This window comes from Rothia sp. HMSC036D11, assembly GCF_001814205.1.
Lineage (GTDB): Bacteria > Actinomycetota > Actinomycetes > Actinomycetales > Micrococcaceae > Rothia > Rothia dentocariosa.
The window spans coordinates 141,178-256,520 of record NZ_KV815300.1 but is presented as its reverse complement, the minus strand read 5'-3'; the positions used below and the strand labels follow the sequence as shown (position 1 = coordinate 256,520).

General features: G+C 51.5%; 96 protein-coding genes, 2 tRNA genes, 1 other RNA gene and 1 pseudogene. 58 read left to right on the top strand and 42 right to left on the bottom strand.

Going from position 1 to position 115,343, the window contains the following annotated elements:
• Positions 1–195 precede the first annotated feature (195 nt).
• The 3 genes from HMPREF2958_RS06125 (at position 196) to HMPREF2958_RS06115 (ending at position 4,003) form a co-directional block, all read left to right on the top strand.
• Positions 196–936, top strand: coding sequence for a DUF6318 family protein (locus HMPREF2958_RS06125; protein WP_070697310.1), 741 nt, complete (start codon positions 196–198; stop codon positions 934–936).
• A 176-nt stretch (positions 937–1,112) separates the two neighbouring features.
• Positions 1,113–2,108 (top strand): hypothetical protein, encoded by a 996-nt coding sequence (locus tag HMPREF2958_RS06120; RefSeq protein WP_070697308.1) that lies wholly within the window; start codon positions 1,113–1,115, stop codon positions 2,106–2,108.
• A 539-nt stretch (positions 2,109–2,647) separates the two neighbouring features.
• Positions 2,648–4,003 (top strand): S-layer homology domain-containing protein, encoded by a 1,356-nt coding sequence (locus HMPREF2958_RS06115; protein WP_070697306.1) that lies wholly within the window; start codon positions 2,648–2,650, stop codon positions 4,001–4,003.
• Between the two features lie 93 nt (positions 4,004–4,096).
• Here the strand turns inward: HMPREF2958_RS06115 and HMPREF2958_RS06110 are convergent, their stop codons facing one another.
• The 4 genes from HMPREF2958_RS06110 to HMPREF2958_RS11005 form a co-directional block, all read right to left on the bottom strand.
• Entirely contained in the window at positions 4,097–4,813 is a 717-nt protein-coding gene (locus tag HMPREF2958_RS06110) for a PspA/IM30 family protein (RefSeq protein WP_013397437.1), read from the bottom strand.
• A 187-nt stretch (positions 4,814–5,000) separates the two neighbouring features.
• Complete coding sequence (locus HMPREF2958_RS06105; RefSeq protein WP_070697305.1) at positions 5,001–7,040, bottom strand: TPM domain-containing protein; 2,040 nt, start codon at positions 7,038–7,040, stop codon at positions 5,001–5,003.
• Between the two features lie 236 nt (positions 7,041–7,276).
• Positions 7,277–8,212: a hypothetical protein gene (locus HMPREF2958_RS06100; protein ID WP_246828059.1), complete on the bottom strand. Its 936-nt coding sequence runs from the start codon at positions 8,210–8,212 to the stop codon at positions 7,277–7,279.
• A gap of 211 nt (positions 8,213–8,423) precedes the next feature.
• Positions 8,424–8,585 carry a hypothetical protein gene (locus HMPREF2958_RS11005; RefSeq protein ID WP_168162157.1) on the bottom strand — a complete coding sequence of 54 codons (162 nt, stop codon included), beginning with the start codon at positions 8,583–8,585 and terminating at the stop codon, positions 8,424–8,426.
• Positions 8,586–8,882: 297 nt separating this feature from the next.
• On the opposite strand from HMPREF2958_RS11005, the gene HMPREF2958_RS06095 reads away from it, so the two are divergent.
• The 3 genes from HMPREF2958_RS06095 to HMPREF2958_RS06085 all read left to right on the top strand — a co-directional run bounded on the left by HMPREF2958_RS06095 (position 8,883) and on the right by HMPREF2958_RS06085 (position 12,251).
• Entirely contained in the window at positions 8,883–10,217 is a 1,335-nt protein-coding gene (locus HMPREF2958_RS06095; protein ID WP_070627956.1) for a S1C family serine protease, read from the top strand.
• 189 nt (positions 10,218–10,406) lie between these two features.
• Positions 10,407–11,228 (top strand): electron transfer flavoprotein subunit beta/FixA family protein, encoded by an 822-nt coding sequence (locus HMPREF2958_RS06090; protein ID WP_070697301.1) that lies wholly within the window; start codon positions 10,407–10,409, stop codon positions 11,226–11,228.
• A gap of 18 nt (positions 11,229–11,246) precedes the next feature.
• Positions 11,247–12,251, top strand: a complete 1,005-nt coding sequence (locus tag HMPREF2958_RS06085; protein ID WP_070697299.1) for an electron transfer flavoprotein subunit alpha/FixB family protein — start codon at positions 11,247–11,249, stop codon at positions 12,249–12,251.
• Between the two features lie 64 nt (positions 12,252–12,315).
• Here the strand turns inward: HMPREF2958_RS06085 and HMPREF2958_RS06080 are convergent, their stop codons facing one another.
• Both HMPREF2958_RS06080 and HMPREF2958_RS06075 read right to left on the bottom strand, forming a co-directional pair.
• Positions 12,316–12,921, bottom strand: a complete 606-nt coding sequence (locus tag HMPREF2958_RS06080) for a uracil-DNA glycosylase family protein (protein WP_070697298.1) — start codon at positions 12,919–12,921, stop codon at positions 12,316–12,318.
• Between the two features lie 4 nt (positions 12,922–12,925).
• Positions 12,926–13,393, bottom strand: coding sequence for a tRNA (cytidine(34)-2'-O)-methyltransferase (locus HMPREF2958_RS06075; protein WP_070697296.1), 468 nt, complete (start codon positions 13,391–13,393; stop codon positions 12,926–12,928).
• 138 nt (positions 13,394–13,531) lie between these two features.
• On the opposite strand from HMPREF2958_RS06075, the gene HMPREF2958_RS06070 reads away from it, so the two are divergent.
• The 10 genes from HMPREF2958_RS06070 to secA all read left to right on the top strand — a co-directional run bounded on the left by HMPREF2958_RS06070 (position 13,532) and on the right by secA (position 26,552).
• Positions 13,532–14,761, top strand: a complete 1,230-nt coding sequence (locus HMPREF2958_RS06070) for a cysteine desulfurase family protein (protein ID WP_070697294.1) — start codon at positions 13,532–13,534, stop codon at positions 14,759–14,761.
• 97 nt (positions 14,762–14,858) lie between these two features.
• Positions 14,859–16,079 carry a tRNA 2-thiouridine(34) synthase MnmA gene (gene mnmA / locus HMPREF2958_RS06065; protein WP_070697292.1) on the top strand — a complete coding sequence of 407 codons (1,221 nt, stop codon included), beginning with the start codon at positions 14,859–14,861 and terminating at the stop codon, positions 16,077–16,079.
• A gap of 25 nt (positions 16,080–16,104) precedes the next feature.
• A complete protein-coding gene (locus tag HMPREF2958_RS06060) occupies positions 16,105–16,494 on the top strand; it encodes a chorismate mutase (protein WP_013397426.1) in 390 nt (129 codons plus the stop codon).
• A 17-nt stretch (positions 16,495–16,511) separates the two neighbouring features.
• On the top strand, positions 16,512–17,771 hold the full coding sequence (locus HMPREF2958_RS06055) for a uroporphyrinogen decarboxylase/cobalamine-independent methonine synthase family protein (protein WP_070697290.1): 1,260 nt from the start codon (positions 16,512–16,514) through the stop codon (positions 17,769–17,771).
• Between the two features lie 37 nt (positions 17,772–17,808).
• On the top strand, positions 17,809–18,504 hold the full coding sequence (mtrA, locus tag HMPREF2958_RS06050) for an MtrAB system response regulator MtrA (protein ID WP_013397424.1): 696 nt from the start codon (positions 17,809–17,811) through the stop codon (positions 18,502–18,504).
• Between the two features lie 54 nt (positions 18,505–18,558).
• Positions 18,559–20,307 (top strand): MtrAB system histidine kinase MtrB, encoded by a 1,749-nt coding sequence (gene mtrB / locus HMPREF2958_RS06045; RefSeq protein WP_070697289.1) that lies wholly within the window; start codon positions 18,559–18,561, stop codon positions 20,305–20,307.
• Positions 20,307–22,049, top strand: a complete 1,743-nt coding sequence (locus tag HMPREF2958_RS06040; RefSeq protein ID WP_070697287.1) for an LpqB family beta-propeller domain-containing protein — start codon at positions 20,307–20,309, stop codon at positions 22,047–22,049. Before mtrB ends, HMPREF2958_RS06040 begins: the two co-directional genes overlap by 1 nt.
• A gap of 184 nt (positions 22,050–22,233) precedes the next feature.
• On the top strand, positions 22,234–22,881 hold the full coding sequence (locus tag HMPREF2958_RS06035) for a ComF family protein (protein ID WP_246828058.1): 648 nt from the start codon (positions 22,234–22,236) through the stop codon (positions 22,879–22,881).
• A gap of 173 nt (positions 22,882–23,054) precedes the next feature.
• Positions 23,055–23,690 carry a ribosome hibernation-promoting factor, HPF/YfiA family gene (hpf, locus tag HMPREF2958_RS06030; protein WP_070697283.1) on the top strand — a complete coding sequence of 212 codons (636 nt, stop codon included), beginning with the start codon at positions 23,055–23,057 and terminating at the stop codon, positions 23,688–23,690.
• Between the two features lie 252 nt (positions 23,691–23,942).
• A complete protein-coding gene (gene secA / locus HMPREF2958_RS06025; protein ID WP_013397419.1) occupies positions 23,943–26,552 on the top strand; it encodes a preprotein translocase subunit SecA in 2,610 nt (869 codons plus the stop codon).
• Positions 26,553–26,626: 74 nt separating this feature from the next.
• On the opposite strand, the gene HMPREF2958_RS06020 is transcribed toward secA, so the two are convergent.
• Together HMPREF2958_RS06020 and HMPREF2958_RS06015 are read right to left on the bottom strand one after the other, a co-directional pair.
• A complete protein-coding gene (locus HMPREF2958_RS06020; RefSeq protein WP_070697282.1) occupies positions 26,627–27,256 on the bottom strand; it encodes an Rv3235 family protein in 630 nt (209 codons plus the stop codon).
• Positions 27,257–27,313: 57 nt separating this feature from the next.
• Positions 27,314–28,348 (bottom strand): LysM peptidoglycan-binding domain-containing protein, encoded by a 1,035-nt coding sequence (locus tag HMPREF2958_RS06015; protein ID WP_070697280.1) that lies wholly within the window; start codon positions 28,346–28,348, stop codon positions 27,314–27,316.
• Between the two features lie 190 nt (positions 28,349–28,538).
• On the opposite strand from HMPREF2958_RS06015, the gene HMPREF2958_RS06010 reads away from it, so the two are divergent.
• On the top strand, positions 28,539–29,114 hold the full coding sequence (locus HMPREF2958_RS06010) for a hypothetical protein (RefSeq protein WP_070697278.1): 576 nt from the start codon (positions 28,539–28,541) through the stop codon (positions 29,112–29,114).
• Here HMPREF2958_RS06010 and HMPREF2958_RS06005 read toward each other — a convergent pair.
• Positions 29,111–29,341 carry a helix-turn-helix domain-containing protein gene (locus HMPREF2958_RS06005; protein WP_004005036.1) on the bottom strand — a complete coding sequence of 77 codons (231 nt, stop codon included), beginning with the start codon at positions 29,339–29,341 and terminating at the stop codon, positions 29,111–29,113. The genes HMPREF2958_RS06010 and HMPREF2958_RS06005 overlap by 4 nt on opposite strands.
• Positions 29,342–29,678: 337 nt before the next feature.
• Here HMPREF2958_RS06005 and HMPREF2958_RS06000 point away from each other — a divergent pair, with 337 nt between their 5' ends.
• From HMPREF2958_RS06000 to HMPREF2958_RS05990, 3 genes are all read left to right on the top strand, one after another.
• Positions 29,679–30,389 (top strand): SAF domain-containing protein, encoded by a 711-nt coding sequence (locus HMPREF2958_RS06000; RefSeq protein ID WP_246828057.1) that lies wholly within the window; start codon positions 29,679–29,681, stop codon positions 30,387–30,389.
• Positions 30,390–31,943: a CpaE/TadZ family protein gene (locus tag HMPREF2958_RS05995; protein ID WP_070697276.1), complete on the top strand. Its 1,554-nt coding sequence runs from the start codon at positions 30,390–30,392 to the stop codon at positions 31,941–31,943. It abuts the gene before it with no gap.
• 153 nt (positions 31,944–32,096) lie between these two features.
• Entirely contained in the window at positions 32,097–33,662 is a 1,566-nt protein-coding gene (locus tag HMPREF2958_RS05990; protein WP_070697274.1) for a sensor histidine kinase, read from the top strand.
• Positions 33,663–33,767: 105 nt separating this feature from the next.
• Here HMPREF2958_RS05990 and HMPREF2958_RS05985 read toward each other — a convergent pair whose 3' ends face one another.
• Entirely contained in the window at positions 33,768–34,016 is a 249-nt protein-coding gene (locus tag HMPREF2958_RS05985; protein ID WP_004005030.1) for a WhiB family transcriptional regulator, read from the bottom strand.
• A gap of 411 nt (positions 34,017–34,427) precedes the next feature.
• On the opposite strand from HMPREF2958_RS05985, the gene HMPREF2958_RS05980 reads away from it, so the two are divergent.
• Positions 34,428–34,904 carry a hypothetical protein gene (locus HMPREF2958_RS05980; protein WP_070697272.1) on the top strand — a complete coding sequence of 159 codons (477 nt, stop codon included), beginning with the start codon at positions 34,428–34,430 and terminating at the stop codon, positions 34,902–34,904.
• 2 nt (positions 34,905–34,906) lie between these two features.
• Here HMPREF2958_RS05980 and HMPREF2958_RS05975 read toward each other — a convergent pair whose 3' ends face one another.
• Positions 34,907–38,650, bottom strand: coding sequence for an FtsK/SpoIIIE domain-containing protein (locus HMPREF2958_RS05975; RefSeq protein ID WP_246828056.1), 3,744 nt, complete (start codon positions 38,648–38,650; stop codon positions 34,907–34,909).
• Positions 38,651–39,693: 1,043 nt separating this feature from the next.
• Here HMPREF2958_RS05975 and glf point away from each other — a divergent pair.
• From glf to HMPREF2958_RS05890, 17 genes are all read left to right on the top strand, one after another.
• The gene (glf, locus tag HMPREF2958_RS05970) at positions 39,694–40,881 is read left to right on the top strand and encodes a UDP-galactopyranose mutase (RefSeq protein ID WP_004005025.1); all 1,188 of its coding nucleotides are present in this window, start codon (positions 39,694–39,696) and stop codon (positions 40,879–40,881) included.
• A gap of 2 nt (positions 40,882–40,883) precedes the next feature.
• Positions 40,884–42,893 (top strand): glycosyltransferase, encoded by a 2,010-nt coding sequence (locus tag HMPREF2958_RS05965; RefSeq protein ID WP_013397408.1) that lies wholly within the window; start codon positions 40,884–40,886, stop codon positions 42,891–42,893.
• A complete protein-coding gene (locus HMPREF2958_RS05960; protein ID WP_004005022.1) occupies positions 42,890–43,768 on the top strand; it encodes an ABC transporter permease in 879 nt (292 codons plus the stop codon). The genes HMPREF2958_RS05965 and HMPREF2958_RS05960 overlap by 4 nt, the downstream gene beginning before the upstream one ends.
• Positions 43,769–43,773: 5 nt before the next feature.
• On the top strand, positions 43,774–44,541 hold the full coding sequence (locus tag HMPREF2958_RS05955) for an ABC transporter ATP-binding protein (protein WP_004005021.1): 768 nt from the start codon (positions 43,774–43,776) through the stop codon (positions 44,539–44,541).
• Between the two features lie 265 nt (positions 44,542–44,806).
• Positions 44,807–46,069 carry a TadA family conjugal transfer-associated ATPase gene (locus HMPREF2958_RS05950; protein ID WP_070697269.1) on the top strand — a complete coding sequence of 421 codons (1,263 nt, stop codon included), beginning with the start codon at positions 44,807–44,809 and terminating at the stop codon, positions 46,067–46,069.
• Positions 46,069–46,923 (top strand): type II secretion system F family protein, encoded by an 855-nt coding sequence (locus HMPREF2958_RS05945; protein WP_070697267.1) that lies wholly within the window; start codon positions 46,069–46,071, stop codon positions 46,921–46,923. The genes HMPREF2958_RS05950 and HMPREF2958_RS05945 overlap by 1 nt, the downstream gene beginning before the upstream one ends.
• Positions 46,920–47,852: a type II secretion system F family protein gene (locus HMPREF2958_RS05940; protein WP_070697265.1), complete on the top strand. Its 933-nt coding sequence runs from the start codon at positions 46,920–46,922 to the stop codon at positions 47,850–47,852. Before HMPREF2958_RS05945 ends, HMPREF2958_RS05940 begins: the two co-directional genes overlap by 4 nt.
• A 61-nt stretch (positions 47,853–47,913) precedes the next feature.
• Complete coding sequence (locus tag HMPREF2958_RS05935) at positions 47,914–48,132, top strand: hypothetical protein (protein WP_013397403.1); 219 nt, start codon at positions 47,914–47,916, stop codon at positions 48,130–48,132.
• 4 nt (positions 48,133–48,136) lie between these two features.
• A complete protein-coding gene (locus HMPREF2958_RS05930) occupies positions 48,137–48,547 on the top strand; it encodes a TadE/TadG family type IV pilus assembly protein (RefSeq protein WP_070697263.1) in 411 nt (136 codons plus the stop codon).
• Positions 48,548–48,680: 133 nt separating this feature from the next.
• Positions 48,681–49,043: a hypothetical protein gene (locus tag HMPREF2958_RS05925; RefSeq protein WP_239668160.1), complete on the top strand. Its 363-nt coding sequence runs from the start codon at positions 48,681–48,683 to the stop codon at positions 49,041–49,043.
• Positions 49,044–49,053: 10 nt separating this feature from the next.
• Positions 49,054–49,524, top strand: coding sequence for a pilus assembly protein TadG-related protein (locus tag HMPREF2958_RS05920; protein ID WP_070697260.1), 471 nt, complete (start codon positions 49,054–49,056; stop codon positions 49,522–49,524).
• Positions 49,525–49,592: 68 nt separating this feature from the next.
• Positions 49,593–50,720 (top strand): peptide chain release factor 2, encoded by a 1,128-nt coding sequence (gene prfB / locus HMPREF2958_RS05915; protein WP_048755182.1) that lies wholly within the window; start codon positions 49,593–49,595, stop codon positions 50,718–50,720.
• Positions 50,721–50,734: 14 nt separating this feature from the next.
• Complete coding sequence (gene smpB, locus HMPREF2958_RS05910) at positions 50,735–51,229, top strand: SsrA-binding protein SmpB (protein ID WP_070524274.1); 495 nt, start codon at positions 50,735–50,737, stop codon at positions 51,227–51,229.
• Positions 51,230–51,437: 208 nt separating this feature from the next.
• Entirely contained in the window at positions 51,438–51,914 is a 477-nt protein-coding gene (locus HMPREF2958_RS05905; RefSeq protein ID WP_013397397.1) for a DUF4190 domain-containing protein, read from the top strand.
• A gap of 228 nt (positions 51,915–52,142) precedes the next feature.
• On the top strand, positions 52,143–53,375 hold the full coding sequence (locus HMPREF2958_RS05900) for a DUF4190 domain-containing protein (protein WP_070697258.1): 1,233 nt from the start codon (positions 52,143–52,145) through the stop codon (positions 53,373–53,375).
• A 234-nt stretch (positions 53,376–53,609) separates the two neighbouring features.
• Positions 53,610–53,982: a transfer-messenger RNA gene (ssrA, locus tag HMPREF2958_RS05895) on the top strand.
• Positions 53,983–54,187: 205 nt separating this feature from the next.
• A complete protein-coding gene (locus HMPREF2958_RS05890) occupies positions 54,188–54,847 on the top strand; it encodes a hypothetical protein (RefSeq protein WP_246828055.1) in 660 nt (219 codons plus the stop codon).
• A 138-nt stretch (positions 54,848–54,985) separates the two neighbouring features.
• Here HMPREF2958_RS05890 and HMPREF2958_RS05885 read toward each other — a convergent pair whose 3' ends face one another.
• From HMPREF2958_RS05885 to HMPREF2958_RS05855, 8 genes are all read right to left on the bottom strand, one after another.
• Positions 54,986–55,798, bottom strand: coding sequence for an inositol monophosphatase family protein (locus HMPREF2958_RS05885; RefSeq protein ID WP_070697254.1), 813 nt, complete (start codon positions 55,796–55,798; stop codon positions 54,986–54,988).
• A 68-nt stretch (positions 55,799–55,866) separates the two neighbouring features.
• The gene (rsgA, locus tag HMPREF2958_RS05880) at positions 55,867–57,009 is read right to left on the bottom strand and encodes a ribosome small subunit-dependent GTPase A (RefSeq protein ID WP_070697252.1); all 1,143 of its coding nucleotides are present in this window, start codon (positions 57,007–57,009) and stop codon (positions 55,867–55,869) included.
• Positions 56,988–58,406: a 3-phosphoshikimate 1-carboxyvinyltransferase gene (gene aroA, locus HMPREF2958_RS05875; RefSeq protein WP_083313711.1), complete on the bottom strand. Its 1,419-nt coding sequence runs from the start codon at positions 58,404–58,406 to the stop codon at positions 56,988–56,990. The genes rsgA and aroA overlap by 22 nt, the downstream gene beginning before the upstream one ends.
• Before the next feature lie 279 nt (positions 58,407–58,685).
• Complete coding sequence (gene rsrA, locus HMPREF2958_RS05870) at positions 58,686–58,976, bottom strand: mycothiol system anti-sigma-R factor (RefSeq protein ID WP_004005003.1); 291 nt, start codon at positions 58,974–58,976, stop codon at positions 58,686–58,688.
• 36 nt (positions 58,977–59,012) lie between these two features.
• Positions 59,013–59,654 carry a sigma-70 family RNA polymerase sigma factor gene (locus HMPREF2958_RS05865; RefSeq protein WP_004005002.1) on the bottom strand — a complete coding sequence of 214 codons (642 nt, stop codon included), beginning with the start codon at positions 59,652–59,654 and terminating at the stop codon, positions 59,013–59,015.
• 203 nt (positions 59,655–59,857) lie between these two features.
• Entirely contained in the window at positions 59,858–59,932 is a 75-nt protein-coding gene (locus tag HMPREF2958_RS11260; protein ID WP_095343185.1) for a 50S ribosomal protein bL37, read from the bottom strand.
• 197 nt (positions 59,933–60,129) lie between these two features.
• Positions 60,130–60,726 carry a GDSL-type esterase/lipase family protein gene (locus HMPREF2958_RS05860; protein WP_013397390.1) on the bottom strand — a complete coding sequence of 199 codons (597 nt, stop codon included), beginning with the start codon at positions 60,724–60,726 and terminating at the stop codon, positions 60,130–60,132.
• 239 nt (positions 60,727–60,965) lie between these two features.
• Positions 60,966–64,796, bottom strand: a complete 3,831-nt coding sequence (locus HMPREF2958_RS05855; protein WP_070697250.1) for a multifunctional oxoglutarate decarboxylase/oxoglutarate dehydrogenase thiamine pyrophosphate-binding subunit/dihydrolipoyllysine-residue succinyltransferase subunit — start codon at positions 64,794–64,796, stop codon at positions 60,966–60,968.
• A 365-nt stretch (positions 64,797–65,161) separates the two neighbouring features.
• Here HMPREF2958_RS05855 and HMPREF2958_RS05850 point away from each other — a divergent pair, with 365 nt between their 5' ends.
• The 5 genes from HMPREF2958_RS05850 to HMPREF2958_RS05830 all read left to right on the top strand — a co-directional run bounded on the left by HMPREF2958_RS05850 (position 65,162) and on the right by HMPREF2958_RS05830 (position 70,666).
• Positions 65,162–66,514: a hemolysin family protein gene (locus HMPREF2958_RS05850; RefSeq protein ID WP_070697410.1), complete on the top strand. Its 1,353-nt coding sequence runs from the start codon at positions 65,162–65,164 to the stop codon at positions 66,512–66,514.
• Entirely contained in the window at positions 66,511–67,605 is a 1,095-nt protein-coding gene (locus tag HMPREF2958_RS05845) for a hemolysin family protein (protein WP_070697249.1), read from the top strand. Before HMPREF2958_RS05850 ends, HMPREF2958_RS05845 begins: the two co-directional genes overlap by 4 nt.
• A 146-nt stretch (positions 67,606–67,751) precedes the next feature.
• On the top strand, positions 67,752–68,732 hold the full coding sequence (locus HMPREF2958_RS05840; RefSeq protein WP_070524259.1) for a metal ABC transporter substrate-binding protein: 981 nt from the start codon (positions 67,752–67,754) through the stop codon (positions 68,730–68,732).
• Complete coding sequence (locus HMPREF2958_RS05835; protein WP_070697248.1) at positions 68,733–69,719, top strand: metal ABC transporter ATP-binding protein; 987 nt, start codon at positions 68,733–68,735, stop codon at positions 69,717–69,719.
• Positions 69,716–70,666, top strand: coding sequence for a metal ABC transporter permease (locus HMPREF2958_RS05830; protein WP_070697245.1), 951 nt, complete (start codon positions 69,716–69,718; stop codon positions 70,664–70,666). The genes HMPREF2958_RS05835 and HMPREF2958_RS05830 overlap by 4 nt, the downstream gene beginning before the upstream one ends.
• Before the next feature lie 126 nt (positions 70,667–70,792).
• Here the strand turns inward: HMPREF2958_RS05830 and HMPREF2958_RS05825 are convergent, their stop codons facing one another.
• Positions 70,793–71,257, bottom strand: a complete 465-nt coding sequence (locus HMPREF2958_RS05825; protein ID WP_037231042.1) for a Fur family transcriptional regulator — start codon at positions 71,255–71,257, stop codon at positions 70,793–70,795.
• Positions 71,258–71,451: 194 nt separating this feature from the next.
• Here HMPREF2958_RS05825 and HMPREF2958_RS05820 point away from each other — a divergent pair, with 194 nt between their 5' ends.
• Positions 71,452–72,111 carry an MBL fold metallo-hydrolase gene (locus HMPREF2958_RS05820; protein ID WP_070697243.1) on the top strand — a complete coding sequence of 220 codons (660 nt, stop codon included), beginning with the start codon at positions 71,452–71,454 and terminating at the stop codon, positions 72,109–72,111.
• Positions 72,112–72,126: 15 nt separating this feature from the next.
• Positions 72,127–72,555, top strand: a complete 429-nt coding sequence (locus HMPREF2958_RS05815) for an HIT family protein (protein WP_070448561.1) — start codon at positions 72,127–72,129, stop codon at positions 72,553–72,555.
• A gap of 227 nt (positions 72,556–72,782) precedes the next feature.
• On the opposite strand, the gene budA is transcribed toward HMPREF2958_RS05815, so the two are convergent.
• The 6 genes from budA to glnA all read right to left on the bottom strand — a co-directional run bounded on the left by budA (position 72,783) and on the right by glnA (position 78,501).
• Positions 72,783–73,532, bottom strand: coding sequence for an acetolactate decarboxylase (gene budA, locus HMPREF2958_RS05810; protein WP_070697241.1), 750 nt, complete (start codon positions 73,530–73,532; stop codon positions 72,783–72,785).
• Positions 73,533–73,622: 90 nt separating this feature from the next.
• Positions 73,623–74,108, bottom strand: a complete 486-nt coding sequence (locus HMPREF2958_RS05805; protein WP_004004987.1) for a GNAT family N-acetyltransferase — start codon at positions 74,106–74,108, stop codon at positions 73,623–73,625.
• Positions 74,109–74,262: 154 nt separating this feature from the next.
• Positions 74,263–74,745 (bottom strand): GNAT family N-acetyltransferase, encoded by a 483-nt coding sequence (locus tag HMPREF2958_RS05800; RefSeq protein WP_238382282.1) that lies wholly within the window; start codon positions 74,743–74,745, stop codon positions 74,263–74,265.
• A 115-nt stretch (positions 74,746–74,860) separates the two neighbouring features.
• Positions 74,861–75,727: a GRP family sugar transporter gene (locus HMPREF2958_RS05795; RefSeq protein ID WP_070697240.1), complete on the bottom strand. Its 867-nt coding sequence runs from the start codon at positions 75,725–75,727 to the stop codon at positions 74,861–74,863.
• Between the two features lie 222 nt (positions 75,728–75,949).
• Positions 75,950–76,465 carry a nuclear transport factor 2 family protein gene (locus HMPREF2958_RS05790; protein WP_070697238.1) on the bottom strand — a complete coding sequence of 172 codons (516 nt, stop codon included), beginning with the start codon at positions 76,463–76,465 and terminating at the stop codon, positions 75,950–75,952.
• Positions 76,466–77,076: 611 nt separating this feature from the next.
• Entirely contained in the window at positions 77,077–78,501 is a 1,425-nt protein-coding gene (gene glnA / locus HMPREF2958_RS05785; RefSeq protein ID WP_070697234.1) for a type I glutamate--ammonia ligase, read from the bottom strand.
• Positions 78,502–78,691: 190 nt separating this feature from the next.
• Here glnA and HMPREF2958_RS05780 point away from each other — a divergent pair, with 190 nt between their 5' ends.
• On the top strand, positions 78,692–79,141 hold the full coding sequence (locus tag HMPREF2958_RS05780) for an RDD family protein (RefSeq protein ID WP_070697233.1): 450 nt from the start codon (positions 78,692–78,694) through the stop codon (positions 79,139–79,141).
• Positions 79,142–79,254: 113 nt separating this feature from the next.
• On the opposite strand, the gene HMPREF2958_RS05775 is transcribed toward HMPREF2958_RS05780, so the two are convergent.
• The 3 genes and pseudogenes from HMPREF2958_RS05775 to lipB all read right to left on the bottom strand — a co-directional run.
• Positions 79,255–79,974: a DUF4191 domain-containing protein gene (locus HMPREF2958_RS05775; RefSeq protein ID WP_048753778.1), complete on the bottom strand. Its 720-nt coding sequence runs from the start codon at positions 79,972–79,974 to the stop codon at positions 79,255–79,257.
• 256 nt (positions 79,975–80,230) lie between these two features.
• Positions 80,231–81,238: a lipoyl synthase gene (lipA, locus tag HMPREF2958_RS05770; protein ID WP_004004979.1), complete on the bottom strand. Its 1,008-nt coding sequence runs from the start codon at positions 81,236–81,238 to the stop codon at positions 80,231–80,233.
• A gap of 208 nt (positions 81,239–81,446) precedes the next feature.
• Positions 81,447–82,154 (bottom strand): annotated as a pseudogene (gene lipB / locus HMPREF2958_RS05765) (lipoyl(octanoyl) transferase LipB); the annotation flags it as partial.
• Positions 82,155–82,648: 494 nt separating this feature from the next.
• Here lipB and HMPREF2958_RS05760 point away from each other — a divergent pair.
• On the top strand, positions 82,649–83,797 hold the full coding sequence (locus HMPREF2958_RS05760; RefSeq protein ID WP_246828054.1) for a serine/threonine-protein kinase: 1,149 nt from the start codon (positions 82,649–82,651) through the stop codon (positions 83,795–83,797).
• A gap of 144 nt (positions 83,798–83,941) precedes the next feature.
• On the opposite strand, the gene HMPREF2958_RS05755 is transcribed toward HMPREF2958_RS05760, so the two are convergent.
• From HMPREF2958_RS05755 to HMPREF2958_RS05740, 4 genes are all read right to left on the bottom strand, one after another.
• Positions 83,942–84,289, bottom strand: a complete 348-nt coding sequence (locus HMPREF2958_RS05755; protein ID WP_013397371.1) for a hypothetical protein — start codon at positions 84,287–84,289, stop codon at positions 83,942–83,944.
• A gap of 146 nt (positions 84,290–84,435) precedes the next feature.
• Positions 84,436–86,109 (bottom strand): 2-oxoglutarate dehydrogenase, E2 component, dihydrolipoamide succinyltransferase, encoded by a 1,674-nt coding sequence (sucB, locus tag HMPREF2958_RS05750; RefSeq protein WP_070697229.1) that lies wholly within the window; start codon positions 86,107–86,109, stop codon positions 84,436–84,438.
• A 167-nt stretch (positions 86,110–86,276) separates the two neighbouring features.
• Positions 86,277–87,659: a dihydrolipoyl dehydrogenase gene (gene lpdA, locus HMPREF2958_RS05745; protein ID WP_004004973.1), complete on the bottom strand. Its 1,383-nt coding sequence runs from the start codon at positions 87,657–87,659 to the stop codon at positions 86,277–86,279.
• Between the two features lie 330 nt (positions 87,660–87,989).
• A complete protein-coding gene (locus HMPREF2958_RS05740) occupies positions 87,990–89,480 on the bottom strand; it encodes a leucyl aminopeptidase (RefSeq protein ID WP_070697227.1) in 1,491 nt (496 codons plus the stop codon).
• A gap of 224 nt (positions 89,481–89,704) precedes the next feature.
• Here HMPREF2958_RS05740 and HMPREF2958_RS05735 point away from each other — a divergent pair, with 224 nt between their 5' ends.
• The 7 genes from HMPREF2958_RS05735 (at position 89,705) to HMPREF2958_RS05705 (ending at position 98,308) form a co-directional block, all read left to right on the top strand.
• A complete protein-coding gene (locus HMPREF2958_RS05735; protein ID WP_013397368.1) occupies positions 89,705–90,616 on the top strand; it encodes a PAC2 family protein in 912 nt (303 codons plus the stop codon).
• 262 nt (positions 90,617–90,878) lie between these two features.
• Complete coding sequence (locus HMPREF2958_RS05730) at positions 90,879–92,516, top strand: DUF4192 family protein (protein ID WP_070697225.1); 1,638 nt, start codon at positions 90,879–90,881, stop codon at positions 92,514–92,516.
• Between the two features lie 274 nt (positions 92,517–92,790).
• The gene (locus HMPREF2958_RS05725) at positions 92,791–94,197 is read left to right on the top strand and encodes an RNA polymerase sigma factor (RefSeq protein WP_070524231.1); all 1,407 of its coding nucleotides are present in this window, start codon (positions 92,791–92,793) and stop codon (positions 94,195–94,197) included.
• Between the two features lie 406 nt (positions 94,198–94,603).
• Positions 94,604–95,491 (top strand): YwqG family protein, encoded by an 888-nt coding sequence (locus HMPREF2958_RS05720; RefSeq protein WP_013399322.1) that lies wholly within the window; start codon positions 94,604–94,606, stop codon positions 95,489–95,491.
• A 144-nt stretch (positions 95,492–95,635) separates the two neighbouring features.
• Positions 95,636–96,490 carry a YwqG family protein gene (locus tag HMPREF2958_RS05715; protein ID WP_070697223.1) on the top strand — a complete coding sequence of 285 codons (855 nt, stop codon included), beginning with the start codon at positions 95,636–95,638 and terminating at the stop codon, positions 96,488–96,490.
• A 12-nt stretch (positions 96,491–96,502) separates the two neighbouring features.
• Positions 96,503–97,387: a YwqG family protein gene (locus HMPREF2958_RS05710; RefSeq protein WP_070697221.1), complete on the top strand. Its 885-nt coding sequence runs from the start codon at positions 96,503–96,505 to the stop codon at positions 97,385–97,387.
• Between the two features lie 57 nt (positions 97,388–97,444).
• Positions 97,445–98,308 carry a YwqG family protein gene (locus HMPREF2958_RS05705; protein WP_083313707.1) on the top strand — a complete coding sequence of 288 codons (864 nt, stop codon included), beginning with the start codon at positions 97,445–97,447 and terminating at the stop codon, positions 98,306–98,308.
• Between the two features lie 34 nt (positions 98,309–98,342).
• Here the strand turns inward: HMPREF2958_RS05705 and HMPREF2958_RS05700 are convergent, their stop codons facing one another.
• The gene (locus HMPREF2958_RS05700; RefSeq protein WP_070697219.1) at positions 98,343–99,476 is read right to left on the bottom strand and encodes an ADP-ribosylglycohydrolase family protein; all 1,134 of its coding nucleotides are present in this window, start codon (positions 99,474–99,476) and stop codon (positions 98,343–98,345) included.
• Positions 99,477–99,581: 105 nt separating this feature from the next.
• On the opposite strand from HMPREF2958_RS05700, the gene HMPREF2958_RS05695 reads away from it, so the two are divergent.
• The 3 genes from HMPREF2958_RS05695 to HMPREF2958_RS05685 all read left to right on the top strand — a co-directional run bounded on the left by HMPREF2958_RS05695 (position 99,582) and on the right by HMPREF2958_RS05685 (position 105,564).
• Positions 99,582–100,769 (top strand): metallophosphoesterase family protein, encoded by a 1,188-nt coding sequence (locus HMPREF2958_RS05695; protein ID WP_070697218.1) that lies wholly within the window; start codon positions 99,582–99,584, stop codon positions 100,767–100,769.
• Positions 100,766–103,957: an AAA family ATPase gene (locus tag HMPREF2958_RS05690; RefSeq protein WP_070697216.1), complete on the top strand. Its 3,192-nt coding sequence runs from the start codon at positions 100,766–100,768 to the stop codon at positions 103,955–103,957. Before HMPREF2958_RS05695 ends, HMPREF2958_RS05690 begins: the two co-directional genes overlap by 4 nt.
• A gap of 89 nt (positions 103,958–104,046) precedes the next feature.
• Positions 104,047–105,564, top strand: a complete 1,518-nt coding sequence (locus HMPREF2958_RS05685) for an MFS transporter (protein ID WP_048752824.1) — start codon at positions 104,047–104,049, stop codon at positions 105,562–105,564.
• Positions 105,565–105,667: 103 nt separating this feature from the next.
• On the opposite strand, the gene HMPREF2958_RS05680 is transcribed toward HMPREF2958_RS05685, so the two are convergent.
• The 8 genes from HMPREF2958_RS05680 to bcp all read right to left on the bottom strand — a co-directional run bounded on the left by HMPREF2958_RS05680 (position 105,668) and on the right by bcp (position 114,777).
• Positions 105,668–106,315 (bottom strand): MBL fold metallo-hydrolase, encoded by a 648-nt coding sequence (locus HMPREF2958_RS05680; protein ID WP_048752823.1) that lies wholly within the window; start codon positions 106,313–106,315, stop codon positions 105,668–105,670.
• A 21-nt stretch (positions 106,316–106,336) separates the two neighbouring features.
• The gene (locus tag HMPREF2958_RS05675; protein ID WP_048752821.1) at positions 106,337–107,428 is read right to left on the bottom strand and encodes an S-(hydroxymethyl)mycothiol dehydrogenase; all 1,092 of its coding nucleotides are present in this window, start codon (positions 107,426–107,428) and stop codon (positions 106,337–106,339) included.
• Between the two features lie 194 nt (positions 107,429–107,622).
• Positions 107,623–108,558: an alpha/beta hydrolase gene (locus HMPREF2958_RS05670; RefSeq protein WP_070697214.1), complete on the bottom strand. Its 936-nt coding sequence runs from the start codon at positions 108,556–108,558 to the stop codon at positions 107,623–107,625.
• Positions 108,559–108,722: 164 nt separating this feature from the next.
• Positions 108,723–110,018 carry a YihY/virulence factor BrkB family protein gene (locus HMPREF2958_RS05665; RefSeq protein ID WP_070697212.1) on the bottom strand — a complete coding sequence of 432 codons (1,296 nt, stop codon included), beginning with the start codon at positions 110,016–110,018 and terminating at the stop codon, positions 108,723–108,725.
• Positions 110,019–110,249: 231 nt separating this feature from the next.
• Entirely contained in the window at positions 110,250–111,731 is a 1,482-nt protein-coding gene (locus HMPREF2958_RS05660) for a malate:quinone oxidoreductase (protein ID WP_070697211.1), read from the bottom strand.
• A 182-nt stretch (positions 111,732–111,913) separates the two neighbouring features.
• On the bottom strand, positions 111,914–113,896 hold the full coding sequence (locus HMPREF2958_RS05655) for an ABC transporter substrate-binding protein (protein WP_070697209.1): 1,983 nt from the start codon (positions 113,894–113,896) through the stop codon (positions 111,914–111,916).
• Between the two features lie 254 nt (positions 113,897–114,150).
• Positions 114,151–114,235 (bottom strand) — tRNA-Leu (locus HMPREF2958_RS05650).
• Positions 114,236–114,300: 65 nt separating this feature from the next.
• Positions 114,301–114,777, bottom strand: a complete 477-nt coding sequence (gene bcp / locus HMPREF2958_RS05645; protein WP_048752813.1) for a thioredoxin-dependent thiol peroxidase — start codon at positions 114,775–114,777, stop codon at positions 114,301–114,303.
• Positions 114,778–115,043: 266 nt separating this feature from the next.
• Between bcp and HMPREF2958_RS05640 the strand changes: the two genes are divergently transcribed.
• Positions 115,044–115,116: transfer RNA gene (locus tag HMPREF2958_RS05640), tRNA-Lys, on the top strand.
• Positions 115,117–115,343: the final 227 nt, after the last annotated feature.

Genomic DNA, 115,343 nt, shown 5'->3' with positions numbered 1-115,343 from the left:
ATGGTTATATATGTCGAGGGTAAATCGCTAAATATTTTGAATCATCGTAGAGTAATAGATATGACTTCTTCTGAGTCCATTTAGTACGTGCAAATAAGCTGTTCCATCGGAGGAATGGCGCATGGAACGTGTGGTTTTTAGAATTGGTCTTATCTTATTCACCCAGCCACAATTTTTTTGAGGATGTGTTCACCGATGAATACTCGTATCCCTGTTTTGTCTCGTCGTGCCCTTATGAGCACTTTAAGCATTTCTGGGTTTGCTGTGTTGTTATCTGCCTGTGGGGAGGGATCGAAGCCTGCTGGAGTGGCTACTGAGAGTTCTCGTTCTTCTAGTGCGGAAAGTGCTGGTGCTTCCAGTTCTGTGTCTGTTTCTTCAAGTGAGAATCCGTCGCCGTCGTCGAGTGTGTCGCTGCATTATTCGGGGAATTCGAAAGCTCCGGAGGGGGAGTATCGCCCAGCGGATTTTTATGGTCCTGCGCAGAATGTTCCGAAGCCCAAGACGGAGGAGGGGTATACGAATGCTTCGTTAGAAGGGATGCGTAAGACGGTGCAAGCGTGGACGGAGTGGCGTAATTATGGCATGCAAACTGGAGATTATAGCGAGGCCAAAAAATTTATTAGCAAGGATTTTAAAGACGAACGGGATACTTACGATCTCAATACTGGACTGTATAAAGAGGGTGGGTGGATGATCGGCGGAGATTTAAGAAAATATGAGTTTCACGGTGAACCCATCAACCAGGGTAACGGTAAGTATGAGTGGAAGTTCTTTGTCGCTTGGCCGTATTACGTCTATGTTGACTCGGATGGGAAAACATATAAGAAAATTCGCAATGAAGATTATGAGAATAACTGGTTCATGATGACTCTTCATCATGACGGCAACCGATGGCTCATTGATAATGTTCATTCCCTGGCTATAGAAAAGAAGTAATTCCCTTGAACTCTCTAAAAACCAAAATATTTTCTGGGTTTCTCTCGGCAACACTTGTGAGTGCATCCCTGTCCCATGTTCCTGCGGCTTTTTCTATAACTTGTAATAATGACACTCGCTCTTTTCAATGTCTAGATCAGACTGGAGGTGACCTTTGGGACCAGGGAAGCTCCCATGTGCCCAAACATGCTAATAATGACGAGCGTGAAACAAGTTCAAGTCAGGCTGGTAACGTTGAGGACGCTGAGGCTTATAGGAGGTGGTATGGGGAGCATCATCATGGTGAGTTCGGGTTTACCCAGGATAAGAATGGTACTGATAAGTCGTTCGGGTTTGATGTCGCTAACGACGGCTCGTACTGTCTTAGTCGTGATGGGCAGGCTGGTACGTTTGAGAAAGCCCCAAAGACCGGGCGTGCTATCCCGGATATGATCAATGAGCTCTATGGAAACAAATGCACCCTGAACGACCCGGAAGCAGCACAGCAGGCCCAGGGTGAGTATGAGCGGATTATCACCGAGATGCACACCCATTTGCTGGAGTTGATCCCGGCACATCCGCACCTGATCTTGGATAGTGCGCATCCACCACACACGAGTAAGAGTGAGGAAACAAATTTCTACACCACTCTAGAAGGCAGCAGTAATATTTTTGAGGGGGATTTACCGATTGGACGCACCAGGATTCGGGCGGTACCGGTGGCGTACCGGTATGAGTATGGAGACGGGCAGGAGCTGAGAACCCATCAACCCGGTACACCCCGAAGCAGCAGCAGTACCACCACCACTTCCTCCTCTTCGGGGGTGAAGGAGACGTCGACGAGTTATGCGTATCCGCAGGTGGGGAATTTTCATGCCTACGTCACGGTGACGTATGCGGGTCAGTACAGTATTGATGGTGGGTCGTGGCAGTTTTTCGGAACCGAGGTGTCTCGTGTTAGTGAGCCGGTGCTGGTGCGGGTGTGGGAGTCTGAGGTGCATTCGGTGGGCAAGACCTGTACTGAAGACCCGGAAGCGAAGGGGTGCCCACAACACCCTGAGGAGCCTGATGTTGGGAATCCGAATCCGCAGTTGCGTAAGGTGGATGTGTATACGGGTCAGCGGTGGCATTTGGATGATGTGGGGGTGGGGGATAGTGAGGGTCGGTTGCACCCGACCTGGCCCAACATGTAAAACCCAGAAGTTCACGAACAGAATAAATATCTTTCCGTGAGCTTCTGGGCGAACCCTTCAGGGCGTCCCAGAGGTAGATTCTCTATAACCATGTGACCATTGTCGCAATGGTATAAGAATAAAAGCAGGACGCCTTTACTTTAACAATCTATTGAGAATTAGAAAAAGCTACAAACCGCGATATAGTGCGATTCTGCTGTGGCGGTAGGTGCACATTGTCTCTCATGTATATTCTTGCCAAGCGGCAATTTTTAAGAACCTCTTGATCGGCATACCATACCGAAAATTTCACCTATGTTTTTATTTAATATTATTTAACTGGTAATTTAACTCTATTGAACGCTTTACTCCGCTATTGCAAACTTCGTAAGGCTCCTAAATCTGAGGGGACTAATCTCAAATCCCAGCAGAGTATCACTGCTCCGTAGGCGGAATTAGTCCTGCCGGAGTCTATCACTCACAACACAAACATAGCGGCTGAATTCAGCGCACATTATTCAGCACATAGCGACAAGAAAATCGAGAACCGAGGACTATCTATGACCCGCATCAGAAAGATGCGTGCCGGAACCCTGGCCGCACTCACCGTACCCGCTATTGTGGGCGCTACCCTTACTGCACCCGCCCATGCAACCGTCGCATCCGGCACATACCGCAGCTACACCGCCCCGAACGGCCTTAACTCTCAGTACCACGTGTATGCAAACGGGATCGACTGGTCAAAACCCGTGGGCGTAGTCTTCTACATTGACGGCGACTATTGGCGTAACGACCAGTCTAAGATTCACAGCCCCGAGCAGGGTATGCTCCCCGCTATGGGCCGTATCGCAAATGCCCGCAACATGGTTTTTGTACCCGTTGTGTCTCCAGATAAAAATGCATCCGGTAACGGCATTACCTGGTGGGAAAACCTTGACGCCAACGGCGACTATTTCCGCTCCTTTGCGCAGCAATTTATTTCGAGTAACGGAATCGACCCCTCACAGGTGTGGACGATGGGTTATTCCGGAGGCGCCGAGTTTATCACCTATGAACTGAACGCGGATCGTCAGGGCACATGGCGCTCTGGCGGCGGTTCTATCCTCGTTGCGGGCGGCGGTTATGAGCGCATGCAGACCGAGGCACCGCAGAACATTAAGAACCAGCCTATGTACTGGTGGGTCGGCGCCGCCGATACTTCTGGTACAACGAACCCTCCAACGTGGAGCGCCCGAGGTGCTGTTGAACAGGGCTACGCTGCGTACCGCAACAGCGGCTTTACCAATACCCAGATGAAACTGATCCCAGGTTTTAGCCACCAAGATTATGACCTGCCACTCATCATGGCGCAATCCCTAGATGCAGGCGGTCATCGTTTTGGTGCGGGGTACAGCGACCTTCCGACCACGAATCCGTTCTACACAGAGATTAGTTGGAACTCGGATCGCCGTATTATGACCGGTTTTGCTGATCGCACTTTCCGTCCGTATAACTCTGTGAATCGCGCCCAGGTGGCAACGTATCTCTACCGTCTTGCGGGTAGCCCCGCCGTGGACCTTCCCGCGACTTCTCCGTTCCCAGATGTTACGCCGAACCACCCGGCATATAAGGAAATCGTGTGGCTTAAACAGCAGGGAATTACGACCGGATGGTCCGATGGTACCTTCCGCCCACATGATGCTATCAGCCGCGAGGCACTGGCGGCGTTTTTCTACCGTTTCAACGGTTCTCCCGCATATGCACCGGGTGCACAGCAGTTTGCTGATGTAAACCCCTCTACCATGTTCTATAAGGAAATCTCATGGATGGCAGATCAGGGTATTACTACTGGTTGGCCTGACGGTACTTTCCGACCTGGCGAAGCTACCTCACGTGAGGCTATGGCAGCGTTCCTGTACCGTGCCTCTAAGCTTTAGAATCAGGTTTTCAGTGTAGAACGTAAAGCGCAGATGCTCCCCAACCTAAGGTTGGGGAGCATCTGCGTAATCTAGCAGCCGATCAGGCTAAGACTATGCGTTCTTGTTTTTGAGAGCCGCAAGACGCGCATCAAGTTCAGACTGACGACCAAGCTCTTCAAGGTCATTGAACTGAGCGTCCAGGGAGGAAGCTGCAAGTTCCTGCTGACCCTGCACGCGAGCCTCTTCGCGGCGAACCTTCTCTTCAAAGCGTGAGACCTCGCTCGTGGGGTCCATAACATCGAATGCCTTGAGTGCATCATTCACCTGAGACTGAGCGGCAGCGGTCTTCTGGCGGGCGTTAAGCTCATCGCGCTTGGACTTAAGCTCATCCAGTTTTGCACGCATCTTGGTGAGACCGTCTTTGAGCTGCTCAACCACCTGGGTCTGCGATGCGATCTGCGGTTCTGCGGCCTTTGCCTCACGTTCAGCCTGCATCTGCTTGCCCAGAGCAATTTTTGCGAGATTATCGAACTTATCCGCGTTAGCGGTGTCGCCTGCAGCACGGAACTCATCGGCTTTATTGGAGGCGGCCAGAGCCTTAGAACCCCACTCATCGGCGTCGCGCAGGTCTTCTGCATGATCCTGCTCCAGAAGACGCAGGTTACCAATAGTCTGAGCCACAGCTGCTTCTGCTTCTACAATGTTATTTGTATAGTCACGAACCATCTGATCTAACATTTTCTGCGGGTCTTCTGCCGCATCAATGAGGGCGTTAATATTAGCCTTTGCTAGCTGTGCGATACGACCGAAAATGGACTGTTTTACCATGTTATTTCCTTTTCTTTCACGCGGCACCGGGAAGGAGCTTATTCGCACGTACAGCGCCGCAACTTTTCTTATTATCGTGGGTCAGCCTGAAAAATTACTGGGAAAATATCGCCTATAAGGTGACGAGTACAAGAACATGAGGTTAACGAGAGCCCTAACACGTTTCTGGTGCTTATATTCTTGAACGTTAGAAGCTGCCGCCGTCTCCACCGCCGAAGTCGCCGCCACCGCCTCCGAAATCCCAGCCTCCACCGGAGTCACCGCCGCCCCAGTGATGACCGGTGGATGCTGAAGCAGAGTGTGAGCCCATCGCGCTAAAAATAGCACCTAAGAGCATGCCTTGCGCTAGGGAATCGCCGCCGTAGCTTTGACCATAACGGTTATCGTCCCAGTAATTGTTGACATCCTGATTTGCGGAGTTCTGCGCATCGCTCGCCAAAGAAATAGCTTCATATGCCCTGTTGAGCGAATTTACCGGATCGGACTCCCGCAAACGGTGTGCATCGTTCAGGGCGGTTTGCGCCTCAGACAGATAGGTACGAGCTTGTGAACCGACACCGCGCCGACGGTTGTTAATGAAGTCCGATGCGCTGCGTACCTGAGCCTCTGCAGAACGTAAGGTACGAGACAGACTTTCTTTAGCCGCCTGCTCACGCTCACGGTCGGCGCGAAGCGATGACATGGAACGATTCAGCTCGCTTGTGAGCTGATGCAGTTGTTCCGTGAGGGCAATAGGATCATTCGGGCGTTCTTGTGCCTGTTGTGAAACCTGCCCAAGAATAGCCTCCATACCGGCTGCCGTCGCGGCGAGTTCGGCACGGTTCTGAGACTCCGCGAGACTCTTAGCCTCAGCCACGTCACGTTGAATACTCAGAATATCGGTACTAAGACTGGATTGTGCAGATTCTAAGGCTGATGCGTGATTGCTGACTGCTTCTGCCAGTGAGGTAATCTGAGCCGCAGACTCTTCGGCGTTGCGCAGGTGTACAACAGCTTCGGACCGGGAAGTATCCACTAGACGAGATGCCTCCTGAAGCTCCTGAGTCACCAGGCGTTGGTGTGAATCCAGCAGAGCTGCAGATTTACTGACCGGTTCCAACGCACTCGGCAAGTACTGGTCTTTGAGTTGCGCGTATGTATGCTGCGCGGTTTCGACTATCTGCTGAAGTTCCGGTATACGCCCCTGGAGCCTAGCAATAGCCTGGGGAGCTTCGTGCTCAAGATTGCGCATTTCAGAGAGCTTCTGCGCCTGATCTCGGGAAATATCAGAAATCTCCTGAGAATTATCGATAATTTCGCTCAACCAAGCGCGCTGTTCCGCAACGGTGTCCGGAACATCATCATTGAGAAGTTTCTGGCGATGGAATGATGCCTGCATGAGCTCTTGGGCGCGCGTTAGTTCCTCTTCAAAAGGCTTGACGTGTTCATTACCGTATTGGGCGCGGGCAAATTCAAGTTCCTGCTTTGACTGCACCATAGAGTTATCTGCCTGAACAAGTGCGGCACCGGCGCGGGTGCGCAGTTCCTCCAACGAAACTTCAGGTACTTTAGATGTTGAGTATGCAGGCGTACTTCCCGGCTCGTTTTTGGAGCGACGGCGTTTCATAATGTAGTACCCAGCGCCCGCTACACCCGCTACGCCTATAGCGCCGCCACCTATAGCGACAGCGGGGCTAATGCCCTCTTTTTGAGCATTAATACCGTTGACCGCCTCAAGAGCTGCACCTTTGTAATCCCCGCTTTGCAGTTTTGGCTTGATGTATTTTTGGTACACCTCCGACTGCTGATCAGAACTGAGTGCCTTATTACTCCCAGCGGCGAAGTAAGCACGGCGGCTTTCTGTCGCTATGACAAGAATGGCATCCGCATTACCGTAGCTGTTCTTTTTTGCTGTCTCTTCAGTCCACGCTTTAGCCTCTTCAGGGCTCTCAAACTTATCAATAGTCAGCACATGCAGATCAATATTGTGGTTTTTAGAGAGTTCGCTGATTTTAGAGTTAAGTTCTGAGGTATCGCCCAAGACATTGGTCGTGTCTTGTACTCTACCTGTGATAGTCATGGGAGTTTGGGCTTGCGCGGTACTGATACCGGGCGTCAAGAACGAAGAGCCCGCCACCGGTAGCGCGACGGAAAGCATAGTGGTGCCAAAAGCTAAAGCACCTACGCTGAGGGCACGTCGGATGCGCCGAGAACCAAACGGACGGTCAGCATTCGTGATATTACTCAAAGGAAGACTCCCATTCTTTCGCATATGCCGCGCAGTGATTATCCACGGCGTGGGAGGAATAAACCCACACGTACTTCCATCTTACCGGTCACCAACCTGTCATGAGCTGTAGTCATCACAGAGCGTACATATCTGAAGAAATTCCGGGCTAATTCTCAGGGTATGGTCGTCGACTGTTTACTCCAGGAGTACCGCTTTTGTTCACGATGCGGTACTCATTGGATGAATAATATTGGCTAATTCAGATCGTAGCCGCGGTTCTTCATATATTCCGTATCCGTCACCATATGGTGCCCGGGACGATTCGGCATTTGATACTGCTGAGGAACTTGTACCTGCGAAGGATCGCGGAGCGGCAGGTCGTTCTGCCATTTTTGTAATTCTGCCGTTTTTCGACGGTTTTTACGTACGATGCGGATGATGAGGACAGGAATTCCAAGCAGAATAAACAGGATAAAAACCAACACGCCTGCGGCAACAAGAAAATTTTCGAACCAGCCATCGGTTTCGGAAATATCGCTTAGCCCTTGGGGGATATTGCCGTCATTGCTCGTGGAGTAGTCATGATCCCCGATAAAAATATCAGTGAACATGCGCCCGGCGGTACCGTAAAGACCATGATCCGCGATAACACGCTTGATACTGCTGTTTTGGGAGCCCGAATTATCTTTAACGTACAGGGCGTGTGCCCATGCATCGCTCATAAAACTCTGGTCATTGCTGATAATAGTGCCTTGATTCTTAGACGTATCGATAAGCAAAACTACTGTGCGTGGGCGAGCATGGTTGAGACTCAGGAATTCTTGACCCCACTCCTTGAGCGGTTTGCCATTGGTCCCGGAGACCAACACCATATAGGCTTCTACCGAGTGAAGGGCATTACTGGTACTCAAACCTTCGGTGAGCTCGTCTTCAAGCCCATCCGATAGGGCATTAAGAGTTCCGTCCCGGTCAATAATAGGGGTTTGTGGATTTAGCGTGACCTCGAAAGGTGCTTGAGCGTGGGCCGCCGTCGGGTAAGCAATGAAACTAGCGCCGATACCTGCTAATGCGCATACGAAAGACAGCATGAGGGCAACCACAGTACGGGGCAGAGGTCTTTGAGGTAAATGGGGTCTAGATGTGGCACCATAAAAATTTTGGGAGACAGTGTTTCGGCGATGAATAGTCATACCAATAAACATACCCTGTTTTAGACCGGCTTAAGGGAATTTTTCTGAAGAAATATCACCTTGCGATATGACTCAGCTGCACCACGAGTTGTTAGAGACTCTACGAAGCTTAAGAAAAGGTGACCGTTACCCCACTTAGTAGACGGCACCTCTTAGCTTGTATTACGAGCTTTCGTCGTTGGTGCGTGTAATACTAAGATCTTCGTGATTTTTATAAGCTGGTCGCCGAGCTAAGTTGCTGCTCAAACGCAGAAGAACAAGACTGAGCACGTGCCAAACGACGATGCACTATGCCTGCACAGCACGCTACCAGACCGGTACCTAAGCCAAGAATAACGGCCAGCACGGTACAAATAATGAGTGCTGTCAGCATGTTTGTTCCTTTCTTGATGCGATCTCGTTAAACCTTAGAGCCCGTCTTTAAGCGTAGGCTGTGAAATTGACTCTGGAAGGCTGTACCTCTTGAAATATGTTTGTGGAGTTACCCCGGAATTTGAGGGTTCTCAGCAAACTCCCAGGAAATTCCGGGTGCAACCTCAGAGAAAACGGAGGTATAAAACAAGAACTGCGTTTACAGTAGAAAAAGACGCGTGCCTGTTGGCGCTGTCGCCAATATGGTTATTTAGATATCACCTAAGATTTATTGAGAGCCCCTCAAGGAGAGACCACAATGACCCAATACCCTGGTGGCTGGAACCAAGATTCTGGCGCTAACGGTTATAACGATGCAACCCGTCCGATGCAGCAGTCTGCACCCGGATCCTATGCTCAACAGGACTACCAGAATACGGGTTATCAACAGCAGGGCTACCAGCAAAATTACCAAACTTCCGGGTATCAACAGAGTTCCCAGAACCCCCAGAATGGATATCAGAACCAGTACTCCGGGGAGGGGAAGAATCCTCAGCAAGAACCCAAGAAGAAATATGGAACCGGTGTCGTACTTACCGCTGCTTTGCTTGCAGCCCTTGTGGGCGGCGGCGTAGGTGCTGGTGTTGGAGGCGGTATTGCCGCATCTACAAGCAGCAATAGTTCATCCGTCACCGGCAGAAATGCTGGAGGCAGCGCAACAAATCCCACAGTCGTAACCGATACAGCTAAGAAGGTGCTTCCTTCGACCGTCACTGTAGGATCAAAGCTGACCGACGGCAACGGCGTTGGTACAGGTGAAGTTCTCGATAACCAGGGACATATTCTCACCAATAATCACGTAGTCTCTACAAACGGTACTCAGCAGTCCTCTAGAGTCGAGGTGCGTTTGCATGACGGAAGTATTCGTGTGGCAAAGATCGTGGGTACCGATGTAACCTCGGATCTTGCGGTCATTAAGATTGACCCCAGTGGGCTAGACCTTAAACCCATTACCTTTGGCGACTCCTCGAAAGTTGTTCCTGGCGAAACCGTGGTGGCGCTTGGTTCGCCACATAACCTGCAGGATACCGTGACTGCGGGCGTTATCTCTAACACCGACCGTGCCGCAGAAGCAGAAAAAGACGGTGTATACATTCCCATGATTCAGACCGATGCGCCAGTGAACCACGGTAACTCGGGTGGTCCTTTGGTGAACTCCAGCGGGGCGCTCGTGGGCATCAACTCTCAGATCGAGTCTGAAGGCGGCGGTAATGAGGGTATCGCGTACGCCATTCCCTCGAACTACGCTAAGCGCATTTCTGACGAAATTATTAGCAAAGGCAAAGCAACCCATGGGTACCTAGGCGCGAATATTGAAAGTGCCCCTGGGCAGACCAACGAGGGAGAATCTCGGTTCTTCCCGGATGGTGTGCGGGTCACCAATATCTCTAGCGGAAGCCCTGCAGAAAAGGCTGGTCTGCAGAAGGGAGATGTTATCGTCGAGGCGGATGGCCACCGCATCGAACAGAGTAAGACCCTCAACGGCGTGGTGCGTGCACAAGCAGCAGGTGCCACAGTGGATATGAAGATTAAACGGGGGTCAGAGACGAAGAACATCAAGGTGACGCTCGGCGACGCCGATAATCAGCATTAACAGAGCTATAAAACAGCCTGAGGCGGCGTTTCACATGAAGAAACGCCGCCTCTCCTTTGTCTGCTGTGTTCAGGAATATACCGCTCTCATATCCGGGTTTCCCTGACTGAAGATTTCACGGCAAGGTAGAATATAGCCAAACCTAACTAAACCCCACAGACGCGCCGCACACACATGAGGCGCAGGAGGATGAGCGTGAGCGAAAACGCATATCGCATCGCCGTACTTACCAAGTACGTGCCAGACACCCAATTTGAACAAAAACTTGACGATACTTTGCGGGTAGACCGCAGCGAATCAGTGATGAGTGAGCTTGACGAATACGCTGTAGAAGCCGCCATGCAGATCGTCGAAGCGGAAGATACCGATGCGGAGAATTCTGCAGTTATCGCCTTTACGTTAGGCGCAGCAGATGCCTCTAAGGGGCTGCGCCGTGCGCTACAGCTGGGTGCACACGAAGGCGTACACATTCTCGACGATGCTTTCGCAGGGGCTGATGCTCTGGCGACCTCACGCATCATAGCCGCTGCGCTCTCCACCTATGAGCAGGAACACGGCACCTTCGACCTGATTCTGACGGGCATGGCATCAACCGAAGGTGAGACTTCATTGGTGCCCGTTCAGGTGAGCGAACTTTTGGGGCGCACCGGAATCTCTCAGGTAGCGTCGCTGAGCGTTGAAGGCAGAACTGTTAGGGCACGCCGGGACCTGGATGCTCGCTCACAGCATTGTGAAACTGAATTGCCAGCTTTGATTTCTGTGACCGATCAAGTGAACACTCCGCGATACCCCAACTTTAAGGCGCTGATGGCAGCAAAAAAGAAGCCTATTACGACCGTGAACGCAGCGGATATTGCGGATGAGCTTGTTAAGTTCGGCGGCAACGCATCGGCCGTTACCGTGATCGAAGCGCAGGCGCGGGAAGAACGCACCGCAGGTGAAACCATCGTGGATGAAGGCGACGGCGGCATACAGCTGGTCGAATTCTTGGCATCCCGAAACCTCATTTAACCAGTACAGGAGATAACGATGACGACTGCATACCGTGTGCTGGTTATAGGCGGCACAACGAATTTTGCGACCGAACCTAGCAGTGTGGACCGAGAACTTTTAGCGTTGGCACGACTGCGCGCTGGTGTTGGACAGGGCGGAACTCAACTGGGAGTATTGACATTTGCCCAAGGCTCCGCCGATATCGCACAGTTTTACGCTGAACAGGGCGCGGCACGTGTCTTTGCCCCAGCGCAATCCATGACAGATGCTTTGCCTGCTGCCCGAGTGGAACTCGCCGTACAGGCTATTACTGAGTTTGGTCCTGATGTGGTTCTTGCCCCGCATGATATTGACGCGATTGAGCTTCTGGGGCGCGTGGCCGTACGCCTCGGGAAGTCTGAGGCGGGATCTCGTCCCGTAGGCGTTGTGACGGGCGCTCATGACGTGGATGATGCGCTCAATATTCGTAAGAATGTTTTGGCGGGTGAGTACGACAGCACCGTGCGGGTTGAAGGTCTGCCGCTGGTAACCCTACGCCCCAACTCGGTAGATACGGCGGCGGCGCCCGTTGCGATGGGGGAGGGCGTACTCACCACCTATACTCTGCCCGAGTATGATACGGTGCGCATCACCGAAATAACCAAGAAGCCTACATCTGCTCGCTCCAACCTTGAAGAAGCAGCTATCGTTGTAGCTGCTGGCCGCGGTATCGGCGGAAATTTAGCCCCCATTGAGGACCTGGCGGATGCGCTCGGTGCTGCGATCGGCTCGACCCGCGCCGTCACAGACGCAGGATGGCTGGATCACTCTACTCAGATTGGGCAAACCGGCAAGAGCGTTTCTCCCGAACTATACGTTTCCGTGGGTATTTCGGGGGCTCTTCAACAGAAGGTCGGCATGGATACTTCAAAGACTATTGTCGCCATCAACAAGGATGCGGACGCGCCCATATTCGAGATTGCCGACTTTGGCGTCATTGGGGATCTTTTCACTGTCATACCGCAGGCTGTTGAAGAAATTATGAGGCGCCGCAACGCATAGTTTCTAACAGGTCAGCGTCCTGAAAACCTAGTCTAGGTTTTCAGAACGCTTTCACAAGATTAGACTATGTACCCAAGATTTTACGTACCCGCTCACGCAGATCGGGTATATTCTCGGCCTCAAACCAGGGATTACGCTTGCGCCAGCCAATATTGAGCGGAGAAGGGTGCACCAGAGGCACAAAACCCGGCAAATAATCCTCTGCGTGCGCCACCGTTTCCGTAAGGTTACTGCGAAGCCGCGGAGCAGAAACTCCATCAAGATAGTACTTTTGCGCATAAGCGCCTACCAGAACGGTTAATTGTGCATGCGGCATCATGGCGCGCAGCCGCGGATGCCAACGCGGCGCAAAATCCTTACGCGGTGGTAAATCACCGTGCTTACCTTTTCCCGGATAATAAAAATCCATCGGCATCAGGGCAAACAGCTCTGGGTTATAAAACTCGTCATCACTTACGCTCAACCATGTACGAAGTAACCGACCACTCACATCATTCCAAGGGATACGAGTCTCTTGTGCAATACGCCCGGGTGCCTGGCCCACCAGAATAATGCGTGATCGGGCGCTCGCCGAATATACGGGTTCCCAGCCGCGTGACGTGTACTCGGCGTTCATCGGATCGGAGGCTATATCCTCAAAAAGCAGAGGAACCTGGCGGTCGGCACACATGAAACTAAATCTTTCCTCCCGTGAATCCGTGTTGGCGCCATGCTTCAAAAATTGCGATGGACGCGGAGTTCGCCAGGTTAAGGGAACGGCGCCCAGGAATCATGGGGATTTTTACACGTTCTGTAATATGCTCATCCTGCTGTACATCGGCTGGTAAGCCCACGGACTCCGGACCAAACATCAGCACATCGCCATTACGATATTCAAGATCCGCATACGAGGTCGTTGCCGTGGTGGTAAAGGCGAAAACACGCGCAGGCATGAGGACCTCCCAAGCATCCTGCAGGGTCTTATGAACCGTCACGACCGCAAGATCGTGATAATCCAGCCCGGCACGGCGCAGATGCGCATCCTCAAAATTGAACCCTAGCGGCTCGACGAGGTGAAGCTCAGCCCCGGTTACCGCAGCTAGACGAATGGCGTTACCCGTATTCCCTGGGATTTCGGGGGTATAGAAAAGAATCTTGAACACGTACCCCAGTGTACCGCGACTATTTCTATCGGTCGTGACTCTTACTAGGTTTAGCCTGCGGCGCATTTATGGCGAATTCTTCCCGAAAGTTAGAGGAACAGCGATAGAATTAAGGGCAATACGCCAGAGGAGGAAATAGTGAACCGGGTCTATTTAGATCACGCAGCGACTACCGATGTCCTGCCAGCTGCTATAGACGCAATGGTACAGCAGATGCGTGCAGGCGGTAACCCCTCCTCGCTGCACGCTACCGGACGCGATGCCCGTGCCACCGTTGAATATGCCCGCGAACGTATTGCCCGAGCTATAGGATGCGATGCCGCCGAGGTTATTTTTACTTCTGGAGGAACCGAAGCAGACAACCTTGCGGTTAAGGGAATGTACTGGAAACGCAGGGAAGCAGACCCGGTGCGACGGCGCATCCTGGTATCAAGTATTGAGCATCATGCAGTGGAAGAAACCTGTGAATGGCTGCAGAAGACCGAGGGCGCGGTTATCGACTGGATTCCAGTGGATTCGCAAGGGCTGGTAGACCCCGAAAGCGTGCGGGAACTGATAGCCCAAAACCCTGCGGATGTTGCGTTAGTTACCGTTATGTGGGCAAATAATGAAGTTGGCACTGTACAGCCCATTCAAGATATTGCCGCCATAGCCTCTGAATACGGTATTCCCATGCATACGGATGCGGTGCAGGCTTTCGGTGCGGTACCAGTTAACTTCCGCGACAGCGGGGTCGATACGATGGCGATCTCCGGGCATAAAATTGGCGGTCCCATGGGCATCGGTGCGCTTATCGCCACACGAACAGCGCAGCTCACCCCGGTTTTGCACGGGGGTGGGCAAGAGCGTTCTGTGCGTTCCGGCACCATTGATGCCCCCGCGATCGCAGGATTTGCCGAGGCCGCCGCGCATGTGATTGAGCATCTTGAAGAAGAATCCATCCGTATTGCAGCACTTCGCAATGAGCTAATAGCGGCGATACAGGCGGTTATTCCACAAGCCCATCTGAGGGGCATCGATCCAACGACTGAGGCCTTTCCTGGTGAAAAAAGGCTGCCTGCAAATGCTCACTTTACTTTTGAAGACGCAGAAGGAGACACCATCCTCTTTCTGCTCGACATGCAGGGGATTCAAACCTCAACCGGTTCAGCCTGTAACGCGGGAGTAACAAGACCATCCCATGTGCTTCTCGCCATGGGGCTGGACGAAGACACCGCCCGCAGTGCGCAACGATTTACTCTTGGACATTCCAGCACCGGCGAAGACATTGCTCGGTTGCTCGCGGCCCTGCCCGAAGCCTATGCACAGGCAGCAAAAGCGGGTCTTTCCTCACATCTGCCTGACGCTCAACGCTGGTACGGCGGATAATTGCGGCGAACCTGCGCACATGCAATAAGAAGCGTACAATAGAACCTCACATTTATTCTTACCACGAAACCGTACCCAACGTTTATAAGGAAACTCTGTGAAGATTTTGGCTGCTATGAGTGGCGGCGTCGATTCAGCTGTTGCTGCCGCCCGTGCCGTTGAGGCGGGGCATGAGGTAGTGGGCGTGCATTTGGCGCTTTCTCGTATGCCCGGAACGCTCCGCACCGGTTCTCGTGGGTGCTGCACCCTTGAAGATTCTATGGATGCGCGCCGCGTATGCGCCCAGTTGGGCATACCCTTCTTCGTATGGGACTTCTCGGAGCGTTTCAAGGAAGATGTAGTTGATGATTTTATCGCCGAATACGAAGCGGGACGAACCCCCAACCCCTGCATGCGCTGTAACGAGAAAATCAAATTTGCCGCGCTTTTGGAACGTGCCGTCTCCTTAGGGTTTGATGCTGTAGTCACCGGTCATTACGCCCGCGTTATCACCAACGACGACGGCAACCGAGAACTGCATCGAGCCGCAGACTGGGCAAAAGATCAGTCCTATGTGCTGGGCGTCCTTACCCACGAACAGCTCAAACACGCCTGGTTCCCCCTAGCAACCACGCCCTCGAAGGCGGAGGTTCGTGCGGAGGCTGAACGGCGTGGTTTTTCGGTTGCCAAGAAACCGGACTCTTACGATATTTGCTTTATTCCCGAGGGCGATACCCGTGCCTGGCTAGGCGAGCACATTCAAATGCGCCCCGGCATGATTAAAGACACCTCCGGCAATGTGGTGGGGGAACACCCTGGGGCTCAAGGATTCACTGTTGGGCAGCGTAAGGGGCTAGCCTTAGGTACTCCGGCGCCTGATGGGAAGCCCCGCTTTGTTTTAGAAATCCGACCAAAAACGAATGAAGTTATTGTCGGTTCTCGTGAGTTACTTTCTATCGACGAAATCCGCGGAATTCGGGCCACCTGGGCTGGAATTCCTGTTCCGGAAGCAGAACATTTTCTTGCTCAGGAACCAAAACTCGGCGCGCGCAGCGAGACCTTTGATGTTACCGCCCAAGTGCGTGCACATGCGGACCCGGTGCGCGGTACCGCGCATCTTGAATGGGCAGAAGATACCGAAGATACCGATGCCGAAACCCCTGGAAAACTCCGTGTAGAGACTGTGGTGCGTCTGCACGATGGGCTCTTTGGCGTGGCACCCGGGCAAACTATGGTGCTTTACCAAGGCACACGAGTTTTAGGACAGTCCACCATAGCCCGTGCTTACTCACTTGCTCGTGAAGACCTTGATGATCTTCGTGAAAACGCAGCAGTGTAATGCTCGTAACCCTTAAGGACCTATAATGACCCAGCAAGAATTTGATCCGCGTGCCACCTCCATGGGAGACGAAGTTTCCGCCGAGGTTTACGAAGAACTCTTCGCGATGCGGCGCTCTATTGATAACTTCGATGCCGCGTTGGTTCATATTCTTGCGGAGCGTTTTCGAGCCACCCAGCGCGTTGGGGTTCTTAAAGCACAGCATAACCTGCCTGCGGGTGATCCAGGAAGAGAAGAAGCCCAGATAGCTCGTCTGAGGGCTATGGCGAAAGAGTCTAGTCTCGATCCCGAATTTGCGGAGAAATTTTTGAACTTCATTATTTCCGAGGTTATTCGACACCACGAAAAAATAGCGCACGCGCATAAGGACGAGCTGGCTCAAAACGATGATTCTCTCGACCGTCAGACGGATTAGATGCTAGCGTAGATTTGATGACCTCGTTCTCTACCAGATTTGCGGACGAAAACACCCGAAAACACCATGTGCCCGAGCGCCTGTTGCTACCGGGTGATTATCGTGCACCCGAACGTGAGTTCGCTACCGAGCTTGCTGAGCGCGATACCATTGCGGTACGGGTCAGCGGACTAGGCGAATTCCCCGGCACGCAGATAATAGATGCCCTGCATCGTGTGCGCGGTGAGTTAGGGCATCCGCATCTTCCATTCTTACCGGAGCTTCCAGAGCGTGGCTGGCAGGGCACTACTCTTGCCCGCACCATTGCCACGCTCTCTGGAATGGAACTTGAAGGCGCGTCCTATGGATGGCGATTAGTTCACACTAGAGGCGGCGGTACCCGCGAAAGTGCGCGTGCGCGATCCCGTTATGTCTCAGATATTAACGCACTCGCCGATGTCGTAGGCGGTGAGTCTTCTGGAGCTTTAGTGCCTGAGGATGCTGCACCCAGTTTCAAAATTCAGCTGTGCGGACCATACACCCTTGCTGCGCGGGTCTATGCGCCTAATGGCGAGCGTGCCATCAGTGATGCGGGGGCGGCACGCGATATACGGGATGCCTTTCTAGAAGGGCTAGGGGAGAGCATCTCTCTTATCCGTCAAGCCCTCAACCAGCCCGAAGCCCGTCTTACGGTACAACTGGACGAGCCGGAACTTGGGCGCATTATTTCGGGTACTATCCCTACGGTGAGTGGTTTTCGCACTATCCCAGCGGTACCGGTTAGCGAAATCTACGAAAGTTACCGTATCTGCGCCAATACTTTTGCCGAACTTACCATAACGCCTATGCTGAACCTCACCAAGGTTCCCTTGACGTATCCTGATGATCGCACGTTGAACCTCAGCTCTATGGCAGATGCTTGCGCTATAGCCCGTACGTTTTCAACGGCAGATAATCCTGCCGAACTGCTTTTTGACCCGGACGAAGCAAGCCAGAATCTGATTCAGGCACAGCCTCTTAGCGACCCGCATCGCTGGGAAATAGCGGCAGCTGTACTAGAATCCGGAGCCAGGCTTTGGCTGCCCATCGTAGAATCGGATGCTATACCGCAGCAAGCACAGAGATTGTGGAGACTGTGGAATGATGTTGGACTACAGAAAACCGAGATACGTTCGGTTGGGCTAACACATCGTGCAAATACTACACATATAAACCCGCATGAGGCCACACTTCAGATGGCGAGAACCACAGAGTATGCGCGAATAGTCGCAGAAATGGCGGCTGAGGGCTTAGGATAATTACTATAATCACCGAATAATATAGAGGAGAGACGCCATGACCACCACCACCTCGACCGTCCTGGTCGTTGATGATGATGACGCTCTTGCAGAAATGATCGGCATTGTCCTGGCACAGGAAGGATATAACGCAGTTTTTTGCGAAAACGGCTCTCGCGCCTTTGAGACGTTTATGCGGCATTCACCAGATTTGGTATTGCTGGACCTCATGCTTCCGGGGAAGAGCGGTATCGAAGTCTGTGAGCAGATCCGTTCGTCATCTAACGTGCCTATCATCATGCTGACTGCTAAAAGCGATACTGAAGATGTGGTAAAAGGGCTGGAAGCTGGCGCTGACGATTACATCGCGAAGCCCTTCAAACATCTTGAGCTTATGGCTCGTATCCGTGCTCGTTTGCGCCCGCGTGAGAGCCGCCAGTTGGTGGTGCGGGTGGGAGATACCATCATGGATATGGATGGCCGAACTCTCAAGTATAAAGGTGTTGAAGTGCCTATGACACCTTTGGAATTCGACCTTCTTGCAGCTTTGGTTCGCCGTCCGGGGCAGGCCATGAGCCGTCAAGAGCTGTTAGAGACTGTCTGGGGCTACAGCGATGTGAGCGATTCTCTGGTAAACGTTCACGTGCAGCGTCTTCGCGCGAAGTTTACGGATATTGGTGCCGAACAGGTTATCCAAACGGTGCGCGGCGTCGGATATAAAGTACCCCTAGAGAACGTTGGAGGTGCCGCCTAACGTGATATTTCAGCCCGCTATGCGCATCTTCATATCTGGAAAGTAACTTTGCCTATGCCCACACCTGATGCAACCTCTGGAGCCTCCGATAGTCGGGACTTGGACGCTAAGTCTAAGCCCCGGAAAAAGCGAACCCTCAACCCATTCCGTGCAATTCACCGGTTGTGGGTTCATTCTCTGCAATTTCGGTCCGTGACCAGCGCGGGCATCATGATGCTTATTGCTTTTATTGCGGTAGGAACCTCGCTGTCTAACCAGATTGCAACATCGCTTTTTGAGAATAAAAAGAACCAGGCGTTAGAAGAAACTAGTAAGGGATTTGAGACTGTACAGAGAGTGTTGGATCCTATTAGTGCGCGTGAAGACAGCGAAGTTCGACGTACTGTTAAACACAACCTCACGGTTCTTGACGCTGGCGGCGATACTCAGCGGCGCTGGGTTTTAGTGTCCTTGGATCAGCAATCGAAGAAGGGGTTTATTCCTGAGCAGAGTAGCGATAACGCGCCTCTAGATGCCTCGGTAATACCCACAGATTTTAAAGATACTGTGCGGGATTCTCCCGGTGTTTTTTGGGAGAAAACGACGCTTTCAGAACCTGGAAAATCCAATGGCGAGCCTTACCCGGCCTTGATTATTGGAACGAGTGTATCCATTCCTCAGAACCCCAATTATGGGCTGTTTATGGTATACGACTTAAGCGAGTCTGAATCGACCATTACGTATATCAATGTTGTGTTAAGTACCGGATTCACAGTGTTGCTGATTCTAGTACTTTCAATTGTGTGGTTTGTCACTCGTTTAGTGGTACGCCCGATCACTTCGACCGCTATTACAGCAGAGAAACTTGCTGCCGGTGACCTAAACCGCCGCGTTAACATTCGTGGTAAACATCAGGCTGCGCGATTAGGAATTTCCTTTAATAAAATGGCGGATAGTCTGCAGGATCAGATTACACAGCTGGAGAGACTATCGACGCTGCAGCAGCGATTCGTCTCGGATGTGTCGCATGAGCTGCGTACACCGCTATCGACGGTACGTCTGAGCAGCGAACTCCTTTATGACTCGCGTGACACCCTCAACCCTGTGCAGTCACGCAGTGTGGAGCTTATGCATAACCAGGTGGATCGCTTCCAAGCCTTGCTTTCTGACCTTCTGGAAATTTCGCGTTTCGATGCTGGCAGTGCGGTTTTGAACATCGACGCTGAAGACTTTATGAGTGTTCTTAACGATGTTTTGGTCGAGGTTATTCCGCATCTGGAACGTACCGGGACCAGGCTTATTGTGCATTCTGAGCAGGCGCATATTGATATTGATATCGATAGGGTTCGCATTGAACGTGTTTTGCGTAATCTCCTCTTTAACGCTATCGAGCATGGTGAATCCAAGCCCGTCGATATTTACATCGCCACGAATGCAACAAACTTGGGTGTGGCGGTACGCGATCATGGCATCGGTTTGAGTGAGGAGGAAGCAGCACAGGTCTTCAACCGCTTCTGGCGTGCAGATACCTCACGCAAACGTACTCTAGGGGGTACTGGGTTGGGCTTGTCTATTACCGCCGAGGATGTACGTTTGCACGGTGGGCGTATTGAGGCTTGGGGCATGAAAGGAAAAGGCGCCTGCTTCACGATGAACTTGCCACTTGTTCAGGGGGGAGAGCTCGGTCCTTCCCCGGTCTTGATTACCGGAGAACCTGAGCCAGAGGCATATGCTCACAGCGCTCTTGCGGGCGATACTCTTTCGACATCATTGCGTAAAACCCGTCATGAAACTCAAGATGATGCATCTGAAGGACAGGTATAATGCGCAGAACATTTCAAAACTCTTCGCACAAACAGACGCTGTCAGAGACCTTGCCCGCTCTTTCACGCCGCACGATGCTTCTGGGCGGAGTCGGAAGTATTGCTTTATTGGTGCAGGCATGCTCTGGATTGCCAGATCCTAAGGGTATTCAAAAGTATTCAGAGTCTTTGGACAATGCAGACGATAGAAAGTCTGCAATCCATGCTATGAGTCCTCAGGTTGGCGGAACTCCGGAAGGCATTATTGAAGGCTTTCTGCGTGCTGGTGTTGATAGCTCCGATGATTACGGAGTGGCTCGCCAGTACTTAACGACAGAGTTTGCTCAACAATGGGTTCCAGAGGTTCAGACCCGTATATATTCTGAGACCGCGCGTATTACCCGTGGCGAGGATAATATTTATAAGGTTTCGATTAAGCAAACTGCTCGTGTGGATGAGCGCGGTTTAGTTACTTCCTTTATCAACGCTCCTGCACCAACTCCGGAAACGTTCGAGATGATTCAGGAGGGCGGTGAGTGGCGCATACGTAACTGCCCCAACGGGTTGTGGATAGACGGTAGTGAATTTGACCGTTCTTTCAAATCCTACCGTCTGTATTACTACGATCCTAGCTATACCTACGCGGTGCCAGATTTACGCTGGTTCGCACGTAGCGATGAAATTTTTAAAACGCTGGCTCAAACCCTAATCATGGGACCAGCAAATTACCTCAAGGAATCTGTCTTCTCAGCGACTTATGAGTCCATGAAAGTTAATGGTGCTAACTTTGACACTGAAAAGCATACGATAAAGGTTGATTTTGGAGGCGAATCTACAGATGAACTTCAATTAGCACGTTTACGCCAGCAGATTGTGCATCTTGCCAGCAATTTTACGGGTATTGAGACTGTAGTTTTCTGCTATAACGGCCACGAAATTTCATCATCAGATAAGCCCGAAGGATTTCATGAAATACCTTTGGTGACGCAGTCTAATACTAGAATTGTGGCGCTTAATGAAGACCGTTTAGTAACTCAGCGTGATTTTGATGCTGGGGATTCGCAGCGCACGCTAGTGGAAAAAATTAAGGATCCTTCGGCGCCAACTATCGGATATGACGGCACTACCTACGCTTACTTAAGCGAGGGGCGTAAAAAGCTTTATACAGTGCGCGATACAAATTCCTCAAAAGTTTGGGAAACACGCGACTTATCTCGCCCCAGCATTGACCATTATGGATGGGTATGGGCCACCGATCATAGCGGAACAGTACGCGCCTTTAACCCGGCATCCGATAGCGTTGAGGAAAGAGAAAAAGGCATTAACATCTCTGTTCCCTGGCAAAATGGTCTCGTTTTTAACTCTCTTAAAATTTCACGGGACGGCACTCGGGGCGCGTTTATCACCACGCGAGATAATGCGTCAATGCTAGTTATTTCAGGGATTATACGTGATGAGAGTGGCAAACCGCGTAGCTTTACCGAATTAGTGCGGGTTAACGCCTCTGTATCTCCCCATTGTGTAGATTGGGCGGGAGAACAGACCCTTGCCGTCGTCAACACCACCACAGGGGAAGCAGAACTAACCTCTCTCAACAGCGAGGAGACAAAGCTGGATCGGTTGGAGGGACTGCGCTCTATGTCTGCAGCAGGGGACAGCGGTCATATTATTGGGCATGTCGATACGGGAGAGTGCTATCTTCTGGAAGACCGCGGCTGGAAACTCATAAGCGGATCGCTGAGTGAGATTACGTACGCAGGATAAAAGAGCAATGGATAAAACACCTCGAAAGAGAGGTAAAAAGGCTCTTTACGCAGTGTGGGAGCTGTTCTTTCCGGCAACATGTGTTGGATGCGGTGTAGGCGGTACGGCGCTTTTAGATGCTGCCGGTACTCGCCGGGCTTTATGTACTCGGTGCGAGACTTCACTGAGAAAACAAACCTCCGCCGTGCACACTCCTGTGCTGCAGCACCCCGTACCGGGAGCGGTTGCAGTAGGTATCTATGAGAAAACACTCGCGCATGTGATCCTTTCCATGAAGAATGCGGGCCGCACTGATGCGGTTCCCGAACTAGCGCGCGCATTGGGCAGGGCCGTGGCAACGATTATTGACCGTGCGCAAGTTCCCGCAGGAACGCGCATCCTATTGATACCCGCCCCTTCATCACAACGTAGCGTGCAGCGTCGTGGTTACGTACCGGCTGAGTTGCTTGCGCGACAGGTAGAACACGAGCTTAATCGTTCTGTAGCTCTGTACAGACGTAAAGTGCGGGTGAAGACACATCATATCTTGAGTTTAGAAAAAGAAAACATATACCAGCGTTTAATAAGGCCGAATACAGCAGGACAGAAAACGCTCGGAGTTAGCGCGCGAGCCCAGCGTATGGAGGGAGCGATGCGGGTGTCACCCAGAGCAAGTGTAGCTGGGGCACTGTGCATTGTGTGCGATGATGTGATGACTACCGGTGCCACCGTGTTTGAAGCATCACGAGTCTTGCGCCGGGGTGGCGCGAGAGTTCTGGGAGCAGCCTGTGTAGCCGCTGTGTCGATGCAGAAAAAAGTGGACGAGGAAGCCCTTATGGTACACCCGGACTAAGGCTATTCTGCGTTTTGATACACAGTGTTCGTACTACGAAAATAATTGTCATTTCCGGTGACATGCACCATAAGAATGTAATAAAATAATGACAAGGAGCCTCAAGGACGGGCTCCCGGTATCGAACTCAACCGAGTACGGTGCATAACCCCCACACTTTGGAGGGAAATATCGTGGAAGTCAACATCTACGGACGTAATATCAAGATTTCGGATCGTCTTCGTGAATATGTCGAAGAGAAGGTCGAAAAGTTCGAGCAGCTTGGCGACAACGTGAGCGATATCGACGTCAAAGTTACTAAAGATGGCCATCTTGGTGGCGAGTCAATTCGTGTTGAGATTACCGTTGTTGGACGTGGACCGGTGCTTCGTGCAGAAGCCCAAGGACATGATAAATTTGCGGTCTTTGATGAGACTTATGGAAAGCTCTTGGAACGCCTGCGTCGAGCACGTGATCGTCGTAAGCTACGCAAACATGGTGGTAAGCATCCTGTTTCTGTCGCAGATGCTACAGGATCGCTTCCTAAGGTTACCGAGACGATTACGGAAATTTTGCTACCCGATGTTCCTGTTGAAGAAGCAGCCTTCGACAATAGCGAAGTTACCCTCGTCGATGAAGCAGCTTCACCAATTGAGATTCGTCACAAGAGTTTTGTAGGTGAAAAGCTGACTCCGGCAGAAGCCGTGGATCGTATGGAGCTCGTTGGTCATGACTTCTACCTTTATATTGACAAAGAAACAGGAGCACCGGCAGCCGCATATCGCCGTAAAGGATGGAGCTACGGTATTATCACTCTCACCGAAGAGTAGACGACATTCCTCATTATTAATACTCATTTAGATTTAGAACCCGAAACGCTTTCTTTCGAGCGAGTGTTTCGGGTTCTGCTATATTCCTGTGAGGAAAATAATTATTATTTCTACCCGCGCAGAGCGTAAAAATGAGGACTGTGACTGTCAGATGGATACCTCTGCCCTACAATAGTTAGGAAAGCCTCAAGCCGTGGGCGCATTTTGTGTCGCCCTCATGAGGGGACGAAGACAACAAGGAGTAGAAGCTCAGTGGCATCTTTCTTAGAGAAAATCCTCCGCACTGGCGATAAAAAAATTCTTCGACAGTTAGAAGCGTATAGCGCGGCGGTCGATTCGCTTGAGGATAGTTTCGCGTCTATGACCGATGCCGAGCTCCGCGGCGAGACCGATAAGTTCCGTGCCCGAATTGAAGACGGCGAATCCCTGGATATTATGCTTCCTGAAGCCTTCGCTGTTGTCCGGGAAGCATCTAAGCGTACCCTTGGAAAACGTCACTACAAGGTTCAGGTTATGGGCGGAGCTGCCCTGCATTTGGGAAATATCGCTGAGATGAAAACCGGTGAGGGTAAAACTCTTGTCGCAACTCTGCCCGCATACCTAAACGCACTCAGTGGCAAAGGTGTGCACGTGGTAACGGTGAATGATTACCTTGCCGAATATCAGGCGAATCTGATGGGTCGTGTCTACCGGTTCCTTGGTATGGAATCTGGCGTGATTCTCTCGTCGATGGACCCGGACCAGCGTCGTAAACAGTATGAAGCCGATATTACCTACGGTACGAATAATGAGTTTGGCTTCGATTACCTGCGTGACAATATGGCATGGACCGTTGACGAGCAGGTACAGCGCGGGCATAACTTTGCCATTATTGATGAGGTTGATTCGATCTTGATTGATGAGGCGCGTACCCCCCTTATTATCTCGGGACCAGCTGCAGGTGAAGCGAACCGTTGGTACGGTGAATTCGCGCGCATCGCAAAAAACGTTCTTAAAGAAGATGAAGATTACGAGGTAGACGAGAAAAAACGCACCGTTGGTATTCTCGAATCTGGCATCGATAAAGTTGAAGACCATTTGGGTATTAAGAACCTGTACGAATCCAGGAATACTCCACTTATTGGTTTCTTAAATAACTCCATCAAAGCGAAAGAGCTGTTTACCAATAACAAAGACTATGTGGTGATCGACGGTGAAGTCCTGATCGTGGATGAGCACACTGGTCGTATTCTTCCTGGACGCCGCTATAACGATGGTATCCATCAGGCTATTGAGGCTAAAGAAGGCGTCGAAATTAAGCCTGAAAACCAGACGATGGCAACCGTAACCTTGCAGAACTATTTCCGTATGTACGATAAGCTTTCCGGCATGACTGGTACTGCGGAGACTGAGGCTTCTGAATTTATGAGCACCTACGAGCTGGGTGTTGTTGCTATTCCCACGAATAAGGATGTGCAGCGTATTGACAACCCGGATAAGGTGTACCGTAACGAGGTAGCCAAGTTCAAAGCCGTTGTTAAAGACATTAAGAAACGCCATGAAAAGGGACAGCCTATTCTGGTGGGTACGACGAGCGTTGAGAAGTCGGAGTACCTCTCGCGTCAACTTGCAAAAGAAGGTGTGCGCCATGAGGTGTTGAACGCCAAGAACAATGAGCGTGAGGCTCACATCGTGGCTCAGGCAGGGCGCAAGGGTGCCGTAACAGTGGCTACCAACATGGCAGGTCGTGGTACCGATATTATGCTTGGTGGTAACCCAGAATTCGAGGCTGTCGCCAAGATGGCTGAATTGGGTCTTGACCCGAATCGCGATTCTGAAGCATATGAGAAACGCTGGCCCGACATTCTGGAACAGTGTGAGGAAGAGGCAGCGGCCGAGCACGATGAAGTAACGGAACTTGGTGGTCTTTATGTGCTAGGCACCGAACGCCATGAGTCGCGCCGCATCGATAACCAGCTGCGTGGTCGTTCTGGACGTCAGGGTGACCCTGGCGAGTCCCGGTTCTACCTTTCACTCACTGACGAGCTTATGCGCCTGTTTAATACCGGCGCTGCAACCCGCCTCATGGCGATGGCTCCGGAAGATTCTTCTCTAGATTCGAAGTTGGTGACACGCGCTATCGCGACTGCGCAATCAAACGTTGAGTCACGTAACGCAGAACAGCGTAAGAACGTGCTGAAATACGATGATGTTCTTAACCGTCAGCGTGAAGCCATCTATAAGGACCGTTCTCTGATTCTGCACGGCGACGATCTCAAGGAACAGATCTCTGGTTTCGTGGATGAGGTCTTGACGACCGCCATTGACGAACGTGTCAGCGAAGGGCACGCAGAAGATTGGGACCTTGACGACCTGTGGGAGGCTCTTGAGAGCATCTATCCCGTCAGTATTACCGCCGACGACCTGGCGGAAGACGCCGGGGATCGAACCCAGATTACTCGCGACCAGATAGTCAAAGAGATCCTTGCAGATGCGCATCTTGTCTACGATGAACGCGAAGAATCTGTAGGCGAAGATTCTATGCGTGAGATTGAGCGTCGTGTAATGCTCTCGACTATTGGAGAACGTTGGCCTGAACATCTGTACGAGATGGACTACCTGAAAGAAGGCATCGGACTACGTGCGATGGCACAACGCGACCCCCTAGTGGAATACCAGCGTGAGGGCTACAGCATGTACCAGGCTATGCTTGATGCTATTCGTGAAGAGACCGTTAGTTACCTCTTCAATTTGGATTTGTCGAAACAGCGAACCAAGGCCTCGGCGGTGCAGCTTCAGTCTCCGAGCCGCCCAAAGTTCTTGCAGTACTCTGCACCCAATGAAGAAGGTGGCACCGATGTTCGTGTAGAGAACGCTGACTAGCAGCTTTTTCACTATTTTTATTATGCATGTGGGCACTCCCAAAAGCTTGGGGTGCCCACATCTGGTTATGCGGTTTAGATAAAGTGCAGTGCAGTAATATACCACCCGCCGTAGCGAGCCTGCACCCGCATTGCCATAGCCCTGGTTACAACACCGTCCGTGAGAATAATACATGCCTCATATGTCTCGTCATTAAGTCTTTGAGCACGGCTCCGCGCTACGTGCGGGGTCTTGGTAAAAGCGAGATAACTAGCATGTTGCTCTTGTGAGGAACGGCGCTGTTCCAACGCCGTGAAGCATTCGGGTGATAGCCAGTGTTTGAACTGCTGTGCGGATCGCTTTTTCATAAGAACCTCAAGAACCGCTAAACCTATGCCTGCGCAAAGCGACTCAATGCGTAGGGTTCCAGAATCGGAGCGCTTAAGAGGTCGCCCGTGAGATGCACTTTTCCGGGAACGAATGCGTGCCCTAACAGCGGTGTTCTGTGGCAACATATGGTGAGCTTTTCTATTCTGTTGATCTTGAGCGTACATATTGATCGGGGAAAGGACTACTCCATATTGTGATTGGACAAGATTTCCTGGCGCGGTCGATGGTGGTACATCGGGAATATCACTCTGTTGCGCTCTGGCGGCTGCTTCTTCGAGAAGATGGCTCTCGATCTTCTTGGAGAGATCGTGAAGAGAAATATTGATAGCGGTCATGATTTAGCTCCTTTGCATAGTGGTTGGGCATATCGGTCGAGAAGAAAAATAGCGTACTTATCGGTCAGGCAATGTGAGAGTTTGACCCGGATATAGGATATTGGGGTTATCCCCCATAACGTCCAGGTTGGCAGCGTGAATTCTCAGGGAGTATTCCAGAATCTCCGGAGGAGAGGCATTGTCGCTCAGCTCGTGGCAGGCAATGGACCAGAGAGAATCACCCACAACAACTTGGTGGCTGGAACGCGTAGTGTGGTTTCGAGATGCTGGTGCTACCTCTCTGGAAGGTGCGCCTTCTCGTTGGCCGCCGAAGAACGGGCTCAAACTCTGATGTTCTGCTTGAGGCTGGATTGGCGAGGGAACCGCCGGTTCGGCAGATATGTTTGGCGGCGGCGTACCATAGGGCTGCGCGTAGGGTGAAAGACTTGGAAGTTGCTGCTGGTGCTTTTTAACGGGTGCTGCCGGGCTCTCAGAAGACTCATGAGGAGAGGCGGAAGCCCCAGTAGCCTGCGGAGATGAGGCAGCAGCCTGGTAGAACGGAGAGTTCTGAGACGGTACCCCTTGAGGGGTTCCTGCGGCTGACTCCTGCGGTGAGGCATTCGCCTCCGTGCTGGGCGTAGAATTTTCCACAGATGCCTCTGACGACGACGAAGCCGAGTGGGCAGCAGGGGAAGCCGAAAGCTGATACGGCGCAGATATTGCAGGGCTGCTGATATTCGGATGCGCATCTGCGGCCTGTGCAGGTGCAAATGCCGCGCTAAGACCTAATGCTGCACCGCCTAGAGTAAGAATAGTGTTGCGTATATACCGGGGGAGCAGAAAAGTTCCACGATCCTCACGGTGGTGCAGGCGTATGGAACCGGCTCTGACTTTCAGAAGGTATCCAACACCGAGGATAACGCCAAGAGCCCACCAGAGCATGACGGCTGCAGAGAGGACTTCAACGCTTATCATCATAGCGTTTTCCAAACCCGTCAAAGATACAGATATAACGCGAACACTATGCGCTAGCACCCCTGAGAGAACGGATAGTGTGGGAACTCCGATGCTAAGCACTCCATCAAGGACGCTCATCTGAGCTTGTGACTTCATCGTATTCCCCCCTGGCGTTGGTAGTCGTTGATGTTCTTATATGTAATATTTACCGCGCCTACATAGTCGGTGTAAATCTGAAGGGGAGAATCTTAATCATTTAGTAATAATTCTCGAAGAAATGCTGATTTTTCGGGTCTTGTGGAGGTGCAATATGCCTCAAGACTTTAGAATACAGTAGGCTCATAGCATGAGAATGCAACGATTATTCCGAGATTTAGACATACAGTTTGAAGCGGAACAGCTTCGGACTCTTGAGAACCAGGCACAACGACGTGCCCGCATGCAGTATCTGGCGGTGACCATGCGTGAGCGATGTGCGGCTCAACATGGGAGCAGGATAAAAGTCTGTGGCACGGATGGGACGGTTCGTGAAGGGTGTCTTGAAGCGATTGGTCAAGGATGGATTCAGCTCAGCATAGGACGAGAGAATATCCTTATTCCAGAATCGAGCATCCTGTGGTGGGAATGCGAGAATCAAGCGGCAAAGGTCAAGGTTGATGTGCAGGCTCGTGCCTATAGGTTCAGCACGTCCGATGCTTGCTACGCCTTGATGATGGCGCAAGAGCCAGTGCGGGTATCTTGTGATTCGCCAGTAAACACGATGTTTGAAGGTGTTATCGCACGAGTTGGGGCAGACTTTATCGAAATGACGTTATCTCCATGCGAACCTTATTCCACATACTCCAATGCGCTGGCATATAAAGAACGGGGTGTGAGGATAATCCCCACATCCCGTATATGCGCTATTGTAACGGTCAATTAGTTGGCTTTGATTTTCGTCATTTTGCCGGAGGCGATGGCTTCTAGTGTCTGCTCGTGGCGTTCGTTAATGTACTCTTCGAAGCGTGTGCGCTCAATACGCCATTGGTTGCGACCACCAATTTGAATTGCTGGTAGTTCACCGCTACGAACGAGTGCTCGTACCTGGCTCAACGACACCTGCAACTCTTCGGCGACATCGCTGAGTGTCAAAAAACGTGGTGCAGACATGGTAAAAAATCCTTCCGCTACAGAGTCTTTGGGTCCCTTTGTGCTCTTGGGGAGCAGCTAATGTGTAGTTTCAGTATAGTCTACTAAATAGGCTTATGCCAGCTTATTTATGTACATAAGCCTGAAAAAATTATCTAGCTGCACATCTCATATTCATAGGTTTGTAGTTTAGATATTATGCACACAAAGAGATGATATCGCGCTCAAAGTTGTAATAATTGCTTTCAAGGTGTGCAGTGTGGTGCTATATAATTTAGGCGCTTGCTCCCTGATGAAAGCGCAGAAAACGGCTACAAACCACTAGGGTAGCGACACTTCCGGATGAAAGGTCTATGCAGTGAAGCATAATAAAATCTCCAGAACGAATATGCATCAATCTGAAGAAAGTAGTATGCGTATGCACAAGCCGGGTTTTAAGGACCCGAAGCTTATTGTTGGTCTTATCTTAATTCTGATTTCAATAGCGGGAGTTATTGGAATTATTAGAATTAATAATCAGACTTATACATATTACACTGCGAAGAATGATATTTCTATTGGGCAAAAGATTACTCCAGATATGCTGATTGAAAAACAGGTTAATCTGGGTGATAGTAAAGATCGCTATCTTTCACGTGAGCAACTTGAATCAGGAAAGTATATCGCTGTGCGGCAAATTCCTGCGGGGGAGCTTATTAGCTCGGCATCTGCACACGAGAATATCCAGGAGCGCAGACGGCTTGTTACAGTAACCCTTGATCGTGGAATAGCTTCTACTTTTAAAGCTGGCGAGCGTGTGGATATCTGGGTCATCTCCTCCGGCAAGGAAAAGCAGAAAGTGCCTGAGGGCGAAGGCAAAAACGAGGATATTGAGTCTGAACAAAAACCTCTTGTTCAGAATGCAGAAATATCAACTATTGCGGTTGATGAAGGGGTTTTGGGTGCGAACGGGCATGCCAATGTACAGCTTTGGATAGAATCCGAAAAGCTACCGGACATTCTGCATGCCATGTCATCAGAGACAAAAATTACCCTTGTGCCTATTGAATATAAATCTGAGGGGAACTAAGTGATCCATAATATCCCTCTGGTACTTTTAGGAGACGACGGTACCATCCTGAACGCTATCGAATCTCAACGGGGGCGTGTTAGCGTTGCTCGAAGCGCTCATACTTTTGCGGATGCTTTAGGCTATGCCCACGCCGGAATAGCGTGTGCTATTCTCAGCGTGGGTCTGCCCCAGGAAGCTACCGTATCTATTCTGCACGAACTGGACGAAGCAGATGTAAAATTTATTGCTTTGGTTCCTGAAGATACTCCGCTTCCGGATCTTGTTATGCCTCTTGCAACAGATACGGAACCGCATCAACTGCCAGCGGTAGTGGAAAAACTACTTGATGAGGCATCTGCTGAGCCTGAACAGGAGCTCGGCATAACTCCTCAAAAGGCGGAGAACGGGTATGGGTACGACTCGGGATATTCCGGACACTACGGATATGATACGCAGAATCTCTACAACGGGTCAGGAGAATACCTGCATCCCGATACTTCTGGATACGGCTATGCTCTAGTAAACCCGAATAGAAGCCAGACTGAACAAAGCAGCATGGATTTTCCATTGTCTTGCCCTTCGCAAGAGCAATTAAAAGCGTCGCAGCTTCAGGAAGGTTACGAAGCCTCTGCTTACTTTGAAAGTAATATGCAGCAGCCAACGCTGAACGAACTTAGAGATTCGCCCCGACAATACTATTCACAGTTTTCTGGGTCTCAATCCGAGGCCGTAGAAGCTGAAAATCGAGGAACTATTGTTGCTGTGTGGGGTACAGGGGGAGCGCCTGGGCGTAGCACTTTAGCGCTTAACCTAGCGAACTGCGCTGCCGCTGAGGGGATGCGTGTATGCTTAGTCGATGCCGATACCTATAACCCCTCATTAAGCCCTCTTTTAGGTCTTCTAGACGATTATTCTGGTATCGCACAGCTGTGTCATTTTATCGAGCGTGGGCAGCTTGACACCCAGATTAGCGATGAGGCAATTAGCACTCTGCGGGTGGGAAAGTATTATCTTGATTTTTTGAGCGGTATCACTCGTCCCGATCGCTGGCCTGAGCTGCGAACGCGTGCGCTCCGCGATAGTATAAAGTGGCTTGCGCATCGCTATGATGTCATTATTCTTGACACAGCAGCATGTCTTGAGTCAGATACCGAGCTTGGTTTTGCGCAGGCTGGTCCCCGCCGCAATGGTGCTGCTATAACGGCTCTTGAAATGGCGGATCATATTGTATTACTGGGAAACGCCGATATTATCGGTATCCCTCGAACGATCCGTGCGTATGACCAAATGCATGAAGGTGCCTGTACGCTTCGTGATACTGTCAAGGTTCATATCTGGCTCAACAAGGTTCGTGCTGAGGCAACCGGACGGGACGCGGAACGAGAACTGGCGAATACCTGGCAGCGTTTTGGGCCGCGAAACCCTATTTCGGGGTTTTTACCGTATGATCGGAAAACTGTGGATCGGGCATGGTTTCGTGGGCAGACTCTTCTGGAGTATGCGCCCAGAAGCCCGCTTATTGTTGGGATTCGCAAGCTATACACATCGTTGGGCCTTAGGAAACTGAGGTGAGCCTTTTCTCGGGATACGAAACCGAAAAGTAACAATAGGGTCTATTGCGCATGAATACGGCGTAAAAACTATAAACTCTCCACGTTATATATCCAGAAAACATGGTTGAACCGTAGAATAGGTTAGACGTATTCAACTTCTTGGGAGAGCCCAATGTCTTTTACAGAGAGTAATCTCAGCCCTGGTGGTTTCGGTCCTGGTGATACCGAGTGGATTCACCTCATCATCGGGGAGTGGCAGATTATTGCCGATATTGCTCAGAGTGACCTTGTTGTATGGTTCCCCACTGACTATGTGGTGGCTGATGGGAGCGGGCCGGATAGCGTTTCTGGACCGTCGGCGTCCAGCGGGTTTTCAGCAATAGCACATGTGCGCCCGTCTAACGTTCACACTCTGTTTCATCACGATATTGTGGATCACACGATGGACGATAATATCTGCGATGAAGCACGTAAATCTTGGCATACCCAGAAGATTGTTCATCATGTTATGGAAGCCGGGCCCAATATGCGCCCCGGAGTGAAAGTGACCTTTGTGCCGATAGTGCGTAATAGCCGTACTATTGCGCTTCTGAGTATGCATACGATTCCCACTGTAGTGCGGGCATCATCTCAAGCTGAAGAAATCTATAACTGGGTTACCGAGAATATGCTTGAGATGATTCACCTTGGTATTTGGCCTGATCCTCTGGCGCAGGAGAATAATACTCGTGGTAATCCGCGTGCCATTGATGGAATTATCGTCATTAATCCACAGGGTCAGGTCGTTTTGGCCTCACCCAATGCAAACTCAATGTATGCGCGCTTGGGGCTAGGTGACCATCTTGAGAACCTCAACCTGGCGGATGTTACCCGAGATATGCTTCCTTCTGGGGAGGAAGCTGATGAGACTTTGCAGCTCGTTTTAGCGGGCCGTGCGGATATACGTACTGAACTTACGATTGGCCGCACTCGAGTAACGATGCGCTCTATTCCACTCGTGCATAGTACTACTTTTCGGCTGGAACGTCGTGGTGCACTTATTTTGTGCCGTGATGTCACTGAGCTGCGTCGTCGCGAGCTGGAGCTTATGACAAAAGATGCAACAATCCGAGAGATTCACCATCGTGTTAAGAATAATCTTCAAACGGTTTCGGCGCTTTTACGGTTGCAGTCGCGGCGCATGACAACACCTGAAGCAAAGCAGGGACTGGAACAAGCTATGCGACGCGTGGCTACAATTGCAACGGTGCATGAAGCTCTATCGCAGGGGTTAACGCAGAGTGTAGATTTTGATGAGCTTATCGAGCGGCAATTCCATATTGCTGCCGAGCTCGCTTCTCCCGGGCAGACCGTAGATACAGAGCTCTTGGGGCACTTTGGGTTACTCCCTAGTCAGTTTGCCACTCCGCTTGCCCTAGTTATCAACGAGGTTGTTGCAAATGCTGTGGAGCATGGACTGAACGGTGAAACTGGGCGTGTGACTCTTGAAGGGTGCCGAAACATCAATGAGCAGGGGGATAATACCCTGACCGTTATTATTACGGACAACGGCAGAGGTATGGGGGATGACCCCATCGAAGAATCTGGTGCGGATGCATACCGGCCTACAGCGGAGCATGAAGGATTAGGAATGCAGATCGTACGTACTCTAGTTGCCAGTGAGCTTAACGGCTCGATCCGTTGGGAAGCGAATGAGCCTTCGGGCACGCGCGTTATTATCAACGCCGTCTTGAGTTAGTACGACGTCGTATTTTGGTATGAAGAAAATAGCAGAAGCCCGGTGTCACTCCTGCCGGAAGTAGGAGTGACACCGGGCTTCTACTTTGAGAATACGCGCTTATAGTTAGGAAGCACGGCGGGCACGAGCGGCGCGACGTTTCATCGCACGACGCTCATCCTCGCTGGTACCTCCCCAAACGCCAGAATCTTGACCGGTTTCGATAGCCCATTTGAGGCATACGTCAATAACCTCGCACGAGCGGCAAACAGTTTTTGCCTCTTCAATCTGCAAGAGAGCAGGCCCGGTGTTTCCAACAGGGAAAAATAGTTCTGGATCCTTATCCAAGCAAGCAGCACGGCTACGCCAATCCACAGCTGGACCTCCTTCTATCTTATGGTTTGCTCGTGCTTCGCTACTGCACGGTAGCTGACAACAAGCGATAACTTAACTTGTTCTGTGTGCGTGTAGGCAAATCTTTACGTCAATAAGTGGTGCAAAAATTTGACTTATCAACTTTCGCATGGATATTCCTCTCTGACAAGGGGTTTTCCGAAAAAAATCTTAAAATTTTGGAGGTTTGCATCACTTAGGGTCTCCTTGTATCTAAGTTTCAATACTTAAGAAACTCCTATAACTATGTTCAAAAATCATGAAAGAAGAGCAAATTATGTGAACTTCTACGAATGCACGACATAAAACGTCAGACCATGCGTGCTTAACGACTGCCAGTTAGAATTAAAAGCCTATAAGCCTCGCATCTGAGCCCACCGCAAGGAGAGTACGATGGGGAAGACCACCAACACGATGAAAGCACGCATCACCGTACCGATTACTGTAAAAATAACCTCCGGTATATTAGGATTTTTTGCCGTCGTGCTTGTGTACCGCGGAATTATCGCACCCTTCATCATGAATGACTCTGAGAGGAACGCAGATCGTATCGTCAACAGTCTCATTCAAGTTGCTTTGGGGGTAGGCATCATGTTCTGCGCTGTTCGTTTCTATCAGGGACATGCTCGTATCTGGGTGATGCTCATCAGCCTGTGTGCTGCTTTTGTAGGTGCTTCTAACCTCTCCATATACTTTAGTCTTACCCCAGAAGTACAAGCTGCTGCCGTAACATTTTTAGTGATTAACTGTGTGGAAATTCTCTTAGCTGGAACGGCATTCGCGCTCCTCTTCACCCGTGCAACCCGAGAATATACACTCAAAGTTACTGAGGAAGAGGAACGAGAATTATCCCGTTATGCGGGTCGATAAATTTACTCTTGATAAGCCTGAACGGCATTATGTGCAGACTGATACACCTCATCGGGAACCTGAAAAGCCTGTACACGGCCCGCATCCACAAGTGCTCCGCGCCCAGCCGGTAACATCCCCTCGGTATACATATCGCGTGGGATCTCATGCAAAGAACAAATGTCCCCATCAGAGATAGAGGTAGGAGCCAGAAGAACCGCTCGCGAGCATCCAGAAAGTGCCGTCAAAATGGGGGATGAATGCCACCGGGCCCATGGCGTATATGCTACCCAAACAGCCCTGAAACGCGGTCCGAGCTCAAGAAGTACCTGCTGAGTGGCTGCCGGTATATAGGCAAGATCATCAATGAGAATCAGAGTTTTCTCGGGATCTTGTACCGACTCGCACATCTGGCGAATTTTCTGGGCATCGGGTGGGGTGTTCCCATTGATGTAGAGAGCTCCCAGATGCGGGTTAAGCATTCGAAGCGCAGAAAGAAAATGTGTTTTACCTGAGGCCCGGGAACCCACAACGGGTATAAAAACGCCTTCCTTGGCCTGAAGAAAGCTAGGAGTGCCCGTACGGGAGTAGCCGCACAATATATGTGTTCCCTGGGCGTTGTAGCCTCTATGCCACATGACGATTGTCTCTAGCTGTGGCATGGGAAAAGTCTGCGGGAACTGACGGAGTGAGAGCGACTTATCGCATGAAAAGTCGGAGTTACCCGATTGCAGCTCGATGATATTTTCACATGAGGTCACGACAGGGCACAACGTTGATGCTTCCAGAGGAACATCACCCACAAGGGCGGTATTGAGCCCGCCTTCGATCGCAAAATGTGTGGCGTTCGGTAGAGGATAGCTCTTAGAAGACTTGCGCAGTAAATCCGATTCCACAAACCTGCGGCTGAGAAGGGTTGAATATGCGACCGAATTGAACCTGCCTCGCAGAGGAAGAGCTGAGGTAAAAACAACCTGGTAGCCCTCACGGTGGCTTTGAGCCAATACATCGTAGAGATATGACTCCGTCTGGGGGTCTCTCATGAGCATTTCAAGCCATCCATCAACTCCGTCACAGATGAGCAGAGGCTGCTGAGTGCTCTGGTCAGCATGATGACTCGAACGTATTTTTTCGAGGCAGAATCGAAGATGCTGAGGCTCATGGGGGCCAACGAGTACGGCAAGACTATCTGCGTACGAGTACAGGCGTCGATGATACCCGGCATCTGAGGTGAGAACATAGACAGGGTTCTGCCGCGCAATAGCCTGGGCTATGAGCGCGTTTATGATTGCGGTGCGTTCGGGAACAGTTCCTAGCACGGCAAGGGCACCCGGATGCGCCTCCAAATTCAGCCGGATAGGCTGCCGCTTACCGTACTGCGGGATTTCGATGGCGCCCAAAAGATAACCGTGTCCACGTGCGCCGTCTGAGCCGAGGATTTGATGAAGACCGGTATCAAGGGTACGGGTTAGAGGAAAATTCTCCGGTAACGCTTGCGGTATAGGAGTATACCGTGCGCGGGCATAAGCAACACTGCTTGGATTCTGCTCGGACTGGTCAACAAACGCAGGGCTCTTGTGCGAAGACAGGTATAAGTCACGAATACTGTGCACGGCACGGGTTAGGAGCGTATCCTCACCTTCGGTTGAAACTTGTTGTACGGAAGGTATCTCGTTTAGGGGAACCCATCCCGGAGTCTCCCACCGATATATCTGTTGGAAGTCCGCATGTTGCTGCGGAAGAGCGTCCACAAGTGGGGCACGGAAAGCTAGAATACGACCATCTGGAAGACTGACATATCCAGCCCCGGGAGAGGACGCGGAAATATGCGCGGCCTTTTCATGCCCTAAGAGATTGTATGAATCCTGTGCAGATGCCACACGCAAACAGATGTTTGTAGCAATATTGGCCCGAATATCCTGTGAAATACTTCCCTGAGGTCGTTGAGTTGCCAAGAGCAGGTGAATACCTAAGGAACGACCAATAGTAGCGATGCGCATTAGCTCGGTCATAGCATCCGGCATAGACTCAACGAGCATACGGAACTCATCGACCACAATCACAACTTCCGGGTACTGTGGTGTTTTGCCCGCTGAAGCGCACAACCGCAGGTAGTCATGATAAGAATTTACCCCTAAGTTGCGTAAATCAAGCTCACGTCGGTTCACATCGGCACGTAAAAACTCAAGCGCGCGGCGAACGGCGGCAACATCGAAATCGCTCAGCAAACTGAGTGTATGGGGAAGCTCAGCCAGAGGACCAAGCCCGGCGGAACCCTTGAAATCTACCAGAATAAGCCCCAGCCGTTCTGGGGAATACCGCAGAGCCGCACTGAGGATGAGCGAACGCAAAAGTTGAGATTTTCCTGCGCCGGTGGTGCCTCCCAGAAGCCAATGTGGGCCGTGTGTTGTGAACCCAATATCGCAAAATCCTTCGGTGGTGGCCCCTAAAAGACAACGAATATCCTCTGCGTAGCGGTTGTGTTCCCACCGCTGAAGACACTGCTCGTAGAGGAGATTCGTAGACTGCTGGGTAAGCTCAGAGAAAGCAAGCGTGCGTGCATGGACCGAAGCAGCGCCGTGTCCTGATCCTGCGGGAGATGACGCCTGGACCGCAGATAAAGCCCCCAAAGTACGAATGTATGTGTCAGTACTGAGCCCATCCGCTGTAGCACATATATCGTGCAGGTCTAAGGGGTGGTTCTGAACGATCCCTTCGTGAGGCGTAAGTCCTGCGTGTTGAGAAGAACCGGTGATTTTGTGGGCTGTATCATCAGTGATGTTGCCGCGAAGCAGATATTGCACAGATTCTAGGTAATCGCCGTGGGTATGTACCTGCAGGTGGGGTATATGGGTGAATACCGAAGCAGAGCGAGGTGAATCAATGGTTCCACGGGCGATAGGCATGTGAACAATGCATAACCTTGCTCCCTGCGCGGCTCGTTTAATCAACGCAGCCGGTATGGAACGCACTAGTGATGCGGAAATGATGAAAAGTCGGTCGTCTCCAGCTTCCTGTGAAGTCGATAAGGCTGTTCCTGGACGTTCTGCAGCATCACATATCTTTTCGAGAATATGGTGAGCCTGAGACGCACCCTCGTGAAGAAACACACGGGGGCAGACACCTAAGGAACGCAAAGCACCGTAAAGCGGTGTTTCGGCATGCTCAGCATCGGTTATGACCGTGATGGTATCGCGTGCATGGGCTACAAGCTGTACTAAATAAGCATGAAGATGTTCGGCACGCAGCAATACGTCGTGAGGTAAGCCTGGTACTGGGATCGGAATATAATGTGGAGCCTGTGGATGCGGGGAAATCTTCTCAAATCGTACGTTTCGCCCCGAAATATAGGGGAGACGAGGACCGTATCCTAGGACCACAGCAGGTGACCGTGCAGCGTCAGGAGCCGCTGCGTGCAACAGTGTTCCTGCTGTCGGCAGTGCCTGTGCTCGTTCTAACTCTTGCTTTGCGCTGCTCTTCACCAACGCAGCGGCACCGCGGTTTTCCGCTCTGCCCCCGAAAAAATGCATCAGCATAAAAAGTGAAGAAGCCACAGACATGAGCAAGAAAATCCACATACCTGTAAAAAGGGCGAAGGCCACGCCCGCCACGAGCGGTAACAGGATAGTCATCAGCATCATGCCCAGTTTTCGGGGAGCGGGCGGATTAACAATAACCGGAGTAAAAGGCGAAGAATCGTGTGAGGGCGTGAGAAGCTCCGGGGCTTTTCCAGGAGGACAGATGACACACAGTGAAGTACCTACCATAAAAGGTTTGTTCCACTGTAGAATTTGAGGCTTTGGGCGCGCATGGGAGCCGGTTCTTTGCGCAGTCCCCTCCGGTTCTAGAACCCTGAGAGTCACCCCTGAACCAGAAGCATCAAATTCGGCGTGGCGTGGCTTGATATACGGATCATTGAGTGAAATACCGCTACGCGTTTCGGAGCGGCCTAGAACGGTTAACCCACGAGGGAGTGAGAAGGAGCGGCCCGCATCTGGTCCCCGAAGTACGCAAAGAGTACTAACCGATGCTGGTCTCTCATCGGAAGGTTGCTCGGGTTTGATCCAGGCTCCATGTATCAGAGGTGCGGCTGCAGCCACGCAATCTTCTAAACGAGTGGAATCACCGCTAGGAGAAAAGACACTATATACATTTTTAGAGGGCGAAATTATGTGTTGTACCTGTGCCCCCGAGGTCTGCTCGGAACATTCAAGAGATAAGAGGCTTGGATAGAAATCGTGATCAGTCAAGCGCTCCTGGGCGCTCACATCTGCGATATCAGGGGTGTGGAAAAGCCGAAGTTTCATATTTCTATATCAGTCGGTATGCCATGTGCTTTCAACCGCTTTGTTGTGGTTCTGTGGATAACGTGTGAGATTCAGATGTGATGAGCAGGTTATCCACAGATATTTTGGAAATTTACCGGTAATAACGACGAAAAACCGGAAATATTACGTGATGTGCAGGCTCGCGTGATTGCCTCGGAGAGAGGTTGCATAGACGTGCAGTTTGAACCAAAAGTTGAGACACTCCGTATACCTCAGCCCGGTTCTTCGGTAGGATTGGTACACTCGAATTTCGGAATTATCGCTTATACCGTGTGCGTCGTGGGTTTAAACCCCCAGTCTGCTGTACCGGGAAAATATGCAACTGACGGTGTTATCGGGTAACTTTAGATAATGACTAAAATCGTTGTGTCAGTGGCAGCGTATGCCGTAAACACAACAGAATTGGCTCCCTTGCACAGGGCGTCTACGGCAGGTGAATTCGTTGATATAACGCGAGTTCCCATGACATACAGGAGTAAATAATGACTGCGGATCTCGTGGTTGTCGGATCCGGCCTTTTCGGTCTGACCATTGCAGAACAGGCAGCGACCGAATTGGGCCTGAAGGTCGTTCTGCTGGATCGTCGTTCTCATATCGGCGGTAATGCATACAGCGAGAATGAAGAGCAGACTGGTATTGAGGTGCACCGCTATGGTGCTCACCTTTTCCATACCTCCAACGAGCGTGTCTGGGAATATGTAAACCGATTTACTGGGTTCACCAATTACGTGCACCGTGTATACACTCGTCACAACGGTATTGTGTACCCCATGCCTATTAACCTGGGCACCATTAACCAGTTCTTTAACGCTGCTTACTCTCCCGCAGAAGCAAAGGCGCTCATTGCAGAACAAGCTGGCGAACTGGCAGGTACCGACCCGCAAAACCTCAACGACAAAGGTATTTCACTCATCGGGCGCCCACTTTACGAAGCCTTTATTAAACACTACACCGCCAAACAATGGCAGACCCCGCCGGAGGAACTGCCTGCATCCATTATTTCGCGTCTGCCTGTGCGGTACACCTACGACAATCGTTACTTCAACGATAAATATGAAGGTCTACCGGTCGACGGGTATGCAGCGTGGCTGGAACGCATGGCGGCGCATCCGAATATTGAAGTTCGTCTGAATACGGACTTCTTCTCGGATGATCATGAGTATTCTCGTGAGAAGGTTCTGGGGCAGATTCCTGTGGTTTACACCGGTCCCGTCGATCGTTACTTCGATTATGCAGAGGGCGACCTCTCATGGCGCACCATTGATCTGGAAGAAGAAGTTCTGCCGATTGAAGATTTCCAGGGCTGTTCCGTGATGAACTATCCTGATGCGGATGTTCCTTTTACCCGTATTCACGAGTTCCGTCACTTCCACCCCGAGCGTGATTACACCAAGGATGCAACCGTTATTATGCGCGAATACTCACGCTTTGCAAATAAGGGCGATGAGCCTTATTACCCGGTAAATACCTCTGTAGACCGTGAAAAACTTTTGAAGTACCGCGATCTGGCAAAGGGCGAGCAGAACGTTCTTTTTGGGGGTCGTCTGGGTACTTACAAGTACCTCGATATGCATATGGCGATCGGCGCGGCGCTGTCGATGTTTGATAACAAGATTCGTCCGCACTTTGCACAGGGTGCCAAGATTGAATCTGGTGGAGTTGACGCATAATTATGGCTGAAACTCAAACTCTGAAAACCCTGCAGCGCGTTATTTTCCCTAGCGCGGTTGAAACCGACGTGGTACCCCTGTATGTGGATGCTGGCGTAGCCGCTGGCGTTCAGTTGCCAACCCGTATTGATGGTGACGCTACCACGAGTATTACAGAGGCGGCGCAGGTACAGGAACAAAGTGCCGCTAATATCGCTGCTAACCGAACCGCAGCTGAAGGCCTTATCGGTCGTCGCTCCATCAACGTTAATCCTGGGCAAAGTCTCTCATTTGGCACCTATTTCAATGCGTTCCCAGCATCGTATTGGCGCCGTTGGACCGATCTTAAAGAGGTCGTACTGAGCGTCCAAACCCGTGGCGAAGGCATGGTGATCGTATACAAATCCAACGGTCGTGGTGTTATTCAGCGCGTGGATGCAAAGCTCCTTTCGGGGGACGAAACATCAATCTTTACCCTGCCCCTAGCGCCTTTCGGCGATGGAGGTTGGTATTGGTTTGATCTTTCTGGAACTGAAGATCTTGAGCTGGTTGAGGCTAATTGGCTAGGTGATATTGAGCCCCGTGCTGACGTTCAGGCCGGTCAAGCAACGGTTCAGATTACGACCATGAATAAGGTCGATTATTGTATTGACAACATTCGTACGCTTGGCAATAGCCCCGAAATTTTTGATGCCGTCCACGAGTTCCTAATTGTTGATCAGGGCAGTTCGAAGGTGCAGGATCACGAAGAATTCGAGGAGGTCGTTAAGCCCCTTGCCGGTAAGTTCCGCATCATTAACCAGGGGAATCTAGGCGGCTCTGGTGGTTTCTCACGTGGTATGTTCGAGGCAGTCAAGAACGGCAGCGATTATGTGCTTCTGCTTGATGACGACGTGATCGTGGAGCCAGAAGCAATTTTGCGCATGGTGACTTTCGCGAACTATTGTAAAGACCCCACAATTGTGGGTGCGCACATGTTCGATATGTTCGACCGTTCGGTACTTCATGCATTCGGCGAAGTCGTTGATCCGTGGCGTAACTTCTACGCGAAGCCTCACGAGGATATGGCGATGGGTCACGACTTAGGCCGCAGCAACCTGCGCAGCACGCACTGGCTGCATCGTCGTGTAGACGTGGATTATAACGGTTGGTGGATGTGTCTTATCCCAACTTCGGTAATCCGCAAGATCGGCCTGTCGTTACCGCTTTTCCTTAAATGGGATGACGCTGAGTATGGCTTGCGCGCGAAGGCTGCTGGTATCCCTACAGTGTCCTTCCCGGGAGCAGGTGTATGGCACGTTTCATGGACCGATAAGGATGACTCGGTGGGCTGGCAGGCTTACTATCATGAACGTAACCGCCTGATTACCGCGCTGTTGCATTCTCCCTTCGATAAGGGTGGCCGCGTGCTGGTTGACTCCATGTTCTTGGACGTCAAGCACACGTTGTCAATGCAGTATTACACTCAAGCAGGCCGCCTCATGGCGCTGGAAGATTTGCTGGCCGGACCGGAACACTTGCATGAGTCACTTTCGGCTCGTTTACCGGTAATTCGTCAGTTGGCGGGGGAGTACCCGGAGTCTCAGATGAAGCCGAATGTGGACGACTTTCCCACAGTTAAATCGAAGAAGCCGCCTTTCCGCGGCCGCCGCAATTTCAAGTCACCGGGATATAAGAAACTTGTGCCGTGGACCGCAAGAACGGTTGCACGTCAGCTGTTCAAACCCGTAGATGATGAAGCGAAAGAACATCCGCAGATTCAACTTAACTACGGGGAAACTAACTGGTGGACGCTGTCTAAGTTTGATTCAGCACTGGCCACGAACGCGGAGGGAACCGGATTGTTCTGGTATCGCCGTGATCCCCAGCAGCTGCGGTCAAAGCTGATTCACGCTACCAGATTGCACGCGAAGATCATTAAAGATTGGGAGCAGTTGCGCAAGCGGTATCAAGATGCTGCAGCCGATGTCGCTTCCTATGATGCATGGGCAGAAACTTTTGCAAAGCATACGGAGTCTGAACTTAAGCGATGAGCACTTTGCACGATGAACCTTTGAAAGCCCCCGGTCGCGGGCGGGGAATCCTGGATGCCATTCGTAATCGGTACCTTTTGAGGCTACTGGTTGATAAGGAAATCCAGGTTCGCTACCGTGGCTCGGTTCTAGGGATCCTGTGGTCTTACATTAAGCCGGGCGTCCAGTTCGGCGTGTTCTATGTTGCCATGGGCTTATTCTTAGGCTTGGAACGAGGAATGCACAACTATGCGATCTACCTGTTTTCGGGCATGATCGTGATTAACTTCTTCTCAGAAGGATTCGGGAACGGTGCCCGCACGATGGTGGTTAACAGCGCCCTGATTCGGAAGATTTATCTTCCGAGGGAGCTCTTCTCACTTTCAACTGTGTGGGTGGCGGTAGTACATTTCATACCCCAAATCGTGGTGATGCTCATCGCTTGCTTCTTTGCGGGATGGCGTCCTGGGCTGCGCAATATTGCCGCGATTTTTGCCGGGATGGCTATCGTGATGCTTCTGTCCTACGGCCTGGGGCTCATCTTTGGTGTGGCAAACGTGTTCTTCCGCGACTCCGAGAATATCGTTGATATGCTTCTGATGGTAGCAACATGGTTCTCCCCGGTATTGTACTCCTGGACCATGGTACGTGACACTCTGTATCCGTGGGTTTTCAACGTGTTTATGTTGAACCCACTGACTGTTGCGGTTGAACTTTTCCACTACGGTTTTTGGCGCCCTACGGCAGACCTCGAAAAGTCGGGACATTTTGCTGAGATTGTTCCGCATCTGTTTAGTTTCTGGACTCCGGTAGGTATTGGTATTTCCTTACTAACCGTTCTAATCGGCGATTTGCTCTTCCGTAAGTTTGAGGGCAACTTCGCTCAGGAGCTCTGATTCTTGTGAAGATTGAGAAAATAGATCTGCCTGAGATTGATCCGAATGCTCCGGTTGTTATTCAAGTCGATGAGCTCGTTAAAAGCTTTGTGCTGCGTCATACGCGTTCTATGAAAGAAGCCTTTGTATGGCTTATGAAGGGGCGTAAAGGCGACCTGTCTGAGAAGTTTAACGCTCTCAATGGTATTACTCTGAATGTAAAACAGGGTGAACGTGTGGCACTTTTGGGGCTCAATGGCTCCGGTAAATCAACCCTTTTGAAGCTGATTTCCGGTGTGATGCAGCCTGAAGGCGGACAGGTTCTCAACCGCGGTAAAATCGCGGGCCTTATTGAGGTGGGTGCAGGCTTTCATCCCGACCTCACGGGGCGCGATAATGTATTCCTCAATGGCGCTATTCTGGGTATGACCAAAAAAGAGATTGAAGATGCCTTTGACGATATTGTGGCATTCTCTGAAATTGAGGAATTTATTGATACCGAGGTGAAGTTTTATTCATCCGGTATGTACCTGCGTCTTGCGTTTTCGGTAGCTGTGCATACTAACCCAGATATTTTCTTGGTGGATGAGATTCTGGCGGTTGGCGATGAACCTTTCCAAAAGAAATGTATTGCAAGGATTCAAGAGCTCATCCAAGCGGGCAAGACTCTGGTTGTCGTAAGTCATGACCTCGACCTGGTATCACAGATATGTGATCGCGGTGTAGTACTTGACCACGGTAATTTAAGTTTCGACGGGGACATCAAGGATGCGGTCAAGATGATTCGTGGCTAGGGCCTCTAGGCTCTTGTATGTTTTGACGGGGTGAGGGGAGAACAACCATAATGGTTGTTCTCCCCTCACCCCGTCTACGCATTAATTGACAGCCCTATAAGTCTTAGCAGGAGAGTCAGAAATTATTCGAGGAACATTACGCATAAAATATATGTAGTTTTGGTGAATGTTTTCCAGTGGATATATTGTGACATCAACGCGAAATTTTTGATTTAAGAGAGCGTTGAGAATACCAACCACACTAAACTTCACCGGGAGAACATCAATGGAGACCCCGAGATCTGCTGTCGTGCCAGATTATTATTCTCTGCTCGATGCCGAGATCCGTGATGCGATTCGCGACGGAGACCTTGACCCTTACACGTCACAGGATGCCGTCGAAGGGCTCATTAGAAGTACTGTTTCCGCCTACGAAAGACGGATGGTACGCGCTTCCCTTCCTCCTCTTGAGAACGTCGAAGAGATTATCCATCGACTGCGTAACGATCTCTGCGGATATGGCCCGCTTCAGCCTTATTTTGATGATGAAGAGGTCGAAGAAATCTGGATCAATTCACCCGATGAAATCTTTGTGGCTCGTGCTGGCGAGAGTGAACTGACAGGGCTGCACCTCAGCGATGAGGCTATTCAACAGCTCTTGGAACGTATGCTCAAGCCTTCGGGACGACGTGTCGATTTATCATCTCCCTTCGTCGATGCTTCGTTACCGGATGGATCTCGTCTGCACGCCGTGATTCCCGATATTACGAGAGCCCACACCTCCCTCAACATTCGTAAATTTGTGGTGCGCGCCAAACGTCTTCCCGACCTCGTAAAGCTTGGTTCCCTGAGCACGGGAGCCGCATCGTTTTTACATGCTGCTGTCGAAAGCGGAGTCAATATTTTAGTGTCCGGGGCTACTCAAGCGGGTAAAACCACAATGCTAAATTGTTTGGCAGCATCTATACCGCCGCGTGAACGGGTGGTGACCTGTGAAGAAATCTTTGAGCTTTCTATTCCTCTGCGCGATGTTGTTGGAATGCAATGCAGACAGCCTAATCTAGAGGGTAAAGGCGCAATAGCTCTTCGCCGCCTAGTCAAAGAGGCTCTGCGTATGAGACCGGATCGACTACTCATTGGCGAGGTTCGCGAAGCGGAATCCCTCGATATGCTCATCGCTCTTAACGCGGGTTTACCGGGTATGTGTACTATTCACGCGAATTCTGCACGGGATGCAGTCACTAAAATTTGTACTCTTCCGTTGCTGGCAGGAGACAACATCTCATCCGCCTTCGTGGTGCCCACTGTAGCGAGCTGTTTCGACCTCGTAATTCATTGTGGCCGCGACACTCACGGGCATCGTCAGGTAGAAGAGATCTATATGTTGGGCGGTCGTGTAGAAGACGGCGTCATTGAGATGTCACCGCTTTTTACCCGTCAACAAGGTGAAATGGTGTGCGTAGCCTTAGAAATCCCAACACCCGAAAAATGGGTTCGCGCCGGACACCGGCCCGATCAAGTATTAGCAGCAGCAAAGGTAGGACGCTAATGGGTGTTATCTATGGCTTAGCAATGGGGATCGGGGTTTTCCTCGTATGGTGGTCATGCTGGAGCATGCCGCAAGGAGCCGTCAAGACTGAACGGGAACCGAAGATAGCGGTAACTCTTCGTAAAGCTGGGATGCACACTATTACTCCCTCGGCTTTTACCGGAGTGAGTATCCTCAGTGGGGTCTTAGCAGGAGTGCTTCTTTTCGCCCTGACCGGGCTGTGGAGTTTCGCCTTCCTAGGGATGGGAGGTGGTTTCATCATGCCTCGCGTGGTTGTGAATCATCGTGCGAAAGTGCGTGAGGGTAAACTCTGGCAGCTCTGGCCGGATGCCGTTGATCACTTACGATCGGCTATCCGCGCTGGGCTTTCACTGCCAGAGGCCCTTATCCAGCTTTCGTACCGCGGACCGTATGAACTCCGAGAGGCTTTTGCACGTTTTGGATCGGATTATCGTGCAACCGGTGACTTTGTAGCTTCCTTGAATCGGCTCAAGGAGTATGTTGCTGATCCAGTCGCCGATAATATCGTTGAAGCACTCAAAATAGCACGTGAAGTCGGCGGCAGTGACTTGGGACGACTACTGGGCACATTGAGTAATTTCTTACGAGAAAATGCGCGTACCCGAGCAGAACTTCAAGCACGCCAATCTTGGACTGTCAACGCCGCCCGGTTAGCCTGTGTTGCTCCATGGGTAGTACTGATGCTGATGGCCACACAGCCTGCGGTTCGAAATATTTATAACTCTTTTGCCGGTTTCGTTCTTATGTTCGCGGGTGCTGGACTGTCGGTAATCGCGTACCGCATCATGCTCCGTATCGGGGCGCTACCTCAAGAAAGGAGGGTTTTTGCATGAACTTTGCTATTATCTTCGGGCTTTTCTTCGCGTTTGGTGTAATGCTCATAGCATCTTCATTGCGTAAGAGACGCGGGCCGAACTTTGGAGAACGTATTGCGCCGCAGATGCGCTCCGTTTCGATACGCGAATCCCTGCACCGTGAGAATCAGGCCTCAGGAACTAGCATTTTAGATGCCCTTTATTCGTTCCTGGAACCTATGATGCAGTCGTTCCTAGGGCGGGTACGTTCTACAGAGTCTAGGGACGAAGCCCTTGCTGCTCGCTTGCACCGCGCGGGAAGTGATCAGACTGTAAGTGCTTTTCGTGCCGAACAAATCCTCTGGGCGGTTAGTTCGGTGGCCCTTTTAGGAGTATTGAGCGTTATTGGGCTGTTGGAAAACCAATTGTCACTCTGGAGCGGCCTGATGCTCATTATCCTGGGTGGTGTTACCGGTTTTTTGGCGCGAGACTGGTGGCTGGGCCAGATTATTGTACGTCGTGAGAAACAGCTCATTGCGGAGTTTCCCGCGCTTGCAGAGATGATGGCGCTTTCGGTGGCTGCGGGTGAATCTGCTCTTGCTTCCCTGGAGCGCATTTGCCGTACATCTCGCGGGGAATTGGCCCGAGAATTTAACGATATTCTTGCGCAAACGCGAGCCGGATCCAGCCTACTGGCGGCGCTCAACGAATTCGCACAGAGTACACAAATTCCAGCCCTTAGCCGATTTGTCGATGGTGTAGCCGTAGCCATCGAACGCGGTACTCCTTTGGCAGATGTTCTACGGGCACAGGCCCAAGATGTGCGCGACAACGCGAAACGCGAGCTTCTCGAAGTAGCCGGGAAAAAGGAGATCGCCATGTTGGCGCCTGTCGTATTTTTAATTCTGCCTTTGACCGTAGTCTTCGCGATTTTCCCCGGTCTTTCACTGATGAAACTTGCGTTTTAACGCATCACAACCTCGCCCCTAAGGCGGGTTCCAAATAGCTCAATCACATAAGGAAAATACCATGTTTACTCAACTTCGTATGTTGTTTCTGTCTGTTCCCGGTATTGCTTTTCTGCTTGCCTCTTATAGAGGCATGCATGACGACCCAGAACGCGGAGATGTACCCGGATGGGTCATGATTACCATGATGAGCGCGATCCTTGTCGCCGCGATTTTAGCTATTGCCCAACCGGCTCTGATCAAGATGTTTAACGACGCTATCGCACTTATTCGTCCCTAGTCGTATGAGCCGACATCAAAAACAAGAGCTTGCAGCACCGCCGTCAGAACGAGGGGATGCCAGCACTGAGTTCGTCATGGTTTCTGCTCTCTTAGTACTGCTGACCGTCGCAATTTTGCAGGTTTCCTATGCATTTTACACGCGCAATATTCTGTTGGATGCGGCAAGCGCGGGCGCTCGCTACGGAACGTTGTACGACCGCACCCCTGAGGAAGGTCGGGAACGAGCAGAGCAGATTATTCGGGGGAATTTGCCTGAGAATTATGCGCAAGATGTTCATACGTCGGTGTATGTTGATCCGTCTGGAATTCGTATTCTTGAGGTTCACGTTACTGCTCCTTTGCCAGTACTGGGGCCGTGGGGGTTTCCAGGTTCTATTTCGGTAAGTGGTCATGCTGCATATATTCAGTCTTAGAAACCTGGCGCTGTGTCTGCGGACTCGTGCAGAGGATTCAGAGAATACCGATCATGAACATGAGCGCGGGAGCGCAATTGTTGAATTTCTCGGGCTCGGTGTTACGTTGCTGTTCCCTATCATGTATGGGGTCTTGACGATTTTTTCAGTGCAGGCTTCGATCTTGGGGGCGCACGCCGCTAGCGCGCAGGTAGCTCAATATATTCAGGAGCTGCCGCCTGAGACTTCGATGTCGCAGGAACAGGCTCAACGTTTGAGCGCGCTTGTGGCACGCGATTTTGGGGTTGCAGAATCTGATATCTCGGTATCTTTGAGCTGTTCAGGGTCGTGTAGCGCGCGGGAGAGTATTAGAGTCCAGGTTCAGGTCAATGCACACCTTCCCCTAATTCCGCAGGGGCTAGGAGCAAGCGTTATCCCGGTATCCTCACAATCAGTGACCTGGGGACAGACTGAGATAGGATCTGCTGCTTCATCCGCTTCCCGGGAAACTCCGTAAGGGAAATTAGATGGTAGTTTCGTATATTCATGCCGTTCGGAGCCGTGACGGTGATAATGATGAGGGGAGCATTAGTCCGCTCATCGTTGGTATGTGCGCTCTGGTACTGTTGATAGCATCAGTGACTTTAGCGGTCACGGGTGCTCACGTACAAACCCACAGACTCGAAGACCTTGCGGATGCGCAAGCCATTTCCATTGCACAAACTATAGAGCATGGATTCTCGGAATATTCCGATAACTCTGCAGACAACGCTCGAGCTAGGCAGCTTGCTGCTAAATATCTGGAGGAGAGTGGAGCTTCTCACGAATTCGTGAACTTGCAGGTAGACTCGGTGCAGATTAGCGATGACCGTACTGTTCATGTCACGTTACGTGCTAGGATTCATCCTCCGATCGTTTCGGCCGTGGTTCCTGATGGTTTTGAGGTGAAGGCTCAGGCTCGCGCCCGCATCCACCAGAAACAGAAGGACGAAAAGTAAATGCGCCTGTAGCGTTGTAAGGTAATTCGGCGGGACTTTCCGCCTGATTCACGCTAGTCTTAAATGCTATGGCATCTTTCGACTTTTCGGCTGAGATTAAGGATCTGCGTTCCATATACGCCTCAATTGTTGCGGTGAGTGACCTTGAGGGTATTAAGTGCGCTCTTGAAGACCTATCTCAGCAAGCTTCAGCACCTGAGCTTTGGGATGATCCTGAGCACGCTCAACGGGTAACAAGCGCGCTTTCCCATAAGCAAGCTGAACTGAATCGTCTAACGAACTTAGCGTCTCGTATTGATGATGTTGAGGTCATGGTCGAGCTGGCACAGACCGAAGATGAATCATCCGAAGAGGACCTATTGGCGGAGGCTGAAGCCGAGTGTAAAGAGCTGAGGAAGAAGCTGGATGAACTTGAAGTATTGGTGTTGCTCTCTGGTGAATATGATCAGCGTGAGGCTGTTGTAACGATTCGTTCAGGCGCGGGTGGTGTGGACGCGGCAGATTTTGCAGAGATGCTTTTGCGCATGTACTTGCGGTGGGCTGAAAAGAATGGTTATCCGACGAAAGTGCTGGACACCTCGTATGCTGAAGAAGCAGGGCTGAAATCCGTAACTTTTGAGGTCAACGCGCCCTACGCTTTTGGCCGCCTTTCTGTTGAAGCGGGCACCCATCGGCTAGTACGTATCTCTCCATTTGATAATCAGGGGCGCAGGCAAACCTCATTTGCCGCGGTTGAAGTTATTCCTCTGATCGAGCAGACCGATGCGCTTGAGATCCCCGAGTCTGAGATTAAGGTTGATGTATTTCGTTCCTCTGGACCGGGCGGTCAATCCGTCAATACAACGGACTCGGCGGTGCGTATGACGCATATTCCGACGGGTATTGTCGTGTCAATGCAGAATGAAAAATCGCAGATTCAAAACCGGGCTGCGGCTCTGCGCGTGCTGCAATCGCGTTTACTGATGCTTCGTCAAGAGCAGGAGGACGCCAAAAAGAAAGAGCTGGCGGGTGATATTAAAGCAAGCTGGGGCGATCAAATGCGATCCTACGTGCTCCATCCGTACCAGATGGTGAAGGATCTGCGTACCGGATACGAGGAAGGCAACACATCAAGTGTGCTTGACGGGGGGCTCAATAGATTTATTGAAGAAGGTATTCGTTGGCGCGCCTCCGGTCGCCGTGTTAACGAAGGCTAAACATAAGGAATATCATGGCTCAGAAAAAGAAAAAAGGCTCTAAAACGGACCCGAATAATTCGATTATTGCGCAGAATAAGAAAGCACGACATAACTACAATATTGTCGACACCTATGAAGCGGGCGTGGTTCTTTTAGGAACAGAGGTGAAATCTCTGCGCGACGGGGGAGCCTCTATCACTGACGGGTTCTGCCATGTGAAGGATCACGAACTCTGGCTGGAAGGTATTCATATTGCTGAGTATGGCTATGGTACGTGGACGAATCATTCGGCACGCCGCAGCCGTAAGCTGTTACTGCATCGTTCAGAGATTAACCGGTTAGAGCAGAAACTCAAAGAAACCGGGTATACAGTGGTGCCCCTCAAGCTGTATTTTAGCGGTGGGCGTGTGAAGGTTGAGATTGCCTTGGCGACAGGTAAACGTGAGTACGATAAGCGTCAGGCGCTGCGTGAGAGGCAGGATAATTTGGAAGCGGCACGTGCTATGCGGTACCGCAACTTGGGATAGTTATCTAGGCTAGATGAGTTGGACGTTACTGGTTGATGCCTCTGAAACACTGCCATTAGGGGACATCAAGACTTAGCTGTTTTAGCTAGAAATCTGCACCATTAATGCATATGTAGGATATACTTACTAGCAAGACATAAACGCGTATTTACTCGATAGGACGTGTAAGTATGCGACAACACAACAGACAGAAATATGGAGGAGTTTTATGTCTGAGAATACACCCGGTCGCTCTGAAGGACAGCCCGAGCAACCGAAATTTGTTCCTGCTGCGCCACCCGTTGCGCCTGCCGGGAATGCATACGCCGGTTACGTTCCGACGAAGCTCCCTGCTGGCTTGGCGATTGCCTCGTTGGTGTTGGGTATTGTGAGTATAGTTGGGGCTATCCCTTTAAGCTTCGTCACTATCGTTGTTGCCCTTGTAGGTCTGATCCTTGGCATTATTGCGCTTCGCAAGGTAAGCAAAGGTACCGGCGGTGGTAAGGGAATGGCTATCGGTGGTGTTGTTACTAGTGCTATCGGCTTTATACTATCAGCCGTGGTTCTTATCTTTGTTATTATCACCTTGATGATGGTTCAGGACTGCAAGAATACTGGTGTACAGAATAGTGACGGCTCTGTCACCTGCTCAATTAATGGACAGCAGATGACTGTCCGTACCGATGGGACTACTTCTATTCGGTAGCCAAGTTATTGTTCATCGTGTGGGGTGGGTAGCTCAAAAAGCTACCCACCCCACACGTTTGTGCTTCAAGGATAGTGGAATAGGTGAGATAGAGCATCCTAATTTTTATGAAGTTTAGGGTGTTGTAACCAATGGTTTTCGATATAAAAGTTCGTATAATGAAAGTTGGTACTCAGCAATAACGCCGGGATAACCGACGGCCTCACCGAAGACAAAGGATAGTAAAGCATGTCAGAAAACCTTTACGGTCAGAACAAGCCGCAAGGGCAGTCGCAACAGCCTGGTCACGATCAGAACTCTCAAAATCAGGGTTCACAAGCGCAACAGCAATATCAGGGGCAGGCTCCCCAGAATACTAGTTCCCAGCAGGGGAACTACCAGGGCAATGGTGCTCAGAACTCATACCAGCAGCAGTACCCTCAGCAGCCGCAACAGGGCTCGGGCAATCAGCATCTTTTCTACGGTGGTCAGGCACAAAATCAGCAGCCTACTCCATCAGCGGGGCAGCCCTCCTATAACACGCAGTACTCTAGCTCCTCGAACATGGTTTCGGGGCAGCAGCATTCGGCGCCTCAGCATTCTTCGCAGACTGGGCAGAATGCTTCAGGACAGGGCTACGCCTCACAGCAGAGTTATAATTCGGCACAAGGTTACAACCAATATCAGCCGACCCAGGAATCACGGAATTACTCTCAGCAGGGGAACTCTGGCCAGCAGAATAGTAATTCGGCACAGAATTACCAAAATTCTGCGGGATACCAGAACGCCCAGCAACAGGGATCTCCACAGCAGAACAGCTACGGTCAGAGTTCTGCTCGGACGCAGCAGAGCGGATCATCTGTTTATAACGGAAATTCTTCCTACGCTCAGCCACAGCAGCAGGCCCCCTACGGAACTTCTGGTTCCCAACCTGCACAGCAAAATGCTCAGCAGGGCTACGGTCAACAGAATTCTTACTCGCAGACGAGCGGATACCAGAACCAAGCTGTAAATTCGGGATACACAAGTCAGAATCAAAACTATTATGGTGCCCAGAACCAGCAGGGGCAGTATGGGCAGCCCGCCTACGGTTCTTCTCAGTTTGACGCAAATGCTCAGAACGCAGGCGGTCCCTCGCAGGCCGCTCCGGTTATGGCAATTATTTCCTTGGTACTTGGTGTGCTTGCCATTGTGAGCGGATGGTTCATCGTCGGAGGTCTGCTCGGTATTGGCGCTATTGTTTTGGGCGCTCTGGGGCTTCGCCAGTCACGTCAGTTGGGCAAGGGTAAGGGAATGTCGATTGCCGGTATTATTACCGGTGGCGTGGGCATCATCGTAGCTATTATCGCGACTATCCTTTTTGTGCTGGGGCAGCAGACTCTTCAGGAATGCCAGAAGGTCGGTACTCCGGATGGTAACGGCAACAAGGTCTGCCAGGTGGGGGATAACCCCGATAGCCGTATGACTGTTCCTGCTCAGTAGCGGCAGGTAGCGGTTTTTCGCTGAATGAAGGGGGCGGAGCATCTCGTTACGGATGTGTTCCGCCCCCTGTGCATAAGTAAAATAATGCTGGTGTGTTGGTAGTAAAAGAACCTGGTGGTTGTGTAGAGACAGACCCTCTGATATAGTTAACCGTTACCATCGCGAGCGGTATACTGTGTGTCTCAAGGCAATGCAGAGAACGTTTGTAGATGGTGCTTTTTGATAAAAGTATAGGGGGATGATCGGTTTCGACGATGTGAGTCGAGATGGGTGAAGCGTGCCGAGGACGCAGGGTTATCTCGTTAACGCCCTCTGCAAAAAAATAAGTGCAAAATCTAAGCGCACTGACTTCGCACTCGCTGCCTAAGCGCGAGTTGCAGTCTGTCGGTCTGAGCATGCCTTTGGCTCAGAACCCGGCATCGACTTAAAAGGCCACTGCTGTTAGCCCTCGTCGTAGGGGCTGATGGGACTTTTATACGAATAGGTTTGTCGATGTAAGTGTTTGTGCAAACATCGGAGCCGAGAAATAGCGCTTTCACAAACTGCGCACGGAGAAGCCCCGTTGAAGCCACATCGGACCGGGGTTCGATTCCCCGCATCTCCACAAAAGCCCTTAAAGGGAGCTAAAACCCAAACCTGATAACTGAGCCGCCTACCAGCAGAATCGATGGTGGGCGGCTCAGTTATATTTGGCCTTTTTCGCGCCGAACAAAATATGGGAAGTATGCAACGGCTAAAGCCGCAAGAGCATGATTTTCAGCCTGGAATAACGTAATATCAAGAAAGAAGACTCAGCGCGTATGGAGAAAAAGATGACAGAAAACCCGCGACAGGATCCTATGCCAGATTCAAACACACCTCAGGCATCGTATCCTCAAGCCGAAGCTCCAACGCTACAGGAGGGTCACGATATGCAGAATTCTGCAGCTTCAGACGCGCCATTGGTGGCTTATGCTTCAATAACGGATGGTGCGTCTCATCCTCAGGCTCAGCAAGCCGTACCCCCAGTTGGAAACGTGGCTGCCGCCTACGACTTTAGCTACCGTAGGGCTCCTCGCCAATATGAGGTTCCACCCGAGGACAGGCGACCTTACGGGGAACCTACCGGCGAAATTCGCGGACCTGGATATTTCTACTCGATAGGTTCTTTCGCCGCTTCGCTTTGTGGACTCGTACTTACCGGATTTAGTGGCTTTCAGGTACTGGGGATCGCCATACTCCATGACGACTACGACTCTCTGGGCTATGGTGCCTATGAATTTACGACAGTCTCAAATACTATGCTTCTAGCGTTGGTACCTATAGTTATATCAATATGGCTGGGGATTTTTGCCTTTACTGTGAATAAAGGACGTATTACCCCCATGACGGGCAGGATGCGCGCCTTTGCCTCCCTTGGTATCGTCATGGGAGCCTTAGGAGCTTTAGGAATAGTTGGAAACTTCTTCCTCTACCTTCTCGCGATTTCCTAGAAATTAGCCTGCCAACACGTGCATATCTAACCCGTGCACCAAAGCCAAAGCCTATGTAAAAGCCCCGATGGGATTATCACACATAAATCTGGTGACCCACCGGGGGCTTCGCCGTCCCTTACCACAGGGCCCGAATGGTTACTCGGGCGCAAGCTGGCTTATCACGGAACGATGCAAGGTCCCATTAGTAGCCAAAGTACTGGCGGTACCTTCTGCCTGCGCTGTAGCTACTGCATCGTCACCAGCTGCTGTTGTGAAGGTCCCGCCTGCTTCATGCACAAGCGGAACTAGCGCGGCAATATCGTGGAGCGCAACTTGAGCTTCACAAGCAATATCAACAGCCCCTTCGGCCACCAGACAATATGACCAGAAATCACCATAGGCACGGGAACGGTTAACCGCATAGACTAGCGAGAGAAAACTCTGCTCGAGTCCTAGCCCCTCCCATCCTTTGAACTCGGCATAGGAGAGCGAGGCTCCAGAGACCGTGGGGACGCTCGACACCTGAAGTCGTGTAGCCTGAGTTAGCGATTTGCCTGCGTAGGCGCCTGTACCCTGCGCAGCCCACCACCGTCGCTGTAACGCCGGGGCAGATATAAGACCCATAACCGGCTCACCCTGATCGAGAAGAGCGATGAGGGTGGCCCACACCGGAACACCACGCACAAAATTCTGCGTGCCATCAATAGGATCGATAACCCACTGCCTGGCAGCCGTACCTGTTGATCCTAGCTCTTCACCGATAATACCGTCGCGTGTACGCACTCGCGAGAGCTGTGCACGCAGAAGTTCCTCAACCTCACGATCCACCTCGGTCACCGGAGTACCGTCGCTTTTATGCTCCACGGTAAAAGACCGATCTTTAAACCGGGACATGCTGACGCGATCCACGTTATCCGCCAGGATATGCGCCAGCCTCAAATCATCAGTGTATGACGTCGTAAAGTTCATGAATCTCTCATTAGTCGTCAAATGTTACCGTGTGTGGTCTTAGGAACTTATGTACAGGATACGAGCGATTACACGAGTGCCCCAAGTTCTTTATCGGAATCAGCTTCTTCATCAGGAACAACCTGCAAAAGTTTTCGCAGCGAATCCAAACGCGCCGCACCACTGGCCCCCGCTTTACCCGCCTGCACGTAAGTATTTATACCGCAATCTACCGCCTGAGCCGCATGATGACAGCCCTTAGGGCAGTCCTGCTCGCCAGGAGCCAGATCGGGGAACGCCTGTACAACCTGCTCCGGCGGAACATGAGCTAGTCCGAAAGAACGTATACCCGGAGTATCGATAATCCAGGTTCCGGGTGGTACATGAAGCTCAGGCGTGGATACGGGCTGTAAGGCCAGAGCTGACGAAGACGTATGACGACCCCGCCCCGTAACGGCGTTAACGTGCCCAGTCGCACGGTCTGCACCAGTGAGCGCATTCACCAAAGTAGATTTACCGACCCCCGAATGCCCGAGAAGCACAGATACCTTACCCACAAGCTGTTCGAGAAGCTTATGAACGGGTGCATGCAGAAGGCCCTCGGCTCCAGACTCACTTGGGGCTCGACCGTCAGCTGACCCCGAGAGTACAATTTTTAGCCCGGAGGCACTGTAATAATCGAGTAGCTGCTGAGGGTGAGAAACATCGGTTTTTGTAATGCACAAAATAGGCTCTATCCCGGCATCATATGCGGCAACGACGGCTCGATCAATAAAACCTGTGCGCGGCTGCGGATTCGCAGCAGCAACCACAATGACCAGCTGGTTCGCATTGGCCACCACCACACGTTCGGTTGTATCTGTGTCATCGGCACTGCGGCGCAGTACCGAAGAACGCTCTCCCAAACGAACGATGCGCGCTAGGGTGTCTTTTGCGCCGGATATATCTCCGACTACATCCACAAAGTCTCCAGTGACAATGGGGGTACGGCGCAATTCGCGTGCCCGTGCCGCGATAAGAGTCCGTTCCTGTGGGGTGCCTTCATCGACAACTACTGACCATCGACCACGATCAACGGTGACGACGCGGCCGCGTATAGCATGCTTGTACCGGGGGCGTTCCTTAGTGCGGGGTCGAGAACCCTTTTTATTGGGGCGAACTCGAACGTCGGATTCATCCCACTCGTCGAAAGACCGGTTTCGGGATGGATTCACGAGCGCGCTCCTTCCCATTGCGAAAGCATTTTTTGCCAAAGCGCTGTGAATTGTGGGAGTGTTTTTGCGGTTGTCTGAACGTTTTCGATGCGCACTCCGGGTTCGTGAATTCCAATAACCGCCGCGAACGTTGCTACTCGATGGTCTTCATAGGTCTGTACCGTCACAGGAGAGTCTTGAGGCAGACGTCGAACGGGGCGAAGAACGCGAATACCGTCGGCTGTTTCTTCGGCAAGCCCGCCTAAACGGTTAATCTCAGCGACGAGGGCCGCGAGGCGGTCAGTCTCATGCCCACGCAGGTGCCCAATGCCAGTGAGAGTGCTCGGGGAGTCAAGAAGCGCAACGAGAGCGGCAACTGTGGGCGCGAGTTCGCCTGCTGTCTGTAGGTTAAACTCGACTCCGGAAAGCCGGGTTATATCTTCGGGCCCGGTGACTGTGAGCGAACCATTAGAGAATTCAACGGCACCGCCTAAACGGGGCAGAATGGTACGCCAATCATCACCTCCCTGCGTTGTTCCGGGGGAACCGTCTGCTGTAGGAGCGGGCCAACCGGGAATAGTCACTGAGTTGCCTGTTACCATCGCAGCTGCAAGGAAAGGACCAGCGTTAGAAAGATCCGGTTCAACCGTGACATCAAACCCGGAAATAGTGCCCGGGAATACACGCCAGGCGTATTCATCAGCAACGGCTTCGGCGCGTACCCCCAAGTCACGGAGGGTCTGCAGGGTCATCTCAATATGAGGTATCGAAGGCACGGCGTTTCCCCGGTGATGAATCGTTAACCCCTGAGGAAGCCTAGGCGCGATCAAGAGCAGAGCAGATACAAATTGTGATGAAGCCGAAGCATCAATAAAGATCTCTGCGGGAGTACCGGATGCGGCCGCAAGTCCGGGGGAATGCAGGGTGAAAGGCAAGGTATCTACGGAATCATTGCCCGATCGTTCAATACGCGCCCCTAGCTGACGCAGACCATCGCAGAGCGCCGCCATCGGCCGTTTGCGGGCTTGTGGATCACCATCAAAGTTGTAATCACCCGGAAGCAAAGCAGCAAGAGCGGGTACAAAACGCATGACCGTTCCCGCAAGTCCACAATCAATCTTTACCATTGGGGGAGCCGAAGCAAGATTTAGAGGGGTTATGAGAAGATCAGGACCAAACTCCGAGCCTGTCTCGATACGCTCGAACTGGGCTCCGAGTGCCTCTAAAGCGGAAATCATGAGGGCTGAGTCTCGCGAGTGTAAGGGAGCACGCAACCGTGAGGGAGAATCAGCAAGAGCCGCGAGGAGCAGGTAACGGTTGGTGAGCGATTTGGAGCCGGGGATGCGCATCCGTGCGCTCATCCCAGGCGCACCCCGGTACGTGGGGGCTTCCCATGCATGTGCCATGGTATTTTGCGCCGTACTCAATTCGCTCATCGGTATAACTCTCTGCCTCCCATAATCTGTCTGGTGTTTGCGCTGGAACTCGCCGGTTCTCTGTACCTGAGGACGCTCTTCTTCGCGCCCATACACTTCAACCATTCTACCGGGTGGGTACCTCAAACGGGTGAGAATCCAGGTAAAACGGTGTATCATTTTTCGCGGTGAACACACAATATTATGCGGGTTTATAGAAGAATAGCGAGGAGAAACCCGGTAGTCGAGTTTTCTCCCCGCCGTAGTATGCCGCGAACTTAGACCAAAGGCGGTGAAGGCTTAGGCGCTCGCCGAACAAAATTCATCAATATGTTCCAAAAGCCTGGCTTTGAGGGATTCAGGCGCCTGCTCGTCACACGAAGATTTGATCTTCGCACGCAAAAGAACCTCAAGATCCTTCGCTTCGGTGCAATGCGAGCAAGCATCAAGGTGCCTCTGAATTTCTTGTATTTCCTCAGCGGTGAGAGCGCCATCAAGATATTCATAAAGGTTTTTGAGTGTTGTGGAACAGGGGTTGCCGCCACAATCTTCGGTAAGTGCCGTGCTATTCTCGGGTGTTTGCTCTTCCATAGCAGACTCCTTTCTTCCGAGTTTATAAAACTGAGCCTATTTCTTCTTCGCCGCTTTTGCTTCGACCTTTGCGATAGTCGAAGGGCGTAAACCATTTTCGCGAGCATAATCCAGTAATTTTTCGCGCAGAATGCGGCGTCCGCGGTGCAGCCGCGACATGACCGTTCCTAATGGAATATCCATAATCTCGGCGATCTCTTTATATGAGAACCCCTCGACGTCGGAGTAGTACACCACCATGCGGAAGTCTTCGGTAAGTGAGGCGAGAGCCTGCCGTACTTCGGTGTCCGGGAGCGCATCCAGAGCCTCCATCTCGGCTGAGCGTAGCCCTGAAGCGTCATGAGCGCCCGCTTGGGCTAACTGCCAGTCTTCGACGGATTCCGTATGTGCCTGCTGTGGCTCTCGCTGGCGTTTACGGTACAGATTAATGTACGTATTGGTCAGAATACGGTACAGCCACGCCTTGAGATTGGTACCTTGCCTGTACTGGTGAAAAGAGGCAAAGGCTTTCGTATACGTCTCTTGAACGAGGTCTTCGGCATCTGCCGAATTCCTGCTCATGCGTAAGGCAGCGGCATAAAGCTGATCGACGTATTGCATGGCATCCGCAGTGAAGCGCTCACGTAATTCACGAGGTGTGAGAGTCGCCGTCGCTTCTGCGGCGTTGGACTCGCTCATAGGTGCTCTTTTCTGTCGTGTAATGACTTTCGGGGGTCTGTGTACAGCATACCTTCGTGTGAGGCTTCGGGGAATGTAACGGCTCGCTCGAATGAATTATTCCCGGTATCCGCAGTACGATCATTAGCTGAAAGGGCCAGATAATTCGATAAAGCAAAACCCCGGTGAAAGACCACCGGGGTTCTTACGTATAGCAAGATACCTTATGCGTTGGGGCGCTTACCGTGGTTTGCGCCGCCTTTACGACGGTCCTTGCGCTTACGACCGCGCTTGCTCATAGGAGCCTCCTTCAGAATTGTGAACCTCTGCTCAAAGAAAGCCAGCGAGGCTCTAAACTAACCGCCCCGAGTCTTAGCACAGGCTTAAACGCATAGGGCAACGCCGTCTATTTTTTCATAGAAACGGCTTGAATGCATCTTACCAACAGGCTGATGCGAAAAATATGGAGATCTAGATACTCTGTCTGCGTAAGATCTTACTGTTCGGGAAGGTTAAGCCAGCTGTACCAACCGCGGTGGAGCACAAGCCACGCCATGAGACCGTATCCAGACTGCCCCGGACGCCCATCATTAGCGGCCAGATCATTGCGCCATTGTTCGTGGTGCAAAAGAGGGTTGAACGTATCGACATACACGTGATTACGGCGGGTTACTACATCTGCATAAGCCGCCGAAAGATCAGCGATGCGACGGTTACGCTCCGGGTCGAGAGTCGGGGGAGGGCCCACCACAAGTACACGGATGCTGTTCTGAGACGCCATATCTACCATATTGGCAAGATTCAAGCGTGAACGTGCACTAGTGAGTCCCAAATCAATGTCAAAAGTTGAGGGAGCTATGACCAAACGATTATCGGCACCGGGAAGGAACCTGCGGCGTGCCTCATCAAACCATCGAGTGCTCAGCTGCTCGCTTCCTTCATTCGGGGCGGCGAGATTATAGGCTGAAATGGATGCACTAGTTTGCGGGGTACGTGCCATCACGCGACCAAACCAACCTAGGGTGCGGGGGTCACCGACACCGGCGAGCAGGTCGTCTCCAACCGCTACAAGTCGAATATTGCGTTGCTCCACGGGGTTCTTTCTTCCGTTGATATCTTGCGTCTGCAGTACGTAAACGCTCTGTCCTTTTGTTTAAGCATAAGGTGTTCGAGTTATGTTTTCGAACTCCTCGAAAATTTTTGATCCAATCGTGATGAAAAATCCACTTGAGGCATAGGAAAAGCCCCATCACTACAGTTTTCCACAATCGCACGAGTTATAAAACTCGCTGTGAAGCTACGGTTGTGATGGGGCTTTACACCACAAAGGATTTAGCCTTCGAAGACCTGCTTCATCAGTGCCTCAGCTTCAGCAGCATGGCGTTTACCCGTACCTGCTGCAGGAGATGCCGACGCAGGGCGGGAAACTAAACGCATCCGGTAGTCAATAATTGGCAGCAGGTTCAAAGCCATAAACGGCCACTGACCCTGGTTAGCGGGCTCATCCTGCGCCCATACAATATCGGTGGCGTTCGAGTACAAATCCAGCTGCGCCTTGATCTCTGCCTCAGGCAGGGGGTAGAGCTGTTCAACGGAAACAATAGCGGTCTTCGTATCGCCACGCTTTGCACGCTCAGCCTCAAGATCGTAATAGAGGCGACCAGAGACAAAGACAACACGCTCAACTTGGGCCGGAGTAACACCGGAACGATCGCCAATAACGGGTTGGAACGACCCCTCCGTGAAGTCCTCGATTGAGGACGAGGCAGCCTTCAAACGCAAGAGCTGCTTAGGACTAATAACCACAAGCGGTTTATACGGGCGGTGCTGTGCGTGACGACGCAACAGGTGGAAATACGATGCCGGGGTAGAAGGCACAGCAACCGTCATATTGTTTTCAGCGCACAACTGCAGGTACCGCTCCATACGTGCTGATGAGTGGTCCGGCCCCTGCCCCTCATAGCCGTGGGGGAGCAGAAGAACCAGCGAAGAACGCTGACCCCACTTCTGTTCAGACGATGACACGAACTCGTCGATAATCGTCTGGGCACCGTTCGCAAAGTCACCGAACTGGGCCTCCCACACCACCATCGAATCGGGACGTTCAACCGAGTATCCATACTCGAAGCCTATGACACCGTACTCAGACAGGAGTGAATTGTAGATACGTAGCTTGCCCTGATGATCCGAGAGATGCTGCAGCGGTGACCATTCGTCGTCGGTGAGATGATCATGCAGCACCGCGTGACGCTGCACGAAGGTACCGCGTTGAACGTCTTGGCCGCTCATACGCACATCGGTGCCTTCCATGAGCAGAGAGCCAAAGGCCAGAAGCTCGCCCATGCCCCAATTGACCTTGCCGTTTGTGCCCATCTCAACACGCTGTTCACACAGTTTCTTGAGCTTCTTATGAACCGTGAAGCCCTCGGGAACTTCGCCGAATGCTTTTGCGATGTGCTCGAAGGTATCGCGAGAGATCGCGGTGTTACCGCCATGAACAATTTCGGTGCTCTGCTGAGAAGCCGGCAGCTCAAGCCCAGCGACATTGGGGGTCTCGGGAGCTGGTACGGCCGCTTGGGTCTCGCTGAAGATCGCATCCAGCTTCGAGTGGTATGCACTCAATGCCTCATCTGCTTCTTCTTGGGTGATATCGCCGCGACCCACCAGAGCCTCTGCATACTTGGTGCGGGTCGAAGGCATATTATCGATCACCTGGTACATCTTCGGCTGAGTCATCGACGGGTCATCAGCCTCGTTGTGGCCACGGCGACGGTAGCAGAGTAAATCAATTACGGCATCGCGGCCAAAGCGCTCGCGATACTCGAATGCGAGACGACCTGCCCGAACTACGGCCTCGGGGTCATCGGCGTTTACGTGGAAGACAGGCGCCTTGGTCATCCGAGCAATATCGGTTGCGTTGGTGGCGGTACGGCCATCCTTCGGAGATGTTGTGAAGCCGATCTGGTTATTCACCACGATGTGTACGGTACCGCCGGTGGTGTAGCCACGCAGATTAGCCATCTGCAAGGTTTCCATGACGATACCCTGTGCGGCAAACGCGGCGTCACCATGAATCAAGATGGGCAGAATGGGATGACCTTCGATACCCTGGTCGTTAAGAACATCCTGCTTGGCGCGCACGATGCCTTCCAGAACGGTGTTAACAGCCTCCAAATGTGAAGGATTAGCAGCCAAATACACCTGAGTCTGCTTGCCTGAGGTAGAGGTGAACGTGCCCTCGGTGCCAAGGTGGTATTTCACATCGCCAGAACCACCTTCATATGGTGCCGCAGTACCGCTGAACTCACGGAAAATCTGGGCGTAAGACTTACCCGCGATGTTGGTCAGAACATTGAGGCGGCCACGATGCGCCATACCGATGGCGACCCCGTGCATATTATTATCTGCCGCCTTGTTGATGATCGCATCCAGCAGGGGGATGAGCGACTCTCCACCTTCGAGTGAGAAACGCTTCTGACCCAGGTATTTGGTCTGCAGGAAGGTCTCAAAGGCCTCGGCCTCAACAAGCTTCTCCAGAACATGCATCAGACGTTCGCGGCTAGGCTTGCTGTAGCCATGCTCCAGCTTCTCTTGGAACCATTCACGGGCTTTACGGTCTTCCATGTACATGTACTCGACCGCGAGAGTACCCGCATATGCCTCACGTAGACGCGCCAGAATAGTACGCAAAGGAAGCTGTTCTTTGTCGCCAAACCCTCCCGTAGGCCATACTCGATCCAGATCCCACAGAGTCAGACCGTAGCTTTCTACGTTCAAATCGGGGTTTGAATGTAGCTGGTAGCCCACAGGGTTGGTACGGGCGATAAGGTGACCGTGCACGCGGTACGCGTGGATAAGCTGCTGAATGCGGGCGACCTTAGAAACCTCAGTATCAGGATTAACCTGATTATCCTGGCTCCATCGAACAGGTTCGAAGGGAATTTGAATAGCCTGGAAGATTTCGTCATAGAATCCTTCGGCGCCTAAGAGGTAGCTCTCTACTATCTTAAGGAATTCGCCGGAACCAGCACCTTGAATAACGCGGTGGTCATAGGTGCTCGTAAGGGTAATAACCTTGGAAATAGCGTGCTGGGCTACCATCGTCTCCGCCACACCGCGGAACTCAGCAGGGTATTCAAGAGCACCCACACCGATAATTGCGGCCTGCCCTTTCGAAAGACGAGGAACAGAGTGTACGGTACCGATACCGCCAGGGTTCGTGAGAGTAACCGTAGTTCCCTGGAAATCTTCCAGCCCAAGCTGACCTGCACGACCACGTTTGACGATATCGTCGTAGGCCTGCCAGAACTCCAAGAAGCTCAAGGTCTGTGCACCCTTGATATTCGGAACCACGAGGTTGCGGGAGCCATCAGGGCGGGGCAGATCGATAGCCAGCCCGAAGTTCACATTCGCATTGTGAATAGCAATCGGTTTGCCTTTTTCATCATGACCGTAGGTGACGTTCATTGAGGGCATGGCAGCGAGCGCACGAATAACAGCGTACCCAATGATATGCGTGAAAGAAATCTTGCCGCCGCGGGTTCGAGCTAAATAAGCGTTGATGGCAGAACGGTTTTCAATCAGCAGTTTAGCTGGTACCGCGCGCACCGTCGTAGCGGTTGGAACGGTGAGCGAGTCTTCCATGTTGGCGGCAACGGCTTTAGCCGGTCCGCGCAGGGGTACAATTTTATCTTCTAAAGGTTCCACGTTTTCTGCCTTTGATGAGGTTTTAGGAGCGGGCGATGCTGTCGACTTTGTTGGTGCAGCAGGCTGAGGCGCCGGGGTAGTAATAGATGCTGCAGCGGCTGGAGCAGAAGGTGTCGCCTCGGCTTTTTGGGTAGCTGTTACTGGGGCGGAGGCCGCCGGAGTTCCTTGAAGGGCCTTATCAATGGACTGAAAAATGGGCCACCACGAAGGATCCACGAGATTTTTGTCTTGCTGATAACGTTCATATTGTTCTTCGACGAACCATTCGTTACCGGCAAATTCCTCAGGTACCAGGTGATCTGGCAGATTTGGCACTGTAAACGCCTCTTCCTTGACTGTGAATTTATCCGTCGCGTCCGGAGAAATCCGGCACAGACGACCCGCATCTTCGAGGGGCGAATCATCACGCTGAGTATAAGTTGGCTTTGTGTGTGCCTCTTCAAGTCTCGCACACATTGCGGACTGCAAGAGCTGCAGCGCACCAAATACTCTATAACCTAGTTTAGTGAGAACTCACCCGAACTTTCCAGCTGAACCCGGCGGATACGGTGAGTTGTTCTTCACGGGAACACACTTGTAGGAAGGCAAAACATGCCTTGAGGGTGGGTAAGTTCTGCGAGATATTGTGCTCATGGGAGCTTATGCATCTCTGTTTTACATTGATATCTAAAGGAAAGCGTAGCGACCACTGCAAAATTGCCTTAAACATTCGCTAGAATATGGGCTATGGATGACCCCTTCAGTTACCCCAATACAGACTGTCGAATATTACACTTTTATGACGCTCGTCGTCCTGATGACGTTGGGTGCGCGGTGAACGCATGAACTTTATACTTCTTGCTCTCGGCATCGCACTCATTCTAGGAACCGGTTTCTTCGTAGCTGTCGAATTCTCACTTGTGGCGCTTGAGACCGCGACCGTGTATCAAGAACGGGAAAAAGGTGATACTCGCGCTAACGCCGTTCTTCAATGCTTACGTACTCTCTCAACACAGCTTTCAGGTTGCCAAATTGGCATTACGATCACGACTCTGCTCACGGGGTACACACTTGACGCTTCCATTAATGCGTTAACCGCTGGATTTATCTCTTCGTGGGGTCTTCCTAGGGCTGTAACTTCCACCCTGACCCTTGTGCTTGCTATGGGAATTGCCACCCTGCTATCGATGCTCCTCGGTGAACTGGTGCCTAAAGGCCTTGCGATCGCTGAACCCTACCGGGTGGCGCGGCAAGTCGCGCCTGCGCAGCTTATATTTACGCGCGTCATGAAACCTGTGGTCGTCGTGATGAACGGGTCTGCCAATAGAATTCTTCGTCTCTTCAGCATGGAGGCTCAGGAGGAACTTTCTGCTGCCCGCAGTCCCGAAGAGCTTTCGGCAATGGTGCGTCGCTCTGCGGAGCAGGGAACCTTGGATTCGGATACGGCTCGATTTGTGGATCGCACGCTTAGTTTTGCTGAACTTACCGCTTCCGAGGTGATGACTCCGCGAGGGCGGGTTACGATGCTCGAAGATACGGCGCCCGTAACAGAGGTTATAGAGCAGGCCCGTGCGACCGGGCACTCGCGTTTTCCTCTCTATCGTGGAGATCATGACAATATTGTGGGCGTTATCCATGTGAAGAAAGCTGTCGGGGTTCCAACCGATGTGCGTGAAACCCTGGAAGCCGGTGCATTGGCTGATGACGTGCTGCAGGTTCCTGAAACACTGCACGTAGATGCGCTTCTTACTCAGCTGCGTGAAGGAGCATTACAACTTGCCGTCGTCCTCGACGAATACGGCGGAACATCGGGAATTGTGACTCTTGAAGACCTTGTTGAAGAAATTGTGGGCGAGGTATCCGATGAGCACGATCAAGGGCGAACGGAACGGCCTCTACGTTTTGGTAACGGCGACTGGGTGTTCTCAGGATTGCGTCGCCCGAATGAGGTTAACGAATTTATTCCCGGTGTCATCGCCGAGCATCCTTCCTACGAAACCGTGGGCGGTTTTATGATGGAGCAGCTGGGGCGCATACCTGAACAGGGTGACCAGGTACCGATCCCTGGCGGTATTCTGCGCGTAGACCATGTTGAGGGACGCCGGGTAGACCGCATCCGCTTTATTCCCGACAGCATCGGGGAAGGGCTCGTATCGCAGCCAGCGGTTTTGCAGAATCGGCAGGTGCGCTCATGAATGACTGGGTAGCTATAGCACTCCTCGTTATTTTGCTTATCGGCAATGCATTTTTTGTCGCAGGTGAATTTGCCATCATGTCTACCCGCCGAGCCCAAATAGAGCCCCTGGCGGATGGGGGAAGTAAACGCGCAAAAGTGGTGCTCTACGCACTGGAACGCGTCTCTCTGATGTTGGCTACCTGCCAGTTGGGTATTACGATTTGTTCTCTGCTGATTCTGAACGTTTCCGAACCTGCTCTGCACCATCTGCTGGGGTCACCTTTAGAGTTACTTGGTCTTCCGCACACCACGGTCGATATTCTTGCCTTCGTCGTTACCCTTATCGTGGTGACGTATCTGCACGTTATTTTTGGTGAAATGGTGCCGAAAAATGCTGCAGTTACTCTAGCAGCGCGCGGTATTGCCCTGTGGATTGTTCCTACGTTGGTACGGGTTTCGCATGTTTTTGCTCCCATCGTGGCGTTTCTCAACGGTATGTCAAACATGCTTTTACGCTGGATGCGGGTGGATATTAAAGACGAGGTCGCCTCTACCTTTACACTAGGCGAGCTACAGTCTATCGTTGCCCAATCCACGGCAGAAGGCACCGTCGAGGACGATGCCGGCGTTATCGGCGGCGCTCTCGAATTTAGCGGGAAGCATGTTTCTGAGATTATGGTAAGTCGGGACAACGTGCATACACTGCCCTTCGGATGTACTCCGGCAGAGGTAGAACACGCCGTAGCGCGCACCGGATATTCTCGTTTTCCCGTCCACGATGAAGCCGGAATCTATATGGGGTACCTGCACCTCAAGGATGCCCTAGACGTAGCCCCTGAACGCACAGACCAGCCTTTTCCCTGGTACAAACTGCGGTCTTTGACCGTTCTAACACCGACGACCGAAATTGACGATGCGCTCGCCACCATGCAGCAGAATCGCTCGCATCTGGCGCAGGTCGTAGACACTTCGGGCACATTATTAGGCGTGGTCTTTATGGAAGATGTGATCGAAGAACTTGTGGGCGAAATTCATGATACGACACAGGACTCGAAGCGGCGTAAAGCCAGCACATCGCACTCTGAAGGGGTAAGCCAAGATGAACAATAAAGAGTTGTTTATACGGTATATGGCGTGATTTAGTGGTAATGCATCAGCAAACCCGGCGCGTCGTAATTGAAAATCGTTTTCACCTTGCGTAGCCTGGTAAAACTCGCTCGGAAAATATTCGCGCCGCAGTCGAAAGAAGAATTAACATGAAAAAACTCATGAGCACCATAACGGTATTGGCTGGAGTATCTCTCATGGTGAGTGGCTGCTCAACCGCTAACTCGGGTTCCAACGGGTCATCAGGCAACGACGGCGGGAAAGTAAAAGTTGTTGCAACCACTGACGTTTATGCCGATATTGTCAAGCAGGTGGGAGGGGACAACGTAGACGTTACCCCTATTATTGCGTCAACTAGCACTGACCCTCACTCCTATGAAGCAACCGCAGCAGACCGTGTTAAAACGAAGGACGCAGGTCTTGTTGTGGTCAATGGAGGCGGCTACGACCAGTTCCTTGAAGATATGGCAGGTAAAGACAATAGCTCACAGAAGGTTGTCAACGCCGTCAAGCTGAGCGGGAAACTAACTGACAGCGAATATGATCATCTCGCCGAAGACCACAAGGACGGTCACCATGATCATGAAGACGGTGAAGAACATAAACACGCCCACGAGTTTAACGAGCACCTTTGGTACGACTTCGACACCATGAAGAAAGTTGCCACCGAAGTAGCAGAAGACTTGGCACAGCTGGATTCCGCGCACGCGGACTCCTACCGCGAAAATGCTAAGAAACTCGGCACAGAACTTGATACTCTGGACTCCTCAGCGAAGAAGATCAACGGTAAAGGTAAGAAATATATTTCGACCGAGCCTGTGCCGGATTACCTGATTGCCTCCACGGGTGCAGAGAATGCAACCCCTGAGGAATTCGCGGAATCTATCGAAGCTGAGAAAGACGTTCCGGCACTTGTGCTCAAGGAAACCCAAGATTTGGTGACTGAGAAGCAGGTCTCCCTGGTGGCATACAACGAGCAAACCGAAACCTCACAGACCAAGGAAGTGCTTCAAACGGCTAAAGACGCGGGGGTTGCCCATGTTTCCTTTACCGAAACTCTCCCCGAAAACACCGATTACCTGTCGTGGATGAAGACGAACGTTTCAAATCTCGAAAAGGCACTTTCCTAAGTGAAAAATACGACACTATCAGGCACCCCCGCGATAGAAATACGCGGGGGTAGCCTCGCTTTTGGAAACCGTAACCTTTGGAATGACCTCAACCTGTCCATTGCTCAAGGAGAATATTTCGCGGTTCTTGGACCAAATGGTTCCGGAAAATCCACGTTCCTCAAAGTAACCCTCGGGCTCACCGTGATGAATACCGGCACGATCTTTGTTCTGGGCAAGCCGGCCCGCGCCGGAAACCCCGGCGTAGGCTACATTCCCCAGCAAAAAGCAATAGACCCATCAACCCCGATGCGTGCCCGCGACCTCGTTGGCTTGGGTATCGACGGGCACCGCTGGGGAATCCGGTTAGGCAGCAGAAAGTATCGTGCAAAAGTCAATGAACTCTTAGAGGCCGTCGGCGCTTTAGAATACGCCAATGTTCCGGTTGGTCTGCTTTCAGGGGGCGAACAGCAGCGACTGCGCATAGCCCAAGCTCTCGCGAATAACCCCCAAATGCTGCTTGCTGATGAAGCTCTTCTCTCTCTCGACCTGAACCATCAATACGCGGTTGCTGATCTGATTCATCGGTTTAACCGCGATCAGGGTGGCTCTGTTATCTTCGTAACTCACGAGATTAACCCCATCATTGAGCATGTTGATCGCGTCTTATATCTCGCCAACGGGCGATTTACCGTAGGAACTGTACCCGAGGTCATGAACAGCGAAACCCTGAGCGATCTTTATGGAACCCCCATCAACGTGCTGAAATCCAACGGGCGCTACGTTGTGGTAGGGGAGACCCATGCCAGCGACCATTGCCATGTGGTAGGTGGGGAGCAGAACCTTCATGGTGCGCATCAGGACCTTCGAGAAATTGCAGTCGAGACGGATCATGATGCGTCCTCGGGCAAACCGGTCAAAACCGCGAGCGCGGCGGGTGCCCTAGAAGATTCTTCTAATACTACGAAATATCACGCCGAGCACAAGGACGGAGGGACACCCCAATGATTCTTTCCATAGTAATCTCTCCGGTGCTTGCGGCAAGCCAGCAACAGAACGATTTACTCTCGCGGATTTTCGTTTTCGACCGATACAGCGAACTAGTTCAGCTGTTGCAGAACTCTATTCTTGCGGGTGCAGTCCTCGGTATTATCGGCGGTTTCGTCGGCATGTTTGTTATGATGCGCGATCATGCCTTCGCCGTGCACGGTATCTCTGAAATGTCGTTTGCAGGTGCCGCGCTGGCACTTCTGCTGGGGTACGATGTCATTACCGGGTCAATGATTGGGTCCATTATCTCCGCCTTGCTGATCGGCATGATGGGCGTGAAGAAAAGCGAATCAAACTCGGTCATTGGTGCCCTCATGCCCTTTGGCCTGGGTTTAGGCATTCTCTTTCTCTCGCTCTACCAGGGCAGGAGCGCCAATAAATTCTCGCTTTTAACCGGTCAGATTGTTTCGGTCGATGGTGATCAGCTGAACGCCATGATCGCTGGAGCCATTGTAATTATCGCAATTCTGACTCTGGTCTGGCGGCCACTGAGCTTCGCCTCACTCGATCCCGAAGTGGCCCAGGCAAAAGGCGTTCCTATGCGTACCCTATCCCTGGTCTTTATGGTGGTTCTGGGTATCGCTGTAGCGCTTTCGGTTCAGGTCGTTGGCTCCCTGTTGGTGCTGGCCCTCTTGATTACTCCGTCTGCCGCAGCGCTTCAGGTGACCGCATCCCCGCTTAAAGCGCTTATTCTCTCGGTGATTTTTGCGGAAATGGCTATTGTGGGCGGTATTTTGCTTGCGCTTGCCGGCTCGCTACCGATCAGCCCTTATGTCACCAGTGTATCCTTCGTAATTTATCTTATCTGCCGCATTATTGGTGGAATTAGGAGGCGGCACAGCGCATCAGGTCGCATCGCCCGTCAGACACAGGAGGATGCACATCATCACCCTGCGAGCGTCTAGTAGCGGCTCTTTCTAGAGAATCTTAAAGTCTGTTGCCCACAACTCAACCAAGAGTTCAAGAGTTGTGGGCAACAGACTTTAAGAGTAGCGCATACTCTGCGGGATAAACCAGGATTCAGGTCTTATTTACTGGCGCCCCGTCAATCGATTTTCTTCATCACGGAGTTCCAGAGTGCATTCAGGGCAATAGCCGGTAACTTCAACTACATGCTCCAATTCCGAGAACCCGTATTTTTTCCCCATATCAAGGGCCCAATCCTCAATAGCGGGTGCCTCAAGCTCCACGGCCTTACCGCAACGGCGGCACAGAAGATGATGATGGTGCGTATCGCCTTGACAATGACGGTAAAGCGACTCGCCTTCGACACCCTTCACGACATCCAGTTCTCCCGAATTAGCGAGAGACTGGAGCACACGGTAGGTTGTCGCTAAAGACACCTGCTCTTTACGGTTAGCTAGGGTGAGGTGCAAATCCTGCGCCGAAATAAAATCGCCCAGTTCGGCCATCGTGGCCTTGATAATGCGGCGCTGCTTGGTGTTGCGCGCCTCTGCCTGTTTCACGATCTTGCGGACGGGAATATGAGTATCCAAAACATAACCTTCCGGGTGGGGCACACCCAAGTAGTATGCGGGTTTGTGAGCCTTTTCTAATGACTCTACACTAAAATTTTGCATATCAAGTGCGAGTTATTAATTCTCTCACGTGGTGAAAATTCTAGATTACCCTGTAGTTAGCTATGGTACAGCACTAGAGCAGGCTCGAATCTGGCGAGTAGACTGGAACCATGGAACTGACAAAATATACCCATTCAAGTGTGCGGATAGAGCACGACGGTCATGTACTAGTGTTTGACCCCGGAAATTTCGCGCCTGAGGGCGAACATGCTCAGCTGCTTGATGGCGCGGACTACCTCTTGATCACACACGAGCACCCCGATCATTTTGATGCCGATCGTGTGCTGCCTTTGATCGCCGAAAAGCCACAGTTGCGTATTTGGGCGCCGCAAGCTGTCGCAGAGAAAATTCTTGATACTGCACCAAACGCCCACGTCACTGTTGTATCGGCAGATAGCGAATTTTCGGTGCCCGGTTTTGATGTACAGACCTTTGGCGGTCAGCACGCGCTGATTCACCCTTTGATCCCTACGATCGCCAATATTGGATACCTCATTAACGGTGTTGTGTACCACCCCGGTGATTCCCTCGTGGTGCCACATGGCGTGAAAGCTCCTCATGTGTTGGTGCCGGTGCACGCGCCCTGGAGCAAGGTTCAAGAAGTTATCGATTTTGTGATCGCGGTGGGAGCACGGCATGCGTACCCCATTCACAATGGCATGATTAATGAGAATGGTACGGGAATTATCGAGGGTTTGATTACTACCTTTAGCAACAAGTACGGTACCGAATATTCGCATCTAAACCCCGGTGACACGGTCAAGCTCTAGATTTTGGAGGATAGAGTGAGCAGTATTTTTACCAAGATTATTGACGGAGAGATTCCGGGCCGTTTTGTCTGGAAGGATGAGAAATGCGTGGCGTTTATGGATATTCAGCCGGCATCGCACGGGCATCTGCTTGTGGTTCCGCGTGAAGAGATTGATCGTTGGCCCGAGCTTCCGATGGCGCTTGCAGCACATCTTTTCGCAGTAGCGCATAAGATTTCCGGTGCTCTAGATCGAGCTTTCGATAAAGACCGGGTGGCGCTTATGATCGCCGGGTTCGATGTGCCACACACGCATATTCATCTGTTCCCAGCGGATAGTATGGCGGAATATGACCCGGCGAATGCGCTCGCTAACGTGACTGCCGAGGAACTGGATGCTGACGCGGAGGCAGTGCGTACCGCCCTGCGCGACCTCGGACACGGTGAATTTGTGCCGGAGGCTTAGGAGCGCCTGATTCTCTTATTATTCCGTTTCACCACAGACATTAAAGTGCCTTTATTCAGATAAAGGCACTTTAATGTCTGTGGTGAGCATGATGCACAGCTTAGCGTCCCTCAGCGGTACGCTGTGAGCGGTGCATGTTGCCCTGTTGTTGCTGCTGTGAAACAGGCAAAAGCCTCCGCATGCTCGCAAGAAAAGTATTCGGAGGCTCGCCCTCGCCGTAGGTAGGTTTAGTGTTTTTCCGCCTTTGAGATCTGATCTGCCAAATCTTCGGGGGAGAGGTTGGCGGAAGAGAACTCGGGGGTCAGTGGCAGATGCAGCTGTAAACCGGTGCCGGGGCAGATTTCTACGTTTGCTGACTTTAGTTTGAAGTCGACCACGTGTCCGCCATGAGTACGTTCATCGTCAATAAAGTGGGCGTGGCACCCCGGAACGGAAATGCCCTGCTCATAGATGGGGGTACGGAAACCCACAATCGTTCCCGTCAGATTATCGAACTGAACGATATCCTCATTCTCGGTTGCGTCTACCATCTTCGGGTAGGGCTTTTCCTGCTTGACCACGGTACGAGTACGAACCCACTCAAACTCGCCATAAATCTTGATAGCGTACATGTAGTTCTTCGACACCGTAAAATTATCGAGAACCTGTGAGGTGGAGGTGCGCAGCATGTTTTGCGGAAGCTCACGACGGATCATGGGTACGAAGTTTGTGACCACTGCATATGGGGTTCGATCAGTAAGCTGGGGGATAGAAACCGAGCCGTCATGGCGCACCTGGTAACAATCGCCGTCGAGCACCACCATCTCCCCATCAAGGCCGTTAAAAGTTCCTACCCCAAAGTTACCGTGGCTCAACAGTTCACCAATTGTCATTTCGCCATCGTACACGCCGTCGAGCAGCTGCGACATAAGACCTGTCTGGAAGACCTCGTTGCGGAATACGGTTTCTCCATTGAGCTGAGTCGGCTGATATGCCATCGTTTTACCTTCCATCGCGTATATTTGACTACACCATCATTCTACGCCGCATATTCCAAATGCCGTGTTTGTATATAAAATATGCCCATGCTAGAGATCGAGTACCATTTCAATGTGCTTGATTCCAGCTTCCTGATAGGGTTCGCCGCGAGCCACAAAACCGGCCGCCCCATAGTAGGTATCTCTTAAATATGCTTGCGCGCTAATCACAATCTGCCGTGCAGATGTGTTCGTGCGAATCCAGTCAATGGCCGCGTGTAAAAGTTTACGTCCTAGCCCATTTCCGCGTACTTCTTGACGTACCGCAACACGACCCAGCGTCCATGCATCTGCGATGGTGCGGTGATTACCGTCATTGACATGTTCCAGATCAAACATGCGCAGATACGCGAGTACACGACCAGAATCATCAGCGGAAAAGAAATGGACGCATTCAAAATCGGTTTCATCAGCCTCGGGCTCAGTAATCTTCTGCCCCGCAGTAAAAACCAGGGTGCGTGTTATATGAATCTGCTGAAGTTCATGCAGTGTGAGCTCATCAAATAGTTTGGCTGTAAAACCGGGAGAGGAAGTCATGAATCCTGCTTGTCTGACGAACGGTCTGTTGAGAGCGGGCGGGCATATAATGCGTAAAAACCTACACTACTAGAGGCACATATCCGGCACTGTAGTTTCCTAAAACTTGCCCGTCCCGCATCATCCGTGGATGCGCTAGTGCTCAATCGCCGGATTAGCGCTGCAAATCGAGTACCATTTCGACATGCTCGATTCCAGACTCCATGTAGTGCTCACCGCGCTCAACAAACCCCTCAGGACTGTAGTAGGTATCTTTCAGATATGCTTGAGCGGCGATCACGATTTCTTTTGCGTCCGTGTTATTCCGGATCCATTCCAAGGCTGCGTGTAAAAGCTTACGTCCCAGGCCGGTACCACGTGCATCTGGGTGAACTGCCACACGGCCGAATGTCCACGCGCCCGGAATGTAGCGGTGGCGTGCATCCTGAACCTTCTCAAGATCGAATAGACGCAGATACGCGAGCACTTTTCCCGAATCGTCCTCATTCACCATATGGATGCATTCGAAATCAGCGTCATCAGGCTCCTGATCAGTTGATTGCTGACCCACTGTGAACACCAGAGAACGAATAATATGAATCTGCTGCAACTCGTGAGCGGTCAGCTCGTCAAAATGCTTGGCGATGAATTTGGACACGGGCTCTCCTGCGTTGGTCATATCGGTGAAAAGACAGTTCTCATTATTCTAACGTGATGTGTGCGAATCACACGAAATCTAAAGAATATACGGTAAGAATGTGCGGCGTGTACAGCTAAAGCGTACCAATAAGAACGCCGCCAATAACTACGAGGGCGAGTCCTCCTAACACATACAGCAACTCCAGCCTCGTTTTCTTCTCGCCCAGTAGCAAGATACTGCCCAGAGTGGAGATAATAACGTTCATCTGTGAGAGTGTAAACCCGCTGGCAACACCGTTGCGATGCGGCTCAATAGACACTAGGTAGGCTAACGCAGCACCCGAGAAAATCACGCCACAGATAATGTTCTGTAAAGACTTCTTATCCCAAGGGCGGGTACCGTCACGGGTCAGCATAGACATCGTGATAGCCGCTACCACCATACCCACTGATTGGGGCAGGAATTTATACCACCCGTCTACACTCACATAGTTGGGAAAGAATGAATATCCGACATATCCGATGGTAGAAATTAAGAGTGTGATAATACCGGCCCGCATATTCCCGCCCGACTGTGGGTCAGGATTCTCTTGCTTCGTGGTCATCCAGATACCGATGATAATGAGAGCCAGAGCTACGGCCCCAATTACTTTAGCTTGAACGGTACCCCAGTCACCGAACGCCACCACGCCCATTAACGAGGTACCTACCAGCTGCATACCAGTCGATAAAGGCATGGTTTGAGAAACACCGATCTGAGTAAATGCGCGATATTGGTTCATCTGCCCGAACGCCCAGCTTGCTCCTGAGAGGACGCACAGAAAAAATGCCCAAGCGTCAAGGCGAATCGGGAAGAAAAGCAGGGAAGTGGCAATACCCATGAGGAGCACGCCCATCGTGGTACCCATAATTTGCTGAGTCGGTTTACCACCGATTTTAGATACGCACAGAGGCAGAATGCCCCAGAATAGCGCGGGTATAAGACCGATAAGGATATTCATGGAAATATTTCCTTAGGCACTATGAGAACACAGAATATACAGCTGTTCCGTGGAAAGAATAGTAAATTACCATTTTAGAAACGTCTATAACGCTGTAAGCTCACTCTAGCTTATCTTGTTTTTATAAAATTCGAGCCCGGCAGGTAAACATCCTGTTTGAGATCTTAAAACAGAAGATGCCCTCCTTACATAAGGGCATCTTTAGGATAGTTCGGTCGAGCTTTAAGACCATAGGGAGGCGACAGTCTTCGTAAAGTGCGTACCATCGGGGTGTATCTGCGATACAAGCTGGAGATTCCAGGTTCCATCGCTCCCATTGATATTTGCGATCGTGCGCGTACGTGCTACGAGCTGAGCTCCATTGTCACTTCGTTCCACGCGAGCAGATACTACCTCAATATTGCTGTAGGACATAGTTTTGTTGGCAACCGACTGTACCCACTCATCGCGAGTCTGGATCTGGCCTGTGATGTGGGTGAGTGTAGCATCCTCAGTGAGAGTGGAACGGAGAGTTTCGGCGTCAGCATCCATCATCGCCATAAACATACGCTCTTGTGTGCGAATAGGCTGTTCATCGGAACCTGTATAGGGCTCGCCTGGTGCAGAGGGTAATAGCTGGTCATTCTTATATAGTGCTTCATCGGACGACAGCGAGCTGGAAGCGCAACCTACGAAAGTTGCAACTGCTGTAAGACCAGCTGATAGACATACAGTACGGCGTGATAGTACATGCGACACGTCAAACTCCTTTAGAACGTGGAGGCAGTAATCCCCTAAGAACTTACTTGCGGCTTCATCATACGTGAAGGTTAAGCCTTAATTCCAGATTTTGTAAGTATTCCACATTATGGCCACTGAGGGAATCAAGTACCTTGTGGAGCTGTTCTTTCTGAGTGGGGAAACTTGCGAATAGGTCTATCTTCTCAGTGTTTACTAGTTAAGGAAGGCTACTATGCTAGGCAATGCCGCAGTGTATTGTCAATATGAAAGCACAACCGGAATATACAAATTCTGGAAAGGTTAGTATGTGCATGCTCGCCATGAGCATAATTTATGATGAAGCAAAGGCAGACAAAAAACTATAAGAATATCTCAAAATTATTATAAAGCTAATAAATATGCTTGTCAGAGGTCGGAGTCTTAGAATCCTTAGGAATTATCATCGTGAGTTCTGATATACAACTATATTGAAAATTAGAATCGGCTATGTCAGTAAAAGGGATAAATTTTTGCCCTTTTATTTTCAGAGTCAAAGGTACAGAACTATTCCTATAACGCCGATATTAACTAGAATGCTCCATGCCCTCATATATGAGGACACGGAGCATTCTAACCTCTATAACTAACGGTTAGACACCGTAGTACAGCTGGTATTCCAGCGGGTGAGGAATCAGCGACAGAGGCTCAAGCTCGTTGGTGCGCTTGTAGTCAATCCATGCCTGAATCAAATCCTCGGTGAATACACCGCCCTCCAGCAGGAAATCGTGGTCTGCCTCAAGCCCAGCAAGCGCCTCCTCAAGGTTAGCGGGAGCCTTCTTAATATCCTTGGCCTCTTCTGCGGGCAGCTCGTATAGATCCTTGTCGATCGGTGCTGGTGGCTCAATACGGTTGCGAATACCATCCAAACCGGCCATAAGCTGAGCTGAGAACGCGAAATAGGGGTTACATGAGGGGTCAGGGGCACGGAACTCCAGGCGCTTAGCTTTCGGGTTGGCGCCAGTAATCGGGATGCGAATACCGGCAGAGCGGTTACCCTGCGAGTACACCATATTTACGGGGGCCTCGTAGCCAGGCACAAGACGCTTGTAAGAGTTGACGGTCGGATTGGTGAAAGCCAACACGGCGGAAGAATGCTCAATTAGCCCGCCAATATACCAGCGAGCGATATCGGAGAGGTTTGCGTATCCGCGTTCATCGTAGAAGAGCGGTTCGCCGCCTAACCACAGTGACTGGTGGCAATGCATCCCCGAACCGTTATCGCCGAAGACAGGTTTCGGCATGAAAGTCACCGACTTGCCCCATTCATCGGCGGTGTTCTTAATAACGTATTTGAATTTCAGCAAATCGTCGGCGGCATTGGTGAGGGTTGAGAACTTGTAGTTAATCTCTGCCTGTCCGGGAGACCCAACTTCGTGATGGCTGCGCTCAACTTCGAGCCCAACCTGATCCATCGCTACGCACATAGCATCACGCAGATCGGCTTGCTTATCAACAGGGGAGACCGGGAAATAACCGCCCTTGATAGGGGTCTTATTACCAAGGTTGCCGCCTTCTTCCTTGCGACCGGTGTTCCAATATGCTTCATCGGAATCGATTTTATAGAACACGGAATTGGGCTCTACCTGGTAACGGACATCCTCAAAGACGAAAAACTCGGCTTCAGAAGCAAAGAACGCGGTATCGGCAACACCTGTGGACTGCAAGTATGCTTCGGCGCGTTCGGCTACACCGCGAGGGTCACGATGGTAAGGCTCACCGGTGCGGGGATTCACGATAGAGCAGATAATAACAAGGGTTTTTTCAAGACGGAAAGGATCAACATACGCCGACTTAACATCAGGAATAAGCTGCATATCAGATTCGGCAATGCCCTGGAAACCACGAATAGACGAGCCATCGAAAAGCTGACCGTTGACGAAGAAATCCTCGTCGATCGCCTTCGCCGGAAGGTTGAAGTGCTGCTGCACCCCGGGCATATCGGTGAATCGAATGTCGACGAAGACAATTTCGTCGCTCTTAATAAAATCGAGAACTTCTTGGGGACTGGTAAACATACGGACTGCTCCTCGTGGTGTTTTGTCCTTGGTGTCTGGTGTGGCGCCCAGTTTATGAGTTGTGCACCACTATCTAGCATAGGGGGTATTTTTTGCTCTGTCGTGTCTATTATGTTTCGGTAGTGTTACAAAGTTGCAGATGTGGTAGGGTGGCGTACGTTGAGGAAAGAGATACAGGATAATAGAAACCATGATTGAACGTGACGATCTTGGGTCGTGGCTCAATGGCGCGCCCAGCGACCAAAAATACCCCGGAGAGATCATGGGGCGACCAGAGACAGGACCTGGCGCTATAGCCCGTCCGATGCGTCGCCTCCTAGGTTTCATCATAGATTGGTATCTATGCTTGGGTCTCGCGTTTCTGCTAGTCGGAGCCAAAAACGTACAAATACATGGTCTAACAACACTAGGAATTTTTCTGCTGTACCTGATCGTACTCGTAGGATTTATGGGGCACACTCTGGGGCATTTTCTGGTTGGAGTCCAAGTGCAAACTCTAGATGGCAGGCCTGCTGGTTGGAAGCGAGCCCTTATCCGAGCTGTGCTGACCATGCTGGTGCTGCCCACCGTAATTTTGGACGCGAATTCACGCGGTCTTCACGATCGCGCGGCAGGAACTATACTTGTACGCATCCGCTAGATGCGAACTGTATTGCCGGAGAGCTTATATTGTTTTCCGGGTATTAGACAGAAAAGCTGAGCCCCGACCTCACCATGAGGTCGGGGCTCAGCCAACAATAGGATGTACCGTTTCTAACGCCCACGCATTGCGCGACGATCGGGGCGCACACGGTTCGGGTCTATACCCTTTGGAATGCTGTTCATGGGGTTACGCACATGGTTGAGGGTACTAAGACGATTAGAAACTCCCTGAACTTCTTGCTGAGTCAGGGCTTTAGGCAGCTTGTTCATAGTCTTGACGACATCTTTTAACTCAACCTGATTTTCGTCGTGACCGGTCTCAATCACGTGTACGGGAACGCCGGGAACTACGCGGTTAAGATGTTTCTTCTCATTTTTCACAAGGTTCTGCACACGAGATGAAGGCCCCTCGGTTACCAGCACAATCCCTGGCTTACCAAGACCACGAAAAACAAGATCCTGATTGCGGTTCGCAGCTACAGGCTGCTCTTCCACAATCCAGCCGCGGCGCACAGAGTTCATGGCGGCACCCGCACGCCCGGGTTGTCCTTCGATCTGTGTGAACGCTGCTTTTTGTGCGCGACGACCCAGAATAATCATGGCGGCAAGAACGCCAACCGCAAGACCAAGAATAATAAAAGTGATGATGTTGTTGAGTAACGCGCCGATCAGGACGAAAACAAGTAGGGTAACGACCACTGCAAGAAGCAGAATCCACCCGATATTCGGGTCAGATTTTTTGGTCATCTGGTAGACCTGCTTCATCTGGGCAAACGTACCCGGAGACTTATCTTTCTTCTGCTTTTTCTTCTCTTCGCGCTTTTCTGCCACGGTGCTTCCTCTAGACAACGGGTAGGAAAATGCAGTATAAGACTGCAGTATTTATTCTATCTTAGATTGTTCTTGACCTGGATGCCCGTGCATTCTCCTAAGGAAAAACTCACCTAACGGCCAAACCCGGCAAATGTGTCTAAAGTTTGGCCCTCGTTGGGGGTAAACAAAGTTCCCCGATTCGTAACCTTCAGGAGAGGACGAACCGGGGAATTTTCTAAATCTATGTCTCTGCGGACTGAACTATTCTACTATTCTAGAAACCCGCTGCGACGAGGGAAGAAGCCTCTTGCAAAGCCGCACCGCCATCTTCGATATGCGCAAGGTTTTCTGGAATCTCATAGCCGTTCTTCTTCATCGCGCGTGCCCACAGACGACCGGCACGATATGAGGACCGAACCATCGGACCAGCCATAACGCCAGCAAAACCGATGGATTCTGCCATAGCTGAGAACTCCAGGAATTCGGCGGGCTTCACCCAACGCTCAATGGGATGGAAAAGGGGACCGGGGCGCAGATACTGAGTCAGGGTGATAATATCGCATCCGGCGTCGTACAGATCGCAGAGTGCCTCGTAAATCTCATCGTTAGTTTCACCCATACCCAGAATCAGGTTGGACTTCGTGACCATGCCGGCCTCTTTACCCTGGGTAATCACATCGAGTGAGCGCTCATAACGGAATGCCGGGCGGATCTGCTTAAAGATGCGCGGTACGGTCTCTAGGTTGTGGGCAAAAACCTCTGGACGTGCATCAATGACTTTCTGCACATGCTCTGGCTTACCCTTGAAATCAGGGATCAGCATCTCAACACCGGTATTGGGGCACATCTTGTGAATCTGACGTGTAGTCTCTGCGTAGAGCCAGGCACCGCCGTCTTCAAGATCGTCACGTGCCACACCGGTCACCGTGGCATAACGCAGACCCATAACCTTAACGTTTTTAGCGACTTTGAAGGGCTCAGCGTAATCAACTGCAGCGGGTTTACCAGTGGCAATATTGCAGAAATCGCAACGGCGAGTGCATTCAGAACCGCCAATAAGGTAGGTTGCCTCGCGGTCTTCCCAACACTCGTAGATATTGGGACAGCCAGCTTCCTCACACACTGTATGAAGCCCCTGACCGCGGGCCAATTCCTTCATTTCGTTATATTCAGGCCCCACAACGGCTTTGGTCTTAATCCAGTGAGGCTTCTTTTCGATGGGAACCTCAGCATTGCGAGCCTCGACGCGCAGCAACTTGCGACCCTCGGGCTTAATGCTCATGTGTGTTGCTCCTTCTAGCTGGATGCGCCCTCGGTTTAAAACGGGCTAAAACCTATTTTACGCCCGCATTGTACAGACAAAAAACACTGTGGCGTGGATTATGGTTTGTATGTCTTTAAGTCTTGTTTACGCACACAAATTTCTATTCGGATTACTCGCCGAATATCGATAAGCAGTACTGACAAGGGGAAATACGTGAACCTTGTGGCTACGCAGCCGTCTCGTGTGCCACCTTGTGCTCCTGCGGAACAAGGGGCTCAAAAGGCATTGCCAAACGATCCTGATACTTAATAAGCTCACGCTCAAGGGTCTCTAGAATATCTGCCGGGGTTACTGTACGACCGAGCTGCTCTGAGATTGTTGTGACTCCGGCATCCGTAATACCGCAGGGAATGAACTGCATGAACGGCGCGGTCTCATTGCAACAGTTGATGGCGAACCCGTGCATCGTGGTTTGCTTTGAAACGCGAATCCCAATGGCGGCGATTTTCTTATCCGGTGTGATGCCATCGCCCAGAATCCATACGCCGCTACGCCCTTCCACGCGTTCGCCTTTGATGCCAAAGTGAGCGAGTACATTCATAATAATCTCCTCTAGGATGCGTACATACGCTACTACATCAAGAGGCTCAGGAAGTTTCAGAATGGGATACCCGGTCAGCTGTCCGGGACCATGCCACGTGAGTTTTCCGCCGCGGTCAATTTTCACGACTGGAGTTGAACGGTCAGTGGGGTACTCGTGATCTTCAGTGCGCTTGCCAGCCGTAATCACGGGCTCATGTTCGAGCAGAAGAATAGTGTTTTGCCGAGCGCGTGCCGCTACCTCTGCATGAAGGCGAGATTGCATATCAAGGCTCTCAACATAATTCACATAGTCAGGGGCAAACCCCACACGTTCAAGTATTACGGACATAGCTTCTACCTTAGTACCGGAACGACCACGATAAAAATTAGGGCTTCCTGATTACACGTGCTCTGGGCCGCAGCATCGCTCTAGGAAAACAACTCGTACCTTGTGTGACAGATTATGACGTCATAAACAAGGCAGAAGGCGAGCAGAAACGCGTTATACAGCATGAAAATCGCTAAAAACCTTGTGCCTGTGGATAACTTTCACGGTGCTTTTCCAAAATCCGGTACATCTAGAGTATGAACACCGATAGCATCACATACCTTGAAAATCTTCACGAAGAACCAAACCTGAGTATTTGGACAGTTAAGATACATACAAATAGAGATTCATCGGTTAAGAATCGTATACTTCCCAAACAATTAGCCCCGGGGCTTTACACCCTTGCGATAAGTCATGATTCTCAGCAAATACCGTCGCACCAGATCAAAACACTTTGCGGTTTACCACCTTTACCCGGTGTCGCCACTGTACTAGCCGTAACGCGGGACGAAAGGCAGTTGTCTGGCACAGAGACAGGAACTTATTATTGGTACGAACCGGTTGAGGCAGGATCACTCGAATCCCTTGTGCATGCACGCGGATCCTTACCGCTCGCCGAGGTTGCGACCCTAGCACACCATATAGGATGGGGCTTCAAAAGCTTACACGCGGCGCATATCTATCCTGAGCGTCTAGAGCCTCAGCACGTGATGATAACCGTTGCTGGACTCCCCGAGTTTCTTTGCCTGCCCAGTTCTATCAAAGAGAGTAAACACCAGCCGGATGAACATGAACATGTCGGAGTTCATGATTTTGTGGCTCTTCTGTGGTATGCGCTCACCGGAGAGTCGCCTCGGCAAACTCATCAACGCATCCCGCTGCCGCTCCTTGCCGATGTACCGCAGACATTGGGAACCGAGCTTGAGCGTCTGCTTGATGATCCTAAGGCCACTGTACAGGAGGTTCTTGACGCATTCAGCGCATTCCAAACGCAGCCTCTCAATGCTTATACCAGCGCGCCTGAGTCAGTACGGTCTAAACTCCCTGTTGCTTCGCGAGAACCGAATACCGTTAAAAGCACTAAGACCCTGCCCAAGGTTAGACATCAGAACGCTCAGAAACTTATAGGGAAGAGTACTTTCAAAGTTGGGCATAGCCGTGGGCGTTCAAAGGCTCGTAATTTTACGACCCGCAAACTCGTGATTCTGGGGGTTGGGAGTCTCATAATCTTAGGAGCTGGAGCAATAGTCGGGGCGACCTGGGTTCCGGAAGCTATGCATCATCATGAGTCTCACGCTACTCAGCCTGCCGTTGTGAGTACTCCGCAGGATGAGCAGGCTATTCTCACTCAGGTTATAGAGGAGCGCAATCAGTCGTTGAGCTCCCAGGGGGCGGCGACGCTGAAACTGCGCTCATTGACCCGTATTCTGCATAGAGACTCTGACTCTTTAGGAATAACCGCAGAAGTAGAGTCGCCCGGATACACCCCAACGGATGCGGAGCAGAAAGAATCCGGTGTTCACCTTGTGGACGGCGTGCCGGTGCAGACAGTTATCTTTGAGCTGCATCGCGACGAGGGGGTATGGCGTATTGTCACGGCAACGCCAGTCACGGATGAAACACCCAACGAGCCCGATGCGCAGCCTACGGTTGTCCGTGAGCCGTGAATAAAAATAACCACCAGGGGAGAGCTACATGTAGATGAGGCAGCTGCGAGTTCAAGCGTGCAGCTCTTAAAAACATATCCCCGGTAGGTCTATAAAAACTACCGGGAACATGGGCAAGAGTATTGTGCCGAAGTGAAGAGCTGTCTAGTGCCAGATGGTGGCAACGGCAACATTAATGACGGCAAGACCGCCCACTGCATGCGCTAAGCCTGTTGAAATTGGTTCTCCCGCCTTGTACTTGCGTTGACCGATGAATGCGGCAATAGAGATGCCCAATGCAATAAGAATTTTGACCGCAATCTTAATGTGGTTAGGACTGCCGGTAACCTCAGCAATTCCTACCAGGAGTAGGCCCGTTATGAGCATCAGAAGCGATGCGTGAAACTGCCCGGGCAGAACTTTAGGTGTGCGAAAATGAGCAATCCATAGCCCAATAATAATCGCGGCACCTATGATGTGCAAAAACACAAGAATGTTGTTGAGAAGAAACATAGCTAATATTCTGACACTCTGTCACTATAATGTCTACTTTAATAAACTCGGCATAACGACGAAGAATAAAAAATAAAAAAGGGGTGCGTTGGCTTATACGCCAACACACCCCTTGAAACACGATGCTACATCATGCCAGGACCCCTTTAGAGACCGAGCTCAGCCTCAAAGTTTGCCTCTTCCAGGCGAGTCTTGAGGGTGTACAGGAAGCGACCTGCATCCGCACCATCGACCACGCGGTGATCGTAGGTGAGGGAGAGGTAGCACATGGAGCGAATCGCAATTGAATCGTTGCCATCAACGTCCTTAACCACCATGGGGCGCTTCACGATGGAGCCGGTACCCAAGATCGCCACGTTCGGCTGGTTGATAATCGGGGTATCAAACAGAGCCCCGAAGGAACCGATGTTGGTGATGGTAAAGGTAGAGCCGGTCAGCTCTTCGGGAGCGATATCGCCGGTGCGTGCACGTCCACCCAAGTCACCAATTGCCTTAGCCAAGCCAGCGATGCCGAGATCCGATGCGTTCTTGATAACGGGAACAAGCAGACCCTTGGGGGTATCTACAGCGATCGCGACGTTCTCGGAATCGGGGTAGGTAATCTGCTTCAGATCCTCGGTCATGGAAGCGTTCAGTGCGGGGTGCTGCTGCAGAGCCTCGGTAACAGCCTGTGCGAAGAAAGGCAGGAAGGTCAGCTTTGCGCCCTCGCGAGCGAGGAAGCCGTCCTTAGCCTTGGCACGCAGCTGTGCCACACGAGTCATATCCACTTCGGTAACCTGAGTCAGCTGAGTGGAAATATCGAGGGACTCGCGCATACGTTTTGCAATAACCTGGCGAATGCGTGCGGTCTTTTCGACGGTACCACGCTTGGGCGAAACTTCGAAGGTATGTGCTGCCTTGGGAGCACCGTCTGCGGCGGGAGCTGCTGACGCGACGGGTGCTGCAGCAGGAGCGGTCGAGCCCTTAGCGGCAATAGCTGCCTGAACATCCTGCTTGCGGATACGACCGCCTACGCCGGTGCCCTTCACAGTGGACAGGTCAATACCATTGTCTTTGGCGAGCTTACGAACCAGCGGGGTTACGTATGCTTCGCCATCGGCGGCGGGAGCCGCCGGGGTAGCGGGGGTGTCGGGTGCAGAAGCAGGAGCTGCAGGCGCAGCGGGAGTTGCAGGAGCCGGTGCTGCCGCAGCAGGTGCGGGGGCAGCCGGTGCAGCAGGAGCAGCTGCGGCGGAAGAATCACCAATGATGGCGAGAACCTGGCCGACCTCTGCTTCCTCGTCTTCCGGAATGCGAATTTCGAGCAGGGTACCTGCTACGGGCGAAGGAATCTCGGTATCGACCTTATCGGTAGAAACCTCTACGAGAGGTTCGTCTACCTCGACCTGCTCGCCAACTTCCTTCAGCCAGCGGGTCACGGTACCCTCTGTGACAGACTCGCCCAATGCGGGAAGAGTCACTTCCTGACCAGATGCAGAGCCAGCTGCGGGCGCCGCAGCAGCTGCGGGTGCCTCAGGAGCGGCAGGGGCGGATGCTGCAGGAGCCTCGGCAGCGGGCGCAGCAGGTGCAGCTGCGGGAGCACTGGAACCATCGCCAATGACAACGAGAGCAGCGCCAACCTCAACATCTTCGTCTTCTTCCACCAAGATCTGCTCAACAACGCCTGCTACGGGCGAGGGGATCTCGGTGTCGACCTTATCGGTGGAAACCTCGACAATAGGATCGTCCACAGCTACAGTGTCGCCGACAGCTACAAGCCAGCGGGTCACGGTGCCTTCGGTCACGGATTCGCCCAATGCGGGCAATTCTACGGTGTGGGACATATCTCTTCCCATTCTCCTTGTGAATGCTTGAACTAGAAAAACTTTTACTGGGCAAGACCACCCCGCGCATAATTTTCGTGTGATAACAAAACACGGGGTAACTCTCTGCCCTGGTGATAGGGCATCTCAGTCTATTGTGACATACCCATAATTTGATAAGGCGATAATTAGCCGTGTAGCGGGGTACCGTTCAGAGCCATGGCAGCCTCACCCAGAGACTCATTTTGAGTCGGATGAGCGTGGATAAACTTAGCAACATCCTCGGGGAATGCTTCCCAATCAACCCACATCTGAGCTTCGCCGATCTGCTCGCCCATACGCTTACCGATAGCATGAACGCCTACGATCGGACCGTCCTTTTCACGCACGACCTTGACGATGCCGGAAGCGCCCAAAATTGAGGACTTGCCATTACCAGCTAGGTTGTATTCGGCAACTTCAACATTGTCCTCACCGAATTTCTCCTTCGCTTTCGGCTCGGAGTAACCCACGGAAGCAATCTCAGGATCGCAGAAAGTCACCTTCGGAATATTAACATCGGGAACAACGGTGGGGTTCAAACCAGCAATTTCTTCGGCAACAAAGATGCCCTGCTGGTAACCACGGTGTGCAAGCTGAACGCCAGGAACAATGTCACCCACAGCATAGATATTTCCAACACCGGTGTGCAGGCGCTCGTTAGCAAGCACGAAGCCACGATCCATGGGGATACCTTGCTCTTCGTAACCCATATTTGCAGTGTTGGGGCCACGGCCAACAGCAACGAGTACGATGTCGGCCTCAAATACTTTACCGTCTGCCAGGGTTACCTTTGCACCGTTAGCGTCCTGCTCAACCTTCTCAAAGAAAGTACCAGTATTGAACTTGATGCCGCGCTTCTTGAAGGCACGCTCAAGAACCTTGATGATGGCGGGATCTTCGTTCGGAACGAGGTTGGGCAAACCCTCGATAATAGTGACGTCTACGCCCATAGCTTTCCACATGGAGGCAAACTCACAGCCAATCACGCCGCCACCGAGAACGATAGCGCTCTTCGGCAGGTAGTCCATTTCAAGAGCCTCGGTGGAGGTCAGAACTCGACCTTCAATAGGCAGGCCAAAAGTCTTAGAAATAGAGCCGGAAGCAAGAATAATATTCTTGCCCTTGTAATCCGTACCGTTGACGGTCACGGTATCTTGAGCGGTCAGCTTGCCTTCACCAGCGATAACCTCTACGCCCTTCATCTTCAAAAGACCGGAGAGACCCTTGAATTTACCCGCGACAATACCATCTTTGTAATCGCGTACCTTACCCATTTCGATGGACTCTAGGGTGGCGTTTACGCCTACTTTAGAGGCTTCACGAGCGTCCTCCGCCAATTCTGCGGCGTGTAGGTATGCCTTCGTCGGAATACAACCGGTGTGCAGGCAGGTGCCGCCTACTTTTTCCTTTTCAACGAGGCCAACGGTAAAACCCAGCTGGCGCGCGCGCAGAGCGGCAGAGTAACCAGCGGAACCGCCGCCAAGGATGAGGATGTCGAATTCTTGAGCCACGATGTTGCTCCCTTGCATAGATTGTGGGGCTGTAACCCCGGTGCAATGCGTTCTTTATCTATATTGCTTTTCTGTCAAACAGCAGACCCGCACCTTCCGGTTTGCGTGAGGGCGCGCATCTATGAGAGAGCAGAAAAACACTCACTACAACAATACCCCTGTTTTAGACTCTTTAAGTTCACCTGACGCTAATTTGGGGCAATAATCGCACAAACTGTGCAAATTTTTTGAAGAGCGTAACCATCCTGGAATTTATGATGTGAGATTTTGCACGTAGAAGAAGAGCAGTATCGGGGGCCCTGAGACCGTCAGTCTAGGGACCCCGATATAAGGCGGATGTTTCCTTTACTATGCATACGATTCGATGAAATTCACCAGGGTCGCGGTACCGAAACCGGTACCTTCCTTAGGGGTGAACCCATAAGCACTTTCTTCGTTAAAGGCAGGACCAGCAATATCGAGGTGAGCCCAGGGAATGCCTTCACCCACAAACTCTTGAAGGAACAACCCTGCAATCATCATAGAACCGTAGCGTGAACCCATATTTTTAATATCTGCCACTGGGGAATTCATAGAGGCACGCAAGTAGGACTCAAGCGGGATTTGCCAGTAGGCCTCACCAGATTTTGCCCCCGCCTGCTGTACTCGATCACGGATATCTTCATCGCCCATAAGCGCAGCTGTACGAAGTCCCAGTGCCGCCATGGCTGCGCCTGTGAGCGTCGCAATATCAAGGATGACGGTGGGGTTCGATTCGGAGGCGAGGGCAATACCATCCGCCATGACCAGGCGACCTTCGGCATCGGTATTGAGAACTTCAACCGTGCGGCCGTCACGAATAGTGATGATGTCTTCGGGGCGCAGGGAGGCTCCGCCGGGCATATTCTCGGCAAGGCAAAGGTATCCGGTGACCTCAACCGGAATTTCCAGCTCGGACGCCGCAAGAACTGCGTGCAGAACCGATGCTGCACCTGCCATGTCGCATTTCATCGTCATCATAGATGCCGCAGGTTTTAGGGAGTTTCCACCGGTATCAAAAGTAATCCCTTTGCCAACGAGAGCCACATGTGCAGAAGGGCTCTCGGGGGTGTACTTAACAACGGCGAGTGCGGGCTTCCGCGGGGAGCCTTGACCGACTCCTGCGATGCCTCCAAAACCTTCCTTGAGCAAACGGTCATAGGGGTAGACTTCAATGCTGACATCTGAATAATCTTTGGCAAGCTCTGCGGCGAGATTTGCAAAAGATTCCGGGTACAGGTGTGAAGGGGGCATATTGACGAGGCGGCGCGCATCTTTGGCAGCTTCGCCCAGAATAACTGCGCGAACGAGGGCGGGCTCGGCTTCGCTGGCATCGGCTTTTGCCACAATGGTGATGGACTCCGCTTCGTCTCGAACGGAATCTGCAGTTTTGCTGCGTACTCCTTCTTCGGAGAATGATCCGAGGACGGCACCGTGAGCTACAGCTTCAATTTCGTCGCGTGAGGTAATACCGAAGTCGAGCGCGATATGTGCAGTTCCTAAAAGCTGACGGGTTGCCGAGCCAGCAGCGAAGCGAAGGGCATCTAGGCGCTCCTGGTCAATTGTGGTGTCTGAGCCTAAACCGATGAGAGCGATGATGTCGGACGATGCCCCTTCTACGCCGGGGAGGCGAAGTATTTGGTCGAGAGCACCTGTGGCACCTAGAGACTCCAGAAGTTTATTGATGCTCTGCGCCGAATCATCAGGAAGTGAATTTGAGGCTAGGTAAGGTCCGTCTTCTCCCGAAAAGACACCGAGAACAAGTACCTCAGCATTCAGCGATTGCAGGTCGTTGGTGTGAAGAGAAAGTGCTGTCGACATAGTTCCTCCGCGAATGGGTTGGAATATTGATATTGGGTAATGTGTTTCTACTGTACACTGCGGGTATCGGAAATCTTGACGAACAGTACGGTGAAAATACCCTTCTAACGCTTTTACGAGTGTTCGCCTCGCGCGAGAGACTAGGAAATAGTACTGTTGCGGTTAGACACATACATTAAAATAAAAAGCTCAGAGACTAAACCCGGCGAGGGAAAGGAGTGAAGATGTTAAACCCTGAAGATTTATATTTGGCGAATAATAAAATTCTTCATGATGCACGGTTGAAAAATCTCACTCTGGTTATTGCTCTCTCAAGCCCACAGGATGCAGGATCCACAGCGGGGCAGCTGGGGCATTTTCTTCTCAAGGAACTTAAGAATATTGAGGTTGTGGAGTTTGATACGGATCAGCTTCATGATTACCGTAGCCGCAGACCACATATTTTCTTCAATAAAGACCATTTTGAGCAGCCAATTATGCCTGCTCTGAAGCTTTATGCGGTCGAAGATACCCTTGATAAGCCTTTCTTGCTTTTGACCGGTTCAGAACCTGATTATCAATGGCAGCGTTTTCAGCAGGCGTTGTTGTCTATTGTGCGGACGCTGGATCCTTCACTTGTGGTGCTGGTGTCGGCGTTTCCAATGCCTGTGCCGCATACACGTCCTATGCCGGTGACGGCGCATGGCTCCCGGAAAGACCTCATTGAAGGGATTTCGCCATGGCGTCCTAAAGCTGATTTGCATGCTAATATGACGAATCTTTTAGAGGTTCTTTTCACCGAGAACGGCTTCGACACTGTGGGATTCGGTATTAATATTCCCCAGTATGTTTCTGATGCTGATTTACCGCAGGGAACGCTGACCGCGCTTGAACACGTGAGTATGGCAACCCGATTGGCTTTTCCGAGTGATGAGCTTAGGGAGGCTGCGAGGGCTGTTCATGGGCAAATTAATGAGCAGGTCAAGGAGAACCCAGAGATTGGGCGTATGATTTCGACGATGGAAGCGAATTACGATGAAAACTTCCGTACCTCAAACGTCGCTATTCCACTCTCGCAGCGCGACGCTCATAAAATTCCTGGGCGTGATGAAATCGGTGCCATGTTTGAGCGATTCCTTGAGGAGCATGAAGAATAATTAAGGCTCACCCATAGTTTAACTCAGGGGTGCACGCAACATAGAAAATTCAAGCTATGGTGGGTGCATCCCTAAACTTTTAGGGGTCACATATGCCTTGTGCTGCTCGTGTGGGTATGGATCGTAATATTTGGATAGAAAACAGCTAATTCTTATCCACAGAAGCGAAATATGTGTCTTAACGAAGCGAATGCACCTGGGTTATCCACAGGTTAGTTGGTCTACGAACTTTTAAGGTGAGCAATCTTGCCATAGTAAAGATATGACAACAACGAGTAACCTAACGACAACCTATAGCTTACATACCGAAGAAGACTTGATAGCTCTCGTGCTGCATCAGTTTGGGTACTGGCCGCAAGAATCGCTGGTGCTTTTAAGCGTGACGAAGCATGCCGTAGGGCCGTGTATACGCGTTAATCTTCCTGATGAGCAACAAGATCTAGAACAATATTTTGATACGTTAGCGAATCTGGTACCCGCCACCGTTGACGGGTTCGAGCCCATTACTGGGGTCTTTGCTTTGATCTTTAGCGGCAATGCGGCAACTCGAGAGCGGCAACTTTCACCTGCTACACGCACTGTCTTACACAATACGGATTTGTATATCGATAATCGCGCCGGAATCTCATTCAACCAGTGGCTGCCCACACTCTACGCAGCTTGCAACAATGTTCATCTTGATCTTTACGATGTGCTGTACTGCGGGTCCGTATCGCGATGGTCACTTGATCGAAACCAGCTTGCGCTCACTTACCGCGGCCCTATTGAAGACATTATGCATAGCTCGTACTATCTCGATCGGGTGTATGAGGGACGCCGAGTATCCGCAGAACCCCTGTCTGCATATACGCAATGCCTCTGGGATACTGCAACCAGTGCCTCCACGAATGAGGTGACAGAATGGGAACAAGCAAGTCTGTTGTGGATGCATACCTTTGAAGAAGAACTTAACCAAGCTACGGGTCGGCATACTGTTTTAGAACATCCCGGCTACTACCGTCAGAAAAGTATTGAACTCTGCTACTGGGAAAGTGCCCTTGAAGCTGTACGCTGGGTAATGCGTACCTATCCGCCTGAAAACGCCGAAGAGCACGATAACGCCATAAGTTTTGGGGATCGTTTACGTTCGCTGATATCGCCCGAAATAGCCGGCTATCTGCTGTGCAGCATGAATACCCAGGCAACCCCAGAATTTATACTGTACCAAGCGGCTAAAGACCTGCCGGAAGCATTGGGGGTACTAGACGGATATGACTGTATGCATGCTGCATGCGGTGAAAGAGCATACGAACCGGTGGAACCTCTATGCTACGGCAAACCAACAACTCGTCGGCGCACGACGCTGCCGGAGACCTTTTATCAAACTTTTCGGGGCGAAAGCCCCCGTATCGGAGGTATCGGGCACGGTCGCGTGAGCTGGCACGACTGGATACGGCGTACGCATCGTATACTTCAACAGCAGATTTTAGACGACACATGCGACTCCTCTGAGACCAGACCGGAAGAACACATAACGAAGATAGACCGGATGGTGGAATTTCTGAGCGGTCTAACAAAGGACTATAAACCGGCCTGGAGCCGTCTTAACGCTCTCGAAGTTCTCTGTAATCTGTTGGTGCATGCGGTTCAATCGGGTGAACAGTATGGTCGACTGAGGCTTCTTCAAGCCTGGATAAATTGGCTACGTGGCGGAAACACCTATGCAGGTATTCTCGCCGATATCGCCAGGCTTCACTGTGATGAAGATATGCCTCTTTTTCAGGCTCTATCAGAATCTGTATTTCCGCTCTGGATTACGGATCCCGTGCGGTGTTGGCGTGGCGACCTTTACTTCAGTACTCTATTGCCTCACGAGGCAGCCGCCGCCAAGGTAGAGACGATTGAGCCCAAGGCAGGGTAGCGAACGTTGTGTTTGCAGGGAATAAAACAGGGTTGTCTAGGCGAGCCTTATTTGAAAGAAAATAAGATTCTGCCATACTTGATGATGACCCCGTAAAGTCTGTGCTTTTGCGCGCGCCTTCATGAGGTGAAAACGCAGGGAATAATCCCCAGTATCTAGCGGTTATATTTATTCCGCCAGCCCTGCTTTCACCAATAATGTGAGGAGCAAGACTTGACAGGGTCTTAGGTGTTTTGCAGACAAAGCACCCCAACACGAGTTAGAAAGGGTTCTTGTGGCACCTGCAACCAGCAAGAAGACCGCGACCGGTGAAACCTCTGAAGAGACTGTAGCCGAAACCCCCAAAAAGACAACCCGCACTAAAAAAACTGCAGCCACATCCAAACCTGCAAAAAAAGCGCCTGCTAAGAAACGCGCAGCAGCCAAAACTCAAGAAGACGCAAAATCTGATGCAGAGGACTCGGTCGAAACCACTGCCGAGGCCGTGCCTGAAGAGAAGCCTAAGCGCGCGCGTAAAACAACCACTAAACGTAAAACCGGTGGACGTAAGAAGAAGACCGATGAGGACGAGTTTGATCTTGACCTTGACGACGAGCTAGATCCCGAGAACGTTGACGGCGAAGAGCACGAAGACGCTGACGAAGATGAAGAAGCCGTTGCCAAAAAGGAAGAGAAGAAAGCTGCCGAAGAAGTGGCAGCTAAAGGCTCTGGCTTCGTGCTGACTGCCAGCGATGATGACGATGCACCTGCTCAACGCGTCGTTACCCCCGGAGCAACAGCTGACCCCGTGAAAGACTACCTGAAGCAGATCGGTAAAGTCTCGCTCCTGAACGCGCAGCAGGAAGTCGATCTTGCGATGCGCATTGAAGCTGGCCTGTATGCGGAGCACAAGCTTGCCGACAACCCCGACATGGATCCGAAGCTCAAGAAGGAACTGCGCTGGGTGATCCATGACGGTAAGCGTGCGAAGAACCACCTGTTGGAGGCGAACCTGCGCCTCGTGGTCTCACTCGCTAAACGCTATACGGGCCGCGGAATGCTATTCCTTGACCTTATTCAGGAAGGTAATCTTGGTCTGATTCGCGCGGTCGAGAAATTCGACTACTCGAAGGGCTTTAAATTCTCCACCTACGCCACCTGGTGGATTCGTCAGGCGATTACCCGTGCAATGGCGGACCAGGCGCGTACTATTCGTATTCCTGTGCACATGGTTGAGGTCATTAATAAGCTCGCCCGTGTGCAGCGTCAGATGCTTCAGGATTTGGGGCGTGAACCCACCCCCGAAGAGCTCGGTAAAGAGCTGGACATGGCTCCCGAAAAGGTTATTGAGGTGCAGAAGTACGGGCGCGAACCTATTTCTCTGCACACGCCGCTGGGTGAGGACGGCGATTCCGAGTTCGGCGACCTGATTGAGGATTCGGAGGCTGTCGTTCCGGCTGACGCGGTGTCATTCACTCTTCTCCAAGAGCAGCTGCACTCGGTGCTCGATACGCTCTCCGAACGTGAAGCGGGCGTGGTTGCTATGCGATTCGGCATGACCGACGGGCAGCCGAAGACTTTAGACGAAATTGGCAAGGTATACGGCGTGACGCGTGAGCGCATTCGTCAGATCGAATCAAAGACCATGTCGAAACTGCGTCACCCCTCGCGTTCGCAGGTTTTACGTGACTATCTAGACTAGAACAATACCCCTAGTCGTAACGTGTTGAGTGCGCCCATCAGACCTTTCTGATGGGCGCACTTACGTATAACACTTAATACAATTAAGCAGTATGCGAATAGAAAACACCCCTACTGAAATCTATCTTGAGGGTGAAAGAGCGTAACTCGCAGCCTTGAATACCGCGCTGTTGCGGCTTGGAAGGGCCCGCTAACAAGGCGGTGGTAAACAACGCAAATCTAAGGCATGTTCGTGCGTATAAAGTCGACCCTGCAAGTACACGACACGGAACGCAAGGTATGGCATAGCGTGTTTATCTGTGATTACCTAGAAGTAGTGGTTACCACAAGATAACGAACCCGCATTTTTCCGGAAATGCAACCAACAACCGCATCCCACATCCACATCACCGATAGGGGACGATACTGTGAGTATTCTTGAAAAGACCGCTCTTGAACAACAAGCCCTGAACGTTATTGACCGCATCAATGCACAGCAGATATCGCCTGTTATTTTCTTTGACACTCAACAAACATCAGAACCTCTGCCAGTGACCGCTTCTAAGGTTGGAGGTGTTCCCTACGTTCCGGTTGGTACCGCGGCGCCGACCAACGGCAGTGGACAGAATTTGGGGCTTATTGCCCAGATTAATTGTTCTGAGCTTCCCACAAACGACATTTACCCCGAAACCGGAATCCTACAGTTCTGGCTTGATCCGCACGAAGACTTGTGGGGGCTAAACTTAGACGATCCCACCAGCCAACAAAAAACTCGAGTTGTCTATTATCCCACTCTGGATGCGCCAGACTCCGGGGTCGGTACCGCCGTAACGGAACTTATAGTTAATAATCCTCAAGATGACTTATATTGGCCGGTCAGCGGACGTCATGGGTATGGTCTTATCGCCAAATCCCAGAGTAATGAAGAATGGATTTTTGACGGACGCCCACATTCGGAATTTACTCGAATCTGGAACGATATGTACCCCGAGCAGCTTATAGCGAGCATTTGGGACCTTCGAAAGTTCGACGGCGGTGCTGACACTCTCAAGACTTTACGCGATATGACGGGCACCCCCGAAAGCTATACCCATCACAAAATTGGTGGTTACCCCCTCTTCGAGCAACGCGATCCGCGTGATGGTGATGCGGCTCTTACTCAGTACACCGTGAATCTGCTGACGCTTATATCACGGGTGGAGTCAGGGAGCCATGAGGGCATTATGTGGGGCGATATGGGAACCGCAAACTGGATGGTGACCTCGCACCAGCTTAAGAACCGAGACTTTTCGAAGGTTCTCTTCGAATGGTCATAAGGTCCAATACTTAGGACCAGCTGGCTGTACACACAAAATTCTCCGGCGTGTATCTTCTCTGACCGGGTGTAAAGATAATGCTTCATGCTAAGGTGTGAGTCATCTTTATATAATACTGGGCACCCAACCCAACGAGGAGAACGCGTGACGGATAAACAGACAGAAATACTAGAACGGGCTCGCACTTTACTGGCTGAGATGAATGTGGGACATCAAGTTCCCGCAATGCGTATCAATACACAATTCGCTAAGTACAAGACATTGCCGGTCACCGCCTCCAAAATCGGGGGAGTGCCGTACCTACCCAAGGGCCATGACGGTCCCGTAGACGTTAACGGTGAACCTTTGCACATGATTGCGCAGATTAACTGCGCCGATCTGCCACCGAATAGTATTTACCCGGCGGAGGGGCTGCTGCAGTTCTGGATTAGCCCGACCGAGACCGATACGGAAGATTACACCTCATCACGATATGATCGCGTGATCTACTATCCCAAGCTAGGAAAAGCGAACAGGAAGGCTCATAAACTAGTCATTACCGAGGATACTGGCTTTATATGGCCTCTTTTGGGCGGAGAATACGCCCTGAGTTTTGAGCCTGAAAATCTAGAGCCTGGGCTAAAACTCAAACAATACAGTACCGGGCAGTTATTTACGCGGTTGTGGAATGAACGTTACCCGCAGGAGCAGATTGAAAGTCCTTGGGATCTTGATGAGCTTGCAGGGCTTGAAGGCGATGACCTTGCGAGCACCTTTTATGAAGATCTTGACCACCACCAGCTGGGCGGTGTTCCCGAGTATATCGACTGGGACCCCCGAGATGACAAAGAAGAATGGAAAGACTACACGATTAATCTGCTCACTCTTGTCTCTGCGTATGAAGGTGACACCATAACCATCATGTGGGGCGATGCCGGAGTGGCAAACTGGCTGATTACCCCAGAGCAGCTAAAGAATTTAGATTTCTCTAAGGTCTTTTATTCGTGGGATAGCTGCTAAAGAAAATACACCATGAGCACTATTTTTGAGCGGGTCAAACACCTTAATTATCTGCTGAGCCAGCAGAATCGTAAACCCACTGTGCGCATCATTCCTCGCGCAGTTCAGGGAACTGCGCCGGTGACCGCCTCTAAATTTGGGGGAGTGCCGTACCTACCCGCCGGGGCTCAGGCCCCCACCAACCAGGATGGTAGGTCACTGGGTATGGTCGCACAGATTAACTGTGCTGAGTTACCCAAAAATGAGCTTTACCCCAAGACCGGGATACTTCAGTTCTGGCTGGATCCGTACGATGAGTTGGGACTGGGCGTCGATCTGAAGAACCCGGTGTCGCAGGTCAATACTCGCGTGATCTATTATCCTAATCTTGAGGAAACAAACCCATGTGCCCACACTCTTGTTATGCCAGATCAAGAGAAACAAACCGAGATGGAATTTATGGCCTGGCCAGTACACATGGATCAGGGATGGGAAATCGGACTCAGCTTTGAAGAAGCCTCAGAAGGAATAACCCCACAGAATTGGTGGGTCTACCAGAGCCGGTTTGTAGAGTTGTGGAATGAACTATACCCCCAGCAGCCTATCGGCGATTTCGCGGGTATTGATGCATATGCGCCCACAGATGAGGAACGCCCGAGCATGACGTTCTACCGCGACATAGATCAGAGAAGTTACCACAAACTTGGCGGACACCCAGAGTTTACCCAGCAAGACCCGCGTCAAGAGCATGATGGGCTCGATAACTACACAATCAACCTGCTCACCATGTTCTCTGAGGATGCCGAAAAATTTGTTACTGTTTGGGGAGATCAGGGCACTGCAAACTGGCTGATAACTCCGGAACAGCTGAATAACCGAGACTTCTCACAAGTCCTTTTTGAATGGTCCTGCGGTTAGCTGCAACTATCAATAAGACTGGTGAAAACGAAAGTCAGGTATTGGGAGGAAAATATTATGGGCCGTATAGTAGCTAAAGAGGCACGGAAAATCGCGGCAGAAATCACTGCCGCCACACGGCAGCCAGTAATCCGTATTAAAACAGCCGGTGCCAAGGCACCGCTGCCGGTGACTGCCTCGAAGTTTGGCGGCGCCCCGTACCTGCCTGCCGGGGCTCAGGCCCCCACCAATGAGAGCGGGAAGCCCTTAGGGATGATCGCGCAGATTAACTGTGCTGAGTTACCTAAAAATGAGCTTTACCCCAAGACCGGGATACTTCAGTTCTGGATTGATTCCGGCGAAGAAGAAGGCGATGAAAACTGGGGTTTCAACGCCAATGATATAGCCAACCAGGCGAATATTCGGGTTATTTACTACCCCCAGGTGGGTGAAGCCGCCCCTGCGGGGCACCCCGCAGTCACCGCAGCACGGAGCGAAGACTGGCCTATCTACCCGCCAGAGGCTGAGCTTGCGCTCACTTTCAAGAAAAAACATGAGAGCCTGAGCGACACAAGCCGTGAATTTGAGGCCCGGTTCGTATACCGGTGGAACGAGAAACACCCAGAGCAGACTATTAACGAGGTCTACGAGATAGACCGCCTGCACGATGGGGAGAATATTGCCTACGACCTGACCGACAGCACTGAGTACCATAAGCTTGGCGGGTACCCCAGCTTTGTGCAGAGCGACCCGCGCGAGAACAACCCAGAACTGCAAGAATGTACGGTTAACCTGCTTACCATCGCCTCCGAGGAAGCAAAAAATGATGGTGACGGTGACATTATGTGGGGTGATATGGGTACCGCAAACTGGCTGATTACTCCGCAACAATTAGCAGACCGCGACTTCTCACAAGTCCTTTTTGAATGGTCCTGTGGCTAGCTGCTTCGCGCCGATTGTTTGCGTGAAATATAGTCTATAGTCCAAGTTGAGTAAGAAACCGCTCAGCAACGGCCTGCACTTCATCAAGACCCCGAACACGTTTTATCTGCGGCTCCACCAAGTTGCCAAGCTGAAAACAAAGCGCCACGAGAGAACCCATCACAGACCCGATGGAATCTGAATCGGAATCTACCGATACGGCCTGCGTGTAAGCATCGAGCAAAATATGACGGGCTAGACCGGAGGAGGCGCGGGCGCGCGACTCCGCGTAGAGCGCAACCCACACGGCGATCCCCAACACCGTCGTAGCCATCCAATCGGTACCGAACTCCTGCGCTACTGTCTCCGCAGAGGGCTCTACAGGATGTTCCCCACCCCCGAGACGAAGCGCCCGCTCTAGAACATCGCGAGTCTGTGAACCGTCACCAGGAAATACCTCATCCGTGCTCACCGTGCCGCACCACTCGATAATTGTCTTTACTGATGCGGCGAGTATGTCTGAAGATCGTGAAGGTTGGTCGGAAGTTACCCGACCCAGAACATCACGAACCAGCAGAGCATATGCTGCTGCAGAAACCAGCGCCTCCGGATGCCCATGCGTGAGCGCCGCACCACGTACCGCCAACGATACAACTGTACGTTCCTGCTCCACCGGTAAAAACCCGAATGCAACCGACCGTACAAGAGCACCAGAACCTAGCCCCTCAGGATTAATGTTCTGCGTAGCGGTCTGCATCTCTCCACTTGCTAAAGCACGCAGAGTTGCTTTCCCTGGACCTTCCTTTCGGGTCATATACGTACCATGATCGATGGTACGAGGCAGAGCATAAGGAGCATTCTCGGGTAAAACGAAACCCATACCTCGGTACCAGCGCAGATAGGCGAGCCACAGACATGCCGCTTCATCGGCAGCTGCCCCTTGATTGTTCCACTCCAAAACCTCGGTCAGGGCATCAACGGTATAGCAGGTCAGCTGGGTGTCATCGCTAAAGATCAGCGGGGTATTTTCCGTTACGATGTTCTGCGGGCGTTCCGCGATCTCGGTGGCGCTCAGAAGCTCTAAAGGATACCCGAACGCATCGCCTAGTGCACCCGCAATCAGGGCAGATCGAAGGCGTTCGGCATACATTGGAGAAGAAATATGAGGCACCCGAGTAAAATCACCCATAACGCACATTATCCCATACCCCCATAACGCCAAAGCACGGGCGTAAGTTACGTACATGATGAAATCAGGGTGCATGTTCCAGCACCCAATGTAATACTAAAAACTATGAAGATTCTGCACACCTCCGACTGGCATTTAGGGCGTACCTTCCACCGGCACAGCCTGCACGAATGGCATCAACGGTTCATCGATGAACTTATCGACTATGCGACTGCCGAAAAGATTGATGTGCTCCTTATTAGCGGAGACGTGTACGATAGCGCCCACCCCAGCGCCGAAACCACCGAGCTTCTTGGCAAGACTTTAGATCGTCTGGCGCTCGCGGGAATTCAGGTAGTTCTGAGCGCGGGAAATCATGATTCCGCTCGTAGGTTAGGGTATGGGGCAGGTACTTTAGCGCGGCAGGGTATATACCCTGTGACGACTTTGAAGGAAACATTTGAACCGGTAGAACTTATCCGAGACGATATACGAGTGCGTATTTACGCCATACCCTACCTAAACCCACGTTATTATGGGCGTCAGCTTGATGTTGAGCCCACCCATGCAGCCGTGCTGGGAGAGGTCTGCACACGAATTCGAGAAGACGATGAGAAACGGAACGCAGGGGAGAACCCCGCAGATTTCACCATTGTCATGACCCATGCCACCGTGAGCGAGCATGGTTACTTCGATGAATCTGTGCGTTCTTCTTCGGAACGAAATATCAGCGTAGGCGGTGTGGACTGGGTGCCAGCCATGCTCTTCAATGGCTTCGATTACACGGCCTTGGGACATATTCATCGCCGCTATCCGGTGACGGATCGTGCACGATACAGCGGCTCACCGTTACCCTTTTCCTTTAGCGAAGAAGCTAATAAGAACGGAGCCTATTTACTGAACCTCACAGCACGCGAAGGGTGCGTGAAGGCACGGATTGAATCTCATGAATGGAGCACTCGGCTGCCCCTCAAGACCCTGACGGGAACTTTCAATGAGCTGATGGAAAGCGACGAATTCTCGCCCTACGAAACCGAGTATTTTTGCCGTATTATCCTGCGCGATGATAAGCAGCCGGTAGGTACTCTTGACGAGCTCCGTAAACGATATGAGAATATTGCCTCATTCGTTTTTGAGCCTCTGCATCAACAACCGCGCGCGAACGCCCGCCCGCGCATCACCGAAACCACTAACCCGGCGCATGTGTGCGAGGAATTCTACGCTACTGTGCGGGCGCATCCGCTGGAGGCGGCAGAAACCCGAGCCCTTGAACATATTGTTGATGAGGTTATCAGCAGCGGGAGGTCAGCATGATTTTTCATCGCCTAGAATTTGAAGCATTCATGGCCTACCCCAAGCGAGAGGTCATAGACTTTGATGCCCTCAACGAAGCCGGTATTTTTCTTCTTAATGGTCCCACCGGGTCGGGAAAAACGACCGTACTCGACGCTATCTGTTATGCGCTGTATGGAATGCCCTCTTCCGAGCGTGATATAGGCTCTTTGTACTCTACCCATGTGCCCCCTGGAGAAATAAAACCCCATATTTTTCTGGAGTTGAGCATACAGAACCGTCGTCTGAGGATCGACCGAACCCCAGCGTATCGTCGGCTCATCACACGCGGGAAAAATAAAGGAACACCCACCCTCGAAAATCCGCAGGCATTAGTTTCTGAACTTATCCCGGGCAGAGACCCGCAGGATGAACAATCCTGGCGTAAAGCCGCGGAGGGCATGGCAGACTCGGCGGACTACCTGACAAAACTTATAGGACTCAACCGAGAACAGTTTTTGAAAGTTATGCTCTTACCGCAGGGGCAATTCGCCGATTTTCTTAAAGCTCGCAGTAAAGACCGAATTCCGTTGCTTAAACAGCTTTTTCCGGTTGATACCTATGAACAGGTAATGAATAGGCTTCGAGAGGAAGAACAGATTAGTGAGCGTGCTGTACAGGATATTAAACATGCTTTAGACAGGACTCTTGAGCAGACCGTCACGACGTACACAAAACTATGTGAACGACTTTCGCGTAGCGGCACAGACCTTGACGACAACAAAAATATCGTTGATGCGCAGGAGCGCGAAGTTTCTGAAGCATATACCAAACTTGACCTAGCGACCGATCTTGAGACTGCACGGCATGATTTCGAGGGGTGGTTCACGGAGCATCTTCACGCTGTACGTCGGCAAGAACAGCAGGATGAGCACGCCCTGGCCGACCTCAAAGATAAACGTGAAAAACTTGCCGCGCAACAGCAGGACATAGCCCAGCGAATACAGGATTGGGCGGAATATAAGAAACTGCAGTCGGCATGGGTGCGACACGAATCCCAGGAAGAGGAACATAAGAAACAGTGCCGAACGCTCAGTAACTCTCGGGCAGCAGCCCCTGTGGAGGCTGAACTGGAACGTTCTCGTCGTGATGAGGAACGCCGGATGCACGCCGCCGAGCACGCACAGGATACGCTGAACATGGCTCGGAGCAGCGCCTCACAAGCTCTAGAAGCCCTAGGGGACTGTACCGAGCACCTTGAGGCTTCACTGTACCGGATAGACACGGCGCAGGATCTTCAACGGGTTCTCAATCAAGCTCCAAGCGTGATGGCGCAGCTTCGGGTATACCAGCACGATGAACAAGCTTTAGAAGAGGCAAAAGCAGCCCTTACAGCGCTCAAGCGGGACTCCGAGAAAGCGCAACGGACGGTGGAAGGAATTGCGAAACGCGAGTTCCAGAGCCAGCAAAAACTCAGTGATATTAGCAAACGGCTAAGCTCCCTGCACGATGTTGAACAGAACTACGCTCGGGCCCAACTTGCCCTAGAAGCTGCGAAAAAGACTCAGCAAGAAGTCGCTGCCCATGCAGAAAAATTAGAGCAGGCGCGAACTGCTCACGACCAGGCCGTGCAGGCGTATGAGCTAATTCAGCGGGTATCTATCACCGCTTCAGAAGAGTACACGAGGCTTCAAAAACGGCGCTTAGAACAGGTTGCTTTCACTCTTGCAGAGGAGTTGGACGAGGGGAAGCCCTGCATGGTGTGCGGCTCTCGGGAGCATCCGCAACCGGCCCAGCCTAGTGTCAACGGCATTACCTTAGTGGAACAATCTGAGATTGATGCCGCCGAGAAGCGTGCCCACCGGGAGCAGCAGAAAGCGTCGGCAGCAGCTACTTCCGTGGCGCAAACCCAGACCGTTTTGGACCAACTTACCGAGTCTCACATGCCTGATTCTCAAGAAGCGCAGCGTCAAGTTGCAGAGGCACAAAACGTCTATAACCAAACTCAAGAAAGCCTAGAGAACAAGCGTGAAGCGCAGCATCAACAGGAAAAAGAGACGCTTGAACTTCAGAAAATTTTGGAAGAGCAGACTCAGGCGCGTACATCTTTAACCCAACTGCAGACTCAGCAGGCGAGTGAGCGGCAAACTCTGACAAAGCTTGAGAAAAAACTTCGTCAGGTGGCGGCTACCATAAGTTTTGCCGACCGGGTATGCAAGCTTGAAAGCTACGTGGAGCAGGCGCATCGTGCCGTTGATGCAAGCCGTCGTCTTGACGATGCCACAATTAGCGCCGCAGAGAGCGCCCATCAGGCACAGCAAAGTCTGGAACGGTCGGTTTTCGAGACTTTCGAGGCGGTTCAGCAGGCGGTTCTCACGGAGGTACAGCAACAGCATCTTGAGCAGGCTATTTCGGCTTATCGAGAAGAACATGCCACTCTTCAAGCCTCTCTTGACCGACCATCCATGCGTACCGTTGCCACGCTTATTGAGCATGGACAGAAGGCTCCTTCCCAGGAAGAACTTACCCGCATACGTCAAGAACGCGATAATGTTGAGCAACAGTATGAAACTTTGATGACACGCGAGGGTATTCGTACAAATGGTATTGAAACTTTAGAAGCTCTATTTCAGGACTACCAAGAACGGCAAGGGGAATCAGCCCACGCCGTGGAGCAGGCCAATCTTTACGCTGGACTGGCGCGCATCGCTCGGGGTGACAATCCTGATAAAAACCATCAGATAGATCTTGTGAGCTATGTGCTCGGCGGTGAATTTGAGCAAGTCTTGCAAGTGGCTTCTGAGCATCTGCAGCGTATGAGCGATAATCGTTACAGTTTGGTACTCAGCGACAAACGAGAGAAACGAGCGCGTATTGGCGGTGGTTTGAGTATTAGCGTTGAGGATAACTGGAATAACGACCAGCGTGAGGTGAGTTCTCTTTCCGGCGGCGAGTCTTTCCTCGCATCGCTTTCGTTAGCCTTGGGCCTTGCCGAAGTCGTTCAAGCACGTAACGGCGGTATAGAGATTGAGACACTTTTCATTGATGAAGGTTTTGGAACTCTCGATGCGCAGACTCTGGAGCTTGTAATGGAAACGCTGGAGAATATTCGAGAGAACGGTCGTGTTATTGGACTTATATCACACGTTGAAGATATGAAAGAGCGTATTTCTGCCCAAGTCAGTATAGAAAAGCGACAAAATGGCTCGACTCTTCGAGTTAACGTTTAGGTTTGGACGAATGCGGGGGTAAACTATCCAAAGAGATATCACTTAGACGGTTGAGAAGACCGGCCTCAAACACCCCCAAGGAGAACAGGATGCGCCCCACCACATCCGGAAGAGACGGCGGTGAGAGAACCTCACCTACACCGTTAGGTTCTGGTGCGTCTGGTACGCGCATTACTAACAAGCCCTCGCAACAGCGGCATAGCTCTTTAGGGACCGGGGTACCCCGCTGGAGCTCTGGGCTTCAGACAAACACCGTGGTTCCCTATGAAGAATACGATCTGCGAGAAGCGACCCGTGCACACGGTCGCAGCTTCTTGGGAATGTTGAGGCTTCGCTTAGGATACCTTATCCGCACACGGCGTGAAGAAGGATTTCTTTACAGCGCATTTGACGTTATGATGCATATGCCTGTTGCTCTGATCGGTATGACCCTTTTTCTGGTAATTGCGCGAAATCTGCATACAGTGCATGATGGCGGCTACGCTGTAGGGGCTCTTGCCTTTGCCTATACCCTCAAGATATCGACAACCCCGATTTTGGAGCGTTACTGCGGGCTTAGACTCGTATTAGGAGGCAGTGCGGTTCTGCATATTCCTGCGGTACTGTACCTCATGCATCTGTCAAATATGCTGGCTACGGAGGCCGCAGCCTCAGTCACGACTTTTGAGTATGCGGCGGCATGTATGCTGGCAGGCTACACCCTTCCGCCATGGCCTGTGATTGTGCATGAAGCTCGGTATAATCCCACAAAAACTTCTGATCCTGAGTGGCTTTTTGCCATGGTTGCATGGACGAATGTCGAAAAGCTGGCGCTGTATCCTCTGGCTGCATTTGTCTTGGTGCTTCTGAACAGCCTTATGGGTATTAACGCTGGGTTCTGGGCGGCTATTTTATTGGCTGGTTTGTTAATATTTGTTGTCGTTCTTATCCCCAACGTACTTCCTAGAACTCCAAAGTCGCTCCCCTCAGATTCAGATGTGGCGCGAGCAGATGGAACCGCACAACTGCATGTACAGGAGACACCCTCAGATTCTATAAGTATGGTTCTGATCTTGGGACTCATGGTTATCAGCGGATGCATCGGATCTGTCGGTTCAGCTCTGCTGGGATTCGCTCTCAATCACAATGCATTATCGCTCTACCCCTTGATGATTACAATATGCTTGGGGACAGCTGTTATCACTATGCTTCCGGTGCTTTTAGGCGCAGATAAAATTGTTCCTTGGCACGGTTGGCTTTCGAGCGGCGTTGTGCTCACACTGTCTGCCCTTTTACTGCCTACTGTCGATCGAATATCAATGATGATGGTAGGCCTAGCAATCTACGGCGTGGCGTTAGGAATTGTTGTTGGGGGCCATAAATTAGCTTTGGCGCATGTGCTGGTACGCACTCCTGATACCCAGATGAGCTTCTATATTAGTGGTGCTATGGCACTAGGGCTTACCTTTGGTGCTACCTGGGGAGGGTACCTGGGAAGTGGACCCTACTACCGTAACGCCTTTATCGTTCCGATCGTTGCCGCTTGCCTGTACTTCTGCATGGGGCATCTTTACGGGTATCTCTGGCGCCGCCGCTACGAGGAACAACTGGCGCCATTAGACGGCTGATCAGCAAGTAGGACTTACCCATATGAATAATAATGAGGTGGTACAGGTCTTCGAGAGGAAGACCTGTACCACCTCATATATGAGCAAAAGAGTCGTGAGGTTCTTAGTGCCCGCGTTTCTTCCAAGCGTCTAGATCGGGTGCCTCTACACCGATGCCTGTGGAGTCTCCGTGACCCGTGAGAACCGCAGTGGATTCGGGCAGGGTGAGCAGCTTCGACTCGATGGAGTCGATAATAGTGTCGAAGTCGCTGTAGGAACGCCCAGTCGCTCCGGGACCGCCCTTGAAGAGCGTATCGCCCGAAAAGAGTACGCCTTCGCTGTTCTCCCAGCTGAGTTCGGGCGCGTAGAAACAGACCGACCCGGGAGAGTGTCCGGGGGTAGCGATCACATGTAGCTCGGTATTACCAGCACTGATTTTCTGCCCGTCATGCAGGGGCTCGTCGAAGTCCCAAGATGGGTACACCATTTCCCAGAGCACCCGATCCTCAGGGTTTAGGTAGACAGATGCTTTAAAACGCTCGGAGGCTTCTTGCGCAGAGCGAATATGATCATCGTGAGCGTGGGTAAGTAGAATCCTCTCGACCGTGCGCCCGGCAACCTTTTTTGCGATTTTATCGACGTCATGCGCGGGGTCAATGATTGTTACACGCTGGTCATTCCCAATAATCCACACGTTGTTATCGACTTCCCAGGTGCCGCCGTCGAGCGAGAACGTTCCGTGAGTAACAACCCGTTCAATAATTTCAGTCATATGAGAGTTCCTTTCCCGGTTTTAAAGCTCCACCACGGAACGCAGCACGCGACCGGTTTTCATGGTTTCAAAGGCATCATTGACGTCTTCCAGCTTAATACGCTCGGAGACAAAGCCGTCTAGATCGAGGCGGCCGAGCAGGTACTGGTCCACGAACTCGGGGAAGTCGCGTGAAGGTAGCGTATCACCATACCAGGCGCTCTTAATAGAGCCGCCGCGCCCGAAGACCTCATCCAGGGGAATATCCCAGGTGGTGCCAGGCTCAGGAACTCCCACAAGTACCACGCGCCCGGCAAGATCGCGTGCCTCGAAAGCCTGCTTGAAGGTGGGGGCGATACCTACCGCATCTATTACCAGATCCGCACCAAACCCGCCGGTCAGTTCCCGAATAGCCTCGACCGGGTCTACCTTGGCGGAGTTCACGGTGTGTGTTGCACCTTGCTGACGTGCGCGTTCGAGCTTATCGTCATCAACGTCAACGGCGATAATGGTAGTTGCTCCGCCCAGCTGCGCGCCAGCGATTGCTGCGGTGCCTACACCGCCGCATCCAATAACGGCCACGGATTCTCCGCGTTTGAGCGCACCCGTATTGAGAACGGCACCCAGGCCTGCGGTCACACCGCACCCGAGCAGTCCAATAGCGGCGTACTGCTCGGGCGAAATATCGGCGGTAATCTTCGTGCACTGACCCGCTGCGACAAGGGATTTCTCAGCAAAAGAGCCAATGCCTAAAGCAGGAGTGAGCTCGGTGCCATCCTCTAGAGTCATTTTCTGGGTAGCGTTATGGGTAGCAAAGCAATACTGTGACTCGCCCTTACGACATGCACGGCATTCACCGCAGACCGCACGCCAGTTGAGGATCACAAGATCTCCGGGGACAATATCGGTCACGTCATCGCCAACTGCCTCCACTACGGCTGCTGATTCGTGCCCCAACAGGTAGGGGAAATCATCGCCCACACCGCCTGCAACATAGTGGTGATCTGTCTGGCAAACACCGCAGGTAAGAACCTTCACGAGAGCCTCGCCCGGACCGGGATCGGGTACGTGAATAGTCGTTACGGTAACGGGCTCGTTCTTAGCGAGCGCTACAACAGCTTTAACCTTGTGCATACTTTGGTTTATTCCCTTCGGGATCGTTGAAGAAGTTTTCGGGACCTCGTGCGGCTTTACCCGTCGCATAGAGCATGTATGACCACATGTTCTGACGCATCAAGATTTCTTGATACGTCTTTCCATTCTAGGGCTATCACTAGGGTCTGTACATATGAATAGCTATAAGCTAAGCGTGTTGGTGCGCAGAAAGTTTATACTGCTTGCCGGTCACTTCCCTGAGAATCGCGCGCAAAGGCTAAAGCGTTGCGCCTAAAAACGCCTGAGGTCAGGGCGCTCACATGATCCCGCCCCGGAATATCAAGAAATTTTAGATACGGATGTACCCTCTGGAGCAGGGGATATAGCCTACGCCCGTCGGCAGCGATGGAGTCTTCGGAACCGATTGCGATCAGCAGAGGAACACGAGGGTACGGGAAAGGCGGGTTAGCAGCGTGAATAACGGGAATGCGCGTAGAGTCTGCAAGCGCAGACGGCAGTGAGAAGAACTCGCCGAAGGGTATATGCACAAAATCAAGAAGAGCATTGGCGCGTAGCGGTGACGATTCAATAATGCTGGTAAAGGCTTCTTCTGTCGCAGGATCTTGGGTAATGGCATTATCAGCACACGAGGCAGAAAGCATAGAGCGCAGGGCTTCGAGGTGATTGTGCAGGGGCATACCGCCCAGAATAAGCGATGCAACGCGAGATGGGTGCCTCAGAGCGAGCTCCCACCCTACCCTAGATCCGAAGGAAAAACCCACACCATGTACTTGCTGGATAGCAAGTTCGTCAAGGAGAGCAGAAAGCGTATCAGCGAAAAGAGCCATGCCGTTCTGCGGTGAACCATCTTCTGACACTGTGGTCTGGACGACCGGAAAAATACCGTGTTCTTCGATTGTTCCCACCGGGAGTTTGGCATGTACTGTAAAGTTGGAGTCTTTGAGGTATTTTCGCCCGTGAAAAGGTAAATCGACGGTTAGCACGGGTATACCCGCCCGAATGTACTGGCGAATCCAGCCGGTACCGCCCCAGAGCTGGTCGCTACGGGTTGCAAAGCCGTGTAGAAACAGAACGGGAGTTGTACCTTTTTCCGCGTCTGCAGGTGTGTAGCGGGTATATTCAAAAGGCGGTATGGGAGTCTCACACATATGTATATTTTTGCACCTGCGCGCGCTGATTGTGTAGACGAAAATATATATGACGTGTGGGGCGAAAAATCACGTTTATGACAAACACAATCGTGGTGGGTGCGGTATATTTCCGCCAACTACCACAGGTCTATCCGGTAGTGTATGTGCCGCTCATGCTGCACTTAAAAAAGCGTGTCTCGCGAAGAGTCTTGACGTTTGGAGCTGCCGTTTTGAGGATTATCGCTGTGTGGCATGGAATCGCGGGTATGTTTTTGAGAGGACTGCGAAGCCTTCTCCTTCACGTCCCCAGAATCCTCAGAGGATTGTGCCTCCGTCGCCCCTGCACGGGTATCGGAAACAGCTTGTCGAAGCATCTCAGTGTTGGTAGAAACAGCAGTCTGCACCCGTTCGAGGATTGAGGGCTCGGGCGGTTTGGGCAGCGTCTGCTGACCGCTTGCAAGGTCTTGGATCTCTTGGGCACTTGAGCTTAGGGCCTCTAACTTTTCCTGGTACTTGGTAATGGCTCGGGTGTCGCGGGGTTCCACACGCAGTTTTCCGTCGATATCCTCACCCGCCACAATCTGGCGCATCCGTTCAAATTCAGCATCGACATGAGCGCCAAAGACCAGCATATTGTTCATGATCCAGAGGAACACCAGCATGACGATGACACCACCGATAAGTCCGTAGGTAGCGTTATATTTGCTGAAATTATTGGTGTAGATGGTAAAGCCTAATCCGCCTAACCCCATGCCAAACAAGGCGATAACGGCTCCCGGCGAGGTCCACCGAATTTTAAGACGCCGCACATTGGGTGTTGCAGTGTAGAGCATCGCAATGAGAAATACCGCAAGAATGAGAATTAAAACCCAACGTCCATTGAGCCACAGAACCTTGATGAGTTCTATATCTACTCCAGGCATATAGGGCGCAACCCAATCGAGAACTGATGCTCCCAAGAGGAACATCAGCATCATGAGAACCACAAGCACTATAACCCCGGTAGTGATGAGTACGTTATAGGGTTTGAGGAACCACCCGGGTCGTCCTTCGCGTACTCCGTATACGTTATTGAGCGCACGCCCGAAAGACCCTACATATCCGGAGGCAGACCAGAGCGCACTGAGAATACCAATGATTAATGCAAACCCGGCGCCTTGTCCATTGGTTAGCTGATGAATAGGTCCTTCCAGAATCGAGTACATTTGCTGAGGTGCACGCTCTTGGAGGAACCCTAAGATTACCTTGGCGCTATCTTCTCCCTGCCCAAAAATTCCTAGGAGTGACAGGATCGCGAGCAGAGCAGGAAAAGCAGAGAGCACAGTGAAATAGGTGAGCGCTGCGGCTAGATCTGTTCCCCCGTGCGCTCCAAAGGAAAAACCCGCGCGTCGAAAAATATAGGCGATACTGCCCTGAGGAAATTCGCGTATTTTTACATATTCTGAATGAGGAAGTGATTTTTTGCGGCGTCGTGCCATAGGAGCGTTCCTTGTCTTGGTGTTTGCTTGCGGCGCTTAGAAGTACCAAATACTTGTGGCAATAATACAGGAAATATTTTTTCTCATGAGGAGGAACGATAGAGCGCGGCACGTATGAGTTCTCTCCACTGAAGAGTTTTACTATTACTTAACAGCGAAAACCTCCATCCAAAAACCTGTGTATGGCAGGGAACAGGACGAAGGTTTTCGAGTCAGCACCTCAAGTGTATCTTAGTTGGCGATATCTAATGTATGTGCAGTGTGAGCCATAATTTCGTCAGCGAGATCCGGATTATCGTTGAGTTTAACCCCATACCCCGGAACCAGAGCACGGATGCGCGACTCCCAACCCGCGAACTGAGAGGGAAAGCACCTCTTGAGTAGGTTCAGCATAATGGGCGCTGCGGTTGAAGCCCCCGGTGATGCGCCAAGCAGAGCGGCGATAGACCCATCGGCCGAAGAAACAACCTCGGTGCCAAACTGCAGAATTCCGCCCTTCTTCGCATCCTTCTTCATAATTTGCACACGCTGACCCGCTTCAATGAGTTCCCACTCGTCGCCGTTAGCTTCAGGGTAGTAGCGGTGCAGGGACTCCAGACGCGCATTCTTATCTTTAACCAACTCGGTGAGCAGATATTTGACGAGCGACAGGTTATCGAGACCCGCACGAGTCATGGGATAGATATTGTGCAGACGAAGTGAGAGGGGCAGGTCAAGGAGAGACCCTTGCTTCAGGAAATTGGTCTTGAACCCAGCATAAGGCCCGAAAAGCAGAGAACGCTTACCATCAACATATCGAGTATCCAGGTGCGGAACAGACATCGGAGGAGCGCCTACGGATGCCTGACCATACACCTTTGCATTATGCTTAGCGGCGGTAATTTCATTGGTGTTGCGCAGGAACAGACCCGAAACCGGGAAGCCGCCGTATCCCTTACCTTCCCCAATTCCCGACTTTTGGAGCAGATGCAAGGCACCGCCTCCAGCGCCGAGAAAAACAAATTTAGTATGGATTTTCAGGGGTTCTTTGGTATTGATGCGGTTAATAGCAGACACAGTCCACGTACCGTCAGATTCACGGTCAAGGTTCTTAACCTCGTAGCCGTAGCGTACTTCGACTCCCTGAGATTGTAAATAATCGATCATGCCAGTGGTAAGCGCACCAAAATCAACGTCGGTACCTTCCGGAGCCCAAGTAGCTGCGACCGGTTCTCCTTCGGAGCGGCCCTTGACCGTCAAGGGCGCCCATTGAGCAATCTGGTCGCGTTCCGTGGAAAACTGCATTCGCTCGAAGAGCTTCTGCTGGCGGAAAGAATCGTAACGTGCCGCAAGATATTTGGAATGATCCTCGCCGAATACAAGGGACATATGGGGTACAGGGTGGATGAAATCGTTATTGGGCAGAATACCTTCATTCACGAGGGAAGCCCAGAACTGACGTGAAATCTGGAACTGCTCATTGATACCCAAGGCTTTATCAGCGCTTACTTTTCCGTCGGGACCAGCGGGGGCGTAATTCAACTCGCACAGTGCAGAGTGACCGGTGCCAGCGTTATTCCACGGGTTCGAGGATTCCTGCGCAGGTTTATCGAGGCGTTCCAGAAGAATAATATTCCAGGTGGGTTCCAGTTCCTTCAAAAAGACACCAAGTGTTGCGCTCATGATACCGCCGCCCACAAGGACGACATCGGTCTGTTCAGTACGTGCTACCACTGATACTCCCAGGGGTTTGGTGCCCGGCTTTGGGCACGGTCATATGACAGTTGTATGACTCTAGCGTACTCCCTGAGGGTCTGTAGGTACACATTCCACTGAGAAAAATCCAGAATCAGTAATGTAGTTCACAAAAGAGTGAGGAAATTCTGCAAAATACATTAAATTCCACAACTGAAGCCTTAGGAAATTCGCACTTTAGCAAAGAGCTCGATAGCGCTTTGTTCGGTTTCGTAGCCAATAATACGTCGATTAATACCTATGTTAGACGTAACGTTCAAAAGTGGGACCGCAGGCATAAATGCCGCTAAATCCTGGTTGATGGAACGATATTTTTCACGTTGTTCGTCTAAAGAAGTGGCGCTGTCGGCTTCGCGGATCTTACTCATAATCTGTTCCAGCGTAGGCGCAGGTTCTACCTTTGCAGGAGTAATGCTGGGAGACGGGGTAGGCGATGTCTCGGCTTCGGAACTGTCCTTCGGGGCAGCGCTTGCTGACGGTGATGGAATCGGAGAATCGGTGGGATGCGCCTTCGCCTCGGGGGTATCGTGCGATACGGGGTTTAATCCCATAGCATCGATCCACTGCGCCACCAGAAGAGGCGCAAGAACCGGCCCAAGAAAAGCGTAAGGATCACGATAGGTTCCGTAGAAACCACCGAGGAGAATGCCGCGAGTAGTATTTATTTCCGTAGCGCGGGCATGATAATCGGACCAGTTCAGCGGAATAGGTTTAATATTGAGCCCAATATCGAGAAGAGCTCCGATCATCTCAGAGTAGACTTTTTGGGGTGACATAATCCACGGAAGCGAAACATCAATAGGGTAGTAGCATTCGATGGTTTCGCCTGTGTAACCTGAGGCTGCGAGCAACGATTTTGCTTGGTCAACATCTCGCTTATAGAGACGTTCCAGAGAGTCATCCGAGGTACGAAAAAGCCTAGGCATAAGGTGCAGTGCTTCAGAAGTTCCAGAAAGGTAATATCGGATGAGGGCACCGCGATCGACAGCTCGCGCGATAGCTCGGCGCACCGAAATATCTTTGAGAACCGGATGCGCAAGGTTGAACCCCAGATAAAGAAGCGAGAAGGGATCACGCAGCGGGTACAGGAACCCTTCACGCCCTAGAGGCCCTAAGTCATTGCCGCTTACTTGATCGCAGGCATCAACTTTATTGTCTACGAGAGCATAGTAACGCTTGTCGGAAGAATTGAGAGTTGAGAAATGTATTTCGTCGAGTTCAATCTTTTCCTGCTTGATACTCACAAATTTATCGTTGCGTGTGAGAACGATATCGGTATTTTGCGAAGCGGGCGTTGAGATTTTAAAGGGCCCAGTACCGATGGGCATCTCTTTGATACGGTGGTTCTCGGTAAGTGCCTCGGGTGAAATAATGCCGAAAGCCGGTTGGGTCAGAATCCGCAAGAACGCTTGTGAAGGGCGCACAAGCGTAAACACAAGCTTGGAGTCGGTGACGCGTACATCGGAAACGAGGGGAGCATAACGTAAAGGTATCTGCTCGGTGTGTTCATCAGTCTTTGGTGTATCGGCCTTGGGTGTATCTGTGTCTTCCTGAGCCGAAGGGGTTTGCGTTGCGGCGGCAGACGGTGAAGAGCTTGCCTCCTGTGATGCTTTACCTGCGTGTGGCGAGTTGGAGTGCACAATGTTACCAAAACCCCAGCCGTAGAGCGGCTGAAAGGGAACGCAGCGTGCCGCCGTTTCTGGGGATGTTGCTAACGCCTGCCACCGCTGTACATTACGCAGTACGGCTTCTGCCGTAAGGGGAGTGCCATCGCTAAATGAGACCCCTTCCCGGAGCGTAAACGTATAGGTCAGACCATCTGGGCTAATCGTCCACGAGGAGGCAAGCGCCTCCTGCGGAACGCCCGTGTAATGGTCGGCACTCACGAGAGTTTCAAGAATCTGTGCTGTTACACGGTACGTCGGAGAGACCGGGTCAAAGGCGGGATCAAGAGAGTAAGGTGCCGCGCCTTGAGCAAATCTAAAGATCCTGCGGGTCTCTCCTGAACCGTTGTCGGGCGCCGAATCACCGCAGGCCGTCAAAGTATAACCCGCTGCCAGAAGAGACCCTAACCGCAGCGCAGTGCGGCGGCTGATACCGCTGTAGCTGATACCGGGGGCATCGGTTGGGGAGAGATGATTCACGGACAAGCCCTTTCATGGTGATTACTGAACCGTGATAGGTAATGCGTGGTTGATAAGGCGTTTATGTCTGGGCGAAAACACTATTCTTTTAGAATACAACGTCACGATTTAATGTCGCGATACTCAAAGAGGGTTTTAGGCACGACTCACAGCGAATTATAGGCTTAGGGATATAGCGCCAGGGTACTCTGCTGTGCGGTATATAACAAAAAGCCCGCAACTTCTTCGATAAGAAGACGTTGCGGACCCAAGATTGGTGCGCGAGGGGGGACTTGAACCCCCACGCCGTAAGGCACAGGAACCTAAATCCTGCGTGTCTGCCAATTTCACCACTCGCGCGGGGAGCAAAGCTACCTAGGAAAGTCTACACGAGGATATAAGACTATACAAACGGAAAAATCCGACTATTTGGGGTCAATGCCAAGGTCCCGGCGTAGCTTAGCAACATGGCCGGTGGCGCGTACGTTATATTGCGCCAGCTCTATGATGCCCTGCTCATTGATGACGAATGTAGATCGGATAAGCCCTTCGTAGACTTTGCCGTAGTTTTTCTTTTCGCCCCATGCACCGTAGGCGAGTGCGACAGCGTGGTCGGCATCGGAGAGAAGGGGGAAGGTGAGAGACTCTTTGGTGGTGAACTTCTCTAGGGCTGCGGGTTTGTCGGGAGAAACGCCTAAGACAACGTATCCGAGCGATTTCAAAGAGGCAAGGTTATCTCGAAAATCGCAAGCTTCTTTGGTGCATCCGGGTGTTGATGCTTTGGGATAGAAGTAGAGAATGACCTTATGCCCCGCGTAATCCGCTAGGGAATATTGCTGACCGGTGTAATCTTCCAGGGTAAAACTTGGGGCTTTTGTGCCGGGCTCTAGTCGGGTGCTCATGGTTTCTCCTTAAAAGTAGATGTTCTCGGTATTGCATGTGTCGCCGTAAACGTTCTATTTAGTGTACGGGGTTTATAGGATCTCTGGGAGGTTTTTCGCGAGGGTGTGCCATGAGATGAGGTACTGCGGTGCCATCGAGAGCATGAGCGAAAGCAAAAAATGAGAGTTTGTGTGAAGCGTCACTTATATGTAACTTGCGTGAAATATTAATTATCCGTATAGTATTTATCTGTTGTCGTACGAATGCGATACATCACCCCAAGTAAGCGCCTCTAGCTCAATTGGCAGAGCAATTGACTCTTAATCAATGGGTTCTGGGTTCGAGTCCCAGGGGGCGCACAAAATAAACCCCGTCGGTTATGGCGGGGTTTTGTTGTATACCATGGTGATTTGCAATCGTGATGCTGGATGTTGATGTTCGCCAAAATCGCTGACTACAGCCGTGTTCGTAAGTTGCAAAACGCGCTTGATGCTCGTATAGTGTTTATCTGTTGCCGTTTCGAAGCTGCAATATTTGTTACCTAAGCGCCTTTAGCTCAATTGGCAGAGCAATTGACTCTTAATCA

Bases quoted from the DNA above. Each gene is read 5' to 3' on its own strand.
- HMPREF2958_RS06125 (WP_070697310.1), top strand. From the start codon at position 196: ATGAATACTCGTATCCCTGTTTTGTCTCGTCGTGCCCTTATGAGCACT.
- HMPREF2958_RS06115 (WP_070697306.1), top strand. From the start codon at position 2,648: ATGACCCGCATCAGAAAGATGCGTGCCGGAACCCTGGCCGCACTCACC.
- HMPREF2958_RS06110 (WP_013397437.1), bottom strand. From the start codon at position 4,813: ATGGTAAAACAGTCCATTTTCGGTCGTATCGCACAGCTAGCAAAGGCT.
- HMPREF2958_RS06100 (WP_246828059.1), bottom strand. From the start codon at position 8,212: ATGACTATTCATCGCCGAAACACTGTCTCCCAAAATTTTTATGGTGCC.
- HMPREF2958_RS11005 (WP_168162157.1), bottom strand. From the start codon at position 8,585: ATGCTGACAGCACTCATTATTTGTACCGTGCTGGCCGTTATTCTTGGC.
- HMPREF2958_RS06095 (WP_070627956.1), top strand. From the start codon at position 8,883: ATGACCCAATACCCTGGTGGCTGGAACCAAGATTCTGGCGCTAACGGT.
- HMPREF2958_RS06090 (WP_070697301.1), top strand. From the start codon at position 10,407: ATGAGCGTGAGCGAAAACGCATATCGCATCGCCGTACTTACCAAGTAC.
- HMPREF2958_RS06085 (WP_070697299.1), top strand. From the start codon at position 11,247: ATGACGACTGCATACCGTGTGCTGGTTATAGGCGGCACAACGAATTTT.
- HMPREF2958_RS06080 (WP_070697298.1), bottom strand. From the start codon at position 12,921: ATGTGTGCCGACCGCCAGGTTCCTCTGCTTTTTGAGGATATAGCCTCC.
- HMPREF2958_RS06060 (WP_013397426.1), top strand. From the start codon at position 16,105: ATGACCCAGCAAGAATTTGATCCGCGTGCCACCTCCATGGGAGACGAA.
- HMPREF2958_RS06055 (WP_070697290.1), top strand. From the start codon at position 16,512: ATGACCTCGTTCTCTACCAGATTTGCGGACGAAAACACCCGAAAACAC.
- mtrA (WP_013397424.1), top strand. From the start codon at position 17,809: ATGACCACCACCACCTCGACCGTCCTGGTCGTTGATGATGATGACGCT.
- mtrB (WP_070697289.1), top strand. From the start codon at position 18,559: ATGCCCACACCTGATGCAACCTCTGGAGCCTCCGATAGTCGGGACTTG.
- HMPREF2958_RS06040 (WP_070697287.1), top strand. From the start codon at position 20,307: ATGCGCAGAACATTTCAAAACTCTTCGCACAAACAGACGCTGTCAGAG.
- HMPREF2958_RS06020 (WP_070697282.1), bottom strand. From the start codon at position 27,256: ATGACCGCTATCAATATTTCTCTTCACGATCTCTCCAAGAAGATCGAG.
- HMPREF2958_RS06015 (WP_070697280.1), bottom strand. From the start codon at position 28,348: ATGAAGTCACAAGCTCAGATGAGCGTCCTTGATGGAGTGCTTAGCATC.
- HMPREF2958_RS06010 (WP_070697278.1), top strand. From the start codon at position 28,539: ATGAGAATGCAACGATTATTCCGAGATTTAGACATACAGTTTGAAGCG.
- HMPREF2958_RS06005 (WP_004005036.1), bottom strand. From the start codon at position 29,341: ATGTCTGCACCACGTTTTTTGACACTCAGCGATGTCGCCGAAGAGTTG.
- HMPREF2958_RS05990 (WP_070697274.1), top strand. From the start codon at position 32,097: ATGTCTTTTACAGAGAGTAATCTCAGCCCTGGTGGTTTCGGTCCTGGT.
- HMPREF2958_RS05980 (WP_070697272.1), top strand. From the start codon at position 34,428: ATGGGGAAGACCACCAACACGATGAAAGCACGCATCACCGTACCGATT.
- HMPREF2958_RS05975 (WP_246828056.1), bottom strand. From the start codon at position 38,650: ATGGTAGGTACTTCACTGTGTGTCATCTGTCCTCCTGGAAAAGCCCCG.
- glf (WP_004005025.1), top strand. From the start codon at position 39,694: ATGACTGCGGATCTCGTGGTTGTCGGATCCGGCCTTTTCGGTCTGACC.
- HMPREF2958_RS05965 (WP_013397408.1), top strand. From the start codon at position 40,884: ATGGCTGAAACTCAAACTCTGAAAACCCTGCAGCGCGTTATTTTCCCT.
- HMPREF2958_RS05960 (WP_004005022.1), top strand. From the start codon at position 42,890: ATGAGCACTTTGCACGATGAACCTTTGAAAGCCCCCGGTCGCGGGCGG.
- HMPREF2958_RS05950 (WP_070697269.1), top strand. From the start codon at position 44,807: ATGGAGACCCCGAGATCTGCTGTCGTGCCAGATTATTATTCTCTGCTC.
- HMPREF2958_RS05945 (WP_070697267.1), top strand. From the start codon at position 46,069: ATGGGTGTTATCTATGGCTTAGCAATGGGGATCGGGGTTTTCCTCGTA.
- HMPREF2958_RS05940 (WP_070697265.1), top strand. From the start codon at position 46,920: ATGAACTTTGCTATTATCTTCGGGCTTTTCTTCGCGTTTGGTGTAATG.
- HMPREF2958_RS05935 (WP_013397403.1), top strand. From the start codon at position 47,914: ATGTTTACTCAACTTCGTATGTTGTTTCTGTCTGTTCCCGGTATTGCT.
- HMPREF2958_RS05930 (WP_070697263.1), top strand. From the start codon at position 48,137: ATGAGCCGACATCAAAAACAAGAGCTTGCAGCACCGCCGTCAGAACGA.
- HMPREF2958_RS05920 (WP_070697260.1), top strand. From the start codon at position 49,054: ATGGTAGTTTCGTATATTCATGCCGTTCGGAGCCGTGACGGTGATAAT.
- prfB (WP_048755182.1), top strand. From the start codon at position 49,593: ATGGCATCTTTCGACTTTTCGGCTGAGATTAAGGATCTGCGTTCCATA.
- smpB (WP_070524274.1), top strand. From the start codon at position 50,735: ATGGCTCAGAAAAAGAAAAAAGGCTCTAAAACGGACCCGAATAATTCG.
- HMPREF2958_RS05905 (WP_013397397.1), top strand. From the start codon at position 51,438: ATGTCTGAGAATACACCCGGTCGCTCTGAAGGACAGCCCGAGCAACCG.
- HMPREF2958_RS05900 (WP_070697258.1), top strand. From the start codon at position 52,143: ATGTCAGAAAACCTTTACGGTCAGAACAAGCCGCAAGGGCAGTCGCAA.
- HMPREF2958_RS05890 (WP_246828055.1), top strand. From the start codon at position 54,188: ATGACAGAAAACCCGCGACAGGATCCTATGCCAGATTCAAACACACCT.
- HMPREF2958_RS05885 (WP_070697254.1), bottom strand. From the start codon at position 55,798: ATGAACTTTACGACGTCATACACTGATGATTTGAGGCTGGCGCATATC.
- rsgA (WP_070697252.1), bottom strand. From the start codon at position 57,009: ATGGGAAGGAGCGCGCTCGTGAATCCATCCCGAAACCGGTCTTTCGAC.
- aroA (WP_083313711.1), bottom strand. From the start codon at position 58,406: ATGAGCGAATTGAGTACGGCGCAAAATACCATGGCACATGCATGGGAA.
- rsrA (WP_004005003.1), bottom strand. From the start codon at position 58,976: ATGGAAGAGCAAACACCCGAGAATAGCACGGCACTTACCGAAGATTGT.
- HMPREF2958_RS05865 (WP_004005002.1), bottom strand. From the start codon at position 59,654: ATGAGCGAGTCCAACGCCGCAGAAGCGACGGCGACTCTCACACCTCGT.
- HMPREF2958_RS05855 (WP_070697250.1), bottom strand. From the start codon at position 64,796: ATGTGTGCGAGACTTGAAGAGGCACACACAAAGCCAACTTATACTCAG.
- HMPREF2958_RS05850 (WP_070697410.1), top strand. From the start codon at position 65,162: ATGAACTTTATACTTCTTGCTCTCGGCATCGCACTCATTCTAGGAACC.
- HMPREF2958_RS05845 (WP_070697249.1), top strand. From the start codon at position 66,511: ATGAATGACTGGGTAGCTATAGCACTCCTCGTTATTTTGCTTATCGGC.
- HMPREF2958_RS05840 (WP_070524259.1), top strand. From the start codon at position 67,752: ATGAAAAAACTCATGAGCACCATAACGGTATTGGCTGGAGTATCTCTC.
- HMPREF2958_RS05830 (WP_070697245.1), top strand. From the start codon at position 69,716: ATGATTCTTTCCATAGTAATCTCTCCGGTGCTTGCGGCAAGCCAGCAA.
- HMPREF2958_RS05820 (WP_070697243.1), top strand. From the start codon at position 71,452: ATGGAACTGACAAAATATACCCATTCAAGTGTGCGGATAGAGCACGAC.
- budA (WP_070697241.1), bottom strand. From the start codon at position 73,532: ATGGCATATCAGCCGACTCAGCTCAATGGAGAAACCGTATTCCGCAAC.
- HMPREF2958_RS05805 (WP_004004987.1), bottom strand. From the start codon at position 74,108: ATGACTTCCTCTCCCGGTTTTACAGCCAAACTATTTGATGAGCTCACA.
- HMPREF2958_RS05795 (WP_070697240.1), bottom strand. From the start codon at position 75,727: ATGAATATCCTTATCGGTCTTATACCCGCGCTATTCTGGGGCATTCTG.
- glnA (WP_070697234.1), bottom strand. From the start codon at position 78,501: ATGTTTACCAGTCCCCAAGAAGTTCTCGATTTTATTAAGAGCGACGAA.
- HMPREF2958_RS05780 (WP_070697233.1), top strand. From the start codon at position 78,692: ATGATTGAACGTGACGATCTTGGGTCGTGGCTCAATGGCGCGCCCAGC.
- lipA (WP_004004979.1), bottom strand. From the start codon at position 81,238: ATGAGCATTAAGCCCGAGGGTCGCAAGTTGCTGCGCGTCGAGGCTCGC.
- HMPREF2958_RS05755 (WP_013397371.1), bottom strand. From the start codon at position 84,289: ATGTTTCTTCTCAACAACATTCTTGTGTTTTTGCACATCATAGGTGCC.
- sucB (WP_070697229.1), bottom strand. From the start codon at position 86,109: ATGTCCCACACCGTAGAATTGCCCGCATTGGGCGAATCCGTGACCGAA.
- lpdA (WP_004004973.1), bottom strand. From the start codon at position 87,659: ATGCAAGGGAGCAACATCGTGGCTCAAGAATTCGACATCCTCATCCTT.
- HMPREF2958_RS05740 (WP_070697227.1), bottom strand. From the start codon at position 89,480: ATGTCGACAGCACTTTCTCTTCACACCAACGACCTGCAATCGCTGAAT.
- HMPREF2958_RS05735 (WP_013397368.1), top strand. From the start codon at position 89,705: ATGTTAAACCCTGAAGATTTATATTTGGCGAATAATAAAATTCTTCAT.
- HMPREF2958_RS05730 (WP_070697225.1), top strand. From the start codon at position 90,879: ATGACAACAACGAGTAACCTAACGACAACCTATAGCTTACATACCGAA.
- HMPREF2958_RS05710 (WP_070697221.1), top strand. From the start codon at position 96,503: ATGAGCACTATTTTTGAGCGGGTCAAACACCTTAATTATCTGCTGAGC.
- HMPREF2958_RS05705 (WP_083313707.1), top strand. From the start codon at position 97,445: ATGGGCCGTATAGTAGCTAAAGAGGCACGGAAAATCGCGGCAGAAATC.
- HMPREF2958_RS05700 (WP_070697219.1), bottom strand. From the start codon at position 99,476: ATGGGTGATTTTACTCGGGTGCCTCATATTTCTTCTCCAATGTATGCC.
- HMPREF2958_RS05695 (WP_070697218.1), top strand. From the start codon at position 99,582: ATGAAGATTCTGCACACCTCCGACTGGCATTTAGGGCGTACCTTCCAC.
- HMPREF2958_RS05690 (WP_070697216.1), top strand. From the start codon at position 100,766: ATGATTTTTCATCGCCTAGAATTTGAAGCATTCATGGCCTACCCCAAG.
- HMPREF2958_RS05685 (WP_048752824.1), top strand. From the start codon at position 104,047: ATGCGCCCCACCACATCCGGAAGAGACGGCGGTGAGAGAACCTCACCT.
- HMPREF2958_RS05680 (WP_048752823.1), bottom strand. From the start codon at position 106,315: ATGACTGAAATTATTGAACGGGTTGTTACTCACGGAACGTTCTCGCTC.
- HMPREF2958_RS05675 (WP_048752821.1), bottom strand. From the start codon at position 107,428: ATGCACAAGGTTAAAGCTGTTGTAGCGCTCGCTAAGAACGAGCCCGTT.
- HMPREF2958_RS05670 (WP_070697214.1), bottom strand. From the start codon at position 108,558: ATGTGTGAGACTCCCATACCGCCTTTTGAATATACCCGCTACACACCT.
- HMPREF2958_RS05665 (WP_070697212.1), bottom strand. From the start codon at position 110,018: ATGGCACGACGCCGCAAAAAATCACTTCCTCATTCAGAATATGTAAAA.
- bcp (WP_048752813.1), bottom strand. From the start codon at position 114,777: ATGAGCACCCGACTAGAGCCCGGCACAAAAGCCCCAAGTTTTACCCTG.